At 58.3% G+C, this 102,283-nt stretch carries 113 protein-coding genes and 1 pseudogene; 65 read left to right on the top strand and 49 right to left on the bottom strand.

What is annotated here, in order from left to right; translation table 11 throughout:
* The first annotated feature begins 56 nt into the window (after positions 1 to 56).
* Complete coding sequence (locus B2589_RS03790; protein WP_286815655.1) at positions 57 to 434, top strand: thiol-disulfide oxidoreductase DCC family protein; 378 nt, start codon at positions 57 to 59, stop codon at positions 432 to 434.
* 11 nt (positions 435 to 445) lie between these two features.
* On the opposite strand, the gene B2589_RS03785 is transcribed toward B2589_RS03790, so the two are convergent.
* A complete protein-coding gene (locus B2589_RS03785; RefSeq protein ID WP_286815654.1) occupies positions 446 to 1,354 on the bottom strand; it encodes a bestrophin family protein in 909 nt (302 codons plus the stop codon).
* Positions 1,355 to 1,909: 555 nt separating this feature from the next.
* On the opposite strand from B2589_RS03785, the gene trxC reads away from it, so the two are divergent.
* Together trxC and B2589_RS03775 are read left to right on the top strand one after the other, a co-directional pair.
* Positions 1,910 to 2,350 (top strand): thioredoxin TrxC, encoded by a 441-nt coding sequence (gene trxC, locus B2589_RS03780; RefSeq protein WP_286815653.1) that lies wholly within the window; start codon positions 1,910 to 1,912, stop codon positions 2,348 to 2,350.
* A gap of 27 nt (positions 2,351 to 2,377) precedes the next feature.
* Positions 2,378 to 2,680 carry a hypothetical protein gene (locus B2589_RS03775; protein ID WP_023011220.1) on the top strand — a complete coding sequence of 101 codons (303 nt, stop codon included), beginning with the start codon at positions 2,378 to 2,380 and terminating at the stop codon, positions 2,678 to 2,680.
* Positions 2,681 to 2,914: 234 nt separating this feature from the next.
* Here the strand turns inward: B2589_RS03775 and B2589_RS03770 are convergent, their stop codons facing one another.
* The gene (locus B2589_RS03770) at positions 2,915 to 3,475 is read right to left on the bottom strand and encodes a TIGR00730 family Rossman fold protein (protein ID WP_199456702.1); all 561 of its coding nucleotides are present in this window, start codon (positions 3,473 to 3,475) and stop codon (positions 2,915 to 2,917) included.
* Between the two features lie 336 nt (positions 3,476 to 3,811).
* Here B2589_RS03770 and B2589_RS03765 point away from each other — a divergent pair, with 336 nt between their 5' ends.
* Positions 3,812 to 4,141, top strand: coding sequence for a hypothetical protein (locus tag B2589_RS03765; RefSeq protein ID WP_199456703.1), 330 nt, complete (start codon positions 3,812 to 3,814; stop codon positions 4,139 to 4,141).
* 110 nt (positions 4,142 to 4,251) lie between these two features.
* Here the strand turns inward: B2589_RS03765 and B2589_RS03760 are convergent.
* A pseudogene (locus tag B2589_RS03760) lies at positions 4,252 to 5,058 on the bottom strand (AAA family ATPase); the annotation flags it as partial.
* A 61-nt stretch (positions 5,059 to 5,119) separates the two neighbouring features.
* On the opposite strand from B2589_RS03760, the gene B2589_RS03755 reads away from it, so the two are divergent.
* Together B2589_RS03755 and B2589_RS03750 are read left to right on the top strand one after the other, a co-directional pair.
* A complete protein-coding gene (locus B2589_RS03755; RefSeq protein ID WP_286815652.1) occupies positions 5,120 to 5,596 on the top strand; it encodes a hypothetical protein in 477 nt (158 codons plus the stop codon).
* An 818-nt stretch (positions 5,597 to 6,414) separates the two neighbouring features.
* Positions 6,415 to 7,677 (top strand): dicarboxylate/amino acid:cation symporter, encoded by a 1,263-nt coding sequence (locus B2589_RS03750; RefSeq protein WP_286815651.1) that lies wholly within the window; start codon positions 6,415 to 6,417, stop codon positions 7,675 to 7,677.
* Positions 7,678 to 7,726: 49 nt separating this feature from the next.
* Here B2589_RS03750 and B2589_RS03745 read toward each other — a convergent pair whose 3' ends face one another.
* The gene (locus B2589_RS03745) at positions 7,727 to 8,065 is read right to left on the bottom strand and encodes a hypothetical protein (RefSeq protein WP_199456706.1); all 339 of its coding nucleotides are present in this window, start codon (positions 8,063 to 8,065) and stop codon (positions 7,727 to 7,729) included.
* Positions 8,066 to 8,238: 173 nt separating this feature from the next.
* Between B2589_RS03745 and B2589_RS03740 the strand changes: the two genes are divergently transcribed.
* Both B2589_RS03740 and B2589_RS03735 read left to right on the top strand, forming a co-directional pair.
* Positions 8,239 to 8,646 carry a glutaredoxin family protein gene (locus tag B2589_RS03740; protein WP_286815650.1) on the top strand — a complete coding sequence of 136 codons (408 nt, stop codon included), beginning with the start codon at positions 8,239 to 8,241 and terminating at the stop codon, positions 8,644 to 8,646.
* 46 nt (positions 8,647 to 8,692) lie between these two features.
* A complete protein-coding gene (locus B2589_RS03735) occupies positions 8,693 to 9,175 on the top strand; it encodes an FKBP-type peptidyl-prolyl cis-trans isomerase (protein WP_286815649.1) in 483 nt (160 codons plus the stop codon).
* A gap of 36 nt (positions 9,176 to 9,211) precedes the next feature.
* Here the strand turns inward: B2589_RS03735 and B2589_RS03730 are convergent, their stop codons facing one another.
* Complete coding sequence (locus B2589_RS03730) at positions 9,212 to 9,490, bottom strand: YebG family protein (RefSeq protein WP_094623790.1); 279 nt, start codon at positions 9,488 to 9,490, stop codon at positions 9,212 to 9,214.
* 179 nt (positions 9,491 to 9,669) lie between these two features.
* Here B2589_RS03730 and B2589_RS03725 point away from each other — a divergent pair, with 179 nt between their 5' ends.
* Positions 9,670 to 11,433, top strand: a complete 1,764-nt coding sequence (locus B2589_RS03725) for a DEAD/DEAH box helicase (RefSeq protein WP_286815648.1) — start codon at positions 9,670 to 9,672, stop codon at positions 11,431 to 11,433.
* Positions 11,434 to 11,498: 65 nt separating this feature from the next.
* Positions 11,499 to 11,891 carry a hypothetical protein gene (locus B2589_RS03720; RefSeq protein WP_286815647.1) on the top strand — a complete coding sequence of 131 codons (393 nt, stop codon included), beginning with the start codon at positions 11,499 to 11,501 and terminating at the stop codon, positions 11,889 to 11,891.
* A gap of 3 nt (positions 11,892 to 11,894) precedes the next feature.
* Here the strand turns inward: B2589_RS03720 and B2589_RS03715 are convergent, their stop codons facing one another.
* Positions 11,895 to 12,497, bottom strand: a complete 603-nt coding sequence (locus B2589_RS03715; protein WP_286815646.1) for a DUF938 domain-containing protein — start codon at positions 12,495 to 12,497, stop codon at positions 11,895 to 11,897.
* 111 nt (positions 12,498 to 12,608) lie between these two features.
* On the opposite strand from B2589_RS03715, the gene B2589_RS03710 reads away from it, so the two are divergent.
* Together B2589_RS03710 and B2589_RS03705 are read left to right on the top strand one after the other, a co-directional pair.
* The gene (locus B2589_RS03710; RefSeq protein WP_286815645.1) at positions 12,609 to 12,998 is read left to right on the top strand and encodes a ribonuclease domain-containing protein; all 390 of its coding nucleotides are present in this window, start codon (positions 12,609 to 12,611) and stop codon (positions 12,996 to 12,998) included.
* Positions 12,991 to 13,359, top strand: coding sequence for a barstar family protein (locus B2589_RS03705; protein WP_286815644.1), 369 nt, complete (start codon positions 12,991 to 12,993; stop codon positions 13,357 to 13,359). The genes B2589_RS03710 and B2589_RS03705 overlap by 8 nt, the downstream gene beginning before the upstream one ends.
* Positions 13,360 to 13,511: 152 nt before the next feature.
* Here the strand turns inward: B2589_RS03705 and B2589_RS03700 are convergent, their stop codons facing one another.
* Both B2589_RS03700 and B2589_RS03695 read right to left on the bottom strand, forming a co-directional pair.
* On the bottom strand, positions 13,512 to 14,126 hold the full coding sequence (locus B2589_RS03700; protein WP_286815643.1) for a PEGA domain-containing protein: 615 nt from the start codon (positions 14,124 to 14,126) through the stop codon (positions 13,512 to 13,514).
* Between the two features lie 36 nt (positions 14,127 to 14,162).
* Positions 14,163 to 14,714 (bottom strand): hypothetical protein, encoded by a 552-nt coding sequence (locus tag B2589_RS03695; RefSeq protein ID WP_286815642.1) that lies wholly within the window; start codon positions 14,712 to 14,714, stop codon positions 14,163 to 14,165.
* Positions 14,715 to 14,921: 207 nt separating this feature from the next.
* Here B2589_RS03695 and B2589_RS03690 point away from each other — a divergent pair, with 207 nt between their 5' ends.
* Both B2589_RS03690 and B2589_RS03685 read left to right on the top strand, forming a co-directional pair.
* Complete coding sequence (locus B2589_RS03690) at positions 14,922 to 15,275, top strand: thioredoxin family protein (RefSeq protein WP_286815641.1); 354 nt, start codon at positions 14,922 to 14,924, stop codon at positions 15,273 to 15,275.
* A 189-nt stretch (positions 15,276 to 15,464) separates the two neighbouring features.
* On the top strand, positions 15,465 to 15,626 hold the full coding sequence (locus tag B2589_RS03685; RefSeq protein WP_022987912.1) for a hypothetical protein: 162 nt from the start codon (positions 15,465 to 15,467) through the stop codon (positions 15,624 to 15,626).
* Positions 15,627 to 15,733: 107 nt separating this feature from the next.
* Here the strand turns inward: B2589_RS03685 and B2589_RS03680 are convergent, their stop codons facing one another.
* Together B2589_RS03680 and B2589_RS03675 are read right to left on the bottom strand one after the other, a co-directional pair.
* Positions 15,734 to 15,907, bottom strand: coding sequence for a cold shock domain-containing protein (locus tag B2589_RS03680; protein ID WP_422655512.1), 174 nt, complete (start codon positions 15,905 to 15,907; stop codon positions 15,734 to 15,736).
* A 173-nt stretch (positions 15,908 to 16,080) separates the two neighbouring features.
* Positions 16,081 to 16,578, bottom strand: coding sequence for a DUF2780 domain-containing protein (locus B2589_RS03675; protein ID WP_022987914.1), 498 nt, complete (start codon positions 16,576 to 16,578; stop codon positions 16,081 to 16,083).
* Between the two features lie 337 nt (positions 16,579 to 16,915).
* Here B2589_RS03675 and B2589_RS03670 point away from each other — a divergent pair, with 337 nt between their 5' ends.
* The 9 genes from B2589_RS03670 (at position 16,916) to mtgA (ending at position 23,531) form a co-directional block, all read left to right on the top strand.
* The gene (locus B2589_RS03670) at positions 16,916 to 17,371 is read left to right on the top strand and encodes a GatB/YqeY domain-containing protein (RefSeq protein ID WP_286815640.1); all 456 of its coding nucleotides are present in this window, start codon (positions 16,916 to 16,918) and stop codon (positions 17,369 to 17,371) included.
* 115 nt (positions 17,372 to 17,486) lie between these two features.
* Positions 17,487 to 17,777, top strand: coding sequence for a type VI secretion system PAAR protein (locus B2589_RS03665; protein ID WP_022987917.1), 291 nt, complete (start codon positions 17,487 to 17,489; stop codon positions 17,775 to 17,777).
* Between the two features lie 95 nt (positions 17,778 to 17,872).
* Positions 17,873 to 18,253: a DUF2750 domain-containing protein gene (locus B2589_RS03660; RefSeq protein WP_232901669.1), complete on the top strand. Its 381-nt coding sequence runs from the start codon at positions 17,873 to 17,875 to the stop codon at positions 18,251 to 18,253.
* Between the two features lie 28 nt (positions 18,254 to 18,281).
* Positions 18,282 to 19,232 (top strand): adenosine deaminase, encoded by a 951-nt coding sequence (locus B2589_RS03655; protein WP_286815639.1) that lies wholly within the window; start codon positions 18,282 to 18,284, stop codon positions 19,230 to 19,232.
* A gap of 24 nt (positions 19,233 to 19,256) precedes the next feature.
* Positions 19,257 to 19,688 (top strand): DUF3010 family protein, encoded by a 432-nt coding sequence (locus B2589_RS03650; protein ID WP_094623799.1) that lies wholly within the window; start codon positions 19,257 to 19,259, stop codon positions 19,686 to 19,688.
* Between the two features lie 236 nt (positions 19,689 to 19,924).
* Positions 19,925 to 21,595, top strand: coding sequence for a sensor domain-containing diguanylate cyclase (locus B2589_RS03645; RefSeq protein WP_286815638.1), 1,671 nt, complete (start codon positions 19,925 to 19,927; stop codon positions 21,593 to 21,595).
* A gap of 17 nt (positions 21,596 to 21,612) precedes the next feature.
* On the top strand, positions 21,613 to 22,311 hold the full coding sequence (locus B2589_RS14350) for an amidohydrolase family protein (RefSeq protein WP_228285711.1): 699 nt from the start codon (positions 21,613 to 21,615) through the stop codon (positions 22,309 to 22,311).
* Positions 22,292 to 22,741, top strand: coding sequence for an amidohydrolase family protein (locus B2589_RS14345; protein WP_414673923.1), 450 nt, complete (start codon positions 22,292 to 22,294; stop codon positions 22,739 to 22,741). The genes B2589_RS14350 and B2589_RS14345 overlap by 20 nt, the downstream gene beginning before the upstream one ends.
* A 94-nt stretch (positions 22,742 to 22,835) precedes the next feature.
* Positions 22,836 to 23,531 carry a monofunctional biosynthetic peptidoglycan transglycosylase gene (gene mtgA, locus B2589_RS03635; protein WP_094623801.1) on the top strand — a complete coding sequence of 232 codons (696 nt, stop codon included), beginning with the start codon at positions 22,836 to 22,838 and terminating at the stop codon, positions 23,529 to 23,531.
* A gap of 4 nt (positions 23,532 to 23,535) precedes the next feature.
* Here the strand turns inward: mtgA and thpR are convergent, their stop codons facing one another.
* The 6 genes from thpR to B2589_RS03605 form a co-directional block, all read right to left on the bottom strand.
* A complete protein-coding gene (thpR, locus tag B2589_RS03630; RefSeq protein ID WP_094623802.1) occupies positions 23,536 to 24,081 on the bottom strand; it encodes an RNA 2',3'-cyclic phosphodiesterase in 546 nt (181 codons plus the stop codon).
* Positions 24,082 to 24,096: 15 nt separating this feature from the next.
* The gene (codA, locus tag B2589_RS03625) at positions 24,097 to 25,353 is read right to left on the bottom strand and encodes a cytosine deaminase (protein ID WP_022987925.1); all 1,257 of its coding nucleotides are present in this window, start codon (positions 25,351 to 25,353) and stop codon (positions 24,097 to 24,099) included.
* A gap of 161 nt (positions 25,354 to 25,514) precedes the next feature.
* Positions 25,515 to 26,798 carry a cytosine permease gene (gene codB / locus B2589_RS03620; RefSeq protein ID WP_094623803.1) on the bottom strand — a complete coding sequence of 428 codons (1,284 nt, stop codon included), beginning with the start codon at positions 26,796 to 26,798 and terminating at the stop codon, positions 25,515 to 25,517.
* A gap of 209 nt (positions 26,799 to 27,007) precedes the next feature.
* On the bottom strand, positions 27,008 to 27,853 hold the full coding sequence (locus tag B2589_RS03615; protein WP_286815668.1) for a DUF72 domain-containing protein: 846 nt from the start codon (positions 27,851 to 27,853) through the stop codon (positions 27,008 to 27,010).
* A gap of 52 nt (positions 27,854 to 27,905) precedes the next feature.
* Positions 27,906 to 28,319 carry an alternative ribosome rescue aminoacyl-tRNA hydrolase ArfB gene (gene arfB / locus B2589_RS03610; RefSeq protein WP_286815637.1) on the bottom strand — a complete coding sequence of 138 codons (414 nt, stop codon included), beginning with the start codon at positions 28,317 to 28,319 and terminating at the stop codon, positions 27,906 to 27,908.
* 8 nt (positions 28,320 to 28,327) lie between these two features.
* On the bottom strand, positions 28,328 to 28,987 hold the full coding sequence (locus B2589_RS03605; protein WP_286815636.1) for a hypothetical protein: 660 nt from the start codon (positions 28,985 to 28,987) through the stop codon (positions 28,328 to 28,330).
* A 132-nt stretch (positions 28,988 to 29,119) separates the two neighbouring features.
* On the opposite strand from B2589_RS03605, the gene B2589_RS03600 reads away from it, so the two are divergent.
* The 6 genes from B2589_RS03600 to B2589_RS03575 all read left to right on the top strand — a co-directional run bounded on the left by B2589_RS03600 (position 29,120) and on the right by B2589_RS03575 (position 34,228).
* Positions 29,120 to 29,977: a hypothetical protein gene (locus B2589_RS03600; protein ID WP_286815635.1), complete on the top strand. Its 858-nt coding sequence runs from the start codon at positions 29,120 to 29,122 to the stop codon at positions 29,975 to 29,977.
* Positions 29,978 to 30,042: 65 nt separating this feature from the next.
* Complete coding sequence (locus B2589_RS03595) at positions 30,043 to 30,351, top strand: hypothetical protein (RefSeq protein WP_232901656.1); 309 nt, start codon at positions 30,043 to 30,045, stop codon at positions 30,349 to 30,351.
* 31 nt (positions 30,352 to 30,382) lie between these two features.
* On the top strand, positions 30,383 to 30,526 hold the full coding sequence (locus B2589_RS03590) for a hypothetical protein (protein WP_022987932.1): 144 nt from the start codon (positions 30,383 to 30,385) through the stop codon (positions 30,524 to 30,526).
* Positions 30,523 to 30,894, top strand: a complete 372-nt coding sequence (locus tag B2589_RS03585) for a hypothetical protein (protein WP_232901655.1) — start codon at positions 30,523 to 30,525, stop codon at positions 30,892 to 30,894. The genes B2589_RS03590 and B2589_RS03585 overlap by 4 nt, the downstream gene beginning before the upstream one ends.
* A gap of 27 nt (positions 30,895 to 30,921) precedes the next feature.
* Positions 30,922 to 33,480 carry a DUF2339 domain-containing protein gene (locus B2589_RS03580; RefSeq protein WP_232901654.1) on the top strand — a complete coding sequence of 853 codons (2,559 nt, stop codon included), beginning with the start codon at positions 30,922 to 30,924 and terminating at the stop codon, positions 33,478 to 33,480.
* Positions 33,481 to 33,529: 49 nt separating this feature from the next.
* Entirely contained in the window at positions 33,530 to 34,228 is a 699-nt protein-coding gene (locus B2589_RS03575) for a crotonase/enoyl-CoA hydratase family protein (protein ID WP_286815634.1), read from the top strand.
* 3 nt (positions 34,229 to 34,231) lie between these two features.
* Here B2589_RS03575 and B2589_RS03570 read toward each other — a convergent pair whose 3' ends face one another.
* Together B2589_RS03570 and B2589_RS03565 are read right to left on the bottom strand one after the other, a co-directional pair.
* Positions 34,232 to 34,939, bottom strand: coding sequence for a LemA family protein (locus tag B2589_RS03570; protein WP_286815633.1), 708 nt, complete (start codon positions 34,937 to 34,939; stop codon positions 34,232 to 34,234).
* Positions 34,908 to 35,129, bottom strand: coding sequence for a hypothetical protein (locus tag B2589_RS03565; protein ID WP_286815632.1), 222 nt, complete (start codon positions 35,127 to 35,129; stop codon positions 34,908 to 34,910). The genes B2589_RS03570 and B2589_RS03565 overlap by 32 nt, the downstream gene beginning before the upstream one ends.
* A gap of 169 nt (positions 35,130 to 35,298) precedes the next feature.
* On the opposite strand from B2589_RS03565, the gene B2589_RS03560 reads away from it, so the two are divergent.
* Both B2589_RS03560 and yeiP read left to right on the top strand, forming a co-directional pair.
* The gene (locus B2589_RS03560; RefSeq protein ID WP_199457969.1) at positions 35,299 to 35,796 is read left to right on the top strand and encodes an acyl-CoA thioesterase; all 498 of its coding nucleotides are present in this window, start codon (positions 35,299 to 35,301) and stop codon (positions 35,794 to 35,796) included.
* An 87-nt stretch (positions 35,797 to 35,883) separates the two neighbouring features.
* On the top strand, positions 35,884 to 36,450 hold the full coding sequence (gene yeiP, locus B2589_RS03555) for an elongation factor P-like protein YeiP (protein ID WP_058341429.1): 567 nt from the start codon (positions 35,884 to 35,886) through the stop codon (positions 36,448 to 36,450).
* An 18-nt stretch (positions 36,451 to 36,468) separates the two neighbouring features.
* On the opposite strand, the gene B2589_RS03550 is transcribed toward yeiP, so the two are convergent.
* The 3 genes from B2589_RS03550 to B2589_RS03540 are packed head-to-tail and all read right to left on the bottom strand — an operon-like array spanning position 36,469 to position 38,650.
* A complete protein-coding gene (locus tag B2589_RS03550) occupies positions 36,469 to 37,164 on the bottom strand; it encodes a pseudouridine synthase (RefSeq protein ID WP_286815631.1) in 696 nt (231 codons plus the stop codon).
* Positions 37,161 to 37,937 carry a spermidine synthase gene (locus B2589_RS03545; protein ID WP_286815630.1) on the bottom strand — a complete coding sequence of 259 codons (777 nt, stop codon included), beginning with the start codon at positions 37,935 to 37,937 and terminating at the stop codon, positions 37,161 to 37,163. Before B2589_RS03545 ends, B2589_RS03550 begins: the two co-directional genes overlap by 4 nt.
* On the bottom strand, positions 37,937 to 38,650 hold the full coding sequence (locus B2589_RS03540; RefSeq protein WP_414673922.1) for a lytic transglycosylase domain-containing protein: 714 nt from the start codon (positions 38,648 to 38,650) through the stop codon (positions 37,937 to 37,939). The genes B2589_RS03545 and B2589_RS03540 overlap by 1 nt, the downstream gene beginning before the upstream one ends.
* Before the next feature lie 196 nt (positions 38,651 to 38,846).
* Here B2589_RS03540 and B2589_RS03535 point away from each other — a divergent pair, with 196 nt between their 5' ends.
* Together B2589_RS03535 and B2589_RS03530 are read left to right on the top strand one after the other, a co-directional pair.
* The gene (locus B2589_RS03535; RefSeq protein ID WP_022987942.1) at positions 38,847 to 39,086 is read left to right on the top strand and encodes a TIGR02647 family protein; all 240 of its coding nucleotides are present in this window, start codon (positions 38,847 to 38,849) and stop codon (positions 39,084 to 39,086) included.
* A gap of 88 nt (positions 39,087 to 39,174) precedes the next feature.
* Positions 39,175 to 40,071 (top strand): DMT family transporter, encoded by an 897-nt coding sequence (locus B2589_RS03530; protein WP_022987943.1) that lies wholly within the window; start codon positions 39,175 to 39,177, stop codon positions 40,069 to 40,071.
* 128 nt (positions 40,072 to 40,199) lie between these two features.
* Here the strand turns inward: B2589_RS03530 and B2589_RS03525 are convergent, their stop codons facing one another.
* Genes B2589_RS03525 through B2589_RS03515 form a run of 3 tightly spaced genes read right to left on the bottom strand, consistent with a single transcriptional unit; the run spans position 40,200 to position 42,968 of the window.
* The gene (locus B2589_RS03525) at positions 40,200 to 40,820 is read right to left on the bottom strand and encodes a LysE family translocator (protein ID WP_286815629.1); all 621 of its coding nucleotides are present in this window, start codon (positions 40,818 to 40,820) and stop codon (positions 40,200 to 40,202) included.
* A gap of 13 nt (positions 40,821 to 40,833) precedes the next feature.
* Positions 40,834 to 41,286 carry a hypothetical protein gene (locus tag B2589_RS03520; protein WP_022987946.1) on the bottom strand — a complete coding sequence of 151 codons (453 nt, stop codon included), beginning with the start codon at positions 41,284 to 41,286 and terminating at the stop codon, positions 40,834 to 40,836.
* Complete coding sequence (locus tag B2589_RS03515) at positions 41,286 to 42,968, bottom strand: L,D-transpeptidase family protein (RefSeq protein WP_286815628.1); 1,683 nt, start codon at positions 42,966 to 42,968, stop codon at positions 41,286 to 41,288. The genes B2589_RS03520 and B2589_RS03515 overlap by 1 nt, the downstream gene beginning before the upstream one ends.
* Before the next feature lie 74 nt (positions 42,969 to 43,042).
* Here B2589_RS03515 and B2589_RS03510 point away from each other — a divergent pair, with 74 nt between their 5' ends.
* Positions 43,043 to 43,819, top strand: a complete 777-nt coding sequence (locus B2589_RS03510; RefSeq protein ID WP_286815627.1) for a TSUP family transporter — start codon at positions 43,043 to 43,045, stop codon at positions 43,817 to 43,819.
* A gap of 417 nt (positions 43,820 to 44,236) precedes the next feature.
* Positions 44,237 to 45,919 carry an AMP-binding protein gene (locus B2589_RS03505; protein ID WP_286815626.1) on the top strand — a complete coding sequence of 561 codons (1,683 nt, stop codon included), beginning with the start codon at positions 44,237 to 44,239 and terminating at the stop codon, positions 45,917 to 45,919.
* A 71-nt stretch (positions 45,920 to 45,990) separates the two neighbouring features.
* Here B2589_RS03505 and B2589_RS03500 read toward each other — a convergent pair whose 3' ends face one another.
* A complete protein-coding gene (locus tag B2589_RS03500; RefSeq protein ID WP_022987951.1) occupies positions 45,991 to 46,185 on the bottom strand; it encodes a hypothetical protein in 195 nt (64 codons plus the stop codon).
* A 118-nt stretch (positions 46,186 to 46,303) separates the two neighbouring features.
* On the opposite strand from B2589_RS03500, the gene B2589_RS03495 reads away from it, so the two are divergent.
* Entirely contained in the window at positions 46,304 to 47,203 is a 900-nt protein-coding gene (locus B2589_RS03495) for a LysR family transcriptional regulator (RefSeq protein WP_286815625.1), read from the top strand.
* A gap of 2 nt (positions 47,204 to 47,205) precedes the next feature.
* Here the strand turns inward: B2589_RS03495 and B2589_RS03490 are convergent, their stop codons facing one another.
* Entirely contained in the window at positions 47,206 to 47,925 is a 720-nt protein-coding gene (locus B2589_RS03490; protein WP_286815624.1) for a lysozyme-like domain containing protein, read from the bottom strand.
* A 99-nt stretch (positions 47,926 to 48,024) separates the two neighbouring features.
* On the opposite strand from B2589_RS03490, the gene B2589_RS03485 reads away from it, so the two are divergent.
* Positions 48,025 to 48,846 carry a DUF2059 domain-containing protein gene (locus tag B2589_RS03485; protein WP_094623820.1) on the top strand — a complete coding sequence of 274 codons (822 nt, stop codon included), beginning with the start codon at positions 48,025 to 48,027 and terminating at the stop codon, positions 48,844 to 48,846.
* 60 nt (positions 48,847 to 48,906) lie between these two features.
* Here the strand turns inward: B2589_RS03485 and B2589_RS03480 are convergent, their stop codons facing one another.
* Positions 48,907 to 49,185, bottom strand: a complete 279-nt coding sequence (locus B2589_RS03480) for a peptidylprolyl isomerase (protein WP_022987955.1) — start codon at positions 49,183 to 49,185, stop codon at positions 48,907 to 48,909.
* Between the two features lie 194 nt (positions 49,186 to 49,379).
* Here B2589_RS03480 and B2589_RS03475 point away from each other — a divergent pair, with 194 nt between their 5' ends.
* The 4 genes from B2589_RS03475 to B2589_RS03460 all read left to right on the top strand — a co-directional run bounded on the left by B2589_RS03475 (position 49,380) and on the right by B2589_RS03460 (position 52,744).
* Positions 49,380 to 50,966: an ABC-F family ATPase gene (locus B2589_RS03475; protein ID WP_286815623.1), complete on the top strand. Its 1,587-nt coding sequence runs from the start codon at positions 49,380 to 49,382 to the stop codon at positions 50,964 to 50,966.
* Between the two features lie 176 nt (positions 50,967 to 51,142).
* Positions 51,143 to 51,706 (top strand): DUF1415 domain-containing protein, encoded by a 564-nt coding sequence (locus tag B2589_RS03470; protein WP_286815622.1) that lies wholly within the window; start codon positions 51,143 to 51,145, stop codon positions 51,704 to 51,706.
* A complete protein-coding gene (locus B2589_RS03465) occupies positions 51,706 to 52,443 on the top strand; it encodes an AzlC family ABC transporter permease (RefSeq protein ID WP_286815621.1) in 738 nt (245 codons plus the stop codon). The genes B2589_RS03470 and B2589_RS03465 overlap by 1 nt, the downstream gene beginning before the upstream one ends.
* The gene (locus B2589_RS03460) at positions 52,433 to 52,744 is read left to right on the top strand and encodes an AzlD family protein (RefSeq protein WP_094623824.1); all 312 of its coding nucleotides are present in this window, start codon (positions 52,433 to 52,435) and stop codon (positions 52,742 to 52,744) included. Before B2589_RS03465 ends, B2589_RS03460 begins: the two co-directional genes overlap by 11 nt.
* A gap of 33 nt (positions 52,745 to 52,777) precedes the next feature.
* Here the strand turns inward: B2589_RS03460 and B2589_RS03455 are convergent, their stop codons facing one another.
* A complete protein-coding gene (locus B2589_RS03455; RefSeq protein WP_286815665.1) occupies positions 52,778 to 53,941 on the bottom strand; it encodes a GNAT family N-acetyltransferase in 1,164 nt (387 codons plus the stop codon).
* 58 nt (positions 53,942 to 53,999) lie between these two features.
* The gene (locus tag B2589_RS03450) at positions 54,000 to 54,356 is read right to left on the bottom strand and encodes a hypothetical protein (protein ID WP_058341413.1); all 357 of its coding nucleotides are present in this window, start codon (positions 54,354 to 54,356) and stop codon (positions 54,000 to 54,002) included.
* Positions 54,357 to 54,521: 165 nt separating this feature from the next.
* Between B2589_RS03450 and B2589_RS03445 the strand changes: the two genes are divergently transcribed.
* From B2589_RS03445 to B2589_RS03420, 6 genes are all read left to right on the top strand, one after another.
* Positions 54,522 to 55,211, top strand: a complete 690-nt coding sequence (locus B2589_RS03445) for a response regulator transcription factor (RefSeq protein WP_022987962.1) — start codon at positions 54,522 to 54,524, stop codon at positions 55,209 to 55,211.
* Positions 55,208 to 56,524: a sensor histidine kinase gene (locus B2589_RS03440; protein ID WP_286815620.1), complete on the top strand. Its 1,317-nt coding sequence runs from the start codon at positions 55,208 to 55,210 to the stop codon at positions 56,522 to 56,524. Before B2589_RS03445 ends, B2589_RS03440 begins: the two co-directional genes overlap by 4 nt.
* The gene (locus B2589_RS03435) at positions 56,521 to 57,126 is read left to right on the top strand and encodes a YigZ family protein (protein WP_094623827.1); all 606 of its coding nucleotides are present in this window, start codon (positions 56,521 to 56,523) and stop codon (positions 57,124 to 57,126) included. Before B2589_RS03440 ends, B2589_RS03435 begins: the two co-directional genes overlap by 4 nt.
* Positions 57,127 to 57,201: 75 nt before the next feature.
* A complete protein-coding gene (locus tag B2589_RS03430; RefSeq protein ID WP_286815619.1) occupies positions 57,202 to 57,729 on the top strand; it encodes a DUF4136 domain-containing protein in 528 nt (175 codons plus the stop codon).
* A gap of 19 nt (positions 57,730 to 57,748) precedes the next feature.
* Positions 57,749 to 58,108, top strand: coding sequence for a translation initiation factor Sui1 (locus B2589_RS03425; protein ID WP_232901638.1), 360 nt, complete (start codon positions 57,749 to 57,751; stop codon positions 58,106 to 58,108).
* 36 nt (positions 58,109 to 58,144) lie between these two features.
* The gene (locus tag B2589_RS03420) at positions 58,145 to 59,398 is read left to right on the top strand and encodes a D-amino acid dehydrogenase (RefSeq protein WP_199457985.1); all 1,254 of its coding nucleotides are present in this window, start codon (positions 58,145 to 58,147) and stop codon (positions 59,396 to 59,398) included.
* A 62-nt stretch (positions 59,399 to 59,460) separates the two neighbouring features.
* On the opposite strand, the gene B2589_RS03415 is transcribed toward B2589_RS03420, so the two are convergent.
* From B2589_RS03415 to B2589_RS03380, 8 genes are all read right to left on the bottom strand, one after another.
* Positions 59,461 to 61,107, bottom strand: coding sequence for a fatty acid--CoA ligase (locus B2589_RS03415; protein ID WP_232901636.1), 1,647 nt, complete (start codon positions 61,105 to 61,107; stop codon positions 59,461 to 59,463).
* A 48-nt stretch (positions 61,108 to 61,155) separates the two neighbouring features.
* Positions 61,156 to 61,488, bottom strand: a complete 333-nt coding sequence (locus tag B2589_RS03410; RefSeq protein WP_022987969.1) for a Na+/H+ antiporter subunit G — start codon at positions 61,486 to 61,488, stop codon at positions 61,156 to 61,158.
* 14 nt (positions 61,489 to 61,502) lie between these two features.
* Positions 61,503 to 61,772: a K+/H+ antiporter subunit F gene (locus B2589_RS03405; protein WP_022987970.1), complete on the bottom strand. Its 270-nt coding sequence runs from the start codon at positions 61,770 to 61,772 to the stop codon at positions 61,503 to 61,505.
* Positions 61,769 to 62,257: a Na+/H+ antiporter subunit E gene (locus tag B2589_RS03400; protein WP_094623830.1), complete on the bottom strand. Its 489-nt coding sequence runs from the start codon at positions 62,255 to 62,257 to the stop codon at positions 61,769 to 61,771. Before B2589_RS03400 ends, B2589_RS03405 begins: the two co-directional genes overlap by 4 nt.
* On the bottom strand, positions 62,257 to 63,774 hold the full coding sequence (locus tag B2589_RS03395; RefSeq protein WP_022987972.1) for a monovalent cation/H+ antiporter subunit D: 1,518 nt from the start codon (positions 63,772 to 63,774) through the stop codon (positions 62,257 to 62,259). The genes B2589_RS03400 and B2589_RS03395 overlap by 1 nt, the downstream gene beginning before the upstream one ends.
* Entirely contained in the window at positions 63,771 to 64,124 is a 354-nt protein-coding gene (locus tag B2589_RS03390) for a Na+/H+ antiporter subunit C (RefSeq protein ID WP_022987973.1), read from the bottom strand. The genes B2589_RS03395 and B2589_RS03390 overlap by 4 nt, the downstream gene beginning before the upstream one ends.
* Positions 64,124 to 66,925: a monovalent cation/H+ antiporter subunit A gene (locus B2589_RS03385; RefSeq protein WP_286815618.1), complete on the bottom strand. Its 2,802-nt coding sequence runs from the start codon at positions 66,923 to 66,925 to the stop codon at positions 64,124 to 64,126. Before B2589_RS03385 ends, B2589_RS03390 begins: the two co-directional genes overlap by 1 nt.
* Positions 66,926 to 67,228: 303 nt before the next feature.
* Entirely contained in the window at positions 67,229 to 68,221 is a 993-nt protein-coding gene (locus tag B2589_RS03380; protein WP_286815617.1) for a GlxA family transcriptional regulator, read from the bottom strand.
* A 286-nt stretch (positions 68,222 to 68,507) separates the two neighbouring features.
* Here B2589_RS03380 and B2589_RS03375 point away from each other — a divergent pair, with 286 nt between their 5' ends.
* A complete protein-coding gene (locus B2589_RS03375; protein WP_286815616.1) occupies positions 68,508 to 70,310 on the top strand; it encodes an acyl-CoA dehydrogenase in 1,803 nt (600 codons plus the stop codon).
* 432 nt (positions 70,311 to 70,742) lie between these two features.
* Positions 70,743 to 71,522, top strand: a complete 780-nt coding sequence (locus tag B2589_RS03370; protein WP_278350302.1) for a crotonase/enoyl-CoA hydratase family protein — start codon at positions 70,743 to 70,745, stop codon at positions 71,520 to 71,522.
* A 226-nt stretch (positions 71,523 to 71,748) separates the two neighbouring features.
* Here the strand turns inward: B2589_RS03370 and B2589_RS03365 are convergent, their stop codons facing one another.
* A complete protein-coding gene (locus B2589_RS03365; protein WP_286815615.1) occupies positions 71,749 to 73,020 on the bottom strand; it encodes an alkane 1-monooxygenase in 1,272 nt (423 codons plus the stop codon).
* A 179-nt stretch (positions 73,021 to 73,199) separates the two neighbouring features.
* Between B2589_RS03365 and B2589_RS03360 the strand changes: the two genes are divergently transcribed.
* From B2589_RS03360 to B2589_RS03345, 4 genes are all read left to right on the top strand, one after another.
* Complete coding sequence (locus B2589_RS03360) at positions 73,200 to 73,451, top strand: hypothetical protein (RefSeq protein WP_286815614.1); 252 nt, start codon at positions 73,200 to 73,202, stop codon at positions 73,449 to 73,451.
* A gap of 78 nt (positions 73,452 to 73,529) precedes the next feature.
* Complete coding sequence (locus B2589_RS03355) at positions 73,530 to 73,856, top strand: hypothetical protein (protein ID WP_058341392.1); 327 nt, start codon at positions 73,530 to 73,532, stop codon at positions 73,854 to 73,856.
* Between the two features lie 205 nt (positions 73,857 to 74,061).
* On the top strand, positions 74,062 to 76,089 hold the full coding sequence (locus B2589_RS03350) for a PhoX family protein (protein ID WP_286815613.1): 2,028 nt from the start codon (positions 74,062 to 74,064) through the stop codon (positions 76,087 to 76,089).
* Positions 76,090 to 76,257: 168 nt separating this feature from the next.
* Positions 76,258 to 76,620 carry a DUF4870 family protein gene (locus tag B2589_RS03345; protein WP_286815612.1) on the top strand — a complete coding sequence of 121 codons (363 nt, stop codon included), beginning with the start codon at positions 76,258 to 76,260 and terminating at the stop codon, positions 76,618 to 76,620.
* 38 nt (positions 76,621 to 76,658) lie between these two features.
* On the opposite strand, the gene B2589_RS03340 is transcribed toward B2589_RS03345, so the two are convergent.
* Positions 76,659 to 77,972: an MFS transporter gene (locus B2589_RS03340; RefSeq protein WP_286815611.1), complete on the bottom strand. Its 1,314-nt coding sequence runs from the start codon at positions 77,970 to 77,972 to the stop codon at positions 76,659 to 76,661.
* A 124-nt stretch (positions 77,973 to 78,096) separates the two neighbouring features.
* Here B2589_RS03340 and B2589_RS03335 point away from each other — a divergent pair, with 124 nt between their 5' ends.
* From B2589_RS03335 to B2589_RS03325, 3 genes are read left to right on the top strand one after another with little or no spacing between them, the layout of a single operon-like run.
* The gene (locus tag B2589_RS03335; protein ID WP_199457996.1) at positions 78,097 to 78,936 is read left to right on the top strand and encodes a 23S rRNA (adenine(2030)-N(6))-methyltransferase RlmJ; all 840 of its coding nucleotides are present in this window, start codon (positions 78,097 to 78,099) and stop codon (positions 78,934 to 78,936) included.
* A gap of 19 nt (positions 78,937 to 78,955) precedes the next feature.
* The gene (locus tag B2589_RS03330) at positions 78,956 to 80,176 is read left to right on the top strand and encodes a hypothetical protein (RefSeq protein ID WP_286815610.1); all 1,221 of its coding nucleotides are present in this window, start codon (positions 78,956 to 78,958) and stop codon (positions 80,174 to 80,176) included.
* A 9-nt stretch (positions 80,177 to 80,185) separates the two neighbouring features.
* On the top strand, positions 80,186 to 80,986 hold the full coding sequence (locus B2589_RS03325) for a mechanosensitive ion channel family protein (RefSeq protein ID WP_286815609.1): 801 nt from the start codon (positions 80,186 to 80,188) through the stop codon (positions 80,984 to 80,986).
* 53 nt (positions 80,987 to 81,039) lie between these two features.
* Here the strand turns inward: B2589_RS03325 and B2589_RS03320 are convergent, their stop codons facing one another.
* Positions 81,040 to 81,441: a DUF4168 domain-containing protein gene (locus B2589_RS03320; protein WP_286815608.1), complete on the bottom strand. Its 402-nt coding sequence runs from the start codon at positions 81,439 to 81,441 to the stop codon at positions 81,040 to 81,042.
* Between the two features lie 231 nt (positions 81,442 to 81,672).
* Here B2589_RS03320 and B2589_RS03315 point away from each other — a divergent pair, with 231 nt between their 5' ends.
* The 4 genes from B2589_RS03315 to B2589_RS03300 are packed head-to-tail and all read left to right on the top strand — an operon-like array spanning position 81,673 to position 85,697.
* On the top strand, positions 81,673 to 83,142 hold the full coding sequence (locus B2589_RS03315; protein ID WP_286815607.1) for an ATP-binding protein: 1,470 nt from the start codon (positions 81,673 to 81,675) through the stop codon (positions 83,140 to 83,142).
* The gene (locus B2589_RS03310; RefSeq protein WP_414673921.1) at positions 83,139 to 84,524 is read left to right on the top strand and encodes a sigma-54-dependent transcriptional regulator; all 1,386 of its coding nucleotides are present in this window, start codon (positions 83,139 to 83,141) and stop codon (positions 84,522 to 84,524) included. The genes B2589_RS03315 and B2589_RS03310 overlap by 4 nt, the downstream gene beginning before the upstream one ends.
* Complete coding sequence (locus B2589_RS03305; RefSeq protein WP_058341382.1) at positions 84,521 to 85,426, top strand: DMT family transporter; 906 nt, start codon at positions 84,521 to 84,523, stop codon at positions 85,424 to 85,426. The genes B2589_RS03310 and B2589_RS03305 overlap by 4 nt, the downstream gene beginning before the upstream one ends.
* On the top strand, positions 85,419 to 85,697 hold the full coding sequence (locus tag B2589_RS03300; RefSeq protein WP_232901626.1) for a GIY-YIG nuclease family protein: 279 nt from the start codon (positions 85,419 to 85,421) through the stop codon (positions 85,695 to 85,697). Before B2589_RS03305 ends, B2589_RS03300 begins: the two co-directional genes overlap by 8 nt.
* Here B2589_RS03300 and B2589_RS03295 read toward each other — a convergent pair.
* Complete coding sequence (locus tag B2589_RS03295) at positions 85,675 to 86,568, bottom strand: alpha/beta hydrolase (RefSeq protein WP_286815606.1); 894 nt, start codon at positions 86,566 to 86,568, stop codon at positions 85,675 to 85,677. The genes B2589_RS03300 and B2589_RS03295 overlap by 23 nt on opposite strands.
* Positions 86,569 to 86,638: 70 nt before the next feature.
* Between B2589_RS03295 and B2589_RS03290 the strand changes: the two genes are divergently transcribed.
* Positions 86,639 to 87,628, top strand: a complete 990-nt coding sequence (locus B2589_RS03290; RefSeq protein WP_199458003.1) for an alpha/beta hydrolase — start codon at positions 86,639 to 86,641, stop codon at positions 87,626 to 87,628.
* 56 nt (positions 87,629 to 87,684) lie between these two features.
* Positions 87,685 to 88,344 carry an OmpA family protein gene (locus tag B2589_RS03285; RefSeq protein WP_286815605.1) on the top strand — a complete coding sequence of 220 codons (660 nt, stop codon included), beginning with the start codon at positions 87,685 to 87,687 and terminating at the stop codon, positions 88,342 to 88,344.
* 77 nt (positions 88,345 to 88,421) lie between these two features.
* On the opposite strand, the gene serA is transcribed toward B2589_RS03285, so the two are convergent.
* A complete protein-coding gene (serA, locus tag B2589_RS03280) occupies positions 88,422 to 89,651 on the bottom strand; it encodes a phosphoglycerate dehydrogenase (RefSeq protein WP_286815604.1) in 1,230 nt (409 codons plus the stop codon).
* A 185-nt stretch (positions 89,652 to 89,836) separates the two neighbouring features.
* Here serA and B2589_RS03275 point away from each other — a divergent pair, with 185 nt between their 5' ends.
* Together B2589_RS03275 and B2589_RS03270 are read left to right on the top strand one after the other, a co-directional pair.
* The gene (locus tag B2589_RS03275; RefSeq protein ID WP_286815603.1) at positions 89,837 to 91,240 is read left to right on the top strand and encodes an FAD-binding oxidoreductase; all 1,404 of its coding nucleotides are present in this window, start codon (positions 89,837 to 89,839) and stop codon (positions 91,238 to 91,240) included.
* Positions 91,240 to 91,917, top strand: coding sequence for an SIR2 family NAD-dependent protein deacylase (locus tag B2589_RS03270; RefSeq protein WP_286815602.1), 678 nt, complete (start codon positions 91,240 to 91,242; stop codon positions 91,915 to 91,917). Before B2589_RS03275 ends, B2589_RS03270 begins: the two co-directional genes overlap by 1 nt.
* Before the next feature lie 132 nt (positions 91,918 to 92,049).
* Here B2589_RS03270 and B2589_RS03265 read toward each other — a convergent pair whose 3' ends face one another.
* The 5 genes from B2589_RS03265 to B2589_RS03245 form a co-directional block, all read right to left on the bottom strand.
* The gene (locus tag B2589_RS03265) at positions 92,050 to 93,354 is read right to left on the bottom strand and encodes an ABC1 kinase family protein (protein WP_286815601.1); all 1,305 of its coding nucleotides are present in this window, start codon (positions 93,352 to 93,354) and stop codon (positions 92,050 to 92,052) included.
* Between the two features lie 58 nt (positions 93,355 to 93,412).
* The gene (locus B2589_RS03260; RefSeq protein ID WP_199458008.1) at positions 93,413 to 94,075 is read right to left on the bottom strand and encodes a fumarylacetoacetate hydrolase family protein; all 663 of its coding nucleotides are present in this window, start codon (positions 94,073 to 94,075) and stop codon (positions 93,413 to 93,415) included.
* 21 nt (positions 94,076 to 94,096) lie between these two features.
* Positions 94,097 to 94,639 carry an adenine phosphoribosyltransferase gene (locus B2589_RS03255; protein ID WP_286815600.1) on the bottom strand — a complete coding sequence of 181 codons (543 nt, stop codon included), beginning with the start codon at positions 94,637 to 94,639 and terminating at the stop codon, positions 94,097 to 94,099.
* Positions 94,640 to 94,661: 22 nt separating this feature from the next.
* The gene (locus B2589_RS03250; protein WP_199458009.1) at positions 94,662 to 95,960 is read right to left on the bottom strand and encodes an NCS2 family permease; all 1,299 of its coding nucleotides are present in this window, start codon (positions 95,958 to 95,960) and stop codon (positions 94,662 to 94,664) included.
* Positions 95,961 to 96,090: 130 nt separating this feature from the next.
* Positions 96,091 to 96,708: a trimeric intracellular cation channel family protein gene (locus B2589_RS03245; RefSeq protein WP_094623856.1), complete on the bottom strand. Its 618-nt coding sequence runs from the start codon at positions 96,706 to 96,708 to the stop codon at positions 96,091 to 96,093.
* A gap of 267 nt (positions 96,709 to 96,975) precedes the next feature.
* On the opposite strand from B2589_RS03245, the gene B2589_RS03240 reads away from it, so the two are divergent.
* The gene (locus tag B2589_RS03240) at positions 96,976 to 97,956 is read left to right on the top strand and encodes an NADPH:quinone oxidoreductase family protein (RefSeq protein WP_094623857.1); all 981 of its coding nucleotides are present in this window, start codon (positions 96,976 to 96,978) and stop codon (positions 97,954 to 97,956) included.
* Positions 97,957 to 98,365: 409 nt separating this feature from the next.
* Here the strand turns inward: B2589_RS03240 and B2589_RS03235 are convergent, their stop codons facing one another.
* Positions 98,366 to 100,195 (bottom strand): long-chain-acyl-CoA synthetase, encoded by a 1,830-nt coding sequence (locus B2589_RS03235; RefSeq protein WP_286815599.1) that lies wholly within the window; start codon positions 100,193 to 100,195, stop codon positions 98,366 to 98,368.
* A 49-nt stretch (positions 100,196 to 100,244) separates the two neighbouring features.
* Positions 100,245 to 102,209: an acetyl/propionyl/methylcrotonyl-CoA carboxylase subunit alpha gene (locus B2589_RS03230; RefSeq protein ID WP_286815598.1), complete on the bottom strand. Its 1,965-nt coding sequence runs from the start codon at positions 102,207 to 102,209 to the stop codon at positions 100,245 to 100,247.
* Positions 102,210 to 102,283: the final 74 nt, after the last annotated feature.

Genomic DNA, 102,283 nt, shown 5'->3' with positions numbered 1-102,283 from the left:
ACCTTGGTCTGGAATACGCAGTCAGATGAATGCGATGCAAACAGGAGGGGATAGCGATGACGGCACCAAGCGATCAGCTTCGTGTGTTCTACGATGGCGCCTGCCCAAGCTGTGTCAAGGATCGCAGGCTTTATGAACGACTCGCGGGCAGGACCGGCGAATCGGTGGAGTGGGTGGATATCACAGGCCGTGATGAGGAGTTGGAGGAACGTGGTATAGACCCGAAAGCCGCGCTTCAGGAGCTCCATGTGGAAGATGGCCAGGGCAACATCCACCGGGAACTGGATGCCTATATTCTGTTGATGTCGCGGGTCTGGCTGCTGAAACCGCTTGCCTGGCTGATTGGCTTGCCGGTAATTCGGCCAGCGCTGGCAAAGCTGTATCACAAATGGGTGAGCGAACGGCTGGAGAGAACCGGGCGCATGCCGTTGTAACCGCCGGGCCCTTACTGCAACTGGTATTTGACCGGCTGCAGCGGTTCGGGTGCCGGGTCGCCCAGGACTTCGGCAACACTGATTTCATGAATGCGGCAGATGGCATCCAGCGGCAGGTCGTTGGTGTGTCGGCCAAAGGGAAACTCAAGCTGTTCAGACAGGCGATCCAGCCCGAAAAACGTGTAGGCCACGATGGCGGTGAACACCGGCGTAAACCAGCCTGCGACGCCTACCAGCCCGAACGGGAGCAGGTAGCAGAACACATACGCGGTGCGGTGAGCCAGCAGGGTGTAGGCAAAGGGCAACGGGGTGAGGGCAATGCGTTCCGAGGCCGCCTGAATGCCCGCGAGGCCATGAAGGTGCTGGTCTACGGCTGCGGTTGCTACAGAATCCAGATCGCCCGCCTTGTGGGCTTCGGCGAGTACGTCTCCGGCCCGGTGCAGCATAAAGGCGGCGGGGTTGCGGGTGCTCAGGGCCTGGTCAATGAGTTCGGGTGCCAGTGACCCGGGCAGATCAGACCGTACATCTTCTCCACGCAACTGGCCGCGCAGCAGGTGAGCGTGAGCGAGGCATCGGGTCAGAAGCTCCCGGCGTCGCTCCGGGCTCAGGTAAATGGTGCCAGTCCGCGCCAGGCTGCGAAATTCGTACACCATATGCCCCCAGTGTTTTCTGGATTCCCACCAGCGGTCGTAGGTGGCGGTGTTGCGCACGCTTAAAAAGATGGACAGGGCGATGCCCATGATCGTGAACGGCAGAAGTGTGTAGTCGACCATGCCGTCGAGGTAGTGGTGGCGCGAAACCCAGGTAACGGCGGCTGCAAACATTCCCGTAAGCAGAATGTGCGGCAGAATGTGGGGGACAACAGACCCTTTCCAGGCCAGTAACAGCCGGAGTGGGCCGGGGCGCTCGCGAACAATCACGGTTAACACTCCTGGGATGGATGATGGCCTTGCTTGAGGATTGGCCGCTGTGATTCCTATGCCTTTTTACGGAGAACCCACTCGTTACACAAGGGGGTAAGCTTTTTTAAGCGAGGGGGGCAGCACTCTGGCCGTTGCCTGGCATTACCCTGTGGTTTCAGGGGCAACCAGATCAGGCAGCGGATTTGTGGCAGCAGTCACTGTCGCAGGGTGATAGCAGATAAGTGCTCGAAACTTCGAGAAACTGTTCGATAATCTGTGTCATCAAGATTCCCTCTGATGGTTTATTTGAGTTGCAACCTAATAGGTTGGGGCGCATTCCCATAAAAAAACTTCGGAAAACCGAAACACATTGAGACCGCCTGGCGCCGGGGCTGTAAATTCCGACTGTTTTATCGACAGTCCCATGGCGCTTGAGCCTCTGACACCGACTTACTTTGATAGTAGCGGAAAGCGGTTAATGCGTGTTCGTGAGATGCGATTTTTCGTGCCGCTTGATTTCTCTTCTCCTGCCCTGATTATTTCTACCATCAGCCAATCAGAGGCCTGTTCATCATGACTGACGTTAGACACCTGGTATGTCCCCATTGCCACAAAGTGAATCGCGCACCGGCCGACAAGTTGTCCTCCGGCGGCAATTGTGGCGCCTGCAAACAACCGCTTTGGCCGGATCAGGTTCTGGAGCTAACGGAGCAGAACTTTGCTACCCATACCGGGCGCAGCGATCTGCCCGTGCTGGTGGACTTCTGGGCCAGCTGGTGTGGCCCGTGCAAAATGATGGCGCCCCAGTTCGAGCAGGCCGCGAAGGCCTGGCGCGGGAAAGTGCGCTTTGCGAAGCTGAATACGGAACAAGCCCCCGGGCCGGCCGGTCAGTTTGCGATTCGCAGCATACCGACCCTGATTCTGTTCCAGAACGGCCGGGAGATGGCGCGCCAGAGTGGCGCCATGAATCAGGCCCAGATCAGTCAGTGGCTGCAATCGCAGGGTATTCGCTAGGAAAAACCGGGACAAAGGTGTCGTAGTATGAAGTTTCTGATCATCGGTGTTTTCGCTGCCATCGTGGCTGTCCTGATCTGGCGTAGTAAACAGAACACCGCCCCTGAAGAGCAGGCCTGTGCCATCGACATTGGCAAGTTGCTAAAAACCAATCCGGATGCCCAACCGCAGGCCATTGCCGATGTGTTCCAAAAGTACGGCATTGATCAATCTCGGTGTAAGGCTGTGGGCGCGATGGTGATGCCGCAGTTGCGAAAGCAGGGTTTGAAACCGGAAGATGCCAGGATTGCGATGGGGCAGGTGAGGGCGGCTTACCCTCTTGTGTCCTAGGCTGAATCAATTGAATTGATGATCGGAGAACGCTATGGCAGGTGGATGGTAACGAGATTGCCCGTTTTAGCATCAATTTTCCCGAGCCCTTTTGCTGCGGGGCTTCCGGGCGCTTAATCCGAGGTTTCCAACACAGTTATCCACAGGTTTTGTGAGTAAAGTTCGTGATAAAGCGGGTCAGGAATCAGGCCGACGGTCGTACCGGTCTTCCGGGGTTTGGTTCGGCCCGCCGGTTCAGCTCCACTTCAGTTTGGGCGCTTGGTAGGACTGGATGGCCGAGAGCAGTTGCGCTTCGTTATCCGTGTGGATAATCATCTCGGCATGGTGCGGTTTCAGGAAGCCGGAATCGGTCATGTTCGAGATCATCTCGAACAATTTATCGTAGAAACCATTGACGTTGTAAAAGGCGCAGGGTTTTGCGTGATAGCCGAGTTGAGCCCAGGTCCAGGCTTCGAAGATTTCTTCCAGGGTGCCGACGCCGCCGGGCAGGGCCACAAAGGCATCGGTCATTCGGGCCATGGCGGCTTTTCGTTCGTGCATATCAGCAACAATTTTCAGCTCGGTGAGGCCCTGATGGGCCAGCTCCCGATCTTTCAGGTACTCGGGAATCACGCCGTACACTTGAGCGCCCTTTTCCAGAAAGGCGTCTGCGACCACGCCCATCAGGCCGACGTTGCCACCGCCGTACACCAGATCCACTCCGTTCGTTGCCAGGTAGTGCCCCAGAGCACGGGTTGCCTGGGCGAATTCCGGGTTTTCACCGATGCTTGAACCACAAAATACGGCAATTTTCATGGGTCTTACGAGGCTCCATTGATTCGGTTCAGAGGGTTGAGTGAGTTCTTCACTCTGTTGTGGTTGGTCCGGGCGTCTTTGGGTGCCGGAGCACAATAGAATGCCGCCTCCGGTCTGCCCAGTCTAGCGGTTGACCCTACATCCGAACCCGGAAGCCAGTTGTTAAGGCTTCGTAACCTGTTGAAGTATAAATAAAATGTAAGAGGTGGTGTCTCGTGTGATTCTGTTATTCTCGAATGGTTCAAAACTGACAGGTGCCTGGTGGGGCGCTGAGAACAGGCTCTCCCACCGGCGATACAGGACAAGTCAGACCACCTGAACCATGGGATTTACATCATGAATATGAAGTCACTGCTCGTTTTTCTGTCTCTGAGTGCCACCTCGTTGGGTGCCGTTGCGGGTGATACCGCCGACGCCGCGCTGGGTGGAGGTATTGGCGGCGCACTGGGGGCCGCCATCGGCAACGAGGTGGGTGGCAGAGACGGAGCGATTCTTGGCGGGGCTGTCGGTGCGGCAGCGGGAACGGCCGTGACCACCCGGGACCAACGGGACCACGATCGCGATTATGATTATGATCGCCGCCGGTATGACGATGATCGCGGGTATTACCGGAAGTCTCGCGGCCATTTCTGCCCACCAGGCCAGGCGAAAAAGGGTAACTGCTGAGACGCTTGTGTGTTTCCGGGCGTAGAGGGCGCGTTGTGGATATCACCGCTGGAGGAATTGATGTGTAACCTGCAGGACGTGATGTCCGGAGCCTGGTGACTGCTGAATAGTCAATCCATCCAGTTCCAGGGGGGCGCGTCCAGAAGCCCCTGGCCAAGAATGCGGGTTTCACCCAGCTCTTTGTTCAGTGCGATGGAATGGCAATCGTCGTCTGCTTCCAGAGCGGCTACCAGTCGAGGGGCATGGGAAACAACCCACACCTGGGTTTCCCGCGAGGCGCGAATGATCAGTCGGCCGAGGGCCGGAAGCAAGTCGGGATGCAGGCTTGTTTCGGGTTCGTTCAGCACCAGTAGTGATGGTGGGCGGGGTGTGAGCAGCGCGGCAACCAACAGCAGGTAGCGAAGGGTGCCATCAGAAAGCTCGGCCTGATTCAGGGGGCGGAGCAGGCCGGCCTGCTCAAATTCCAGGACGAAACGGTTGCCTGCGTCTGTGCTGAACCCGAGCCTCGCTCCGGGAAAGGCATCTTCAATAGCACTGTGCAGGCCCTCCCGGTCGCCGATTTCGTGAATGGTACGCAGGGCTGCAACCAGGTTATGGCCATTGTGGTCCAGCACCGGGGTACGGGTCCCGATTTGCGGGGTCCGGATGCTGGAGTGTTGATCGGTGCGGAACTGATCGTAAAAGCGCCACTGCCTGATGGCCTGCCGGACGGCATGGACTTCAGGCACAGCCACAGGATCACTGATCTCGCTCAGAATGCTCTCATAGGTGTTTAGCCGGGTGTCGTAGACCTCCCATTTCCGCCCTGAACGTACTTTGACAACCGGCCCGATGCGATCAATCAGACAACTGCTTGGGCGGCAGACATCACCCACCCAGATACATTCGCGTTTTATTTCAGGGTCGAGCTGGATCGAGAAACGGCGGGCGCTTTTAAAGGAACTGGATTTTGCGTTGGGAAGCATAGCCCGCCGGGGAATGTCGCTGGACGACGATGCCAAGCTGAAACGAGCGCTGGGGTTGTCGTCGAAAAGTATTGTTAACCACTGGAATAAGGCTGGGGTGGGTGACATACCCGGGTACGCCACCAATTTTGAGCGGGTTGCGGCGGGCGCCAAGTATGCAAAGGGTGTTGGCTATCTCTCGATTGGGCTCGATGTTGCTGCTTCGGGAATGAAAATTCATGCGGCGTGCACAGCAGGGCAAGCGTCTGAATGCAGGCGCGTTAAGTACGTCGAAGGTGGTCGACTATCTGGTTCTGCCATTGGTGGCAGCGCGGGTGCATTTGCTGGACCATTAGTTTGTGGGGCCATAGGGCTTGCGACAGCAGGCCCAGGTGGTATCGCATGCGGAATCATAATGGCGGGTGTTGGTGGTTTCGCCGGCGGGGCAGTAGTTGGAGGCATCGGTGAAGATGTTGGTGAAGTAATTTACGAGGTAACGATAGATGAATGACACCCTCCAGATAACAGCTGCATTCATCGGGGTTGGAGCGCTCGGTTTGGGATTGGTTTCACTATGCATCATGCTCACCTTGGCCTTCTCTCGAGTGTCGAAAATCGAAGAAAGAATTTCGCGCCCCGGAACGTCTGCACTGGAACACCGGAAAATCTGGGGTAATGACCCTCTAGGCCGATTAATGAGAAGCGGCTATGTATTTACGTTTCTTGTTCTTCGATCAGTACCCTCGAGCCGGCTTAATCGGTCAGCGGCGAAAATTGGTGATGTATCCACACAATTACCTTTGCGAATGACCTTGTGGGCGGTAGTGCCTCCATTACTTTTGTATGGTTGCTTTGCAGTGTTGTTAATTGTCGGTTTGCTCTTGTGAGGAGCATCTGTCGGCATTGTTGACTTCCTCAACGATGAGTGGTGTCCGGTTTAGCGGGGGCAACTACACGTGCGTAGCGTTCGGAGTTACGACCGCTGGAGTAGGTGGCGTGGCATGTGCGGTTATCGCGGGTGCGGTGTTTTTCAAGACAGTTGGCACTGATTTCTCCGTTTAAGTTTGTGAGCAAGTCGCTGCTGAGACAAATCCTTCATATCCATATAGCATCCCCGCATAGCCCATTTTTGAACCAATTTCCGCGAACGCCTGCTGCATAAGGCTTAGGGGTGGTTAACCCTAGGTTTCCAACAAAGTTATCCACAGCTTTTGTGTGTAAAGTAAGTGGCAATGCCGGTTTACGCATAAGCCGGTACTGACCAGAATCCCGGTCCTTAACGTGATAGATTGCCTGCCCACGATCCGGCAAGGTTGTAAGGAAGCCGCTATGAAAGCTGTACTTAATGCTTATCTGAATACTTCGCTGGTGCTGCGCATTGGTGTTGCGCTTGTTCTGGGCCTGGTTGTCGGGCTGGTGGGCGGTCCCGGGGTGGCTGAATGGTTGAATCCGTTGGGGGATCTTCTTCTGCGGTTGCTGAAGTTCCTGATTGTGCCGATTGTTTTATTCACGCTCATGGTGGGGATCAATCAGGCCAACCTTGGCAGTATGGGGCGTGTGGGTCGAAAGCTGCTTGGCTTCTATGTGCTGACGTCGGCGCTGGCCATTACCGTGGGGTTGGTGGTGGCTTCGGTCTTTGCTCCGGGTAGCGGGCTGGAGCTCTCATCCTCGGCCAGTGTCGATGTGCCGGAGAACCCGGGGTTTGTTCAGGTATTGCTGAATATTGTTCCCACCAACATTGTGGGGGCCTTTGCCGAGCCGAATCTGCTGGGGATTATTTTCACTGCGGTGGTGTTTGGTGTTGCCCTGCTGAAGCTGCGGGAATCAGAGGCCCATAGTGAAGTGGCAGAGCGCGTTTACGGTGTGGTGTCCGGCCTGAATGAAGTCACTATGAAGGTAATGGCCGGGGTGCTCCAGTATGTGCCGATTGGTGTGTTTGCGATTGTTGCCAGTACCGCCGGTGCCCAGGGCATGGCCACCATTTTGGCGCTTGGGGACATGGTGATGGTGCTGTACATCGCCCTGGCGGTGATGCTGGTGGTGTATGCATTGCTTATGCGCCTGAATGGGGTGAATCTGAGGGACTTTGTTCGGGAGGCCCGGGCGGCGGTTGCAACGGCCTTTGCCACTCAGAGCAGCGCCGGCACACTGCCTCTGACCCTTAACGCAGCGCGGCGTTTGGGTGTGCCCCAGAGTATCTACGGGGTCAGCTTGCCGCTGGGCGCCACCATCAACATGGATGGCGCCGGTATTCGGATTGCGATTTCGGCGGCGTTCGCCGCCAATGTCATCGGGGTGCCCCTGGATGTCATCACTATGCTGGAGATTGTTCTGATCGGCACCTTGGCGTCCATCGGCACAGCAGGCGTGCCGGGTGCGGGGATTGTGATGATTGCCACGGTGTTTGCCCAGGTGGGGCTGCCCATTGAAACCGTGGCGCTGCTGGTGTCCATCGATGCTCTGGTGGGGATGGGCGCAACTGCCATGAATGTTACCGGGGATCTGGTCTGCACCTCTGTAATCTCCCGTTCCGAGGAAAAATACGAGTTGGCGCCACAAGCCCCGACAGCGCCAGAGCGACAGTCGTCCTAGGAAACTTTCGTTCTGCTCAAATGGGCTTTTGTGATGTGCGGGCCAGTGATCATGGATGATCTTTTGACATCAAAGTCATGGCAGAGTTATCCAGGTAACTCACGCCAGGCTCCCCCGTGACTTCGCGCAAAAGCGCGGCAGCGATGGTGTCGGCTCTGACCGGGCGATAGCGCTTCGGGATAACGGGTGCCAGCAGGCGGCTGGCCATCAACCCCAGTTTTTCGGCGGGCCGGCTTTCTTCTCGTTCAGCGTCGATCAGCGACGGCCTTGCCAGTACCACGCGCTCAAAGCCCATCCGGGCCACGGCTGATTCCACCTCGCCCTTGGTTTGTAGATAAAAACTCCGGCTTTTCTCGTTTGCTCCGAGCGACGAATTCAGAACAAACATGCTGGCTGCCGACGGCGCCAAGGATCATTAGCTTCATTGGGAACTCCTTTCAGTGGGCATTACCGGGTCAACCGGGGAAATGGTATCCTCTCCCCCGAATTTATAGTTCGCAAATCAAGCCAAAGTGCCGGCACCCGGTAGGTTACCTTTAATCCGGAATTTGAGTGTTACCCATGAGAATCATTATTCGTTATTTTTTCCGCGCCCTGCGTCTTGTCCTGACGCCGTTCATGCTGCTCAGCGAAAAGCTCAGCACACCCAAGGGTGTAACTCGCAGTGCTGAACAGCAAGCCAGCGTTGACGAGGCCAGCAAAAGCCTTGCCCTTTACCAGTTCAAAGCTTGCCCATTCTGCATCAAGGTGCGTAAAGAAATCGCCCGGCTGGGGCTGAACATTGAAACCCGCGATGCCCAGCACGACCCGCAGCATCGTGCCGCGCTGGAGGCTGGCGGTGGTCAGGTCAAAGTGCCTTGCCTGAAGATTCGTCAGGAGGATGGCAGTGAGCAGTGGCTTTACGAATCTGATGACATCAAGGCCTGGCTGCAGGAGCGATTCGAGCCGGGTGTTGAAAGCCGGGCCTGAGTTCAGGTCATTTTAATGAGTGCCTTTAATCATTACAGAGAACGCTATGCCAATCGAAAAGAATCAAGTGGTCCTGTTTCACTACATTGTGAGAGATGAACAGGGCAATGAAGTTGAAAATTCCCGTGGCGGAGAGCCGAACGCCTACCTGCATGGCCACGGCGGTATTATCCGGGGGCTGGAAGAGGCCCTGGAAGGCCGCGAGGCAGGCGATACCTTCAGTGTAACGGTGTCACCGGACAAGGCCTATGGCGCTCGCAGGCCAGACGCCATTCAGCGCGTACCGGTCAAGCATCTGATTGGTGCCAAGCGCTGGAAACCGGGCATGGTCGCCCAGGTGCAAACAGAGCATGGCCGTCGCCATGTGGTGGTTGCCAAGGTCGGGCTCAAGTTCGCGGATGTGGATACCAACCACCCGATGGCCGGCAAAACCCTCACCTTTGATATCGAGATTATCGAGGTACGTGCAGCGGATGCTGACGAGATTGCCCATGGCCACGTTCATGGCCCGGGCGGGCATCATCATTAACTAAGGCTGATGGTCACGGAAACGCCGGGTCGGGTTTTACTCGGCTGCGGCGGCTTCGTTCAATAGTTCCGGCTTTTTCAGTGCCCGGCTGAACAGTTCTTTTTCTTCCGCAATGGCCAGTGCGCATTGTTCGGCCAGTTCCTCTGACAACCCGCTGACCTTGCGTTGCAGGAAGGCGGCGACCTCTTCGGAAAGTTCGAGGATTTTGTCCCGGGCATCGGCTTCAGCTTTGGACGAAAACAGCATTTTGTCCGGGTTTTTCAGTGCCATGTCCAGTCCGTCCCTCTCGGAATAATAAAGTGCTTTTACGCCCATGGTATGCCACCGCCTCCGGGGTAATGATGGTTGGTAAGACCGTTGATAAGTGGGCAGCTTAACATAAATTCTGTATATTTATACAGTATTCTGGGCGGCGATGCCCGTGCGCGGGTGACGGCCATCGTTTTTGTTACTATGTTCGCCTTGCCCATCTCCAACCGATCTGATGCTCGACCATGACGTTGCCTTTCAAACTCCGCCCCTACCAACAGGAAGCCGTCGACGCCACGCTTGACCACTTCCGCAAATCGGATGAGTCTGCGGTCATCGTGCTGCCCACCGGTGCCGGTAAAAGCCTGGTTATCGCCGAACTGGCGCGCCTTGCCCGACGCAAGATTCTGGTTCTGACCCACGTAAAGGAGCTGGTGGAGCAGAACCATGCCAAGTATGAGAGTTATGGCTTAACGGGCGGCATTTTCTCGGCCGGGCTGAAGCGCAAGGAAAACCGGCATCAGGTGACCTTCGCCAGTGTGCAGTCGGTCGCGGCGAACCTGGAGCAGTTCCGGGATGAATATTCGCTGGTCATTATCGATGAGTGCCATCGGGTCAGCGGTGAGGAAACCAGCCAGTATCAACGCATCATCGAGCTGCTGCGGCAGCAGAACGACTCCCTGAAAGTGCTGGGGCTTACCGCCACGCCCTATCGCCTGGCCATGGGCTGGATTTATCGTTATCACTACCGGGGCTTTGTTCGTGGCTCTGGTGAAGATCAGGCCAAGCCCTTCCAGCATTGCATTTACGAGCTGCCGTTAAGCTACATGATTAATAGGGGCTATCTGACAAAGCCCGAGCTGGTGAACGCGGCGGTGGCGCAATACGATTTCTCCGCGCTCACGCAGGACCGTTTTGGTGAGTACGCCGAGAAGGACGTCAACCAGCTGCTGAGCAAGCACAAGCGGGTGACCCGCGCCATCATTGAGCAGGTGGTGGAAATGGCCGCTGAGCGCAAGGGCGTGATGATCTTTGCGGCGACGGTGGAGCATGCGAGGGAGATTACCGGCTATCTGCCGGAGCATGAAACCGCCCTGGTGACCGGTGGCACCGATCTGAATGATCGTGATTTGCTGATACAGCACTTCAAACAGCGGCAGTTGAAGTACCTCGTGAATGTGTCTGTGCTCACCACCGGCTTTGATGCACCCCATGTGGATTTGATCGCCATTCTTCGGCCAACCCAGTCGGTCAGCCTGTACCAGCAGATGGTGGGTCGCGGTCTTCGCCTGGACGAAGGCAAGCAGGATTGCCTGGTAATTGATTACGCCGGTAATCATGTAAACCTGCATCATCCGGAAGTGGGGGAGCCAAAACCCAATCCCGACAGTGAGCCAGTGCAGGTGTTCTGCCCCGGCTGTGGCTTTGCCAATATCTTCTGGGGCAAAACCGGCAGTGATGGCCGGGTGATCGAGCATTACGGCCGCCGTTGTCAGGGGTTGCTGGAGCCTGCGGACGGGGATGGAGCGCGCGCCCAGCAGTGCGATTACCGTTTCCGCTTCAAGGAGTGCCCCCATTGCGGCGGTGAGAATGATATTGCCGCCCGTAACTGTGGGCACTGCCAGCAGGCCATTATCGACCCGGATGATCAGCTACGGGATGCCCTGAGACTCAAGGATGCCATGGTGATTCGTTGCGCCGGGATTTCATTAAGTGCTGAAGGTTCCAGGCTGCGGCTGACTTACCATGGCGAAGATGGGGAAGAGTTGAAGGAGTCGTTCGACTTCACAAAGCCGGCCCAGCTTACCGTGTTCAACAAACTTTTTGGCAGAAGGGTTGCCAATGGCCAGGCTCCGAAAACGTTCGGCAGTATGGATGAAGTGTTTGAGAGTCAGGTCTTGTTACCATCGCCTGATTTCGTGATTGCCCGCAAGCACAAGCACTACTGGCAGGTACAGGAGCGGGTGTTTGATTATCAGGGGCAGTATCGGAAAGCGAATGAGGCGTGAGACGGTTATACTGGCCTGCGTTTAAATCTCTCAGAGATCCAAGTCGACCTTTTCAGGCTGTGTCCATGATGAAATCAATCGCCCTGTCGGTGCTGTTAGTTGTCCTTCTGGGGTTTGTCGGTGTTCAGTATTACATCACTTCCGTACCTGGCCTTGAGGCTCCGGTCACCGTTGGTGAAGTTCGGCAAGTGGAGTCCGAAAAGTCGCTGGTCGTTATTCTTGTGGACAGCGAGGGGCAGCGGTTTACCGTAGGCCTTCGGGGCGATACCGCCAAGCCGGAAGAAGCCGCACTTTTCTATATCCGGAATCCGGATGTTGTTCCCTATGTGTTCTGGCCGAGTTTCCGAAGTAATGATGAAAAGCGGGTTCTGGAACTTCTGGAAGATGTAATTGAATCTGGCGCGCCAGAGGATCCCGCTGTTCGCAGCATTTACGGGGCCTTGAAGGAACGTAACTGACACTCAAGATAGTCGCCTGAACACCAGCAATTGGTTGTTTGCCGGCATGGCATGGTTCTCCGCCAGAGTGAGACCCACCGATTCCGCAAGGGCCCTCAGATCTTCCAGGTCCCGGATGCCCATGTGGGGCGCGCGGGCTTTCAGGTATTGATCAAACTGTCGGTTGCTTTCACTGGTATACCGGCCCTGATTGTTAAAAGGCCCATACAGGCAAAAGGCGCCGCCCTCGGGCAGGCGCTCGCCAATACCGCGAAACATCTGTCCGACTTCAGTCCACGCCATGATGTGGGCGGTGTTTGCGGAAAACGCCCAGGTGAAGGTTGCGACGGGCCAGGGAGCCGCACCTACGTCCAGTTCAATCACCGGCAGGATGTTGGGCAACCCTGCTTGCTCAAGGCGGGCGCGACAACTGTCCACAGCGTCCGGATGATCGGTCGGTTGCCACTGCAGGTGAGGCATCGCCGTCGCGAAATGCACCGCGTGCTGTCCGGTGCCTGTGCCCACCTCCAGTACTTTCCCCGGCGCATTAAAGGTCTCGCTGAGTTTCTCGAGGATGGGGGCTTTGTTGTTCTCACAAGCCTGGGAGTAGGGCAGGTTAGTGGCCATCGAGTTATGCCTCCTTTCCGGGTGCCGATCTGCTATTTTTCATTGGTACTATCTACATTGTTATAAATCGCGGCATGTAAGCCCGAATCCGTTTTCAAAAAGAGCAAGTCCATGAAAAAGATTCTGATTGCCCTGGCGTTTGTAGTCTTCGGCCTGTTCCAGCTGCAGGGCGGCAACTTTGATTTCTTTCCGGGAGCCCCGGAGCAATCCAGCGAATCCGGTCTTTCCGCGCAGGAGCAGGAGCTTTATAACACGCTTGAGCGGATTCGGCAGAATGGGCCTTATCCTTACACGCGTGATGGCATCACCTTTGAAAACCGTGAACGACTCTTGCCGTCCAAGCCTAAAGGGTACTACCGGGAATACACGGTGGATACGCCGGGGCTATCGCATCGGGGGCCGCGCCGAGTGGTAACGGGTGGGAATCCACCGGAAGTGTTCTACTACACGGAAGACCACTACAGTACGTTCACCCGTATCCAGGGGCATAGAGATGAGTAAGCAGGATGATAAGTCCTCTGTCATCACCTGGCAGCACAGTGATCAACTGGATCCACGGGCTATTCCGCTGGATAAGGACGGCAAGCTGAATAAGAAGACAGTGCTGAGCAGGCTCAGAGAGTTCTTTAATTTTCCGGACTATTTCGGCAATAACTGGGATGCGGCCTATGACCTGCTGCTTGATCAGGTCGATCAACTGGAAGGCCCTGTGCTTTGGCTATTTTCGATTGATGACAAATCCGAAGTGGATGAGACTGACCTGGAAGTTTGGGGTCAGCTGATGAAAGATCTCTGCGCTTACGCCGAGCCTTTGGGGGTGCAGCTGAGGGTTATAGTACAGGTGGGCTCGAAGCCTGTTTGATGCGTGGGTCAAGCGCCATACGAGAAAATGAAACAGATCTATTTTTTGTATCGTTGGAGAAATCGGCCATGGTGGTGGCTCATCACCTATGATCGCCTTCAGTTCTTCCTCACTTAGCCCGGAAGAACTGAAGTTGATGATTTCATCGACTCTTATTGAACGTCGTAGATCTCGATGATGGTGTTGGCCAACTCGAGGTCATTCTCGTTTGCCAGCGCAAGCTGATTCAGGGCTCGGATAGTTGTGTCTTTGTTCGAGGTTTCAGTACCCAGCAACTTCAGAACAGTGTCGACTTTTTCTCCACCGCCAATTGCAAGCTCATGGCGAAGCTCACCGCTGAACGCGATAAAGATTTCCTTTATCCGTCGCGGCTTGGAGGTCGAAATTCCCGTTAGGGTGTCAGGATTCAGTGTGACGAAGTACTGGTCCGGGGAATACTCGTGAATGGCTCCGGAAACGCCATCGGTGGTGGAGCCTACCAGCCCCCCAAGCACGATGTTGCCAAAGAACCACGGGTTAGTTGTGGTAGATAGCTGAGCGATGTGGGTCTTGTAGCCTTCCTTCTCAAAGCTAATGGATTGGTTGGAGGCTCGGTCAACAGGAACGGTAAGAGGCGTTTTACCGAGTACGCGGCCAGAAACCGTCACGGTGGCTTCTTCAGGCTCGCTGTTGAACGTGAGTTTCTGATCGGTTCCGGAGACCACTGAGGCGCAACCGGTAGACAGGATCGTGATAGCGGCCAGTAGGATTAACTGACGATAATTCATAATGCTTCCTTGTATTTGGGCAGTCGCCGCAAAAGACTATTGTCTGAGCGAGATATCACCGGGCTTAATCCGGAGTTCGGAGAGTTTCTCAAGCAGGCCGTTGATGTTGGCTTTTCCGGAGCCCTCGTTAGCCAGTCTCAGGCGCTTTATGGCGGCAAAGGCATCGCCAACAGTGGCTGTAAAAGGCGCAACGATTGTTTCGTTCATGATGACCGAGCCATTGCTCTCCCGGTCCGTGAGGATGTATTTCACGTGGGTGGTTACTTCAAAGTTCAGCCCAAACACGGGTTGATCCACCTCTAGCAGGAGAGCTTCGAGTTGATAGCGGCCGTCACCCGCCAGCAGCCCCTGGTTTCTCAGACTTTGCTGGAGTGCGCCAGCAAAGGCATCGTTATCGATCTCTGAGGTCCAGGCAGGATTTGTTTTTTGACCGCCAGAGACGTTGGTTACATGAACATTGCTTTCGAGGACTGTATCGTAGGCTTTGTTTGGTCCGTCATAGACCATGTTGCCCATTTTTGCGCCGGAAGCGCAGCCGGAAAGGTAGAACAGCGCGGCCAGTACCGCCCAAATCCTTGCGTGTAGCACAGCAGGTTCCTTCTTATTTATTTGATTTTTATTTCGTATTTACTACCAATGAACGGACGTTCAGGCAGGTGGGAGATAGTAACCGAGCATTGGTGAGCTTGCTATGAATGGGGTGGCAAACAAAGTAAAACTTCGTTAAATCATGGGTGTTAGGAGGGGCCGGCGGGCTCTTGGACTTACACCGCTAACGGATATCCGGGGGTAGCTATGAGAGATATTGAGACCGAAGAGGCGCTATCCGATCTGCTGGAGTCTAACCCTGCCGTATTGCTCTTGTTTGGCGGTGCTCATTGTGGTGTGTGCCAGGCCATCAAGCCGCAACTGGAGGCACTTGCCTCTCGGGAATTTCCGAAATTGGTAACGGCCTACATCGATTGTCAGGAAACCGCCGGCGCACTTTGTGCAGCACGAGGTATCTTCTCCTTGCCAGTGGTTCAGCTGTGGTTTGAAGGCCAGCGGTTTGCGGAGTTTATTCGGGTGTTTTCCATTGGTGAGATCCGTGCTGCATTGGAGCGGCCATATCGGTTAGTGGTTCACGGCGGTACGTATCGCCACGATTAGACGATCACCACCCATGTATACTTGGTTATCAAATAATTAAACGAGAACCGGCAACTGTGCCCGGATTTTTGGTTGAATTCCAGATAGTAGGAATTCCAGTTGTTCACTTTCCCAACAATTATTTCCTGTTTCGGTTATACTGCGCTAGCGAACCCGGCGAATATGCCAAGACTTAACGTGGATAATATAATGAGCAAGAAAGCCGTAAAATCGACTTTGACTTCCGCCGAGATTGAGGCGCAGACAGCGGCCTTTTTGAAGTCTGGTGGGCGTGTTGAACATGTTGGAAAAGGTAAGAGTGGGCAGCTGACCACTGCTGGCCCGAAGCAGATTAACCTGAAGAGCAATTGATGATCCGGCAATAACCCGAGCAAGCCGTAATGTTACTGTTTTCCGGGCAGGATCAATAAAAAAGGCAGCCGAGGCTGCCTTTTTTCATTACGTACATTATCTGTTAATTACAGACCAATAACGTTTTCTGCCTGCGGGCCTTTCTGGCCGTCGGTCACTGTGAATTCAACTTCCTGGCCTTCGGCCAGAGTCTTGAATCCGCCACCCTGAATAGAGCTGTAGTGAACGAATACGTCTGCACCGCCTTCACGAGTAATAAAGCCAAAACCTTTTAGGATCAAAAACAGGACAAGAGGTTTTGCAACACAAAAGGTCTGATTCGTGAAATGCTTTGCTAAATCTTTCCAACAAGGGAGACAGTACGCTAATTAATGGGCATTAGATAGGAAAGTTTTCGAAAACGGGAAAATACTTATATCCGGGGGTGTTCAGAGCACCCCCGGCAGAACTCAGCTTACGGCGCTGGTGCCCATAAGCTTTGCAGCTGTCCCAGCAACGACGAGCCCACCCCCTGGTTACCCAGGAATCCCATCACAATCGGCACAAACTGCTGGATCATGCCTGCGTCCATGCCAAGGGCCGAGAATGCGGTCTGAACACCGTCCATAGAAGTCACGTTGGACAGTAGGCTTTCACCCAGCCCGCCACCGCCGCCCAGCAGGCTGGACAGGCCGGAAGCTTCGCTGGTCAGACTGCTCATGGCGTCTGTACCCAGCTGATTCTGTGCAAGCTGCAACAGGGCTCCGGTGCCGCCAACGGCCTGGGTCTTGGTAACACCAAGGTCATTCTGGAGCTGGCCCACCAACTGCTGGGCTTCGCCAGTGACTTCCGTTGTGGACGAAAGTGCTTGTGTGCCGGTGGCGAGAGCATCGTTCAGGCTGAAGGCGCTAGCGGCTGGGGCCAGCAGGTAGATGCTTGAAACAAGAAGAAACTGTTTGAGAATTGCGCTCATTAGGGTGTCCTGATGGTGGGTGGGAAATAGCATGATCCTAACGAATATGGGGGCGACTACAACTTAATAAAAGTTCGGGAAACCGAGACAGCCCCGTTTTTGTCCGCATCCTGATTTCTGCTTCTGCCTATATCACGAATGCAGCAAGCATGCTAAAACGTCGTCGGCCAGCCGTCGCCAGCACTTCTGGGGGCACCGGGCACTCTTCCATTTCTCAGGATGAAGGTTGAAACCAATACCACCAATCAAAACAGCCGGGAAGTGTTCGATACGCGGTATGTCGCCGGTTCTTTGATATTATGTGCGCCTTCCACAACTGACAGAACAGGAGCTCACCATGGCGGAATCATCTCTAAAAGAACAGCTTGGCAACGCTGTAAAAGATGCCATGCGCAACAAGGAGAAGGACCGGCTTGTTACACTGCGCATGGCCCAGGCGGCGGTGAAGCAGATCGAGATTGATGAGCGCCGTGAGCTTGGCGACGACGACGTTCTGAAAGTGCTGGATAAAATGCTCAAGCAGCGCCGTGATGCGGCCAGCCAGTATGAGGAAGCGGGTCGTGGTGAACTGGCGGACAAAGAACGGGCAGAAATGGCCATTATTGAAGAGTTCATGCCCGCTGCTCTCAGCGAAGAAGAGCTTGAAGGTTTGATTCGTGCGGCCATCAGCACCACTGGTGCCAAGGGTATGCAGGATATGGGCAATGTAATGAACGAGTTGCGCCCCCAGGTAACCGGCCGGGTGGATATGGGACAGTTAAGCAAGATGGTGCGGGCTGCGCTGGCCGGTTAAGGCTTGGTTATTGCCGCATTTGTGTTTAGCATTGCTGCTTCATGGGTACTGCAACGGTACCCGTGAGGTCAGAAAATTATGGGCACTCTCCGTCACGGATTGAAGGAGCAAAGGAATGAGTAAGAATGTGGTTTTGTTGGGCGATCTGGGCACAGACCATGAAGGGTTTCCGCCCACCCCGGTGATTGCCGGTTCCCCCGATGTTCTGGTTGATGGTAAGCCTGTCGCCCGTGTGGGCGATCCCCTGGCACCGCACTCCAAGCCCAAGCATCCGCCTCATCCCCGCGCCGTAGCGGCGGGTTCTGCTACTGTGCTGATTAATGGCATCCCTGCAGCCGTTACCGGCAGCGCCGTGTCTTGCGGTGGTGTAACCATCGGCAGCGGTAGTGTGGTGATCGGGAGTTAACTCCCGGGTAAGCAGAGCTGCCTCGGCAGAATTCATGATAGGCTTCGGTTTTAGCACCGCCGTTTCAGGCGGTGGCGTTATTTTATGGAGCCTTCATGAGCGATAACCCCTTGGCGCAGATTCTCGAGATGGACGGCGAGGAGCGATACGATTACTTCCTGGATGCCGTTGTTGAAGAGCGGGAAATCTGGATTCTGGTCAATGCTGATAACCAGTTTCTGAAAATTGTTTCCGACGAAGATGGCGTTGCTTACCTGCCGGTCTGGCCCGGTTCAGAATTTGCTGCTGACTACGCCAAAGACTCCGGCGATCTCTCTCCCAAAGCGGTTTCCTTGCCGGATTTCTTCCGGAAGTGGGTAACCGGCCTGAGTCGCGATGGCCTGGACGTGGGCGTTTTCCCCGGTGGGCAGGGCGAGCTGTGGATTACCTCCCCGGATGAGCTCAAGCGGGACCTGCAAGAACTCATGGCGTTCTGATCACCTCCCTGAATCTCCGGAGATCACTATGGATGATGCCTGGCTCACAGCCTTGCCGAAAGCAGAGCTGCACCTGCACCTTGAGGGTGCCCTTGAACCGGAACTGATGTTTGCACTTGCCCGGCGCAACAATATTGAACTGCCGTGGGCCGATGTAGAGGCACTGCGGCAGGCTTATTCTTTCAACAACCTTCAGGAATTCCTGGACCTGTATTATCAGGGTGCGAACGTTCTGCGCACGGAGCAGGATTTCTATGACCTTACCTGGGCCTATCTGCAGAAATGCCATGCCCAGGGCGTGGTGCACGTTGAGCCTTTCTTTGATCCCCAAACCCATACCGAACGTGGTATTCCGTTCGAAGCCGCCATCACAGGCATCGGCACCGCACTGCGTGACGGCCGTGCACAGCTGGGAATAACCGGCGGGCTGATTCTGAGCTTTCTTCGCCATCTGTCGGAAGAGGAAGCCTTTCAGACCTTGCAGCAGGCCATGCCTTTTCGGGATCAGTTCTTTGCCGTAGGGCTGGACAGCTCCGAGAAGGGGCATCCGCCCAGCAAGTTCGAGCGGGTGTTTGCCAAGGCCCGGGCCGAGGGCTTTCTGGCGGTTGCCCATGCCGGCGAGGAAGGGCCGCCGGAGTATATCTGGCAGGCTCTGGACCTGCTCAAGGTCAACCGGATTGACCACGGCGTTCGTGCGGCCGAAGATCCCGCCTTGCTCGACAGGCTGGCGGACGAGCAGGTTCCGTTAACGGTTTGCCCGCTGTCTAATATCAAGTTGTGCGTGTTTCCGGATATGGCGCAGCACAACATTCTTGAACTGCTGGAACGCGGTTTGAATGTGACCGTGAACTCGGATGACCCGGCGTATTTCGGTGGCTATGTGCTGGAGAACTTCACCGCGCTGCGGGACGGCCTGGGCATGACGGAAGACCAGGCCCGGCGGCTCGCCCTCAACAGCATGAATGCCCGGCTGGTTTAACAGCGACAGGTTAAGGAAACTAAAATGATTGTATGTGGCGTTGAACTGACCGGCAGCGATGCGGTGGTGTGTTTGCTGAATCTCGACCGCGGGCAATTCAGCCTGCCGGAGTGCAAGGTTCGTAAGCTGTCACTGCGCAAGAACCATACCCGGGAAGACCTGAAACAGTTTCAGGCTGACTTCGCAGCCCTGATGGCTGAACACGAGGTTGGGTGTGTGGCGATCAAGGAGCGGATGCCCAAGGGCAAGTTCGCCGGCGGGGCCATCAGCTTCAAGCTGGAGGCGACGATTCAACTGATGGCCGGAAACGAGCCGGAAGTCCGGTTGCTGCCGTCTTCCCTGATTAAATCCACACTGGCATCGACCCCGTTACCCGTTCCGTTTGCTGAAACCGGCTTGAAGGCCTTTCAGGAAACCGCCTTTGTCGCCGCCTATGTCGGGCATATGACCAAGTAGCCGGCAATCATTCGGAAAGTAGTCTCTGGAGGTGGCGTGGCAAAACTACCCACCCAAGCCCGGCAAAGGGCAACGCTAAAGCGGCTCGAGACATTCAGCCGCTTTATGGATAGCAGCATTATGGGTAGCGACTTTCCATTTTGTGAGTATGGCGGCTACACTTCCGGCTTTCCGTGGGCATAAGGACTCCACCGATGGTATCGTTCCGTGCTGCTTTGTATTTCCTGGTTCTATGGATGGTGAGCATTGTCGTGCATGCAATGCCAACGTTGGACATTGCCCAGGCCGAGGTACGTTTGACGGATTTCACCGTAGAGTACTTTACGGATGACTCCCGGTCGCTGGACTTTTCGTCGGTGCGCCAACAACCCTTCCAGCCAACAACCAGTACAACCACATTAGGAACAAAGGCGACGGTAACCTGGTACCGGGTTGCGGTATTCAACGCCGCAGAGCAGGAGCGTGAGCTCTTCCTGCACCTCCCCAAGGCGTATCATGTGCGTGCTATTGATATCTATGAAGAGCGCTCGCATACACTGATTGACCGCGCCTCGATAGACCTCAACAATGCCTCCGATGCTCCCCTGATGTATCAGGGTACCGTTGTTTACCCTTTTCGAGTGCCGTCAGGAGAAACCACGGTGCTCTATGTTCGTAGTCATGTCTATTCACACCAGTGGTTTTCTCTGGAGATATTCGATGACGAGCATTCCCGTCGGGCTCTGGTAGGCGGTCATCTGGATATTGCCCTGTTGGTCGGAATGATGATTGCTCTGGTGTTTTATAACGGCCTTTTGTACTTCGCTACCAGCAAGAAAGAGAACATTCTCTATTCGCTGTACCTTATCTCGGGGTTGGTGTGGATCGCCTTATCGTACGGCTTGATTGCCAAATCCTTCTCCGCATACGGCGATTCAGTCTTCATATTGAATCTGTCGCTGATCACCATGCCGGTTTTTCTGCTGCTATTTATGATGGCCATATTCGAGACCCGGCAGCACTACCCTACGGAGCACCGTTTCCTGCAGGTTATGTTGGCGTTGCTGGCTGTTACCTTTGCCTATGGGATTTTTGATATTTCGGCAGCGTTGAAGCCCGCCAGCAGTCTGGCAGCATTGATGATGGTGGTAACTTTCTCGGTCAGTATTTCACTGTTTCGCAAAGGCCATCCGTTGGTGAAATTCTTTCTCGTTGGCCACACGTTCTTCGTGGTTTTCAACGGCTTTGCGGTGCTTTACTACAAGGGGTTGATTGAACCGGGTTATATCAGCAGTCATGGCGTTGGTATAGGCATTGTGCTGGAGGCGCTCACGCTGGCGTTTATTATTTCGTACCGGATAAAGATTTTGGAGGATGTTCGATCCAGGCAAGATGAACTGAAGAAGCAGGCAGCTACTGACCCGTTGACGCGACTCTATAATCGCCGCTACTTCATGGCCGAAGCGGGGTATCTGCTAGAGAAAGCAAAGTCGACTGGGGAGCCGTTGTCGGTGATTGCTGTCGATGTCGACTTCTTCAAAGCCGTTAACGATACTCATGGTCACAGTATAGGGGATCAGGTGCTGACGAAGATTTCGGCTATTTTTAAGAAGCACAGTCGGTCCCGTGATCTGGTGGCGCGTTTTGGTGGTGAGGAATTTGTGCTTCTTCTACCTGATGCCGACCTCGCGGAAGCTCGACGTTGCGCTGAGAGGATACGTGAAGCAGTTGCGGGCGAGACCGTCGTCGTTGAAGGTGGTGAGGTGATTCAGGTCACCGTAAGTTTGGGAATTGCAGAAGTGAATGCGCTGGTGGAATCGGTCGAATGCGCCGTAGATCGAGCAGATAAAGCACTTTACAAGGCTAAGGAGCAAGGTAGAAATCGGGTCTGTTGCTATCAGTCCGATGCCCTGACAATAACAACATAAAAAATAGGAAAGTGACTATGGACCGGTACGATTTCATTATTGAAGGCGGCCGCTATTTCGACGGCACTGGAGCGCCTTCTGCCATTCGTAACCTGGCAATCAAAGGGGGCCATATCGCCAAGGTTACTGCTGCCCCTATTCCTCATGCCGAAGCCGAGCGCGTAATTGATGCCACCGGCAAGTGGGTAACCCCCGGTTTTCTGGACACCCATACCCATTACGATGCCGAATTGCTGGTCAGCCCGAGCCTGTCGGAATCTGTTCGCCATGGCGTGACCACCGTGCTGGTGGGCAGCTGCTCATTGAGCATGATCTGCAGTGATTACGAGGACGCATCGGACATCTTCACCCGCGTAGAAACCGTTCCCCGGGAGCGGGTACTACCCATTCTGAAGGCCCATAAAACCTGGTCTACCCCTAAACAATGGGTGGAGCACATCAAGCAGGTGCCTCTGGGCACGAATGTGGTCAGCTTTCTGGGCCATAGTGATTTGCGGGTGGGGGTGATGGGGCTGAGCCGGGCGACGGACTTGGCGGTTCAGCCCAGCGAGGAAGAAATGCAAACCATGGAGCGGTTGCTGAAAGAAGCGCTGGATGAAGGCTTTCTCGGGCTTTCGACCATGTGCCTGAAATGGGACAAGGTGGACGGCGACCGGGAATGGTCGAAAAGCCTGCCCAGTACCTACGCCATTCACTGTGTATGCAGACGGTATTGATGTGGTGTTCTTTGAAGAGTTCAGCGACGCCGGTGCGCACATCCGCAATATGGCGTTCTACAACCTGCCTCTGCGCATGCTGAAGCTGGTGCAGGAATCCATCGAGGAAGGTTCCCCGATCATGACCATGGAGCAGGCGGTACATCGCCTGACCGGCGACCAGGCCGACTGGTTTGGTATCGACGCAGGCAAAATCCGGGAAGGGGACAGGGCCGATGTGGTGGTGTTCGACCCGTCAGGGTTTGACCAGAACCTGGAACAGGTGCACTGGGGCGAGATGGAGAACTTTGGCTTGCAGCGGCTGGTTAACCGTAACCCGGGCATTGTGAAAACTGTGCTGATCAACGGCAAACTGGCGGTGGACGACGAGCAACTGGTGCCGGAGTTCGGCCGGGAAATGGGCTACGGCCGGTTTATTCCTGCGCGTTAAGGCTTTCCATATCGTAACCGCCAAGGCCTGTCGTGTCGGCTAACATGTAATGTCTGTTTGAAACATGTTCAACCGAGTACGACAGGTTCCGGCTATGGCCAAAAGGTCTTTCATTCGTAAATCCCTGCGCCTTCTAGCCATGGCATTCGGGGCTGTTGTGGCCATGGTTTTTCTGACCATCCTTTTGTTCCGGTTTGTGAACCCGCCTACCTCCGCCTTTATGCTGGCTTATCAACTTGGCACTGCGCCAGAGCCGCTTCGGCAGGAATGGGTGCTCATGGCGGAGATTTCACCCTGGATGCCGCTGGCCGTGGTAGCCAGTGAAGACCAGCGCTTCCCCTATCATGCGGGGGTGGATTTCGAGGCCATCCGCAAGGCAGTATCCGAGTACAAGGCCGGAGAGGGCTTGCGGGGCGCCAGCACCATTACCCAGCAAACCGCCAAGAACCTGTTTCTCTGGAATGGTCGCAGCTTTGTTCGCAAGGCGCTTGAAGCCGTGCTGGCACTGGGGATTGATGGCCTGTGGCCAAAGGAGCGGGTGCTGGAGGTTTACCTGAATATTGCGGAATTCGGGCCCGGAATCTACGGAGTAGAGGCCGCCAGCCAGATCTACTTCGGCAAACCTGCCCGCCAATTATCCCAGACCCAGGCTGCTCGTTTGGCCGCCGTGCTACCCAATCCAAAGGTGTTGAGCGTAACGGCACCCACAGCCTATGTGCAGGAACGGGTGGCCTGGATTCAGCAGCAGATGAACCAGCTCTCCGGGCTCAAATATCTTGAACAGCTGTAATGCGTCAATCGGTATGGGTCGGCAATACAAACCGCTCAAGTACCGTATACACCGAGCCACCTGCACCGGGTGTGCTTTCGAACAGAACGAAGTCCTTAACCGGCATGGTGCCGAATGAGGTGTTCCTGTGGCTCTCAAGCAGTGACGCCACCGAACCGGTCGGTGGGCGGAATCGACTGATTGTTATGTGAGGTTTGAAGCTTGGGTTTTTTAGCGTAAACCCGTTGTTGGTGAGTCGGTTTGCGAGGTTTTGTTGGAACTCCCGAAGTTGGTCTTCCGGCGATACTCCAGCCCAGAGAATTTTCGGGCTCTCCGGGGAACCGAAGCAACCCAGTCCCTGCACATTGAGTTCAAAGGGGGCACGGGTAACGCCTCTTGCCAGGTCGCAGGCCAGAGCCACCTGCGGCTCTTCGACCTGGCCGAGGAATGCCAGGGTCAGGTGCAGTTGTCCACGGCTTTGCCAGCGAGCCCCGGCTACCTGTGTTTTCATCTGCAGGAGGCTCGCCTTGACGGCCTCGGGTATCTCCAGTCCGAAAAACAGCCTTGGCATAACGCGTTTCCGCCTTCAAAGGCTCAAGTCAGTTTCATATTTCATCATATCCCTCTTGATCAGCAATTTCCCGTCCCGGACAGACGCCAGCACGGGTTGCTGTCCCATCAAAACTTCATAGGGGGTTTGTCCCTGCTGCACGATACACCGGGCCGGTAGTCCTTCTTCAATGCCGTAGTCCTGAAGGTCCAGCGCGGCGGCGCCGTTATCGGTGATGAGCTCCAGCGATTTTTCGATCTGGCTCATGCCCAACATATGGCAGGCGTGCAGGCCGACGTCCAGGGTGCGCAGCATGTTGCCATTGCCGATGGGATACCAGGGGTCGCGAATGGAGTCCTGGCCGAAGGCGACTTTCAGGCCGGCGTCCAGTAGTTCCGGTACGCGGGTCAGGCCGCGGCGCTTAGGGTAGCCATCGAAACGGCCTTGCAGGTGCAGGCTTTCGGTGGGCATGGATAGGAACCGAAGGCCGGATTTTTTCAGCAAGCGGAACAGCCGGCTGCAGTAGGCATCGTTGTAAGAGCCCATGGCACAGGTGTGGCTGGCGGTTACCCGGGATCCATAATCCAGGCGTAGGGCTTCAGCGGCAAGCACTTCCAGGAACCGGGATTCCGGGTCGTCAATTTCATCGCAATGGACATCCACCAGCCGGTCGTTCTTGTGGGCCAGCTCCATCAGCCAGCGCACAGACTCGGCGCCGTAATCCCGGGTGAACTCGAAGTGGGGGATGCCGCCTACCACATCGGCACCCAGGCGCACCGCCTCTTCCATCAGCTCTCGGCCATTCTTGAAGGACAGGATGCCTTCCTGTGGAAAAGCCACGATCTGTAGGTCGACCAATCCGGCGGTCTGTTCTCGCACTTCCAGCATGGCCTTGAGGGCCGTCAGGCTTGGGTCGGTTACATCCACATGGGTGCGCACGTACTGGATACCGTGGGTGGCAAACAGCTTAAGGGTTTCGGTGGCCCGTTTGATCACATCTTCATGGGACAGCATGGCTTTGCGCTCGGCCCAGCACTCAATGCCTTCAAACAGAGTGCCGCTCTGGTTCCAGCGGGGTTCACCGGCGGTCATGGCAGCATCCAGGTGGATGTGGGGTTCGACAAAGGCCGGCGTAACCAGGTTGCCGGCGGCATCCAGTTCGTTGTCCCCAGCGGCGGCGGGCCCTGGCATCGGGAGAATGTTGGTGAAACGCCCGCCGGCAATGGTGAGTTTGTACAGTCCATCCTTGCGCGGCAGGCGGGCGTTTATGATTGCGTTCAGTTGTTCGGTCATTTTGTCTCCTGGTGTTGGCGCACCGGCGGTTCAGGGTTAAACAGCAGGTGGGCCATGAGCAGTGATTTGAAATTGTCTGAGCTGTCGGCGTCACTGGCCAGGCCATCGGTTTGTGTGCTCAGCCCCGGGAGTTTGGGTACATCGATGCACTGTTGGGCCATTTATGCGGTTCCCATCACCATGGCCCGGCGTTCCAGCACCGCCTGGGAAACCACTAGCACCACGCTGTAGCTGAATGCGGCCACCAACACACCGACAATCGGCGCAATCCAGGGCGAGGTGTAGGCTGCTGCGGAGCCAATCGCGTAAGCGGCAAGGCCGGGTGTGTTGAACGCGGGCAGTGTTGTTGTGGCCAGGTTCGGGTACTGGCGTTTATAGCCGACAAAGTAGCTGGCCATGATCACGCCGCCGATGGGCGGGATAAAGGTGCCCAGCAGGACAAGAAATGGAATCAGCCACTGGTACATGCCCATGACCGCCAGGACGGTGCCGATGCCGGCCCCGACAATGGTGACCAGTTTGCGGCGGCGGGTACGGACCAGGTTGCAGCCTGCGACAGCAAAGTTATAGACGGTGTTGTCCTGGGTGGTCCAGAGGTTCAGGAACAGCATCAGAATGCCCAGTGTTGCCAGCCCCTGCGCGACCATGATATCGACAATGTCGGCCTGTTGATAAACCAGGGCACCGAAGGCGCCGATCAGGGTCATCAGGCCGTTGCCCAGGAAAAACGCCAGTAGCGTGGCGATGACGGCAGTCTTTCCGGATTTGGCGAAGCGGGTCCAGTTGGTGGCCTGTGTACCGCCACTGACAAAGGTGCCGAACACCAGGGTAATAGCCGCCGCAACCGTCATCTCACTGGATGGAGTGATCGCCAGTAAACCGGCCAGCCCGCCGGCATCCGAGGTGGCCATGGTCATGCTGACGGCTACCAGAATAATCATGGCGGGCACGGCCACCCGGGACAGCCACTCAAGGCCGCGATAGCCGATAAAGGCCGTGACGCAGAAACCGAACCCGAACAGGACCATCAGCGGGGTGGTCAGGCTCTCCGGCATGCCGGTCAGTTTCACTAACAGTATGGCCATGGTGGCGGTGCCCCAGGCGTACCAGCCAATCTGGGTGAAGCCAAGGATGATATCCGACAGCTTGCTGCCCATTTCTCCAAAGGTGAAGCGGCTCATAAGGGCGGTGTTGAGACCACTCCTGGCTGCAATGTAGCCCAGTACAGCGGCATAGATTCCCAGTAGCAGGTTACCTGCTGCGAGTACCATCAGCATGGTGGAAAAATCAAAGGCCACACCAACGGTGCCGCCGGCCCACATGGTAGCGGTGAAAAAGGTGAAGCCCAGCAGTACCAGCCCCATGGACCAGACGCTTTTGCGTTGATCCATGGGCACCGGGCTTAGGGGGTAGTCCTGCTCTTGCGGGGTCGCCTGAGTAGTCATGGTGATTTCTCCGTATCGTTAGTCATCACGACAAGCGTTCGCAACCTTCATGCCATTTCTGGATTCGGGCAGGTAAAAGCCTGCAGGCTCCGGGTACTCATTGTGCATATTGCACAATTTCTTGGGTTGCGGAGCCCCGGGACTGCGGTTTATGCATGGAATTGGTGCGGGATCACCGAGCCCTATCCAAATTGGTGCAGGGTTGAATTCTAGAACAACCCGATCTGCGGCGTAGTCAGCTCTACCGGCAGTGCTTCCAGTTCTGGAATCTTCTCCCGCAGCAATTCGGTCCACAACGCAGCCAGCTCCACCGCATGGCCGTTGTCGGGCATGTGCATGAATACATAGGGCTGAATGCCAGCCTCAATCCAGGCAGCCACGCGATCTACCCAGGGCGCAAGAAAGGTTCGGTTGGTTTCCAGGTCGGGGTGGCCAATGTAGCGAATCACCGGCGCCGCGTCGCTGGGCAGGATGTGCACCGGAACGCGGGGCTTCTTGCGCTGGGCATCGATGGTTGATTCACAGTCGGGCGTTGCCGAGAACAACGCCCGGCTATCAAGAACCACCCTTGCCAGCTTTCGGGCCCGCAAACCCTGGTTCAATGTCCGTTCCTCTTCACCCTTGGCGAAAAATGCCGGGTGGCGGACTTCTACAGTCCAGTGAAGAAACTCGGGTGCGGTATCCAGGAAATGCCAGAGCTGGTCTAGCCGCTGAGGGCCAAAGCCGGCGGGTAGCTGCAGCAACATGGGGCCCAGCACGTCGTTTAGCGGCTCAATCAGCGATAGAAAAGTATCCAGCTCATCGCCCACGCCGGTGAGAAAGCGTTCGTGGGTGATGGCTCGGGGCAGTTTGAACAGGAAGCGGAAGCTGTCCGGTACCTGCTGCCGCCACTGCAGGCACTGGTCCCGGCTGGGGCTGGCGTAGAAGGTGGTGTTGCCTTCAACCGTGTTGAAAACCTGCGCATAGCGCGCCAGGGGGGTGCCGCCGGGTGGTAGTTGGTTGTTCCAGTTCGGATCTTGCCACTGGGGACAACCGAGGTAGTAGGGCAGTGCCATCTTTTTTCGCTGCTCTGCTGTGGATAAATTGATCACTCAGGCGCCGGGGATATCAAAGCTGCACTTTTCCCCTGAGCGCCTTGGTTTTACCTTTTTTGGTTTTGTTGTCCACACGCCGACGTTGGGAGCCCTTGGTTGGCTTGGTGGGGCGGCGGGCTTTCTGTTGCTTTACCGCCTCCTGGATCAACTCTTTCAGGCGCTGAAGGGCATCGTCCTTGTTTAGCTCCAGGGTGCGGAAGGACTGCGCTTTGATCACGATGATGCCGTCTTTGCTGATCCGCTGGTCAGACAACGCCATCAACCGTTCCTTGTAGAACGGCGGCAGGCTGGAGTTCTGGATATCGAACCGGAGGTGAACGGCAGAGGCAACCTTGTTGACGTTCTGCCCGCCCGCGCCCTGGGCGCGTATCTGGGTGATCTCGATTTCCCAGTCTGCCAGTTCAACGGCGTTGGAGATTTTCAGCATGGGCTTCCTCAGCGTCGGAAAAAGCGGGGGTTACGTTCGATAAAGGCATCAATCCACCGCTCCAGGAACGAGGCCTCGTCCGGATTCTTCAGGTAACGCCAGCCCAGAATGGAAATGATCAGGGCACCAATGGCATCAACAATCAGGTCCCACATGGTATCGGTCAGCCCGGATGGATCCCCCAGCATGGGTTTTTGCATGTTCATTCCGAATAATGAATCCATGGTGAATTCGAAGACCTCCCACAGGGCCCCAATGCCCAGGGCAAACATGAAGGCAAAGAGGGCAACAAAGCCCGGCTTCAGGTGCATCTGGAGCTTCTCGGTTTCGTTCATGATATGCACCAGCAAAAAACCGAGGATGCCAAGCAGGAAGCCCGAAGTGGTGTGCAGGGCCATGTCCCACCACCAGAAGCGGGTGTAGTAGTCGCGAATTTCGCCCAGAAACAGGGACGCGAACACAAAGCCGATGGCCGCCAGCTGCAGTCCCGGTGGAATGTGAATGCGGAAACGCCGCTCAAACAAAACCGGGAAAAAGGTAATGGCAATGATCATGCTGGTCAGGAAGGCAGTGAACCAGCGCTGGCCGATTACAGCAAACACCGCCTCGGCCAGGAGTATCAGTTGCAGGGCAATGGTGATTCTCTGGTGGGTAATTCGAATGCGCATGCACAAGAGGTTCCTGATTTCGTTACGCTTACCCTATCACATCACGCCGGTTTCCAGGCTCCCCGTGACGGTTGCCACGGCTCCGATTGGTGTAGGATAACGGGCATAACCTGAAGCAAGAGACGTTTTACCATGTTGAAGACATTTCTGATGACATTGCTGGCGGCCAGTGTTGCCGTGTTGGCGGGCTGCTCCGGGCCGGAATCTCCGCAGGAAGTTTCTGAAGCCTTCTGGCAGGCGGTTGTTGAAGGCGATGCCGGTGACGCCAGCGACTACTCCACGCTGGTCGACGAGGCTGCGTTCGACAGTTTTGGCCAGAACTGGAAGAACGTGCAAGTGGCCTGGGGCCGCGTTGTTATTGATGAGCAGGTTGCCCGGGTAACCACCACCCTGAGCGGGCTGGAGGGGCGTGATGAAGCGGTTGAAACGGTCACCTACCTGGTGCGCCAGGGGGATGAATGGCTGGTGGACTACTACCGCACCGGCGACGCCCTGGAAGATGGCCCGGTGTGGGGCAGCCTGGTTGGCCAGCTGGAAAAGCTGGGCGAGGATCTTAAAGCCCGCTGGGCACAGCAATCCGATGAGCTGGCACAGGAACTTCAGCTGATGGGGCAGGAGCTTCAGCAGCAAGCCGCACAGATGAGTAGTGAATTCTCGGGCCTGGCAGAAGAGTATGGTGAGCAGCTGGGGCAACAAATGGAAGCCTGGTCCCAGTCATTGCGAGAGGCGCTGAAAGCCAATCCTTCGGCCTCTTCGAAAGACCGGCGCACGCTGAATGAGGCCGTTACCCAGCTTGAAGCGCAGCAGCAAAAACTGGAAGAGGCGGACCTTCAGGCATTGGCCGAAAGCACCGTTGTGGCCGCAAAGACCCAGTTGCAGCTGGGTGAATTAGGTGAGGAATTTGCCGCCTACAAAGCCGAGTGGCAGCAGCGCCTGGCCGAAATAGAATCGGAAATAGAACGGTTTATGCAACAGCTAAAGGAAGGTTAGGAACCTTTTGGGCTGGCATCCGTGATTATTCATTACACCACTCAGATATTCGGAGAGAATCAAGCGTGAAACCTGCATTTATGTTTGCGATTGCAGCCACAGCCCTGCTGGCTGGCTGCCAGACTTCCGGTTACATGACCTCGGCGGCCACCGATGGAGACGGCGTTACCTGCGCTGAGATCTATCAGGCCTTTGATGCCTATGAGCGCGATCGGCAGTCTGCCAGTGCCCTGGCTGACCTGGGGCGGGTGATCAGCCCCGCCGCCGGTAGTTATGCCGATATGGGCGTGAACCAGGCGTCCAAGTACTACGAAGAAATCAAAGCAAGCGCGAATATTGCATTGGCGATGCGCGGTTGCCAGCCCATCCAGTAACACCGGTCATTAGCTGACAAGAGGAATGCGTATGTCCGTCGAAACCAAACTTGTGGTGTGTCCCCACTGCCATAAGGCAAACCGGGTGCCTGTTGATAAACTTGCCGCCGGTGGCAACTGCGGTGCCATGAGTGAGGCCCAGATCAGCCAGTGGCTGCAAGGGCAGGCGGGATGAGGTTTCCTGCCGTAACGGTTGTACTGGTGGCTGGTGCGTTGCTGTATGTGCTGTGGGATCAGATGCAGGACGAGCCAGCCCCTGAGGACCCGGCCAGGTACACCAACCTGGCTGCCAGCCCGGCCAAGCGCAGTGACGTGGTGGACTGGGCTGTTACACAGATTCCGGAAGTCTGCGCCCAGGCAACCGGGGGTAGCGGAGACCGGTTTGATGACTGCGTGGAGCGGGCGGAGTCCCGTACCTCCACCTGTCGAAGGGCGATTTACGATAACTTTCCGGACAACGTGACATCAGAAGCAGTTTTCCGGGATGTTTCGATTACCATGATGAATTGCCTGGTGCCGGAGTCGGGCCGGGTTCAGCCCTGATTTTTTCAAGAGACAAGGAATCGTCGTTTGGAATTCATTTTCATTATCCTTGTGGCCGGCGCTGCCCTGCTGGTGCCGGTCGGTTCGCTGCTGGGCTTTCTGGCGTTTCGCCAGCGTGACCGGCACGCCTCCCGTGTTGAAGCGCTGAGCCGTGAAGTCGCAACTCTCCGGCAGGAGCTTGCCGCCCTCAAGAGCGGGAATGCTTTCGGAGAATTTGCGCAAGCAACGGCAGACCTGGCACCCGAGCAGGCGCCTGCGGCTGCGCCCGTTTATCCTGCACAAGCAGAATCTCAGGTTGTTCCGGAAGAAAATCCTCCCCAGGCTACTCCTACACCGCCGCCGCAACCCCGGCAACTTTCCCTTGAAACCCGGCTGATCAACGCCCTGAAAGCAAACTGGATGGTTTGGCTGGGTGGCCTGAGTGTAAGCCTGGCCGGAATTTTCATGGTCAGCCATTCCATCAGCGCAGGCCTGATTGGCCCGGTTCAGCAATTTGCGCTGGCTCTGTTGAGTGGCCTGGCACTGCATGCCGGTGCGGAATATCTGCGCCGGCGCCATACGGGCACCGACCAGGTGTTCGCAGCTCTGGCCGGTGGTGGCAGTATTACCCTTTATGCAGCCTTGCTGGCGGGTGTCCGCCATTATGAGCTTATCGGCCCCGTTACCGGGTTGATACTGCTGGCAGTCGTCTCTCTGGCGACCATGGCGCTGGCCTTGGTGCACGGCCCGTTACTGGCCGTGATGGGGCTGTTTGGCGCCTATGTGGTGCCTTTGCTGGTGGGTGGCGAAGGCGGCAGCGTCCTGTTCGTGCTGAGCTACAGCTTTCTGATTACCCTAAGCTCCATGTTGTTGATGCGGCGCGTTCACCGTGACTGGCTCTGGTATGGCACGCTGCTGGGCGCTCTGGGATGGTGGTTATTGGCGGGTATGGGCTCGGCCGCAATGCTGGCGACTGCGGGCTACCTTTCGGCGTTGTTTGTGCTGTTTTCCATGTGGCCCGGTGAAGTCAGTCTTTCCGGAGAGCGTCGTCGTGAAGCATTGATTGCCCTGCTGGCAGCCTGGGCTGTGTCCATTTACCAGCAACCGGCTACAGAGCCGCTGTTTCTGGCCTGGTTGTTTATATTGCCGGTGGCAATTCTCTCGCCTTCCGGGCGCGGGGCTTTCTGGTACTTGCCCTGGCTGGCGGTGCTGGCAACCGTTGTGGGTTGGCTCGGGTTTGCGGCTAAGGCTTCGGGAGAGTTTCTGCTGGTTACCCTGGCCGAAGAGCATCACGGAATGTTCCTTACTTACCTGATGCTGGCAGCTGTCGCTACCCTCATGTCCGGGCTCTGGCAGTGGCGCCAGCAGTTGCCGCTCAGGCGCTGGGCCTCATTGGTGATGATGGCTCCGGTTACCTGGTTGCTGCTGGGTTGGTTGTTATTGGTGCCGGCAGGCGAAGCGTCTGGCGCCTGGGCCCTGGTTTCCTTGTTCGCTGGTGGTGTTTATGGCGCTCTGGCCTGGCGGCTGGAGCAGCGCAGTGAGTGGCGTGCCGGGTTGGCCTGGGCCCTGCTGGCAGCACACGCCAGTTACTCTCTGGCGGTGGTCATGTGGCTGCAGGAAGCCTCGCTTACCTTGGCGCTGGCAGCGCAGTTTGTCAGCCTGGTGTGGCTGGCCCGCCGATATCAGGCATCGGAGCTGTACTGGCTGTTGAAACTGGTGCTGGCCGTTGTGGTGGCTCGGCTGACCTTTAATCCCTGGCTGGACAACTATCAGGCGGCCAGCCACTGGACGCTGCTGACCTACGTCGGTGCTGCCGGCTTTGCGGTAGCGGCAACCTGGCTGGCCGGGCGCAGCGGTGCTATTCGCCCGTGGCTGGAGGGTGCGTCGTTGCACCTGGTTGTTTTGTTTATGGGGGTGGCCCTGCGTTTTGCGCTGTACGACGGTGACATCTTTGTTCGGGATTACAGCCTGACCGAGGCAGCTATCAATACGCTGCTCTGGGGCTCTGTGAGTGTGGTCTATGTGATTCGCGCCCGGGCCAGCGAGACCCTGGTCTGGCTGTATCGGCTGTTTGCGTGGATTTTGCTGGCCATGGCCGGGTTAAGTTATCTGGTGGCGGTTGTGGTTCACAATCCGTGGTGGACCAGCGGGGTGATTGGTGCAACGCCCGTCTTCAACCTGCTGTTACTGGCCTATGGCGCACCGGTGCTGCTGGCATTGGTAATCAGCCGTTATAGGGAGCTGGTACCCCGGCACTGGGCGCTTGCGGTGGCCGGTGCGGCGTTCCTGTTATTTACAGCACTGGAAATCCGGCAGATTTGGCAGGGCAGTGCCATGCCCCTCCAGTTCGGTATGGGCGAGGGCGAGCTCTACACCTATTCGGTGGTGGGCATGTTGTATGCTGTAGCGGCCATTCTATGGTCTGCCCGAAACCATAGCCTGATGTTGCACAAGGTTGGCATGGCGCTGCTGGGCGTGGTAATTGCCAAGATTTTCCTGGTGGATATGTCTGGCTTGCAGGGGCTCTGGCGGGTTGCTGCCTTTATGGGGCTCGGATTGGCCTTGCTGGGCCTGGCGTGGGTTTACCGCAGAAGCCGTAAGCTATAAAGTTAACAAACACTCACTTAAATAAAACGCAGTACATGAGGATATCCAGGTGACAGAACTCGTAACTTACGAACTGAATGATGGCATTGCCACCATCACCCTGAACAACGGCAAGGCCAATGCCCTGAGCCACGAGGTTTTTGAGGGGCTGAATGCCGCCCTTGACCAGGCCGAGCAGGACAAGGCCATTGTGATCCTGACCGGCCAGCCCGGTATGTTCTCCGGCGGCTACGACCTGAAAGAAATGCAGAAAGGCCCGAAAGAGGCCATGGCCCTGGTGAAAGTGGGTTCAACCCTGACTCGCCGCTTGTCTGCCTTCCCGCGGCCGGTGATTGCGGCCTGCAGCGGCCATGCCATTGCCAAGGGTGCTTTTATCCTGCTGTCTGTGGATTACCGGGTTGGGGTGGAAGGCAGTTTCAAGCTGGGCCTGAATGAAGTGGCCATCGGCATGACCATGCACCACGCCGGCATCGAGATCGCCCGCCATCGCATGCCTGCGCCGTACTTCTACCGTTCTGTGGTGAATGCCGAGATCTTTAACCCGGAAGGCGCCATTGCGGCCGGCTTCCTGGACGAGGCGGTCGCCCCGGAACAGCTGATGGAGCGTGCGCTTGCCGTGGCTACCCAGATGAAACAGCTGAACATGACGGCCCACAAGCAGACCAAGCTGAAAGTGAAAGCCGATTACCTGGCGCTGCTGGATCGCTGCATTGAGCAGGACTTCGCTCACTTTGACCTGATGGGCTGATAGTTAGCTTCCATCCTTGCTGAACTGGCTGACCGGGCGGAACCGGAACAGCCAGGCCAGCAGCAGATCCGGCAGGGTCTGGATTCGGGTTTTGTAGATCATGGCGCTGTCGGTGTAGCTGTTGCGCAGCAGTGCCAGGTAGCTCTCGGTATCCGCCATGATCGCCATAAAGCGCCCAACCACTTCGTGATTTTTCATCTCCGGATAATCTTCAATCCTGGCTTTGAGCACCTGCGTTGCGGCCTGTTCACGGGCAAGCGTTCGCTCCACATTCGCGGTGGACTCCATGCTGGCGGGCGGCTCGGCCCGTAGTGAGGCAATGTGGGTCATCAGTTGTTTTTCATGGGCCATGGCGGCCTTTACCGTATTCTCCAGCATCGGCCACAGGTCATGGCGTTGCTGCAAAATGGTGTCGATGTTGGCCCTGGCCCGGTTTACCCGGTTCTTCAGGAATACCATGTCGTTGTAATGCAGCACGCCCAGGTAAAGACACAGCACCAGTGGCACCATCAGGGCGGACAGCAGCAGGTTGTCCGGGCTGAACCGGCCATCGGCGGCGAGCAATGAGGTGGCGGTGAACAGAAACAGGCCAAGGCTGGCTGCAATGCTGACAAAACTGCGGGCGCCGCGGTTAAGAACACGGTGCTCACGGTTGAAATGCCCAACCACATAGGCAGTATCACCGGGGCGCAGGGCGGGCGCCAAGGGCATCGGTTACCGTGGCTTCAATCAGGTAGGGCCCGTCTGACAGTGCAGCGAGCGGGGTGGCTGGCAGTCTCTGCATCTGGCGGGTTTCGGTCATTTGTTCTAGCCCCTGATTCATCAGGTGCCAGCTTCCGGCCAGGCAGGCAATGGCGATGAGTGTGGTGATAATGCGCCGGGGAGTACTCGCCAGTGCCATGTGGATAAACGTCCTTTTGTCGTCGGCCGGAAAAAAGTGCAGTATACCTGATCAAATTACCTGCATGGCCCGCAAACCCAGGCGCATAGTAGCCTGGCGCGAGGTGTCCTTACCTTGCTAACAAAGTTATCCACAGTTTTTGTGGGTAAACCAGAAGGAAATAAGCCAGATGACTGACAAACCGGCCAAGCCTGTTGCTGCTTCTGCCATCGAGAAGCATGTGTATAAAGTATTCCCCAACGATATGAATGCCTATAACACGGTATTCGGTGGCATGATCATGGCCAAGTGTGACCGCCTGGCCCTTGTAGTGGCGGAGCGGCATTCCGCCCATGTATGTGTAACCGCAGCGGTCGACTCCATCCACTTCCGGGCACCGGCGAAGGGCAACGACACCCTGTTGTTCAGCCTGTCGCTGAATCGCAGCTGGGGGTCTTCCATGGAAATCGGCGCCAAGGTGGAGGCGGAAAACAGTTATACCGGGGAAACACGCCATATCCTGTCGGCGTTTTTCACTTTTGTGGCGCTGGATGAGCAGGGGAAACCGGTGGATGTGCCGGCGGCGATGCCGGAAACCCCTGAGCAACAAAGGCGCTTTGATAACGCTGAAATCCGTCGGGCAGGGCGATTGAAAACCCGGGAGGAGTTATCCCGGGCAAACAGGTAAGATTACTGCGGTAGCAACTATCGCTTCCGGGCGCGAGTCGTGGTATATCAGCGCCCACCAAGATCAACTTTTTCGGAATCAGGTGTTATGCCAAAAGCGAGCGAGATTAAAAAGAACCAGGCCGTTGAATACGAAGGACGGGTGTATTTCGTTAAGGACATTGAACGCTCTGTACCCCAGGGCCGTGCCGGCGGCAGCCTGTACCGCATGCGGATGTACGATGTGGTTACCAACCAGAAGCTGGACGAGACCTTCAAGGACTCCGACATGCTGAACCTGGCAGACCTGGTGCGTCGTCCGGTCACGTTTTCCTACGCCGATGGCGACGAGTACGTGTTCATGGATAACGAAGACTTCACTCAGTACATGCTGAACAAGAGCGCCATCGAAGACGAGCTGCTGTTTATCACCGAAGATACTCAGGGTGTGATGGCGATTCTGGTCAGCGATACGCCGGTGGCCATTGACTTGCCGCCCACGGTGGAACTGACCATCGAAGAAACCGACCCGTCTGTGAAGGGTGGTTCTGCCACCGCGCGTACCAAGCCGGCACACCTGACCACAGGACTGGTTGTTCAGGTGCCGGAGCACATCTCCACCGGCGACCGCATCAAGGTGAACGTGGAAGAGCGCAAGTTCCTCAGCCGCGCCTGATGTGTCTGATCCGCTCCGTCAGCCGACGGAGCGGATCTCGCTGCCGCTCAGGTGGCGATACCCGCCAACAGGAAGCTCCGGGTCCAGTACCAGGCTTCCCATGCTTTCCCGGTGCAGTGACGTTACCCGATTGCCTACTGCGTGGAACATCCGCTTTACCTGGTGATATCGCCCTTCAAAAATGGTGACCCTCGCCTCGTGATCGTTCAGCGGTTCCAGCTGCGCGGGAGACGTTGTCAATTGCTCGTACTCGAACCAGATGCCTTCGGCAAAGCGTAAGGCTGTCTCCGGGCTGATGGCTTCAGCCGTTGTTACCCGGTAGACCTTTGGAATCTTGATGGCAGGTTCTGTCAGCCGGCGAGACCAGGTGCCGTCATTGCTCAGAATCAGCAGCCCGGTGCTAGCCCGGTCCAGGCGCCCACCAATGTGCAGGTGCGGGCGTAACTCCGGCTCAATCAACTCCATAACGGTAGGGTGCTGGTCGTCTCGGGTGGCGCTCAGATAGCCGGCGGGTTTGTGCAGCATCAGGTAATAGGCCGGTTCGGCCGGCTGGATAATATCCTTGTCGATCTTCACTTCCCGGAATCGGGAGATGTCTTCGTTGCCGTCCCAGCAGACCGCCCCATCCACCCATACCCTCCCGGCTGCCAGTAACTGACTGGCCATGCGGCGGCTGATACCGTTCTGGTTGCTGACGATGCGGGCAAGCTTCATTCGGCGGGCGGGGTGAGTTGGTTGAGTTTGTTGACCAGCTTACGCCAACCAATCGGCAGGCGCTCTTCCAGGGTATTCAGCCGGGCTTTGTCTGCCGGCAGCGGGTCAATGGCCTGCTTGTGGCCGTAAATCACCCAGTTGTTGGTTTTGCTTTTGAAGACCAGTAACAGGGGAAACTGGCGCCGGAGCTCCCGGAGCAGGTTGCCATCCGGTTCTGGCATACGGTGATAGTTCAGCACCAGCCAGCCCCGGGCCGAGAGCGCCCGACTGCAGGCCTTGATGAACTGGCGCTGGCTTTGGGCAGGGCTCATGCGGTCTGCGCTGTACAGGTCGGTCAGGATCATATCGGTACCGGCTTCCGGTAAGTTATCCACCGCCACGCGGGCATCGGCAATGTGGATATCAAGCCGGTCAGACTCGGGCAGGGAGAACCATTCCCTGGCAATGTCTGCCACCTTGCGGCGCAACTCGTAAACGTCGATGGACGCTTCCGGCAGCAGGGTGAACAGGCCATGTGCCAGCGCGCCACCACCCAGCCCCAGAACAGTCACTTTACCTGGCGTGGTGAAGGCGAGGGGCAAGAGCATGGCGCGGTTGTATTCGTGTACCGGAACCTGGGGCGCCGTGCGCAGAATCTTGCTTTGCTCGAACACCGAATCAAAGCTCAGGATTCGGTGTTTTCGGTCGTCAATCACCAGGATGTTGCCGTAGTTATCCCGAGCCACATGGACAATATCGCCCTTGATTTCCGGGCTTTTGAGAATGGTGCCCATCAGTTTTTGGCGTAGCGCTGGTGCAGTATGCCAACGCGCTCAACATAGGCCTTGGTTTCCGCATAGGGCGGAATGCCGTTGTACCGGCCCACAGCACCCGGGCCGGCATTGTAGGCGGCGGTCGCCAGGCGGATATCGCCACCGAAACGTTTGAGCATTTGGGCCAGGTAATCGACGCCGCCACGAATGTTGTCCTGGATGGCAAACGGGTCGTTCACACCCAGCTCATCGGCCGTGCCCGGCATCAACTGCATCAGCCCCTGTGCGCCCACGGGAGAAACCGCTTTGGGATTAAATGCCGACTCGGCATGGATGACCGCCCGAACCAGGGCCGGGTCTACATCGTATTCCCGGGCGGCGGTTAGGATTTCATCCCGGTAGGGTGTCAGGAACAGCGGGGTCTTGTGCCAGTCCACCTTGGAGCCGGGGTCGCAGGCATAGCAATGGAACCGGATAACTTCTACTTCGGCGTTACCCGGGCGCTGGCTGCTGTAGGCCACCACGCCGTGTTCATCGGTGTAGCGATAGACGGTTTCGCTTTTGGTAGAGGCCCGGGGCTGCGCTTTACTCTTCACGTTGGTGTATTCCACCCGGCCATCCGGATGGACAATGCGCTGAATGCTGTCGGCCTTGGCGTTGCTGACCAACGCCATCGCCAGGAACAGGCCAGTGATGAGGGCTCGTGCCGGTGTGTTCAGGAAATAGTTACGCATTGCTCGCCTGGGGATAAACAGCCTACCAACGAATTTACCGGGATTGGCTGTGGGAATGTACCGGTAATTGTAGGATTTTAGTGCCGTGATGATACGGAATGTTGATGGGTTCACAAGAGACTTTCGGTAACTCGGCGATGCTCTTGTGCAGACAGTAGGCTACACTGCTAGGAATATGACAACACGGGAGTATTCCATGCCGTTCTCGCCAAAGCACCTTGCTGAACTGAACCTTCTGCTGCAGTTCCCTTCAACCTCCACTCAGGAAGGTATCAAGGTTCATGCCCATTCCGCTGCGCCGGAGACCGTCAAGGCAGCTGAAACGCTGTTTGCCAAAGGTCTGATCAGCCAGATGGACGGAGGCTACCTTACCCCCATGGGGTGCGAGGCGGTTGAGCTTACCCAGAAGCTCCAGGCGATGATTGCCGAGCCCTGACACCAACCTGTTTGAAACAGTAGCGCTGCACCCGGCCAAAACGGTCGGGTGGGGTGCTTTGTTATTCGTGTAGCGGCAGCCGAAACCTATGCCACCGATCTACTACTCCCTGTTTGTGCCCGCGCTGTTCGTCTGGTTGTGGAGCACCGGTTTTATTGGCGCCAAGTACGGCTTGCCTTATGCAGAGCCATTTACCCTGCTGCTGATTCGTATGCTGTTGACGCTCATACCGTTAACCGTTCTGGCACTGGTGATGAAATCACGCTGGCCGGGTTGGCGTGGAGCGGGGCACCTGGCGGTGACCGGGTTGCTGGTGCAGGGAACCTATTTGGGCGGCGTGTTCTATGCCATTGACCAGGGCATGCCTTCTGGGCTGGTATCGTTGATCGTTGGCTTGCAGCCCCTGGTCACGGCCCTGGCGGCGGTCTTGTTGCTTCGGGAAACCGTTGCGGGCCGTCAGTGGTCAGGGTTGGTTATGGGATTGGTGGGGGTGGCCCTGGTGCTGGCTGAGAAGCTCGGGGATGGCTCGAACGGAGCGGGTTTCTCACCGGTTACCTTGCTTTGGGCGGGGCTGTCCCTGGTTGGTATTTCGCTGGGAACGGTTTATCAGAAGCGTTTCGGAACCGGGGTAGACCTGATCTCCGGCACCATGATCCAGTACACCGCCGCCGCTGCCTTGTTTGCCCTGGGTGCTTTTACTCTGGAAACCCGCGAAATCCAGTGGTCACTGCAGTTCAGCCTTGCCCTGGGCTGGCTGGTATTCGGGTTGTCGGTAAGTGCAATTCTGATTCTGATGTGGCTGATACGCAGAGGGGCTGCTTCCCAGGTGGCGAGTCTGTTCTACCTGGTGCCGCCGGTGACGGCGCTGGAAGCCTTCATTCTGTTTGATGAACGGCTGGGGCCAATGGCGATAGCTGGTGGCGTGGTCGCAGTAGCCGGGGTGGCCCTCGTTGTGACCGGAGGGCCACGACCGGTGAAAACCTAGACCTTGGGGCCTTGCCCAGCAGAGCATCTCCTATCCTCCGTTTCAGGGGTGCCCTTTAAAAGTGGCACAGCCCTTCAGGAAGCGCAATTGAGAAGCACTTACCGTTGAGTAATGGTTTGGCAGGAATTCTACTTGCCAGCTACGATACCGGCCACCAGTCGCCCCGCCAGCGCCACCAGAATGGCTCCGAACACCCGCTCGAACCAGACCGCCCGTTTCTTCAGCATATCCAGCCACTTCGGGTTGGAAAACAGCCAGGCCACGATCAGGTACCAGCCGGTATCAATCACCAGTGCGGTAGCGGCATAGCCAAACTTTGCCATCAGGGTGGTATCCACCCCGACCACCTGGCTGAACAGCGCCAGGAAAAATACCGCGATTTTGGGGTTGAAGAAGGCAATCAAGAAGCCGTCCCGGGCGGCGCTGCGGGTGCTGGGAGCTTCGGGCAGGGCCTGGTCGCTTTGAGCCTTGGCGGTGAGCCCTTTAAACCCGAGCCATGCCAGGTACAGCGCCCCGGCCCATTGCAGAATGGTGAACGCTGTTGGCGATGCGGTAATCACCGCCGCCAGGCCGAGAATGCTCAGAAACGCGTAGATGCCCACGCCAAGACCATGGGACAGCGCCGCGACAACGCCATTCCGGCGCCCGCCGGTCATGGTCTGTTTCAGCACCAGGGCCAGGGAGGGGCCGGGCGACATGGCGCCAAGCACGCAGATGGTTACAACAGCTAACCAGGTGGTCAGGGTCATGGGGTTTCTCTGTTCAGTCGGTTTTTCGGGTGGGGTAAACAGACCGTGACAGGGTGGGCTCGCAACCGATCACCTGCCGTGCCTGTTTGTGGGCGTGAAGGTACCAGCGCTGGCCGCCATTGGTAAAGGTATTGCTGGCAACCGGGAAATCCCGGGTTTGCACGGTGCTGGGTATCGGGGTGCCATCGGCATGGCGGTACACGCAGGAGGTTCCGATGGTCATGGCCTGCCGCACGGGCAGGGTAATAAAGCCGTCATCACTGACTTGCGGGGGCTCGTCGTTGATGCTGATAACCTTCAGGCAGGGGCCGAAGTGGATGCGGTTCTGGTCGCCCACTTTTTCTTCAAGGCAATGATGGGCCTTCAGCAATACCGCGTCATCGGCAATATCGCCTTTTGGCCCGGGAAGGCTCTGGCAAGCTGCCAGGGCCGCACTTAGCAGCAGTGTGACGGCTGCGCGTTTCATCAATGGCTCCTTGGTGTCAGTTGCAGGTTGCCTTGCCAGTCGGAACGAAGGGCCTGCAGCAACTGGCGGTCGCGCCCGTAGATATCCTCCCGGAACTGGTAGGTTCCGGCGCGATCAACCCAGACGGTCCAGTACTGCAGGTGAACCGGCACCGGGTTCCGGAGGATGGCGTTGATCGGCTCGCTCGATTGCAGGGCTTCCTGAATGGCCCGATGGTCCCAGTCGCTGTTGCCTTCGAGCAACTTATTGGCCAGTTCAAACGGCCGCTCCACCCGGATGCAGCCAGAACTGAGGGTACGATCCATGCGGCTGAACAGGTATTGGCCCGGGGTGTCGTGCAGGTACACATCATACTGGTTCGGGAACATGAATTTCACCTGGCCGACGGCGTTCTGCGGCCCGGGCTGCTGAACCAGTTGGTAGGGGAAGTTGTTTTTGGTCAGGCTATCCCAGTCGATGGTAGCTGGATCAATCTCCACCCGGTTGGCGCCCCAGCCCTGATATACCTTGAAGCCGAGCCGGTCCAGGTAGCCGGGATCTCGGCGGATCACTGGCAGCTGGTCTTCGATCATCAGCCGGCGCGGAACCGTCCAGGTGGGGTTGAAGACCAGGTAGCGGATACGGTCACTGAACACCGGTGTCTGCCGGTAGGGCTGGCCGACGATCACCCGCTGGCGCATGGTTTCCTGGCCGTTTTCCACCATGATCAGCTCATAACCGGCAATGTTTACCAAGATGTAGGTATCGCCCAGCGAATCCGGCATCCAGCGCCATCGCTCCAGGTTGGCGTCTATCTGTTGTAGCCGTTCCAGGGGCATCTGATTGATGGCCACGAGGGTTTTGCGGCCGATGATGCCGTCGGGATCCAGTCCGTGGCGGGCCTGGAAGGCTGGAATCACGGCGAGCAGGTCATCACTGTACAGCTGGTCGGCAAAGCCGGTATCGAATGCTTCTGAGCTGTCGTTGTCCGGGGCTGGCAGGTCGCCGAGCAGCCTCAGCCGCTCACGGACCTCAATCATTCTGGAGTCTGTATCCCCGGGCCGGATGGCCGGGCCGGAGTCGATCACCGGCCAGGGCTGACCCAGAAGGTCAGAGACTTCTTTGCGGAGCGCCACCAGTTTACGGTAGGCCGGCGCTTCCGGTTTCAGGCCTTGCAGGGTTTTGTCGATGCTGTGGTCCAGTATGGCGGCCGCCAGTACTTCATGCATTTTCCTTTGCTGTTCGGAAGGTTGCCAGCGGGCGGAGCGGGTTTCCTGGTCAAGCTTGCCATCATGCAGGTGTGTGGCAAGCAGCAGGAAGGCGTCAGACAATACCAGGTCGAGATCAGCCTGCAGGTCCTCACCATTGTGGTCCAGCGGCTGCGACGCAAAGTCCGCCAGGCTGTCGTAATGGTAGTCGCCAGGGTTCAGGCCTTCATTGGAGACTTCGCGGATGGCTTGCAGCAGTTCCTCCCGTGCCGGGAAAGAGCGCCATGCCGGTTCGTAGTTTCGGGCTTCATAGAACTGCACGAGCGCGTCCCGGGAGTGCAGGTGAGCGCCAAGAACCACCACCGGCTCACCGGCCTGCAAGGCCTCGACCCGGTTGATAATACTATCGTCGCTGTGGGAATTTCCGGCCAGCGCCAGTAACATCAAACCCAACAGACAGCTCTGCCAGAATCTGCGACGGTTGGCATCCTGCATCTGTCTCCCCTCCGTGTCATCATTAGCTTTTAGCCCAGCCGTTCTAACCTGCATGCCGGAGCCCGCTTTTACCCATGTCTGACCTGACTGTAGTCCAGTATATCCTGATTGCATTGATCTTTGTCTGGAGCGGGTTTGTCCGGTCAGGGCTGGGTTTCGGTGGTGCCGTGTTGTCCCTGCCGTTCCTTTTACTGGTTCTTGATGAACCTTTGGTGTTTTTGCCGTTGATTTCGATACACCTGCTGGTGTTCTCCTCCCTCACCATCTGGCTCAACAACCGGAAAGGCGCGAAGGACCGGCAGGCCGGTGGCACGGGCACGGTAGACTGGCGTTATCTGGGGCGCCTGCTGGCGATCATGATTGTGCCCAAACTGATCGGGGTATTCGGGCTGATTACCCTGCCGGGCTATGTGATGAGCTCGATCATTTTCGTGATTATTGCGTTGTATTCACTGTCATACATTGCCAACCATCCGTTCCGCAGTGGCAGCAAGACGGTCGATACCATTTTCCTGATGCTGGGGGGCTACATCAGTGGCACTTCACTGATTGGTGCTCCGCTGATTATCGCGGTGGCGGCGCAACACCTGCCCAAGGAGAAGCTCAGGGATACCTTGTTTGCCCTGTGGTTTATCCTGGTACTGATCAAGCTGTCGGCATTTATCTGGGCGGGTGTCGACCTGCAACTCATTCATCATTTGTGGCTGCTGCCGGCGGCGGCCGTGGGACATGTGATCGGGCTCTATGTGCACGGCCGCATGCTCCAGGCCGAAGGTTCGTTGTTTTTCCGGGTGCTGGGTGTAGTGCTGCTGGTGGTTAGCACCATCGGGATGGTTTCTGTCTGGCGTTAGGCGCAATATGTCAGGAAGGCATCTAATTCAGGGAGGATAACGCGATGAACGCGACCGATCCCGACTTTGCAGCCCTGCGTCGCGCCATGGTGAAGTTACAGGTTTCCGGGCGGGGCATTCATGATGGCCGGGTACTGGAAGCCATGGCCAGGGTACCGAAGGCTGGCCCTGAGGGCGCTTCAGGTACCCAGCATTCCCGCGTAGGCTGTGTAGAAAAAGGCGCAGGAACCCAGCAGGATCAGGCCCCAGGCTGGAGCGGTCATGGCAGAACGTGTCGGCTTGTTCATAGCTACCTCCCTTGGCAATGCTATTGATACGCTGACGTCTTCACTGTAGACCATGATTGATAAATGTCACAAACTAAATTGTTCAGATAACGACCAGACAACATGACTATAACAACAATAAGGAGCCGTTATGGCTATCGATCCGCAGAAACCCACCTCGCTTCACAGCCTGTTCTACTGGGCAGAGAAACATCCTGACAACGTTTACCTGACCCAGCCATACCCCGACGGCCGGGTAGAAGACCTCACCTGGGCGCAGGCGGCGGACCAGGTTCGGCGGATGGCCGGTTACCTGAACGGGCTGGACTTACCTCAGCCCAGCAATATCGCCATCCTCGGCAAAAACAGTGCCCACTGGATTCTGGCGGACCTGGCCATATGGGCGGCCGGCCATGTAAGCGTGCCCCTGTACCCGACGCTTAACGGTGAAACCGCGGCCTATGTGCTCGAACACAGCGAGGCGAAGTTGCTGTTCCTGGGCAAGCTGGACGGCACAGCGGATGGCTGGAATGACATCAAGGGTCACATTCCTCCGGATCTGCTGATTGTTTCGTTGCCCATGTCACCCAGGAACGACACGCCAACCTGGCAGGACATCGTTGCCAGTCAGTCGCCTGCCGAGCCCAGGCTGCCGAACCCGGATGACCTGGCTACCATTGTCTACACGTCCGGCAGTACTGGCCGGCCCAAGGGCGTGATGCACAGCTTCCGTACCATGATTTCGGTGGCAGACGGCCTGCAGCAGTTGTTCCCGGTGTCCTCTTCCGAGCGCATGTTGTCCTACCTGCCGCTGGCCCACGTGGCGGAGCGGGCAGCCGTAGAAACCCAGTCCCTGTATTACGGCTTCCATCTTTACTTTGCCAACTCGCTGGACACCTTCCAGGAAGACCTGCAGCGGGCGCGGCCTACGCTGTTTTTCTCGGTGCCTCGCCTGTGGATGAAGTTCTACCTGGGGGTGAATGCCAAGCTGCCGCCGAAGAAGCAGAAGCTGCTGTTCAGTATTCCGGTGGTCAGCTCCCTGGTAAAAAAGAAAGTATTGAAGCAACTGGGGCTGGACCATTGCCGGGCGGCCCTGACCGGCGCAGCACCACTCTCGGCCGAAATTATTGGCTGGTACCGGAACCTGGGGCTGGAGTTGCTGGAAGTTTATGGCATGTCTGAAAACTTCGGCTATTCCCACGCCAACCGGCCCGGACAGGCAAGGGTTGGCAGCGTGGGTATGGCCAACCCCGGCGTTGAGCATCGAATTGGCGATGGCGGCGAGGTTCAGGTGAAAAGTCCCGGGCAGATGGTGGGTTACTTCAAGAATGAGGAGAAAACCCGGGAAGATATTACCGAAGACGGTTTCCTGAAAACCGGTGATATGGGCGAAATCGACGAGCAGGGCTATCTGCGAATCACCGGCCGGGTGAAAGACCTGTTCAAAACCTCCAAGGGTAAGTACGTGGTGCCGGTGCCGATCGAAAACCGGTTTAACCACCCGAAAGCGGAGGTTGTATGCGTGGCCGGTGCCAACCAGCCGCAACCCTGCCTGATGGTTCTGCTGTCAGAAGAAGCGCGTGATGAGCTGGATCGGGGGGCGGATCGCAGCGAACTGGAGCAGGAGCTAGCCCGGGAGCTGGAAGCGGTGAACGCCGACTGCGAATCCCACGAGAAGGTTGCCTTTGTGGTGGTGGTCCGGGAGCCCTGGACTATGGAGAACGGGATGCTCACACCCACCATGAAGATCAAGCGCAACGTGATCGAAGATTTCTACAACCGCAAGATGGACGAGTGGTTTGCCCGGAATGCCAAGGTGATCTGGGAGTTCTGAACGTTCTTCGAGGCAAACAAAAACCCCGGCATGGAATCCATGCCGGGGTTTTTTGATTCAGGCTGCCGGGCTTATACGCCGCCCTGTACCTGGGGCATATCCTGGGCTGCGGCAACTGCTTTGCGGTTGGCAATGCGCAGTTTGCGGCCGATAAACTGCATCACCTGTTTTGTCGCGGCGCGGGTATACTGGCGGCGCATCTCCACTCCATTGTGGAGGATGCTTGATGGCTGCGGGCGAACGCTCGCGGTGTACTTCTGAATCATGGCGCCTTCCTCCTTCATCGGGTGGCTGGAATCGTTAACTTGCAAACAATTCTAGGGGTTCTTATTTGCAGTTTGAATACGGTAAACTCCGTACTCACGTTGCAAATATGCAGTAACTATGGACTGGGATTATCTTCGATATATAAGGGCTCTGGCAATAGCCGGAACCTTCGCAAAAGCCGGTGAATTGCTGGGTGTTCACCAAACCACTGTTTTACGGCGACTTGACCAGATGGAAGAGTCCCTGGGGGTTCAGTTTTTCGAGCGCAACCGGGACGGATTGCAGCTGACACCAGTCGGGGAAATGGCCTTTCGGGAAGCGGAAAGGCTGGCAACCGATATGGAAAACCTCGAACGCAAACTGGTGGGCCAGGACGGTGCGCCTGTGGGCAAGGTCCGGATTGCCGCTGAAGACGCCATGATGAACGAGCTGCTGAGCCCGATCCTGGCGGAACTGGTGCGGGAGTATCCGGACATCGAACTGGAAGTGCTCACCGACAACGATGTTGCCAACCTGAGCCACCGGGAAGCCGACCTGACGCTTCGCCCGGAAAATAAACCCCAGGCTACCCTCGAGGGCGAGCGCATTGCCGCGATTGATTCGGCGGTTTATGGCGCTGCGAAATACTGCCGGCGCAATCGAGATATGGACATCGAAAACCAGCCGGAAGCCTGCTCCTGGATTCTTCCGGATGAGTCTTTCAGCCACCTGGCAACGGGCCGGTGGTACCGCAAGCATCTCAAGAACGTAAACTCGGTCATTCGCTGCAACAGCCTGCAGGCAATGGCCGCCCTGGCCAGGGCCGGCGCCGGGCTGGCGGTTCTGCCTTGCTACCTTGGCGAGCCGGCAAAGGAATTGCGCCGGCTGTCAGACCCCCTGGACGGTGAAAGTGTCGACCTCTGGTTGCACGTCAACCAGGACACCCAGCAAATGGCCCGGGTGCGGATTGTGATGGAGTTTCTGGCCGAACGCCTGCAGGCACTGGAGTCTGCCGTCGAGTTCAGCGCAACTCTCTGAACTCAGTCTTCAGCGGAACAGAAGGGCCAGAACTGATACCACCGCCAGCACTGGAACTCGGCTTCGCAGGTTTGCAGCTGGTTGTGGTACCGAAAGGCCCGGTTCTGAACCCTCTGCGCGAGGGACTTGATGGCCGGTTTCTGGGCAAAGGATCGCCGGGCATAGCCGCCGCGGCCCTCGTGGTAGGCAAGATACAGCTGCGCGGGCGCGGTCAGGGCGATGCCCAGGTGCCGGTGGCTCAGCTGGTTGTACCAGCCCACGAAATCCAGCGCATATTCCATGTCTGTGCGAACGGTTCGCCAGCTGCCGTCTGTGGCAATCAGGTATTCACCCCAGGCCGGGTCCAGGGCCTGGGCATAGCCCAGCGCGGTGGTGGGTCGTTTCCACGGAATCAGCCCCCAGAGCCGGGTGCGGGGAGGGCGGGCGTGGCTGCGAAAGGATGATTCGTAATAGACAAACGCCAGCTGGGTAGCCACAGGCGTGCCCCATTTCTCCTGTGAGGCCCGGGCGTAGTCATACCAGACGGTATGTTCGCGGAAAATCTCGCAGATGTTGTCCGTGTTGGCCGGCGGGTCGGGCGCCAGCAGGCTGAAACGCAGCGTTGCCCAGATGCCGATGACCAGGCCGAGCAGGGGCAGGCCATACCAGCTCACCCGTGAGCGCCACACATTAAAACGCTTGTTGCGGTTTTTTCGGGGTTTTCTGGTCTTTTTCCGGCTCATCCCTACCAAACTGTCATCTCCGAAGCCCCACGGACACTTGCCCGGGCGCCTGTTGCCGTGTCATAAACAGGGCGATTCGATCATCAGGATAATAGAGAAATGCGACTGAACTCCCTAGTTAAACCTCTTTTAATCACCGGCTTTATGCTTGCGGGCACGGCCCAGGCTGCGCCTGATGCCAGGGAGGTTCTGGAAGCATCTCCGGTAGATGACATTGTGGCCCAGTACCCGGAGATGATGAGCCGGGGCATTCAGGACGGCCTGAAACAGAGTGGCCAGGTGCCGCCCATGGTGGCAGACAGCATCGGGTTTCTGGTCAGCAACAGTTTTCGTGCAGCCGATATAGAGCAAAGGGTTGTCGCCAACCTGGAAGCTGCCCTGACACCGGAGCAGCTGGAAGAGGTGCACGGCTGGTACCAGACACCGGTGGCAGGCAAGATCGCCGAGGCGGAAATCGCCGCGTCCGCACCGGCAGCCTGGCCGGAGATTCGCAGCCGGGCGGAAGAGCTGAACAAACGCTACCAGGGTACGGCCCGGGAAAAGCTGTTTGATCGCTTCGATGCGGCGTCACGGGCCACCGAGAGTGCAGTGGATACCACCATCGCCGTTCAGCTCGGGTTGGGTACCGCCATGGCGGCCCTGAGCCGGGATTCGGTGCACCACGAAAAAATGCGCGAACGGCTGGAAAGCCAGCGCCCGGCTTTGCGGGGCATGGTGGGCCAGCAAGTCTACGATGGCTATCTGTTCACCTATCGCGACATCAGTAACCAGGAAATGAACCTGTATCTGGATTTTCTTGAAAGCGAGGCGGGCAGGAGTTTCACCCGGGTGGTCACGAACAGTGTTCAGCAAGCCGTCATCGAACCGGTTGAAAGCATCGGAGCCCGGCTGGCGGCGTTTGGGAACTTCGGCGGGGAGTAGGGCGTTTACGTTTTAACCGGAACAGTGCCGCCTGCGCGATGCACAGGCGGCCGGCAAACCTTAGCTGCGGGAAGTCACTTCCAGCAGGTGGTAGCCAAACTGGGTCTTGATGGGGCCGATCACGGTGTTCAGGTCGCTGCTGAACACGGCCTTGTCAAACTCGGGAACCATCTGGCCCGGGCCGAAAGAGCCTAGGTCGCCGCCGTTACGGCCAGACGGGCAGGATGAGTGCTGCTTCGCCACTTCGGCGAAATCCTGGCCACCTTCAATAGCCTTCTTCAGTTCTTCACATTTTGCTTCGCTGTCTACCAGAATGTGGCGTGCAGTTGCTTGTGCCATGATCAATATCCTGTAGTTGGATGACGGGTGTATGGACGGAAACGTCTGACACGAATGCTGCCCGCACCGGCCGCCAGAGGCAAGCGCTTTTTGTCGGTGTTTCTGCGGTCTCACAGTCTGCCTTGCAAACCTGTACAATGCGCGGTTTCTCTTCGCCGGCGTTGTCCCGGCCCTTACGTTTGCAGGTTCTTTTCTTGATCTCCACCGCCAATCTCACCATGCAGTTCGGGGCCAAGCCCCTGTTTGAAAATGTTTCTGCCAAGTTCGGCAACGGCAACCGTTACGGTCTGATCGGTGCCAACGGCTGCGGCAAGTCCACCCTGATGAAGATTCTGGGTGGCGACCTGGAGCCCTCGGCCGGGCAGGTCATGCTGGAGCCGAATATCCGGCTCGGTAAGCTGCGCCAGGATCAGTTCGCCTACGAGGATTGCACGGTGATGGACACCGTGATCATGGGGCACGAAGAACTGTGGAATGTGAAGAAAGAAAGGGACCGCATCTATTCCCTGTCGGAAATGAGCGAAGAAGACGGCATGGCCGTGGCGGACCTGGAAGTGGAGTTCGCCGAAATGGACGGCTACACCGCCGAATCCCGCGCCGGCGAACTGCTGCTGGGCCTGGATATTCCTCTGGAGCAGCATGAAGGGCCCATGAGCGCCCTGGCTCCGGGCTGGAAACTTCGCGTGCTGCTGGCCCAGGCCCTGTTCTCTGACCCGGACGTACTGCTGCTGGACGAGCCCACCAACCACCTGGATATCAACACCATCCGCTGGCTGGAAAACATTCTGGTGGCCCGCAACAGCACCATGATCATCATCTCCCACGACCGCCACTTCCTGAACAGTGTGTGTACCCACATGGCGGACCTGGACTACGGTGAGCTGCGACTTTTCCCGGGCAACTACGACGAATACATGACCGCCGCCACCCAGGCCCGCGAGCGCATGCTGTCAGATAACGCCAAGAAGAAGGCCCAGATTGCCGAACTGCAGCAGTTTGTCAGCCGCTTCTCGGCCAACGCTTCCAAGGCCAAGCAGGCCACCTCCCGTGCCCGCCAGATCGACAAGATCCAGCTGGAAGAGGTGAAGCCGTCAAGCCGGGTGAGCCCGTTTATCCGCTTCGAGCAGGGCAAGAAACTGCACCGCCAGGCGGTCACCCTGGTAGGCCTGACCAAGGGCTTCGACGAAGGCCCGCTGTTCAAGAACCTGGATTTGCAGATCGAAGCCGGCGAGCGTGTGGCCATCATCGGCCCCAACGGTATCGGTAAAACCTCTTTGCTGCAGTGCCTGGCTGGCGCCTATGAGCCGGATGCCGGTGAGGTGAAGTGGACCGACAGCGCAGAGGTGGGCTACTTCGCCCAGGACCACACCGCCGATTTCGCCCGGGACGACACCCTGACCGACTGGATGGCTCAGTGGACCACCGGTGGCGAGCAACTGGTGCGCGGTACTCTGGGGCGGATGTTGTTTTCCGGGGATGATATCGGTAAGTCGGTGAAGGTGATTTCCGGTGGTGAGCAGGGGCGGATGCTGTTTGGTAAGCTGATTCTGCAGAAGCCGAATGTGATGCTGATGGATGAGCCCACCAACCACCTGGATATGGAGTCCATCGAGGCGCTGAACCTGGCGCTGGAAAATTATCCGGGGACGCTGATTTTTGTCAGCCACGACCGGGAGTTTGTTTCTTCGTTGGCTACGCGGATTATCGAGTTGAAGGCGGATGGCATTACCGACTTCAGTGGCAGTTATGATGATTATCTTCGGAGCCAGGGTTACGTCTGATTTCGGCTTCGGGTGTTTGCGGACGGTTGGGTAGGCCTGTCCAAAAACCGCTCCTTACGGCACATCCATGTGGCGCTTCTGCTCCGCCATCCATGGCTCCGCACATTTTTGGACAGGCCTACCCAACCGTCCGCTCCTACCTTGGAGTGGTTCGCTAAGAACAAATGGAATTTCCGATGAGTGAGAACAAAGTTATTAACGCCACTCGCAAGTGGGTCGAAGATGTAGTCGTTGGCTACAACCTGTGCCCCTTCGCCAAGCGGGAGCTGGTCAAGAACCGGGTTCGGTTTACGGTGACAAACGCTACAAACGAAGACGACCTTCTGCAGGCCCTGCATGCGGAATTGCAGCGCCTGGAAGACGAACCGGAGATTGAAACTACGTTGCTGATTCATCCGGACGTGTTGCAGGATTTCTACGCCTACAATGAGTTTCTGGATGCGGCTGATGCGTTGCTGGCCTATCTGGAGCTTGAGGGCGTTTACCAGATTGCCAGTTTCCACCCGGATTACCAGTTTGCCGATACCGAACCGGGGGCGGCGGAGAACTACACCAACCGGTCTCCGTACCCCATGTTGCACTTGCTGCGGGAAGCGAGTCTGGAGGCGGCGATTGATGGTTATCCGGATGTGGATGGGATTCCTGATCGCAATATTGCGCTGATGAATGAACTCGGTGCGGAGAAGATGCGGGCGGTTCTGGCGGGTTGTTTTGATAGCCGAGGAGGGAGTCAGGACTGATGTCTGGCGGGCACTATTCCTACCAGTTTCAGGCGAGCAGGGTGCGGGCGGAGTTTTTCCGGCTGCTGCCCATTTCGTTGTTTGTGGTGGCGTTTGGTGCAGCTTTCGGCCTGGCGTCTACCCAGGAGGGGTTGTCGCCGCTTGAATCGATTCTGATGAGCGCCACGGTGTTTGCCGGGGCTTCGCAGTTTGGTGCGCTGGATTTGTGGGGCGCAGAGGTGTCTGTGCTGCCGATGATGGTGGTGTTGTTTGCCATCAACTCCCGCCACCTGTTGATGGGCGCTTCGCTGTATCCGATGTTGAAGCAGGTGCCGCCCGGGCGACGGTACGGTCTGATGCTGCTGCTGACGGATGCCAACTGGGCGGCCTGCGCCCAGGACTACCAGAATGGTCGCCACAATCTGGAGGTGATTGTGGGCGGCGGTCTGGTGCTATGGCTGGCGTGGGTTTTGGGTACCGCGCTGGGGGTGTATTTCGGTGGCCTTATGCAGAACCCCGAGGCATTCGGGCTGGATATGGTGCTGGGATGTTTCTTGCTGACCATGGCATTGGGCGGCCGGAAATCACCCCGGGTTCTGGTGGCCTGGCTGGTGGCAGCGGCCAGTGCGCTGGCGGCCTGGAAATGGCTGCCGCCGAACATGCACGTGGTGGTCGGGGCGCTGGCTGGCGGCTTGATCGGGTTGTTCTGGCTGGAGCCCAAAGCAGGTTCAGGCAAGGAGGTGGCGAGTGACCATTGAAACCACCTCCGCCGGCGTACTGGCGCTGATTGCCATCATGACAGTGGTTACCTTAGTCACCCGCTTCGGCGGTGTGTTCCTGATGTCGTTCGTGCGCATCAATCCACGGGTCGAGAGTTTTATCAACACCATGGCCAGCTCGGTGTTGATCGCCATCATTGTGCCTATGGCGGTAGACGGTGATCTCGGGGCCCTGGCTGCGTTGGTGGCCACCGCGGTAACCATGTTGGCTACCCGAAAACCCTTGCCTTCGATTACCGTCGGTCTGCTGGCTGCGGCCCTGGTGCGTTATCTGGGTTAGAGCGCGCGAGCCCAGTTTCAGAGTCGTGGTACCTCAGGGTTGTTCGTTGCGGTAGGGCAGCAGTGTTTGTGATTCGGCGAAGTAAGCCTGTACGTGTTCGGACTCCTCGGTGCAGAAATCAGCGATAGCCTCCCGGAAACCCGGGTGCAGAATGCCATGCCAGGAGTGGGTGATCACCGGCTCGAAGCCCCGCACCAGTTTGTGCTCGCCCTGGGCGCCGGCGTCGAAGTGCTGGAGCCCAAGCTCCAGGGCTAGTTCTATGCCCTGGTAGTAGCAGGTTTCAAAGTGCAGGTGGTCATATTCTTCCAGGCAGCCCCAGTAGCGGCCGTAGAGGGTAGTTTCACCGGCCAGGAATAAGGCGCCGGCAATCATCTCGCCATGGCGCACGGCCATGATGATGTGCAGGTGCTCCGGCAGGTGTTCCCGCAGCAGTTCGAAAAAGGCCTGGTTCAGGTAGGGTGCCTGGCCTCTTTTCAGGTATGTGGCCTGGTAGAACACAAAGAACGCCGAAAGCACCTGGTCGGAGATATCCCGGCCGTGGAAGGTGTGAAAGGTAATCTCCTGATCCGCCACTTGCCGGCGTTCCTTGCGGATGGATTTACGCTTGCGGGAAGTCAGCGCCGCCAGAAAGCCCTCAAAGTTCTGGTAACCACGGTTGTGCCAGTGGAACTGGCAGCCGGTGCGGTGCAGTTCCCGGTCGTGGCCAAGCAGGGCCTGGTCCGGCGCATCCGGAAACAGCAGGTGCCAGGAATGGGCGCCCAGCTGCTGTGTCAGATTGCCCAGTAACTGATCGAGCAGGGCGGGCGTCAGTTGCGCCCGTAACGAAGCATCCAGCAATAACCTTGGCCCCTGTGACGGGGTAAACGGAATGGCGATCAGCAGCTTCGGGTAATAGGGCAGCTGGTAACGCTGGTAGGCTTCGGCCCAGCTCCAGTCGAACACGTATTCGCCCCTGGAGTGGTTTTTCAGGTAGGCCGGGGCCAGGCCGCAGATCTTGCCTTGTATGCGAAAAACCAGGTGGCAGGGTGTCCACCCGGTTTCGGTGCGGGTACAGCCGGAATCTTCCAGCGCCTGAAAGAATTCGTAGCGCAGGAAGGGATTGCTGCGCCCGGCCAGCCGTTGCCAGTCGTCACGGGGAATGTCCGTGATGCTGGCGCAGGTGGTCAGGGTGATGTCAGGTGAGGCGGGTTCTGCCATGGTTTCGGGCATGCTCTGTTAACTTTCCCTATACCATACGACAGAACCCGGCTTGTGATCACTTCTGGGCGTTACCGCAGCGCTTTTCCATCTTCTGCTGCCACTTGCCCATACGCTCCTGCTGCTTTTGCTGACGCTCCTGGTGGATCTCGTCCCAGATCTCGCGCTGCTCGTCAGTCAGCTTCAGGCGGTCGGCCATTTCAGCCCGGTATTTCTGCATTTCGGCCTGGCGCTCTTCACGGTACTCGGCGCTGAACTTGCCTTTGCCTTCGCGGAAGTTCTCGCACATTTCTTTCTGGTCCCATTTGCCACCCTGCTTCTTCATGCCCTGATCCTGGGCCATAGCTGCGGGGCTGGCGGCGAACATGGCGGCCATCAGTACGCCGGCGGTCAGTAAGGATGTTTTTGCTTTCATGGTTGTTGCCTCATCGGTTGGTGTTCCTGTGGTGATCATAGTACGCCGGTGCAACGTCAGTTGGTGTCAGGCTGGTGTAAAGGTTCGGTAAAGGCAAATGCTTGGCCGTCAGCCGTGCCCGGGCGCCGTGTTAGACTGTTGCCGGGCAACAGGAGAGAAACGGATATGCAGAACCGGGTACTGCTGGTTGAAGACGATGACGAACTCAGGGAACTGCTGTCGCAGTATCTGACCACCCAGGGTTTCAGCGTGCGTGAGGCCGCCAATGGCCGTGACGGACTGGCACTGGCGTTGGCCCACGATTGCGATATCGTGGTACTGGACATCATGCTGCCGGATATCAACGGCCTGGATGTGCTGCGTGAACTGAGAGCCGAGACCCATTTGCCGGTGATTCTGCTGACCGCCCGCGGCGACGAAACCGATCGCATCGTTGGCTTTGAAGTGGGTGCTGACGATTACATTCCCAAACCCTGTAACCCCCGTGAACTGGTCGCCCGCCTGCAGGCGTTGCTGCGCCGTATTGCCTGGGACCAGAAAACCGATGTGGATGCTACCCGAACCTATGGTGACTTGCGGGTAGAACCGGGGCAGCGGCGTATTTACCAGGATGACGCTCCGCTGGAGTTAACTGCCACCGAATACGAAGTGCTGCAGGTGTTGCTGGCCCATGCCGGCAGTGTGGTGCGCAAAACAGACCTGATGCAGTGGGCCCTGGGCCGCCGGCTGGAGGCTTACGACCGCACCCTGGATATGCACATCAGCAACCTGCGCAAGAAGCTGGGGAACGATGATCCGCCTCGCATTGAAACTGTGCGGGGGCTGGGTTACAGCTATCGGGTACCGGCACAATGAAGTCATTCATGTTCCCGCTGTTCTGGCGGATATTTATTTCGATCTGGCTGGCGATGGCCGTTACCGTTGTGGCCAGTAACCTCGCCACCCGTTACCTGCTGGATCGGGAGCGGCAGGCCATTGAACGGCAGGTTGGATTGCATGAGATCGCCCGGGAGGCCCTGAACCTTCGCAACCTGGAAAACCGCGGCGAAATGTGGCGGTTTCTGCGATCAGAGGGCGAGCGCCTTGACCTGCACCTGATGCTGATCGAGAAAGAAGAAGGGCATCGCGGGCTGCCGCGCAATATCCGCGAGCGGATTCAGTCGGGCTGGTACCCCAACAAGCCGGCACTGATTAACCTGGAGGAAGGCTACCAGCTGGTTGCCTGGCCCCGGATGGGGGGCGACGGCTGGCTGGACCCGAGGTTGTTCCGTTTCCTGGAATTTGCACTGGCGTTTGTCCTGATCTCCCTGGCCTGCTGGTGGATTGCCCGCCTGGTGTCCAAGCCCTTGAAACATATGGAGAGCACCGCCCAGGCCATTGCCGCCGGCGATACCCGGCTGCGGGTGCCTCAGCGTATTGCCCGGCGGCGTGACGAGGTGGGGCAACTGGCGACCGCCTTCAACGCCATGACCGACCGGCTGTGCCAGTTACTGGAACGCCAGAACCACCTTCTGCGTGATATCTCCCATGACCTGAGAACACCCCTGGCCCGGCAACGGGTGGCCATAGAGTTGGCCAGTGACACCGGGGCAGACCCCGCCATGATGGCCAGTATCCTGCGCCAGAATGAGCGGCTGGAAACCATGACCGGTCAGATTCTGACACTGTACCGGGTGTCGGAGAACGGTGACGCCATGGAGCGGGAACCGGTGCAGCCACTGGAGTTGATCAACCGGGTGCTGGAAGATGCCGCGGACTTTGCCGCACAACGAGGTGTGGACTGCCAGCTGGATGCTACTGACGCTTCCCAGGCGGTGTCGGTAAGGGGCGATGCCGGATTATTGCAGCGGGCGTTTGATAACGTGCTGCAGAATGCCCTTGACCACACGCCTTCAGGTAAATCCGTGCGGGTGTCAGTGTCGGCCACCGATGGCAGTCTTCAGGTAGATATTGCGGATGACGGCCCAGGTGCTCCGGAGGAGCTGTTGCAGCACCTGTTCGAGCCGTTCTTTCGCGCGGACAAGTCCCGGGGTGGTAAAGGCTGGGGGCTGGGGCTGGCGATTGCCCGGGACATCGTAGCGGCCCATGGCGGAACAATTACCGCCCGGAACCGCCCCGAGAGTGGGCTTGAGGTAAACATCCGGTTGCCGGTTGAGAGAGTATCATGAGTAAAGATTACCCGGTCCCGTCAGGATACCTTGAGCGGGAAACGGAAGTGAAAAAAAGCCGTTTCATTGCCCGCGTGTACCCGGTGAGCAGCCGGGACGAGGTGCGCGAGCACGTTGCCCGGGCCCATGCCGACTTTCCGGACGCCCGGCACGTTTGCTGGGGATACCAGATAGGCCGCCCCGGCTCGGCAGCGGAAGCCGCCATGAACGATGATGGTGAACCCTCCGGCACCGCCGGTAAGCCCATTCTGAACGTGATCCAGCACAAGGATATGGGCGATGTGCTGGTGATCGTGATCCGCTATTTTGGTGGTATCAAACTGGGCGCCGGCGGCCTGGTGCGCGCCTACGCAGGCGCTGCCGAGAGTGTGTTGTCGGAAGTTGGCCGTACCGTGCAGCAGGCACGGGTGCTGGCGGATGTGGAACTTGGCTTTGCCGATGAACAGCCGCTACGGCACTGGTGCGACGGCCACGAAGGCACCATTGAAGACATTACCTACAGTTCCCGTGTGAATGCCCGGGTGTCGGTGCCGGAAGTGCGGCAGGCGGAGTTTGCCGCCTTCTGCGATGCCCAGAAACTCGATTACCGTTTTGACACATAGAAGTTAGCAGCATCCGGCTGACCGTTTGCCGGCGTATACTGGATCAAGCGGCCAATTAAACAGGGGAGAAGAGCGATGCGTATTCTGTTTGTAGCAGCAATGGCGCTGGTTCTGGCCGGTTGTGCCAGCAATGTCGTGACGGACTACAACTCGGCAACCGTGTTCGGTAACTACGCCAGCTGGGCCTTTGCACCCAACCAGCAGGATTCCGGTTTTACCTCGCTGGATGACAGCCGGGTTCGTAATGCCATTGAGCGTGAATTTACCCGCAAGGCGATGAAAAAGCTGCCCAATACCGAGGCTGACCTGCTGGTGAGCTGGCAGATTGTGCCCGAAGAGCGCCTGGAGCAGGTAGGCGTCGGGCTGGGTTTCGGCTTTGGCCGGGGTAACTTTGGCTGGGCCCTGTCGGCACCGCCACCTGTGCGGGAAATCACCGAAGGCAAGCTGGTGGTTGAGCTGGCCGACCGGCGCAACGAAGAGGTGGTCTGGCGCGCAGCCAGTCGTCGCTACCTGAATGAAAACCAGTCTCCGGAAACCCGGCGCAAGCTGATTGACGAGGTTGTCTCCGAGATGTTTTCCAAATACCCTCCGGGCCTGAACTGATCAGTACACGGGATCAACCATGGGTATGAAGAACAGAAACGGCGGCCTGGTATTTTCCACTGAAACGGGCCGCATGTGCCCGGAGTGCCGGCAGCCAGTGGCCGAGTGCACCTGTGGTCAGCCGGAACGACCGGCCGGTGACGGCGTGGTGCGGGTAAGCCGAGAAACCAAGGGTCGCAAGGGCAAGGGTGTAACGCTGATTACCGGTATTCCCCTGAACGACAAAGAACTCAAGGCCTACGCCAAAGTGCTAAAAGCCAAATGCGGCACAGGTGGTACAGTAAAAGACGGCGTGGTGGAGATTCAGGGCGACCAGCGGGACCTTCTGGTTCCCTTGCTTGAACAAAAGGGGTGGACGGTTAAAAGGGCCGGCGGCTGACGCTTCACTACATTCAGACGTTGAGGGGAGGCAGGTATGCACATAGTGGTCATGGGCGCGGGCGTTGTGGGTATCACAACGGCCTGGTTTCTGCAGCAGCAGGGGCACCAGGTAACGGTTGTGGATCGCCAGGCGCAGGCCGGCCTTGAAACCAGCTATGCCAATGGCGGCCAGATTTCCGTATGCCATGCCGAGCCCTGGGCTAACCCCTCCGCGCCCCTGAAAATTCTGAAATGGCTGTTCCAGCCCGAAGCCCCGCTGCTTTACCGGCCCCGCCTGGACCCCTACCAGTGGCGTTGGGGGCTTTCCTTTCTGACTCAATGTACGTCTGCCCGGGCGGCCCATAATATCCGCCAGATGGTGAATCTGGGCATCTACAGCCGGAGCCAGTTGCAGGCTCTGCGTAAAGAGCTGGATCTTGACTATGACCATCTCGAGAAAGGCATTCTGCATTTTTACACCAGCCAGCAGGAATTTGATGCCGCCATGGAGCCGGCGCGGATTATGCGGGAGCTGGGCTGTGACCGGCAGGTAATCGATGCCGACCGCGCGGTGGAACTGGAGCCGGCATTAAAAGATGTGCGCCAGCGGATTGCCGGGGCGACCTACACCGCCGATGACGAAAGTGGCGATGCCCGGAAATTTACCCAGGCCCTGGCCCGCCGTTGCGCCGAAGCCGGCGTGGAGTTTCGCTACGGCACCGAGGTGCTGGGGTTCGACAAGGCGGGGGATCGGATACTCGGTGTTCAGACGTTAACCGAAGGCCGGCACCAGGTTCTGCGGGCCGACAGTTACGTACTCTGTCTGGGTAGTTTCAGTGCAGTGCTGGCCCGGCGGCTGGGTTTGTTCCTGAATATCTATCCGGCCAAGGGCTATTCGATCACCGTGCCGGTAAAAAATCCGGACGCGGCATTCCAGGTGAGCCTGACGGATGACGAGTACAAACTGGTGTATTCCCGGCTGGGTGACCGTATTCGGGTGGCTGGTACGGCTGAGCTGAACGGCTACACCCGGAACCTGGACTTCATCCGCTGCCGGGCGATCGTGCGCAGGGCGGCCGAGATCTTGCCGGGGGCGGGACACTGGGACCAGGCCGAGTACTGGACAGGCTTGCGGCCAACGACGCCCTCCAACGTGCCCTATATCGGCAAAAGCCATTTCCACAACCTTTACCTGAACACCGGCCACGGAACCCTGGGCTGGACCCATTCCTGCGGCTCGGCCGCGGCCCTGGCCGATATCGTGGCTGGCCGCACTCCGGAGGTGGACTTCACCTTCACCGGCCTCTGATTTTTACCCACAAAAAAGCCGGTGCCTGAAAAACAGACACCGGCTTTTTGGGGGTGGGTGGATCAGTCCGTCAGCTGGTCCCGGATCAGCTTCTTGTTGATTTTGCCAACGCTGGTTTTCGGAATGTCTTCCACGAAGTCGATCTGCCCGGGAATGGCCCACTTGTTGATGTCGCCACTGTCCACAAACTGCTGCAGGTGCTTCTGGATGTCTTCCAGCCCGATGTTCTCGCCGGGTTTCAGGGTGACCAGGGCATAGGGCCGTTCGCCCCATTTCTCATCCGGCACACCCACCACGGCGGCACCGGCAACGGCCGGATGCTGGCTGATCAGGTTTTCCAGGTCCAGGGAGGACAGCCACTCGCCACCCGTCTTGATCACATCCTTGATGCGGTCTTTGATGGTCAGGGTGTTATCCGGCTCCATGGACGCCACGTCGCCAGTGTGCAGCCAGCCACCTTGCCACAGCTCTTCACCCTTCTCAGGTTCCTTGAAGTAGCTCTGGGTGAGCCAGGGCGCACGGGTAACCACCTCGCCCTTGGCTTCGCCGTCGTGGGGTACCGGGTTGCCATCCGGATCAACAATTTCCAGTTCGACCATGGGCACGGCGATACCGGTTTTCACCCGGATGGCGGTTTGCTGTTCCAGCGGCAGGTCCAGGTCTTCCGGCTTCAGGTGCGTGGTGCTCAGCAGCGGGCAGGTTTCCGACATGCCGTAACCGGTGTACATGTGAATGCCGAGCCTCGCCGCCGCGTCGCACAGGCCTTTGGTCAGTGCGCTGCCACCAATGAGGACGTGCCAGTTGCTGAGGTCGGCAGTTTTGATGGACTCGGTGGCCATCATCATCTGCATGACGGTTGGCACGCAGTGCGACATGCTTACCCGGTGAGTCTTGATCAGGTCGACCAGCAGCTCCGGCTCGTAGCGGCCCGGATAAACCTGTTTGACCCCCAGCATGGTGGCAGCATAGGGCACACCCCAGGCGTGAACGTGGAACATGGGGGTAACCGGCATATACACGGAAGACGAGCGCAGCAGGGGCATTTCATCATAGGCGGAAATGCTGCCGGTCATGGCCAGGGTGTGGAGCACCAGCTGGCGGTGGCTGAAGTAAACGCCTTTGGGGTTACCGGTGGTGCCGGTGGTGTAGAACGTAGTGGCTACGCTGTTTTCGTCAAAGTCAGGGAAGTCGAACTGGTTGTCGGCCTTTGCCAGCAGCTCTTCATATTCGCCCAGCGTGTCGATAGAGGTGGCCTTGGCGCTGGCTTCGTCGGTGACCTGAATCCAGGTTTTGACGGTTTTGATTTCATCTTTCACGCTTTCGATGATCGGCATGAAGTCATCATGCACCAGCACCACATCGTCTTCTGCGTGGTTCATGGTATACACGATCTGCTCCGGCGACAGCCGCACGTTTACCGTGTGCAGGATGGCACCGATCATCGGGATGGCAAAGAAGCATTCCAGGTAGCGCGGGGTATCCCAGTCCATGACCGCCACGGTGTCGCCCGGCTTCACGCCGGCATCGGTCAGGGCGTTGGCCAGCCGGTGAATGCGGTCAACCAAATCCTTGTAGGTGTACTTGCTGCGGTTGGCATAGACGATTTCCTGGTCCGGGTTGTAACGCGGGCCGGACATCAGCAACCGTTTGATCAGCAGCGGATACTGGTAGGCATTGTCGGCAGGTTTAAGAATCCGTGTCTGTGCCATCTATGAATACCTCTTGTCGTTGTAATGGGTGTTCGGGGTATTACGTTGTTATTGATCCCAGGGTTTACCCCGGGTGTTATCCATGGTTTTCACACCAATGTGCATGGCCGCCTTGGCCAGCATGTTGGCGCTGACCGGGGCGGTCAGGAACAGGAATACGGTGATCAGTATTTCAGAGATGCCGATGCCCTGGCCAGTACTCGAAAAGTAAACCACGGAACTGAGCATCACGGCGCCCACGCCCAGTGTGGTGGCCTTGGTAGGGCCGTGCAACCGGGTAAAGAAATCCGGTAACCGGGCCAGGCCGATGGCGCCGATCAGGGTGAAGGCCCCCCCGATGATCAGCAGCGCCGAGATGGTGTATTCAGCTAACGGGCTCATGGTTGTCCTCCGGGTTATTCAATCACGCTGCCGCGCTTGAGGTACTTGGCGGTGGCCACTGTGCTGACGAAGCCCATTACGGCGATCAGCAGGGCAGATTCCAGGTACATGCGGGTGCCGAGTGTAATGCCCAGCAGAATGATCAGGGCAATGGCGTTGATATACAGGGTATCCAGTGCCAGTACACGGTCCGGTGCATCCGGGCCCTGTATCAGGCGGTAGACGTTCAGCAGGGCAGCCAGGGTAACCATGGCAATGCTGGCGTACAGCGCGATGGTGATCATTTGAACATCTCCATCAGGGGTTTCTCGTAACGCGTGTGGATGGCATCGATCACTTCGTCGTCGCTTCGGGCGTCCAGCGCGTGGATCAGCAACATCTTTTCATCATCGCTGATATCGGCACTGACGGTGCCCGGGGTCAGTGAAATGGTGCTGGCCAGAATGGAAATAGCCAGCGGATGCTCCAGTTGCAGCGGGTAGCAAACGAACACCGGTTCTGGTTTGCGTGGGCTCAGGATCAGCTTGGCGACCGAGAAGCTGGCAATCACGATGTCCCAGAGCACGACCAGCAGGTAAGCCGGCATGCGCCAGGATTTCATGAAGGCAGGCCGCTCTGGCCAGAAGCCCTGGGTCAGCTGGGGGATACCCCAGGCCAGTACCAGGCCCAGCACCAGGCTGCCGCCGGAAATGCCATCACTCAGGAATTGCCAGGTCAGAAACAGAATCAGGCTGAGCCACGGCTGCGGAAAGCTAAGTCTGTCCAGCATCAGTCATCCTCCCCGACCATGGGGGTCTGCAGTATGTCGATATAGGCCGATGTATCCAGGATCTGGGCGGCAGTGTCTTCGGTGTACCGGTTGATCGGGCCTGCCATGGCCACAATCACCACCGTGAGCGCAATCATGGCGCCCGCCGCTACGGCGGTGGTGCCTTTGAGCGGGCGGGCGGTTTCAACGTGGCCGTCAACTGTACGCCAGAACACGATACTGCCGGCACGGCTGTAGGCCACCAGCGTCAGGAACCCGCCTACCAGGATGGTGCCCCAGAGCCACGCCATCTGGGGGCCGGGCTCAACCGACATCAGGATCAGCAACTTGCCGAAGAAGCCGCTGAATGGCGGAAGGCCAGCCGCGGCAACGGCGCCGATCATGAACAGAACACTCAGGAAGGTGCGATGACGCATCATCGGCGCGGTAATAATCCGGTCTCCGGCGCTGCCGCGCTGGGAGGCCACCAGGTCTGCCACCAGGAACAGGCCGGCAACAATCCAGGTGGTGCTGAGCATATAGAACAAGGCGGCAGACAGGCTTTCCGCTGAGCCCAGGGCAATCGGTGCCAGCAAGGTGCCCACCGAAATAATAACCTGCCAGGCGGTCAGGGATTTCAGGTTGTCAGCACCCAGTGCACCCATCACACCCATGGCGAGGGTAATCAGCGCCAGCGGGAACAGCCAGTCCATGCCGAGGTTGGCCAGTTCGCCGGCATCGTCGCCGAAAACGAGGAAATACACCCGGATAATCGCGTAAATGCCAACCTTGGTCATGATCGCGAACAGCGCGGCGACCGGAGCCGTAGCGCTGGCGTAGGCTTTCGGCAGCCAGAAGCACAGGGGCAACACCGCCGCTTTCAGGGCAAACACCACCAGCAGCATCATGCCACCGGCTTTTACCAGCAGGGCATTTTCACCGGTCACCTGCGGCACTTTCACGGCCAGGTCGGCCATGTTCAGTGTGCCGGTTACGCTGTAGATCATGCCTACGCTGATCAGGAACAGCGATGAGCCCACCAGGTTGAGCACCACGTAATGCAGGCCCGGAACCGTGCGAACCGTGCCGCCACCGTGCATCAGCAGTCCGTAGGAGGCAATCAGCAGCACCTCGAAGGCCACGAACAGGTTGAACAGGTCGCCGGTCAGGAAGGCAATGTTCAGCCCCATCAACTGGAACAGGAACAGGGTGTGGAACTGCCGGTTGCCTTCGTCAGCACCACCCAGCGAGAAAATATGGGCCAGAAGGGCGAGCACTGAAGTCATCACCAGCATGAAAGCTGCCAGTCGGTCCAGCACCAGCACAATGCCGAAGGGTGGCTGCCAGTTGCCGAACGCGTAGGCCCGGTAGCTGCCATCGTCGGCCATGGTCAGGAGCACCAGGCTGGTGGCCACCAGCAGAACGGTGGTGGCCAGTGCCAGGGTGCGGCGCAGCGCAATCGGGGCGTAGCCCATAAACGTCTGCAGTATGCCGCCCAGCAGCGGAATCAGGACGGGTGCGGTCAGCCAATGGTTCATTGCTTGGCCTCCTCGCTGTCTTCATCCTGCTTGCGGTTGCCATCCACGTGGTCGTCCTGGTTGTCGGCCAGGTTTCTCAGTGACAACACCACCACAAAGGCGGTCATGGCAAAGCCGATAACAATGGCCGTCAGCACCAGGGCCTGGGGCAGGGGGTCGGCATAACTGGCCGAACTGCCCAGAATCGGCTGCTGGCCCGTGGCCAGCCGGCCGGAGGCGAACAGGAACAGGTTAACCCCGTAAGACAGGAGCGTAAGCCCCACAACCACCGGGAAAGTTCGTGCCCGAAGCAAAAGGTAAACGCCAGACGCCGTCAGGGCGCCTATAACCAGTGCAAAAACAAGCTCCATTACACATTCTCCCGGGGGCTTCTGATCGCAGAGTGGGGGGACAACCGGCCGATGCTGACCAGGGCCAGCAGGGTCGCGCCAATCACGGCCAGATACACGCCGAGGTCAAACACCAGGGCAGAGGCTACCTCGAACTTGCCCACCACCGGCCAGGTGATGTAGTCAAAGGTTGTAGTGAGGAACGGATGGCCATAAACAAAGCTGCCGGCGCCGGCGATGGTGGCAAACATCAGGCCGAGGCCTATCACGTTGTGATACTTGATGCCGATGCGATCCTGGGTCCAGACCATGCCGCTGGCAATGTACTGGAGGATCAGGGCAACCGAGGTGATCAGGCCGGCAATAAAGCCACCGCCCGGCAGGTTATGCCCGCGCAGGAAGATGTAGGCCGAAATCATCAGCGCCAGCGGCAGCATGGGCCGGGCAATTTGCTTGAGCATCAGCGGGTAGGCGTCACGGGTCCAGGTATGGCCTTCACCATCACCCGGTGGCGGTGTGAGGGCCGTGTCCTTGAGCATGGCATAAATGCCAAGGGCGGCAATGGCCAATACCGTGATTTCACCCAGGGTATCGAAGCCCCGGAAGTCCACCAGGATTACGTTCACCACGTTGGTGCCGCCACCACCGGTCTTGCTGTTTTCCAGGAAGAACTCGCTGATGGAGGTGAACGGCTGGGTCAACATGGCCAGTGTCACCAGTGTCATGCCGCCACCGGCCAGCAGGGCCAGCACAATGTCCCGTGCACGGTGAGTGCCGGAGGTTTCCAGCGGCGTCCACGAAGGCATGTAGAACAGGGCCAGCATCAGAAGCACCATGGTCACTACTTCGACCGACAGCTGGGTCATGGCCAGGTCCGGTGCCGAGAAGCGGGCAAAGGCCAGGGCCACCAACAGCCCCACCACACTCAGGAACATCAGGGAGGTAAACCGTCCCCGGTGAAAGAATGCCGAGGCCAGGGCGCAGAGGATCAGAACCGCAGCGGCAATGGCAGTGGGCCAGTCCACCGGCGACAGCCCGTTCTCGCCCACGAAGATGCCCATAGTGGCGAGCGGGACCATCGCCACCACAATCGCACTGGCAACCAGCAGCATGGCATAGCGCTGCAAGGAGCCGTTTTCGATGCGTGCAGTGAAGCGGTTCGCCAGTTCCACAAAGCGGGAGACCACGGCTTCAAAGACCGCTTTCTCATCCACTTCCTTGAACCGGGCGTGGAAATCGAAAAACTTCTGGCGCTGTGAGTACATGATCAGGCCACCGATAAAGGCAGCAAAGCTCATCATCAGGGGCAGGTTGAAGCCGTGCATGACAGCCAGGCGGTAGTCCGGAACCTCGCCACCCAGTGTGGCGGCCGAGGCGGAGTAAAGCAGCGGACCTACCGAGTAGGCCGGGAATACGCCCACCATCACACAGGCAAACACCAGGATCTCCACCGGAATCTTCATGTACCGGGGTGGTTCGTGGGGTGGGTAGATCGGCAGGTTGACCGGTTTGCCGTTAAAGAACACGTCGTGCACGAAACGGGCGGAATAGGCCACTGCAAAAATACCGGCCAGCGTGGCCACAATCGGCGGAATCCAGGCCCAGATACCAGGCAGGTTCAGCTGCAGGGACTCCGCAAAGAACATTTCCTTACTCAGGAAGCCATTCAGCAGTGGCACCCCGGCCATGGACGACGCCGCCACCATCGCCAGGGTTGCGGTATGGGGCATGTAGCGCCAGAGACCGTTGATTCGTCGCATGTCGCGGGTGCCGGTTTCGTGGTCAATAATGCCGGCCGCCATAAACAGGGAGGCTTTGAAGGTGGCGTGGTTGATCACGTGGAACACCGCAGCAACTGCTGCGAGCTCGGTACCCATGCCGAACAGCAGCGTGATCAGGCCCAGTTGACTGACCGTGGAGTGGGCCAACAGGCCTTTCAGGTCGTGCTTGAACATGGCCACATAGGCGCCCACCAACAGCGTAGCCATGCCGGTTAAACTCACCATGTAGAACCATTGCTCGGTGCCGGCCAGGGCCGGGTACAGGCGCGCCATCAGGAACACCCCGGCCTTCACCATGGTGGCCGAGTGCAGGTACGCAGAAACCGGCGTGGGTGCCTGCATCGCGTGGGGTAGCCAGAAGTGGAACGGGAACTGGGCAGACTTGGTGAACGCGCCCAGCAGAATCAGGGTGAGTGCCACCGGGTACATGGCGTGGTTCTTGATGAGGTCGCCAGCGGCCAGCACGGCATCCAGCTCGAAACTTCCCACGATGTTACCGATGATCAGAATGCCGGCCAGCAGCGCCAGGCCACCACCGCCGGTAACCGCCAGTGCCATCCGGGCACCCCGGCGTGCGTCCTGTTTATGGGTCCAGAAACTGATCAGCAGGAACGAGGTCAGGCTGGTCAGCTCCCAGAAAATCATCATCAGCAACAGGTTGCCGGACAGCACAATGCCCAGCATGGAGCCCTTGAAACACAGAAGCAGGGCGTAGAACTTTCCGATGTTCTCGCCTTTTTTCAGGTAATAGCGGGCATACAGGATGATCAGGAGGCCGATGATCAGGATCAGCAACGCAAACAGCAACGCCAGCCCGTCGAGCCGGAAACTGAAGGAAATGCCCAGCGCCGGGAGCCATTCCCAGGAGTTATGGACTACACCGCCGCCAGCCAGCGTTTCCCAGTGGGGGAACAGGGCAGCCAGGCCAATAATAGCCGGTATGGAAGAGACTATGGCAATCGCCGTTCGCCCGCCCTGGGCAAACAGTGGCGCAGCAATAGCCACCAGAAAGGGCAGAAATACAACCAGGGGTAGCGACATCGCAACCTCGTTATCGGTTTTCTTTTTACATGGGAAAGAAGTACGAAGCAGTCTGAGTGTAGCGTTCAGAAAGCCTGCGTGCACACGAAAGCGGCCCGTTTAAGGCTCACTTGCTGATCAGGCAGAAAAGGGGGGATCCGGAAAATAGGGAAGGCGGCCCCGCTGCAGAACGATATCAGCGGTCAGGGGCAATCCTGGAATGTTTGTGCAGCCTCTGGACCTTACGGTCATGGTTGCTCCGTCTGTGAAACTTGACGGTTGATAATACGTGCCGGGGCGGTCAGGTCAAGTCAACCAAAGGATTTAACGGCCAAATTTCGAACGATAGGCCCCCGGAGAAAGCCCGGTTTGCTTACGGAATAACCGGCTGAAAGAGCTCACATCCTCATAACCCACGGCCCGGGTAATCGCGTCCAGGCCATCCTGCGAACTCTCCAGCAACCGCCGGGCTTCCTCGATTCTCAGCAGTTGAAGATAGCTAGTTGGTGTGTCTCCGGTCGCTTGCCGGAACCGCCTCAGCAACGACCGCTCCGACAACCTGGCCCTCGTGGCAAGATCCGCCACAGACACCGCCTCCCGGAAATGCCCCTCCACCCAATCCTGAAGCCCCAGCACCACCGAATCCGAATGATACCGCCTGGCCTGCAAAGCACTGTAGGGCGCCTGGCTGGTCCGCCCCGCATCAATTACAAACGCCTTCGCCAACTCCCGTGCCACCTGCGCCCCCGCCAGCCGCTCTACCAGATACACCCCCAAATCCCACCAGGCCATGCCTCCCCCGGCACAAGCCACCGGCCCGCCCACCGTCACCAGCTTCTCCGGCCGCAAATCCACCGCTGGAAACCGCTCCCGGAACTGATTGCTGAAGCCCCAGTGCGTCGTCGCCTCCCGCCCGTCCAGCAACCCGGCGGCGGCCAGTAAAAACGCCCCGGTGCAGTTACTTGCTACGCGGACATCGCCGGGAGTTGCGTCCTGAAACTGTGACAGCCACTGAATCAAAGGGTTGTTTGTCTTCAGAATTTCATCAATGGGCGCGCCAATGGTCGGAATAATCAGCACGTCATCTGCACCCAGATCATCAACACCCTGCCAGGAACCATCGGCCAGAATTGTCACACCATTGATGCACTGGCAGGGCTCACCGTTCTCGGTCAGCAGCCGGGTTTTGAACTGTGCAGAAGGCTGCTCCCCGTGAATACGTGCCCAGGTCACCCCGGCGAGGCGAAACAGGTCGATCATCCCTGTGATAGCGCTGGCTAACGCACCGTTGAAGCCAATGATAGTGACGGTTTTCAAAAGCTGGCTCCTGTTCGGCTTGTTGTAGTGCCCGAAATGGCGCGACGGCCATCGCCCAATCAGGCTGCTGGCGTGGGTATTGCCTTCCGGGAGTGTGCGCAGCAGGGAAGCTGCGCTCAAGCCCCCACGGACGGGTTCACGGCGTCTCCCGGAAGGCAATACCCACGACAGTGGCCGTCTTGTCAGAACAAAGGTTGACGGATTCAACCAAGAATAAGTCAAAAATGACAATTCCAACCAGTGTAGTGGTTGTGAGAGGCTAACGGCAATCAACAGGAGACCAAGAATGACCGACACCCTGATCGACCGCCGCGACCTTGCCTTTCAGCTTTACGAAGTCATGGACACCGAAGCCCTCACCCAGCGCGAGCGCTTCAGCGAACACAGCAAAGACACCTTCGACGCCGTCATCGAAACCGCTGACAAGATGGCGAAAGAAAAATTCGCCAACCACAACAGCGCGGCAGACAAAGACGAACCCAAATTCGTCAACGGCCAGGTAGAAATGCTCCCTGAGGTCAAACAGGCCTTCGACGCCTACGCCGGGGCCGGCTTCCTCGCCGGCCGCTACGATTACGACCTCGGCGGCATGCAACTCCCGGAATCTGTCATGGCCGCCTGCAACGGCTTTTTCACCGCCGCCAACCCCGGCACCGCAGGCTACCCGTTCCTGACCACCGCCGCCGCTAACCTCATCCGCGTGTTCGGCAACGACGAACAGAAAGCCAAATTCCTGCCCAACATGCTCAGTGGCCGCTACAGCGGCACCATGGCCCTCACCGAGCCCCACGCTGGCTCCAGCCTGGCGGACATCCGCACCTCCGCCACGCCCACCGACGACGGCCACTACCTGATCAAAGGTGCCAAAATCTACATCTCCGGTGGCGAGCAGAGCATCACCGAAAACATCGTTCACATGGTGTTGGCCAAGATCAAAGGCGCCCCGGCCGGTGTGAAAGGCATTTCCCTGTTCATCGTCCCGAAATTCCATGTGGACGAAAACGGCAACCCGGGCGAGCGCAACGGCGTCAGCCTGGCAGGCCTGATTCACAAGCTCGGTTATCGGGGAACAACCAGCACCGCCCTCAGCTTCGGCGACGACGCACCCTGCCACGGCTACCTGGTGGGCGAGCCTCATCAGGGCCTGAAATACATGTTCCAGATGATGAACGAAGCCCGCATAGGCGTTGGCTTCGGCGCGGCGGTCATCGGTTATCGGGGTTACATGCACAGCCTGGAATACGCCAAAGACCGCCTGCAGGGCCGCAAAGCCAGCGAAAAGAACCCGGAAAGCCCGCAGGTGCCGATCATCGAACACGCCGACGTGCGTCGCATGCTGCTGGCCCAGAAAGCCTACAGCGAAGGCGGCCTGGCCCTGTGCCTGTATGGCGCCCGCCTGATGGACGACCAGCACACCCACCCGGATGAACAAAAGCGGATGGAAGCCAGCAAACTGCTGGACCTGCTGACCCCGGTGATCAAAGCCTGGCCCTCGGAATACGGCCCGAAAGCCAACGACCTGGCGATCCAGGTCTACGGCGGCGCCGGCTATACCCGGGAATATCCGGTGGAACAATGTTGGCGCGACAACCGCCTGAACCCCATCCACGAAGGCACCAACGGCATCCAGGCCCTGGACCTGCTGGGTCGCAAAATCTGGCAGGATCAGAGCCACGGCCTGCAACTGCTGATGCAGGAAATGCAGGTAGACCTGCAAGCGGCCACGACTGACTGTTGTCAGCAATGGGCATTGTCTCTCAGTGAGACGTTGCAGCAGGCGGTGAAAGTCACCCAGAGCCTGGGCAAATCCCTGATGGGTGGCGAGGTAGACAAAACCCTGGCCAACGCCAGCTGCTACCTGCACCTGTTCGGTCACATCATCGTTGCCTGGATGTGGCTGCGCCAGGCTAATGCGGCTGCCAATGCATTGGCGTCTGCCAATAGCGACAGTGAACGCAACTTCTGTCAGGGCAAACTCCAGGCCGCCCAGTACTTCTTCCACTGGGAGCTGCCAACGGTGGCCCAGGACCTGGTGTTACTGCGGAATCAGGATGATACGTGCCTGAACATGAAGGCCGACTGGTTCTAGTTCTAGCTCTGGAGTCTTGGTCCTGTTCGTAGCCTGCCTGTTCTGGTGGTAAGCACGTTTGGCCGGTGGGCCTTTCCGGGACACGCCCACGAGTACGTCCCTGTAGGCTCGTTTCGGGCCGTCCATGGCCCTCAACGGTCCCGGAAAGGCCCACCGGCCAAACGCGCCCGAGCAGAAGTGCATTTCGCGGACCAGACAGGAGTGGAGAGGGGTTTCCCCAGATACCGATTAAAGGCAGTTCTGAACATCTCAGCATGACTGCCAAGTTTGAGGCACGAGCGACGGGTAGAGCTTTCCGGGACTGTCTGCAGCAGGGATGCTGCAGTCAAGCGTACAGGGACGTATTCACAGCGTGTCCCGGAAAGCTCTACCCGTTGATCGTGCAAGCACCCAAACAAACAGGCTAGGTTCCCAAATTAGAGGACACGAAAAATGCCACTGGTAAACGTAGAAAAACAGGGGCACATCCTGAAGATCGGACTGAATCGCCCGGAAAAAATGAACGCGATGAACCGCGCCATGTACCACGAAATCGCTGCCGCCTATTACCAGCTCCAGAACGACCCCGAACTGCGCGTCGCCGTCATGTATGCCGAAGGTGACCACTTCACCAGCGGCCTGCAACTGGACGACTGGGCCGGCGTGTTCGCTAACGGCAAAGGCATCGAGCCGGGCGAAGGCGAACTCGATCCGTTCCATATTACTGGAGAAGGGCTCACCAAGCCGGTGGTCTTTGCCGCCCAGGGCATCTGCTTCACCTGTGGCGTTGAAATGATGCTCAACACCGACATCCGCGTAGCCGCCAAAGGCACCCGCTTCGCTCAGCTGGAAGTCAAACGCGGTATCTTCGCCTGCGGCGGCGCCACCATCCGCCTGCAAAGGGAAATCGGCTGGGGCAATGCCCAGCGCTACCTGCTCACCGGCGACGAATGGACGGCCGAACAGGCTTACCAGTGGGGCCTGATCCAGGAGCTGGTGGAGCCCGGGGAGCAGTTCAATAAAGCCATGGAAATCGCTGAAAAGATCGCCAAAGCGGCTCCGTTAGGTGTTCAGGGCAGCCTGAAGTCGTCCAAGATTGCCGTGTCCGAAGGCCAGGAAGTGGCCAAGGAACGCCTGTTCCCGGAGCTGCGTCCGGTCATGGCCAGTGAGGATGTAAAAGAAGGTATCCAGTCGTTCCTGGAAAGGCGGGAAGCAGTGTTCAAAGGCAAGTAGCGGGATTGTCCGCTCCTCAAAACCTCTTCCGTAGCAAATCGTCAAATCAACGACTATCCCACGGAAGCGTAAGCGGCGGGTTGGGGCCACCCTTCCGGGAGTGTGCGCAGCAGGGATGCTGCGCTCAAGCCCCCATGGATGGGTTCACGGCGTCTCCCGGAAGGGTGGCCCCAACCCGACGCCGGCTCCCAACCAACAGGCTAGGGCCGGCAATCAAACCACGAACTCAGGCAGCCTCAGACTCAGAAGAAGCGCCAGCCCGCCGAGCCGCAGCCTCAGCCGCCACCTTCGCAGCGTAGTCAGCATACCGGGCCATCAACTCCTCCTTACGATCCGGATCCCAGTTGATCTTCGACAGATCGCCCTCGTAGTGATCAATCACCCGCTTATCCATCGTCTCGTACCACCACTGTGGCAGATAAGCCGGCAACAACATTGATGCATAACCACCCGGCAACTGCGGCGCCTTCTCGAAATGCCTCAGGGCCTGATAACTCCGGGTCGGATGGGCGTGATGGTCAGAATGCCGCTGCAACTGATACAGGAACAGATTGGTCACCACATGGTTGCTGTTCCAGCTGTGCTCCGGCTGGGTGCGTTCATACTTGCCGCTCTTGTCCTTCTGGCGCAGCAGGCCATAGTGCTCAATGTAATTCACACTCTCCAGCAGGCTGGCGCCATACACTGCCTGCGCCGCCAGGAACGGCACCGCCCTGGGGCCGCAGACCAGCGTAGTCGCACCAAAGAGCCCGGCACTCATGGCCCAGCCCTGCAGCAACTCATTGTCCAGACTCCAGAAACCCTTGCCCTTGCGCTCAAGCCGCGCCTTCTCGATTTTCACTGCGGACTTCATGCCACCAAACACCGTGCGCGGCAGGAACTTCCAGAAACTCTCGCCCATCCGGCTGCTGGCCGGGTCTTCCGGCGTGGCAACCCGCTTGTGATGACCAAAATTGTGCTCAACCACGAAGTGGGTGTAGCCGGTCGGCGCCAGTGCCGCCATGGCCATCAACTTGTTCAGTTTGTTGGATTTGTGGCCCAGCTCGTGGGCGGTGTTGATGCCCACACCGTTGATTGCGCCCACCGTCAGGGTCAGGCCGATCTTGTCTTCGATCGGGGTTTTCTTGCGACTGGCCAGCCAGGCTCCCATAACCGTCATGGCGTACTGGGTAGGAATAAAGGCTTTTACAATCCGGTCGTAGTATTTGTCCTGCTCAAGGGACCGCACGGCGGATTCCGGCGGGTTGCTCTTGTCTTCCCCGATTGCCCGGTCCAGCGCCGGGATAATGCCGTGCACCAGTGCCGGCCCGGTCCACGCCAGTGCCTTCAGCTTCTTGGGCGCCAGCGCATAACCGGTTAATGCGGCCAGGCCGATTCCAGGCAGGGCAGGGCCCAGCAGCCAGAGGTAGCGCTTGGGATCTTTCCAGTCTTTTTCACTGGAGGCGGGAGTGGAATTTGCCGGTTGTTGCCCGACTGCTTGATTGGCCTTGGCGTTCATATCAGGGATCTCCGTTTTGTTCTTGGTTGCCCTCAATTTATGTCGGACAATCGGGCAATACAACAATTTTGACGAATGTCATCGGAAGGTGGCCTGACATGACAATTCGGCCCCGGTTGGCGGATTCGGGATTTGTGGTCCAGACTTCTGCAAAACAAAAACAACAGGGACGATGGAACATGAGTGCTGCAACCCCCTCACCAGAGACTGTGTCTTTGCCGGTTCGGGAAATGCTTGTGGAGTATGTCCAGGGGCGACGGCTGGCCGAGATTATCTACCAGGATACCAACGGGCAGGTTTGCCTGGTGCATGAGCACATTCGGGACGTTCTGAGCCGGGCCGGCCATGATTTTCTGGTACTGGGCTCCGGCAAGGTGCTTGGTGTTGAGCATGTGATCATGATCGACGGCCAGCGGCTAACGAAAGGGTAATCGCCCGGTAATTGCCTGTGCAGGTGAACCGCTCTAGGCTGTTTGCGTTGTAAATACTTACCAACAGAGGGATATGGTATGAACAAGCTCACGTTGAGCGCACTGGCTCTACTGATGACACTTGGCCTGGCTGCCTGCAGTTCGGAAAGCGATGAAGGTGCCGATTTCGAGCAGGCCGGGGAGAACGCCGGTGAAATGATGGATGACGCCGCCGACTCCGTCGAGGAATCCTATGAAGAAGCCACAGGGCAGGACGAAGGTGCCTGGGGCGAAATCAAGGAAGGCGCACAGAACGCGGCGGATGAAGTCAGCGATGGTGCACAGAGCGCTGCGGACAGTGTCGGTGAAGCCGCTGATGAAGCGGGTGATGCCATGGAAGAAGGTTATGATGAGATGACTCAGTGATCACTGGCTGAGAGTTGTTTTTTCCGGAAAAGGGGCGCAGGTTGGCGCCCCTTTTTTGGTTTTTACGACAAAGTTTGGCTGGTGTGGTTAGCTGTAAAATAACTTTAACCAGAATCACGCGGAACGTTTGTTGTTCTGTCATCTTTCAGGTTGAAACTTGCCTCTCGTTAAAGCCCTTTCCTTCCGATTTCGAGAGAGACAGAACATGGCCAAGCACGACATTGATCCGAATTATCTGGACCCTAACTACGAGCCGGTGGTTAACCATTCCGAGAACCTGCCTTTTCACCAGGTGCTGTCTGCGCGCATGCAGCGCCGGGCGGTGATGAAAGGGACCGTCGGAGCAGCTTTGGCGAGTGTTATGGGCCTCGGACTCGTAGCCTGCGGGAGTGACAGCGACAGTGACGACGAGACAGCGTCAGGAAACACTCAAACGCCAGGTACAACCGAAAGAGCGCTGGGTTTCCAGGCCGTTCCGGTGTCAATGGATAACCAGGTAGTTGTTCCGGAAGGCTATTCATCAAAGACATTCTTGCCCTGGGGCACACCGATTACCGGGTCGTACCCGGATTATCGCGCTGATGGCACCAATTCCGGCGCAGACCAGGAAGAGCAAGTGGGTATGCACCATGACGGCATGCACTTCTTCCCGATTGACCAGAAGAGTGGCGGCAACAGCTCCACTGAAGGTCTCCTGGTTATGAACCATGAGTACATCAATCAGGAGGCCATCCATGCGGAGGGCGCAACCTATAATGCTGATGGCTCCCGCCCGGCAGATGAAGTTCGTAAAGAAATCGCAGCCCACGGCGTTTCCGTGGTTCATATTAAGCAGGATGCTAACGGTGAGTGGGATGTGGTGTTTGGCAGCCCACTCAACCGCCGGGTAACCGGTGGTACTGAAATGGAAATCCGCGGCCCGGTTCGTGGCTATGACAAACTCTTCACTAAATTCAGTCCCAATGGTACCCGCACCCGCGGAACCCTCAATAACTGCTCCATGGGGCCGACGCCCTGGGGAACCTACCTGACAGCGGAAGAAAACTGGCACGGTTACTTTGCCAACAGTGATGCTACCCAGCCTCGCGAGCAAACCCGCCACGGCGTGGGTAGTGAAAGCCGCTACGATTGGGAACTGGCAGATAACAAGGCCGATCAATACGTGCGTTTTAACGTCAGCGCGCTCGGCGGTTCTGCCTCAGAGGATTACCGCAACGAAGCCAACACCTTCGGCTTTATGGTGGAAATCGACCCATTCAACCCGGAGAGCATGCCCCAGAAGCGCACAGCCCTCGGTCGTTTCGGCCATGAAGGTGTAATTTTCGCACCGGCCAAAGAAGGTGAGCCGGTTGTCTGTTACTCCGGTGACGACTCCCGCTTCGAGTACATCTACAAGTTCGTGTCTTCCAAACCGTACTATGCAGCCACCGCTGGTGGTTACCTGCTGGATGAAGGCACGCTGTATGTAGCGCGATTCAACGAAGACGGCAGTGGTGAATGGCTGGCCCTGGATCTCGACAACCCGGCTTTTGCCTCCAAGGTTAATGCTGCCAAGGGTACGACCGTTGGTGATGTGGCATTTGATGGCTTCGAGAACCAGGCCGACGTGCTGTTGAACACCCGTCTGGCCGCTGACATTGCCGGTGCCACACCAATGGACCGTCCGGAGTGGGGTGCGGTTGATCCGAATACCGGCGAGGTTTACTTCACTCTCACCAATAATACCAAGCGCACAGAAGACCAGGTGAATGCAGCCAACCCGGTAGCCCAGAACAAGAACGGCCACATCATTCGCTGGCAGGAAGCCGGTAACGATTACACTGCCGATTCCTTCGAATGGGATATCTTTGTCTTCGCCGGTGAGCAGGGCACAGAGACCGTGGTTGATGGCGACGCCGTGGTTACGCTGAATGACGACAACATCTTCAACAGCCCGGATGGCCTGTGGTTCGATTACAACGGCCGTCTGTGGATCCAGACTGACGGATACAGCGACGAAACCTTCGGTAACCAGATGATGCTGGCTGCGAATCCGGAAACCCGTGAAATCAAGCGTTTCTTCGTGGGCCCCCAGGGCTGTGAGGTCACCGGCGTGGTCACCACTCCGGACAGCAAAACCATGTTCGTCAATATTCAGCACCCACGTGGCAACTGGCCGAATGCTGCAGAGGATCGCCCCCGCGATGCCTGTGTCATCGTAACCCGCAACGACGGCGGCGTAATCGGCGCCTGATCTTAGCGGTTAGCCACAAGGCATCACAAAAGCCGGCCCAGGTTTTACCTGGGCCGGCTTTTGTTTTTGCAGAGGGCTTATATTGTGGAAAGGTCCGCAAAAACCCCGAGGCCGGCTGCGAAAGCGCTGTGGTAGACTGCGGAAAAGTCCTGATCCGGAGTTATCACCTTGGCTGAACCCGAATTTATTCCCGCAAACCCCAATGGCAATGAACGCCAGCCGGAGCCTGGCCGCAACCTGGCGGTCGTGGTTTACATCCTTCAGGCCCTGTCCTTTTTTCTGGGCGGTATCACCGGCCTGGTTGGCGTCATCGTCAATTACGTGAAGCTGGATGATGTACGTGGCAGCTGGATCGAAAGCCATTTCCGCTGGCAAATCCGCACCTTCTGGATCGGGCTGTTGTGGACGGTGATTGGCATTGTTACCACCCCATTGATCATCGGCTGGTTTATTCTGCTCGGTATCTCGATCTGGGTGATCTATCGCATCGTAAAGGGTGCCCTGGCCCTGAACGACGGCAAGGTTATCTGAAACAGGCCGCCGGCGGGCTCTCGGAGCCCGCTCTGGCTTTACTCCTCCGTTACTTCTTCCAGCCGCAAGGCACTGAACATCCCCGCCAGCCCCATCAGCCCAAGCACAATAATCACCGCCACATCGGAAATCATCGAGATGGCTGCGGTGAAGGCACCCGTAACCAGTAACAGCAGCCCGATTACGGTATTGCTTACCGAGGTATAGTCGGTCCGCTTGTTGCCGCCGGCCATGTCCACCAGATAGGTTTTCCGGCCAAGGCGTACGCCGGCGTGGGCAATGCTCAACACGAAGAAGGCAATCGGGTAGAACCAGGCGCCGCCGAAGCCGGGGCCGAAGATCAGGGCGAGCACACCCACCACCAGGCAAATACCGCTGGCCATGGCCGCGCCGCGGATCATCACCCGCCGGCTGGATACATCGGCCGCCCAGCCCCAGAAGCTGGCACTGAGTGAGCTGGCCAGGCTGCTGGCCAGCAGGAAGACGCCCAGCATCCAGCCGATGTCGGATTCTTTCTGGGCCAGCACCACGAAGTAGGGAGAGGCCAGGGCGGAGCACAGCAGCAGGGCCCGGGTAATGACAAAGTTACGGAAGGGAGCGTCGTCCCGCAGCAGGGACAAGCTGCGGAAAGCTTCCGGCAGGGCATTGGCGCCACCGGAAGTTTCGCCCGGATACTCTTCAACCCCGGCAAACAGAAAGCCGGCGATAATCCACAGGCTGGCGGCCAGCATCAGCAACAGGGCGTAGAAGCCAATGGTGGGATCGCCCCGGTCCCAGAACAGCAGCCCGGTCAGGATAACGGTGGCGGTACCGCCAATGGTGCTGGCCAGGCCGGACAGCCGGCCCCGGCGGGTTTTCGGAATGCATTTGCCCTGAACATCTTTCATCGAAACCGAGCAGAAGCCCCGGGCCAGGGAGAACACAACCAGCGCCGCAACAATGCCACCGCCGGCCGCGTAGCCTTCCAGAAACCACACACTGGCCGCCATGGCCATTACGCTGACCGCCTGGCCAAAGCTGCCCAGGGTCCAGAACCACTTGCGCACGGCTTTGCGGCGAACCCAGGCGCCAATCACCATCTGGGGCACCATAGAGCCGGACTCCCGGATGGGTACCAGCCAGGCCACCAGGGCCGGCGCGCCAACGGCGCTCATCAGCCAGGCCAGCACGGTTTTCGGGCTGATCAGCAAGTCGCCGAGCTTGGTCAGTACGTTACTGAAAAGAATCAGAAAGAAGTTATGGGGCACTTCCCGGCAGGCATCCTCCGGAATGTCTTTGCAGACCCGTGCGTCTTCTTCGTTGGCGATCAGGCTGTAAAGCTGGTCAACCGTTGCTTTGTTCTGGCTGGACAATGTTTTTCCTCCCGTGGTCAGGCCCGCAAGCATAGCAGGACATTCGGCGTGGCTTAACCGTCTGCCGGAGTTGCCTGTGGCTTGCCGCTGGTGCTTAATGGGCACCTGAAAGCAGGAGCCCGATATGCTGAGTTACCTTCACGCCTTCCACGCCGGCAACTTTGCGGATGTACAGAAACATGCCGCATTAACCCTGGCGCTGGCCATGATGCAGGCCAAGAAAACACCCATTGCCTGTTTTGATACCCATGCCGGCAGTGCGGTTTACGACCTGACCGGTGAGCGCGCCCGAAAAACCGCCGAGGCGGACACCGGTGTACAGCGCCTGTGGCGGTTACGGAACAGCCTGTCATCGCCGGACTGGCAGCCCATGCTGGAGGTTCTGGCCAGCGAAAATCCTGGCAACAGTGAGCTGGAAACGTATCCCGGCTCGCCGGCCTGGCTGGCGGGCTTTGCCCGTGATGCCGATACGGTCACCGCCTTTGAACTGCACCCTACCGAGGGCCAACAACTGGCTGGCTGGGCCCGGGATGCGGGAGTTCGTGTGGTGCAGCAGGACGGCCTGAAAGGTTTGCTGCAGAAGCTGCCGCCGCCCCAGCCTCGGCTGCTGACGCTGATTGATCCCTCCTACGAAATCAAAAGTGATTACACCTCAGTGGCCGAAACCCTCACCAAGGCATGGAAAAAGTGCCGCCATGGGGTCTATCTTGTCTGGTATCCGATACTGACCAGTGGCTTGCAGGAGCAGCTGGTTTCTGCCCTGAAAGGCGGTGAAGTGCGTAAGGTTCTGCGCAGCGAAGTGATGCTGGATACGCCGCCGGAGCGGGGCATGGTTGGCTCAGGTATGCTGGTGGTGAATCCGCCCTGGGGCTTTGAGCAACGCTTTGCGGCCATGATGGACGAACTGCAGGGCGAAAACGGGTTGGGGTGGTCGTCTTCGATCACCTGGCTGGTTCCCGAATAATCTGGCTGGAGTAGCATCTTTGACGTCCGAGACCGCTCAGGAAAACCCCTGCCTGCCCGGCGGGTTGATTGCGCTGGACCAATGGAAAACCCCGGAAACCTCTGTGCAAAAGACCTTACGCAGTGGCTTGCGGGATATCCTTCAGCAATTGCGCGCCGAGATGACGCCGGAGGACCAGGCCTTCGAGAGCCTGGACGACCTGCCGGCACTGTCCCATGCAAAGCTTGGCCGGTACGCACCGCAGCCGGAGGCCGGAGAGCTGGCCGGGGCGATCAATGAATGCCTGGCATCACTGCGGCAAGGGGGCACCCACAACCGGCAGGTGAGTTTTCTGGTTGCGCCGCCGTTTTCCGGTATTCAGGGGGCTTTGCGCGCCAGCGGACTGCGGGTGATCTCGCCCCCGGATAACCTGCTGATGGCGGAGAAAGACATCTCCGGCTGGTGGGATGAGCAGCTGGCGGGCGATGACTGGGTGGTACCGGAGCTTGCGGATTTCTGGCTCAGGCATCGGTCTGGCATGGGCTTGCTGAAAGAGTTCTTTGCCCGGGTGGCAATGGAGGGTGCCGGCAAGGGCATGGTGGGATGTTCCAGCTGGTGCTGGCAGTTCTGGGTGCAGTACCTGCCAGAATTGCATGTGGCGCCGCTGACGGTCGCGCCCCTGACGGATGACCGGCTTACCCGGTGGCTGGCTTTCCTGGCGTCGGGTAAGGCGGGTGGGCCACTCACCGCTCGCATGACCAACGATGGCCTGTATGTGTTGCCGGCTCCGGAGGAGGGTTGCGAACGCAAGTACAGCGACTTCGCCCGGGACCTGGCTACCATGGCCCGGGGCAACCGCGGAGTTGCCCATGCTATCTGGCAAAGAACCCTCAGGGCCAGGGCCGAGGAAGACACCGAGAACGGCGATAAAGAAGAGAAGAAAGATATTCCTGCCAACGGCCCGAGCTGCTGGGTAGCGCCGCTGGAGCAGTTGAGCCTGCCGGCGGTGCCCCAGAGCAACGGCCGGCAACCGGGGCATATTCTGCATGCCTTGTTGCTGCACAACGGGCTGACCTCCGAGCAGTTACAACTGGTGACCGGCTTGCCGGGGCAGGAGATCAGCTTGTCGCTGGCGCGGTTCCAGCGTGCCGACCTGGTCACGCAGGGCGACACCGCAGGCGCGTTCAGGGTTACTCCGCTGGGCTATCCCGCCGTGCGTAAATATCTGCAGTCCCGGGGTTACCCGGTCGACGGTTTCTAGGAGGCTATGATGGGCGATCTTGATATCAAGGGTGCATTGTCATCCATAACCTCTGAAGCCTTGCTGGAAGCCGCTATCCTGGTGGTGATAGCGTCGCTGCTGATTCTCGTGGTGCAGAAGCTGGTGCCGGCAGTGGCCGGCAAACTGTCCGGCAAGCCCCGGCTGTATCTGCTGGCGTCTGTGCCGCTGCTGCGGCTGCTGATTATCATCCTCACCATCACCATGGTGGTGCCGGTTCTGGTTGAGCCTTCATTTGAAAACATGGTGGCCATCTTCGGTGCCCTGGGTCTGGCCCTGGGCTTTGCCTTCAAGGACTACGCCAACAGCCTGATTGCCGGCATCGTCACCCTGTACGAAATGCCTTACCGGCCCGGCGACTGGATTGAAGTGAACGGCCAGTATGGCGAGGTGCGCTCCATCGGCACCCGGGCAGCAGAGATTGTCACCCTGGATGACACGGTCATCGTGATTCCTCATGGCCTGTTGTGGAACACCCTCTTGGCCAATAGCAATGACGGAACCGATAACCTGATGTGTGTGGCTGAGGTTTATCTGGACCCGAACCACGATGTGGCGTGCATGCAATTGCTTTTTCGCGACACCATCTATGCCTGTCCGCTGACCAAGACCCATCAGCCGGTGATAGTGGCTGTGTCCGCCGGAGACACCGGTATGAAGTACCGCCTGAAGGCTTATCCGCTGGAGCCGCGGGACCAGACCCGGTTTATTTCTGACCTGACGGCCCGTGCCGCGGAGATCTGTGCGGCTGAGGGGGTCAGAATGATCTCCCGGCCTTTGATGCTGCACTGAAACGAAAAAGCCCCGCAAAGGCGGGGCAACTGACGAACCGGATGCGGGTTTGCTTACATCAGGGCGTCAACACGGTTGCGAACTTTCGGCTCGCTGCTGTAGGCGGTTGCGATGGAGTTGTAGGTGGGGATGTCGATACCTACGTCTTCAATCACGGAAACCATTTTGTCGTTGGCTTCCATCTGCAGTTCCTGGGCTTTCTGCTGGGAATCCGCCGCTTCGATCTTCTGGATGTACTCTTCGCGCACTTCCATGACACCTTCCTGGGCTTCGATGAAGTCTTTCAGTTGGGCATCGCTGAAGTTGGTGTCCTGGGTGCCCGCTGCGGCCGGGTCAGAATAGCCGGAACCCTGGGTCTGCTGGGCTGCCGGCTCTTGCTGGTTCTGCTGTGCCATCGCGGGTGCCGCGGCCAGAAGTGCCAGGGATGCGGTTACAGAGACGAGTAGCTTGTTCATAGGTCAGGCTCCTTTCGCTTCAACGGGTCGGGGGAAGAATTTGGTGTTCCCCGATTTCAGTGAATGACGGTCAGCGTATTGCAGTCGCCGTGCCAACTTTCCCAAATCTAATAATGTTTTTTAAATCAGTTGCTTATTGTTGTGTTTGCCATTACAGGTGAGTAACTTGGGTTGTGGCAAAATGCCACATGTGTCAAAAATGGTGTGACACTTCTTGCGAAGGACAGGTTTATGGTTTCCCTTGGCCGGCGCTTCCGGGATTTATTCCGCTCCCTGCAGCTGACTCTGGTACTGAGTATCGTTGTGCCCCTGCTGTTATTCAGTGGCATCGCCATCTACATCGGATTGGGGGCGGTGGAGCGGGCCCTGAATGACCGGCTCAGGGAAGACCTCGAACTGGTTGCTCGCGCCGTCACCGGGCCGGTTGCCAATGCCCTGTCCCAGGGTGATGAGCTGGTCTTGGGGGAGTCCCTGAAATCCATTTTCCAGATCGGCCGCATTTCCGGGGCCTCGGTGTTTGATGATGCCGGTAACCGGGTGGCCAGCCTGGGGGTAGCGGATTCAGATGTCACCAACAGCGCCAGTGCGGAGAAGGTGATCACCAGCGGTGAGCTGGGGGGAGCCTTCCGCCGGGTCGACGGCGAATCGGTGTTTTCCCAATTCACCCCGCTGGTGGGCGAGGACGGCCGTATACAGGGGCTGCTCCAGGTTACCCGCCAGCGCAGCGATTTCCATGACCTGGTCGCCTCATCCCGATGGTGGGCAGTGAGTATCTGGTCGGCCTTGTCGGCCATCATCATCCTTGTGGTTGTACTCGGCCATTACCGGACCGTTGGCCGGCATGTGAACCGTTTACTGGAAAACATGGGAGGCCTTGCGCCCGGCCAATGGGTATTGGCGGTGCCACCGTCCGGCCCCCGGGAAATCCGGCAGATACACAAAGGCATTCTCGAGCTGGGCCGCCGGATGGCGGGCGCCGAATCGGAAATCGAGGGTCGTATTGCCCGGGAGCGGGCGCTGGCCGAGCAGCTGGAGTATCAGGAAAAAGTTGCCATGATCGGCCGGGTTGCCGGCGGGGTGGCCCACGAACTGGGGGCACCGCTGAATGTGATTCAGGGCCGGGCCCGAATCCTTGCCCGCTCGGGCTTGCCGGAGGACCAGCAACGCCACCTGACCGATATTGAGCACCAGGTCAGCCGTATGACCGCCATTATCCAGCAATTGCTGGATTGTTTCCGGCATGTACCCGATTCCCGCAGGCCACTGGATTTGTCTTCGGTGCTGGCGGATGTGATGCAGCGGGTGGCGGACGATAACCGCTGCGCAGCCAGAACCCTGGAAACCGAAGGCCTTGATGCGGCTATGCCGGTACGGGCGGAGCCTTTGCGGGTGGGGCTGGCTTGTCTGAATGTGATTCGCAACGCCTGCCAGTCTGCACAGTCACGGTTACGGGTGTCTGCCCACGATGCCGGCGACTGCTGGGAAGTGCGGGTGGAAGACGATGGCCCCGGCATTCCGGCGCCGCAACGGGCTCAGATTTTTGAGCCCTTCTACAGTACCCGGGCCGCCGGTGAAGGCACGGGGCTCGGGCTGGCAGTAGTCAGCAGTGTGCTGAAAGAACACGGAGGCCGGGTGGATGTGGGCAGCTGTGAGCTGGGTGGCTGCCGCATGAGCCTGTATTTCCCCAAGGAGTCCGAATGATGTCTGCAACAGCTGCCACCCTTATGCTGGTGGAAGATGATCCCAGCCTGGGCCAGCTCCTGGCCGAGGAGCTGGAAATGGATGGCTATGCCGTCGACCGTGCCGCCACTGTGCAAGAGGCCCGGGGGCTGTTGCAGCAACAGCGGCCGGCCCTGATCGTGTCGGATCTGCGGCTCCCCGACGGCGACGGTATGCAGGTGCTGGCCTTTCAGCAGGCCGAGCACCCCGGAATCCCTTTTATTGTGATCACCGCCTTTGGCACCGTAGACCAGGCGGTTGAGGCCTTGAAGGCGGGAGCGGATGACTTTCTCACCAAGCCGTTGTCGACCGACCATTTGCGGCTGAAAATCAAACGATTGCTGGCACAGGCCGATGTGAACCGGCAACTGGCTGAAATCCAGTCCCGCCAGCAGGGTGAACAGAATATGGGGCTGGTGGGTGACAGCCCGGCCATGGAGCGCCTTCGGGGTGAAATTCGCCAGGTGGCCCGCAGCCAGGCGGCGGTGCTTATTAACGGTGAGAGCGGCACCGGTAAAGAACTGGTAGCCCGTGCCATTCACAATCAGAGTGACCGGGCGGACAGGGCGTTCCTGGCGGTGAACTGCGCCGGCATTCCGCCAGACCTGATGGAAAGCGAGTTTTTCGGCCACGAAGCCGGCGCCTTTACCGGCGCCCGCCAGGCCCGCAAAGGCCTGTTTGCCGAAGCCAGTGGTGGTACCTTGCTGCTGGACGAGATCGGTGAAATGCCGCTGTCACTGCAAGCCAAGCTGCTGCGGGTGCTGCAGGAAGGCGCCATCAAGCCGGTCGGGGCGGATCACGAAGAAACCGTGGATGTACGCATTCTGGCGGCTACCCATGTAAACCTGATGAAGGCCGTTGAAGGCGGGCTGTTCCGGGAAGATTTGTACTACCGCCTGGAAACCCTCGCGCTGCAGGTGCCGCCACTGCGGGACCGGGGTGAAGACGTGGAAATGCTGGCCATGCACTTCCTGAAAGAAGCATGCAGGCGACACAACCGGGGGTTCATCAAGTTCAGTGATGTCACCCTCCGGGTGCTCCGGGACTATCTATTCCCGGGAAATGTCCGGGAGTTGTCCAGTGCCATTGAACGGGCGGTGACCTTCTGTGATGGCGACACCATCCAACCGGAGCATCTGCCAGAGCGGATTCGCAAGCGGCAAAGTTCGCTTCAGGCGCCCCCGGCTGACCCTGTGGCCGATAGCATCCCGGAATGGCCTACACTGGAAGCCCTGCAGCAGGACTATGTGCGCAAGGTGATGGCGGCGGTTGATGGCAACAAGCGTCGTGCTGCACAGATCCTCGGTATTAACCGGCGGACACTCTATCGCTGGCTCGAAACCAATCCGGAGCAGAATTCATGAAAAACCAGAAGCAGGCCATGTTGTTTGGTCTGGGTACTGTATTGCTTTGGTCTACCGTGGCTACGGCGTTCAAGCTGGCCCTGGCGGACCTGGCGCCGGTGCAGATGCTGCTGGTGGCCTGTGCCGCCTCCATTGTGGTTATGGGCGGAGCGTTGGTGATCATGGGACGCTGGCAGGAGGTGTTCCAGCTTTCCCGCCGCCAGTACCTTCAGTCTATCGGCATGGGGCTGATCAATCCCTGCTTGTATTATTTCCTGTTGTTCGGCGCCTTTGACCGGTTGCCGGCCCAGGAGGCCCAGCCCCTGAACTACACTTGGGCGCTGGTGCTGGCGTATCTGTCTGTGCCGTTTCTGGGCCAGAAGCTGCGCCGTATCGATATCCTGGCCGGGCTGGTGTGCTATGCCGGGGTAGTGGTGATTGCCACTCGCGGGGCGGTTACCTCTCTGAGTTTTTCAGACCCGCTGGGGGTCTCCCTGGCACTGGGCAGTACAGTGGTCTGGGCGTCTTACTGGATTATTGCCACCCGGGACACCCGTGATCCTGTAGTTGGCCTGTTCCTGAATTTCCTGTTTGGCCTGCCGGTGATCGCCTTGGTGTGCTGGTATACCGTCGGGCTGGAATTTCCTTTGGGTGGCTCGCTGGCAGCGGCCCTGTACGTGGGGGTGTTCGAGATGGGAATTGCCTTTGTGCTCTGGTCCCAAGCCATGAAAAAGGCGGAAAATACCTCGAAAGTGAGCAATCTGATCTTCATCTCCCCGTTTTTGTCACTGGTATTTATCTACTTCATTCTGGGCGAGGTGATTCTGCCATCCACCTACGTGGGGCTGGTGCTGATTATTGCCGGGCTCTGGCTGCAGCAGAAAAAAGTGAAACAACGGGAGCAGGCGCTGGAACATGGCTGAGGGCTGGTTTCTGTACCTGGTGCGTACCGCCTCCGGTGCGCTGTACACCGGAATTACCACCGACGTTGAGCGGCGCTTCGCAGAGCACCAGGCCGGTGCGCCCAAGGGGGCCCGCAGCCTGCGTGGTAAAGGCCCGTTGACCCTGGAGTTCCAGGCCCCGGCCGGAGATCGCAGCCGGGCCTCGAAACTGGAATGGCAGGTAAAACGCTGGCCCCGGGTTCGAAAAGAAGCGCTCCTGAAGGGGGAAATCAGCCTGCCAGATGACGCCTGATATGGTCGGCGGCAACGGCCACGGCTTCGGTGGCCCGGTTCAGCTGGCCGCTGTGTACCTGGAACACATGCCACAGGCTGTTGTAGATCTCCAGCGTAGTGTCCACGCCGTCGCGCTTGGCAACTGCCGCCAGCCGGGTGGCATCATTCAGCAGTATTTCCTGGCTGCCTGCCTGAATGAGCAGCGGTGACAGGCCGCTCAGGTCACCGAACACCGGTGAAATCATCGGATTGGTCAGGGGTGTCTGGCCGCCATACAGGCGGGCCGCATTTTTGGTCCAGCTGGCGTGCAAGACCGGTTCGCATTCCGGTTGGTAGAGCTGTTGCTGGGTCAGGTCGGTCCACGGGGAAAAACAGGTGATGGAAGACGGCAACGGCTTGTTCTGGTCCCGCAGGCGCATGGCGAGGACTAACGACAGCCCGCCTCCGGCCGAATCGCCCGCCAGCGCCACCGAGCTTGCCGGAATGCCCTGGCTCAGCAGTGCCCGGTAAACCGATTCTGCGTCATCCGGTGCGGCCGGGTAGGGGTGTTCCGGTGCCAGCCGGTAATCCGGAACGATCACTTCACAACCGCTCAGCTTCGCCAGGTGCCCAGCAATGCCTTTGTGGGTGGCGGCCGAGCCGATGATATAGCCACCTCCGTGCAGGTACAGGATGGTGCCTATTGCCAGTTGCGCCGGCGTAGCCCTCAGTACCGGCACATTACCAAGGTCGTCTTTGCGGAAGCGGACATCACGGGGAGGGACCGAGCTGCGATAGGCCTGGCGAACCAGCCGGCGTTGCAGTGACAGCGGTACAGCATTCGAGAGCATGGGGCGCACCAGGCGGTGCATGGTCTGGCGTAACCCTGCCTCAAGAAGCGGCTGGAACATCTGTGTTCTCCCTCGTGAATGGGTTAGGATGACGGTCAATTATTGATTCATGACAGGCGTTTAACTCTACGTGTACTGGAAAACAGATACCATAGAAATACCGAATTGGGACAGACATTCCCTGCTGGAGCGTCTGGAGCCTTTCGACCCGGCCGAGCGCCGGGACCTCAGTGTTGAGATGGAAGCCTATTGCCGTTTTTACGGCCTGGATCTCTGGGTGGAGCACCCGGAGGTGGCTTACCATCAGGGCTACGTAAAGGCAGACCGGCACGAAGTCATGGTGCATTACTTCCGGCTGCCGGAGGCGGCAGGGAGCAAGGGCACGGTGTTCATCCTGCATGGTTACTTTGACCACGTGGGGCTGTATACCCAGCTGATTGACCGTTGCCTGGGCGCCGGTTTTGACGTGCTGACCTACGACCAGCCCGGGCACGGGCTGTCCAGCGGTACACCGGCAGCCATTGGCAGTTTCCTGGAATACCAGGCGGTGTTGTCTGAGGTCATGGCCGAGGTGAAAGACATGGTGCGCGGGCCCTGGTTTGCTGTGGGCCAGAGTACTGGTGGGGCGATCCTGATTGACTACCTGCTGTCCAACCACCACGATCAGGACACCTCCGCATTCCGGAGAGTGGTCCTGCTGGCGCCCCTCGTTCGGCCCATGGGCTGGTTAGGTGCCAGAGTGCTGCACAGTGTGGTCAAACCGTTTCTGACCCGATGGAAGCGAGCCTTTAACGAAAACAGCGGGAATACGCGGTTTCTGCAGTTTTTGCGGGAGCATGATCCGCTCCAGGCTCGCGCGGTGCACGTTGATTGGGTAACGGCCCTGAAAAAATGGGTGCCGCACATCGAGTCGGCCAGGCCGGTGGATTTTCCGGTTACCGTGGTGCAGGGCGAGAAAGACACCACCGTAGACTGGCAGCACAATCTGCGCATTATCCGCAATAAATTTTCCTCTGTGAGGGAACGAAGAATCCCGGATGGTCGTCATCATCTGGTAAACGAAGCCCAGGATTTGCAGGCTACGGTGTTTAACACCATTATTGAAACATTCTCGGAATGAAATGGCCGGCGCCGGATCTGGCAGGGCCGCAAGAAAAACCGACGCAGGAGAAAACCATGAAGAAGACAATCCTTGCTTTCGCAGTTGCCACCGTTGGTATGAGTGGCTGCATGACGTACGACCCGTACACCGGCGAAGAGAAAACCTCTAACGCCACCAAGGGCAGCATTATCGGTGCCCTGGGCGGTGCTGTCGTGGGTGCGGCTACATCCAGCAACAGTGATCGCGGCAAGGGTGCCCTGATCGGCGCTGCCAGTGGTGCGGCTGTCGGTGGTGGTATCGGTTACTACATGGACCGCCAGGAAGCGCAGCTGCGTCAGAAGCTGGAAGGCACCGGTGTTCGCGTCGTCCGTAATGGCGACCAGATCGAGCTGGTTATGCCTGGCAACATCACCTTTGACACAGACCAGTCCAGCATCCGTTCCGGCTTTACCGGCACCCTGGAGTCTGTAGCCCTGGTACTGAAAGAGTTCGACAAGACCATCATCCAGATTGAAGGCCACACAGACAGCACCGGTTCCGACAGCTACAACCAGCTGCTGAGTGAGCGCCGTGCTTCTTCAGTGCGGGACTTCCTGCTGAACCAGGGCATCGAGCCGCGCCGTACCCGTGCGACCGGTTATGGCGAGCGCTACCCGGTTGCTTCTAACGATACCTCAGCGGGCCGTGAGCAAAACCGTCGCGTTGAGCTGACGCTGGTGCCGATGGAGCAGTAATTCTCCGCTCCCAGCGCAAAAGAAAAACCCCGGAGGCGAAAGCCTGCGGGGTTTTTTTACGGCTGGTGAAAACCGGTTCAGAACAGAACGCGGCAGCGAATCGTGCCTTTCACCTGACGCAGTTTTTCCAGGGCCAGTTCGCCGTAGGCCTTGTCGACATCGATAACCACATAGCCGATGTCTTCCTTGGTCTGCAGGTACTGGCCGCACACGTTGATGCTGTTCTCGGAGAACACCTGGTTGATCTCGGACATCACGCCCGGCACGTTCTCGTGAATGTGCAGCAGACGGTGCTGGTTCGGGTGCGACGGCAGTGCCACTTCCGGGAAGTTCACGGAAGACACAGAGGTGCCGTTGTCGCTGTACATGGCCAGCTTCTCGGCCACTTCACGGCCGATGTTTTCCTGGGCTTCGATGGTGGAGCCACCCACGTGCGGGGTCAGGATGCAGTTGTCGAATTCGCGCAGCGGAGATACAAACTCTTCATCGTTGGACTTCGGCTCAACCGGGAATACGTCTACCGCAGCACCCAGCAGCTTGCCGGAGCGCAGGGCGTCGGCCAGCGCGTCGATGTCGACCACGGTGCCGCGGGACGCGTTCATCAGGATGGAACCAGGCTTCATCTGGGCGAACTGCTCGGCCTTGAACATGTACTTGGTGGCCGGGGTTTCCGGTACGTGCAGGGAAACCACGTCTGCGATGTTCAGCAGTTCCTGCAGGGTGCCCACCTGGGTGGCGTTACCGATCGACAGCTTGGAAACCACGTCGTAGAAATACACGTCCATGCCCAGGCTCTCGGCCAGGACACTGAACTGGGTACCGATGTTGCCGTAGCCGATGATGCCCAGCTTCTTGCCACGGATTTCGTAGCTGTTCTTGGCGGACTTGGTCCACTCACCCCGATGCGCCTTGGCGCTCTTCTCGGGCACGCCACGCAGCAGCAGGATGGCCTGGGCCAGAACCAGCTCGGCTACGGAACGGGTGTTGGAGAAAGGTGCGTTGAAAACGGCAACACCACGGCGGGTTGCTGCCTGCAGGTCCACCTGGTTGGTGCCGATGCAGAAACAGCCCACAGCCACCAGCTTCTTGGCAGCTTCAAATACTTTCTCGGTCAGCTGGGTGCGAGACCGGATACCGACGAAGTGCGCATCGGCAATCTTCTCGATCAGGTCTTCCTCGCCCAGTGAATGGGTCAGGTACTCGATGTTGGTGTAACCCGCAGCGTTCAGGGTATCAATGGCAGATTGATGCACGCCTTCCAGCAGCAGGATCCGGATTTTGCTCTTTTCGAGAGACGTATTTGACATGGGCTAGCTTCCGAACCTTTCGTCACGTGAAATGACCGCGGCCGGGGATCGTCAACCCGGCTCACAGAACAGGGGCGGTATGATACCATAAACGGAGATTTTCACAGCGCGCCGGTTTGCCTGAATCAATTCTTTGTGAACGCCTTCTGACCACGCGCGGCCCAACCTGAGAGACAGACACACCCATGAATTCCGAACAGATCATTGCTTCCCTTAAAGAGCTGGTGGCTACCGGCGACGCTCCGGGCAAGGTTCTGACCGATCCGGCCGACCTGGACACCTATGGCAAGGACTGGACCAAAATCCATCCGCCCAAGCCCCTGGCGATCGTACTGCCGAAGACCACCGAGCAGGTGCAGGCCGTGGTGAAGTTTGCCAACGAGCACAAGGTGGCCCTGGTACCGTCCGGCGGGCGTACCGGCCTGAGCGCCGGCGCCGTTGCCGCCAACGGCGAGGTGGTGGTGGCGTTCGATAACATGAACCAGATCCTGGAATTCAATGCCAGCGACCGCACGGTACGTTGCCAGTCGGGCGTGGTCACCGAACAGCTGCAGAACTTCGCCGAGGAAAACGGCCTGTACTACCCGGTGGACTTCGCCTCTGCCGGTTCCAGCCAGCTGGGTGGAAACCTGTCTACCAACGCCGGCGGCATCAAGGTGATCCGCTATGGCATGAGCCGCGACTGGGTAGCCGGCCTGAAAGTGGTCACCGGCAAGGGCGATATCCTGGACCTGAACAAGGACCTGGAAAAGAACAATACCGGCTACGACCTGCGCCACCTGTTTATCGGCGCCGAGGGCACCCTGGGCTTCATTACCGAAGCCACCATGAAGCTTACCCGCCAGCCGGATAACCTCACGGTACTGGTTCTGGGCCTGGGCGACCTGACCAACACCATGGATGTGCTGCAGAAGTTCCAGAGCAAGCTGGACCTGACCGCCTACGAATTTTTCTCCCACCAGGCCATGAACCACGTACTGGCCCACGGCCAGGTGCAGGCCCCGTTCGAGACCGAAGCGCCTTACTACGCGCTGCTGGAATTCGAGGCGGTATCCGATCAGGTGATGGACGATGCCATGTCCCTGTTCGAACACTGCGTAGAGGAAGGCTGGGTGCTGGACGGAGTGATCAGCCAGAGCGAAACCCAGGCCCAGAACCTGTGGCAGCTGCGGGAGCGGATCTCCGAATCTATCGCCCCGCGCATTCCCTATAAAAACGACATCTCTGTGGTGGTCTCGAAGGTGCCGGGCTTCCTGCAGGAAATCGACGACGTCGTCACCGAGCATTACCCGGACTTCGAAATCATCTGGTTCGGCCACATCGGCGACGGCAACCTGCACCTGAACATCCTGAAGCCGGAAGACATGGCCAAGGAAGACTTCTTCGAGAAGTGCCAGCAGGTGAACAAGTGGGTGTTCGAGATTGTCGAGCGTTACCAGGGCAGTGTGTCTGCCGAGCACGGCGTGGGCATGACCAAGAAGCCCTACCTGCATTACACCCGCAGCGAGGCGGAAATCGCCTATCTTAAAGGTATCAAGCAGGTGTTCGACCCCAACGGTATCATCAACCCGGGCAAGATCTTCGACTGATGCAAGAGCACATCGTAGTGCTCACCGGCGCTGGCATCAGCGCCGAAAGCGGCCTCTCCACCTTCCGTGACAACGGCGGGTTGTGGGAGCAGCACAGTGTGTACGACGTAGCCACGCCGGAGGCGTTCGAACGCAACCGTGACCTGGTGTTACGGTTCTACAACGAACGCCGCCGGCAGTTGCTGTCGGCTCAGCCGAACCCGGCCCACCGCCTGCTAGCCGAACTGGAAAACCGCTACCGGGTTACCGTAGTCACCCAGAACGTGGATGACCTGCACGAGCGGGGCGGCTCCTCCAACGTGATCCACCTTCACGGTGAACTCACCAAGGCCCGCAGCTCGGTGAATCCCGAGCTGATCTACGATATCGGCTACAACGACATCAAGCCCGGTGACACCTGTGACCTCGGTGCCCAGCTCCGGCCGCACATCGTCTGGTTTGGTGAGGAAGTGCCGATGCTGGATGCCGCTGCAGAAGTGGTGCGCACGGCAGACCAGTTACTGATTGTGGGAACGTCACTACAGGTATACCCGGCCGCTGGGCTGGTCTACGAAGTGGACATCGATGTGCCCATCACCGTGATTGATCCGGGAGAACCAGCCTCGGTTTCACGTGCCAGAGTGATCCGGAAAGGTGCCAGCGATGGCCTGAGGGAGTGGGTTTCGAGCTTTCTCTGATTTTGGAGAATGGAGTCCTGTCGGGGAGGGCCTTCCAAAACACGCTCCTTCGGCACATCCCTGTGGCGCTTGGGCTCCGCCATCCATGGCTCCGCACAGTTTTGGAAGGCCCTCCCCGACAGGACTCTTGCCTCAACTTCGCAGGTATTTCTCTAATTCACTTCTGAATGCGGCCTGTACGCCGAGTCTTTTTAACATCCAGTAATGCCCGGCAATCATTCGGTCAATAAAGATACTTTCCACTGGCGGCTTGAAGTAATCCAGATACTTGAACACCGTACTGGTTTTCGCCGCGACGTGCTTGTGGATGTCTGCCTCGGCAAAGTCGTAAGGTTCATCGTTCAGGAACGGAATAATCAGTATGTCGCGCCACATGGCGTAGTAGGCTTCGTCTACCGCCGGCTGGTTATCCACGCGGGCGCCCAGATCAATCAGATATTCGTCCAGCGCCTGGTAGTCTTCATCCAGCGCGGCAATCAGTGCCTTGCGGTAGGCTTCTACAATCTCCGGCTTCAGTTTCTTCACGCAGCCAAAGTCATACATGATGATGGTGCCATCCGGCCGGTAGGCGAAGTTGCCAGCGTGGGGGTCGCCGTGGATGCACTGGAAGCGGAACAGCTGGTCGGCCATGATGGTGAAGATGCGGTGGCCGATTTCGTTGAGGGTTTCCTGGCTGTAGCGTTCGGGTGTGACCTTGCTGACGTGGTCGCCCTCCACCAGCTCCAGGGTCAGAACCCGACGGGTGGAGTGGCTGTCGATCACTTCCGGAATCAGTACCCACGGCTGGTCTTTGTGGAAGTCGTGGAAGAGTTTCAGGTTGCGGGCTTCGTTTTCGTAATCCAGTTCTTCTTTCAGGCGCAGGCGGATTTCGCCGAACAGCTGGTCTACCGTTTCCTTCGGCATTCTCAAAAGGCCGCCCAGTTTCAGGGCCAGGCGCAGCTGTTTCAGGTCTGAATCGCAGGATTCGTCCACGCCAGGGTACTGGACCTTTACGATCACGTCAGTGCCGTCGTGCAGGCGGGCGCGGTGTACCTGGCCGATGGAGGCGGAGGCGTAGGGTGTTTCCTGAAGGTATTCGAACAACTCGCCCACCGGTTTGCCCAGTTCGCTTTCCACCTGTTCCAGAATGACCTCGAAGGGCATGGGTGGGGCTTCTTTCTGGAGTTTTTCCAGCGCCTGGGAGAACTCCTTGGGCAGGAAGTCCTGGGTCTGGGAGGCAATCTGGCCCACTTTCATAACGGCGCCCTTGAGCTCGCCCAGGGTATCGGCAATCTCGTCGGCCATGCGGGTGTAGCTTTCGCTGCGGGCGCTTTCGTCATCCACGGTGCGGAACATACGCCGTGCCCTTTGGCCAGCGTACTGGCCGGCCACCGAGGCGGTCATGCCGGCCAGTTTGAAGAATCGACCTGTGCGTGAGGTTACCGGTTTCTTCGCCATGGTGCTGGGTGTTCCCTGAAACTGATGATGTGCCTGAATATGCGTTCAGGCAGGCATTTCAGACCACTGTGGTTTCCACAAACAGCAGATCTTCCAGTTCCAGCGACAGGGTCTGGCCGGATTCCAGCGGGCCAACGCCTTTCGGGGTTCCGGTCAGCACCACGTCCCCCGGTCGCAGGGTGAACTGGCTGCTCATGTGGGCAATCAGCGGTACGATGGGGTTCAGCATATCACGGGTGTCGCCGGTCTGTTGGCGCTGGCCGTTAATGTCCAGGGTGAAGTGAATGTTGTCCTTCGGAAGTTTGTCGGCGGGCACGAAAGGCGAGAGCGGGCAGGCGCCGTCAAAGGCCTTGGCCCGTTCCCAGGGCTGGCCCTTTTCCTTGAGCTTGCTTTGGATATCCCGAAGGGTCAGGTCCAGCGCCAGGCCGTAACCCAGAATGGCAGCTTCAGCTTCGCTCTCGGAAGCATGGGTGAGTGGGCGGCCGATGAGTACCGCCAGTTCGGTTTCAAAGTGCACCGCGCCCTGATTGCGGGGGAAATCCAGCGGGCGGGTGATGTGCACCGCTGCTGTAGAGGGTTTGATAAACAGCAGCGGCTCGTCCGGCACTGGGTTATTCAGTTCCCGGGCGTGTTCGGCGTAGTTGCGACCAATGCACACGATCTTGCCAAGGGGCAGGTGAACGGGGGTACCGTCTTTCCAGTGGTGCTGATAATCGGGCATGGTCGCCTCCTGTAACTGTGGTTATTCTCCGTCGAATGAACACACAGTATAAACCTGCAGGCCTTCTTCCTGCAGCTTGCGGGAGCCGCCCAGATCCGGCAAATCGATCATCGCGGCCACTTCCACAATTTCCGCGCCAATGCGGCGGATCAGCCGGGTTGCGGCCAGCATGGTGCCACCTGTAGCGATCAGGTCGTCCACCAGCACCACCTTGTCGCCGGGCTTGAAGGCATCTTTGTGCAATTCAACAGACGCGGTGCCGTATTCCAGCTCGTAGTCTTCCACCATGGTGTCGAACGGCAGCTTGCCTTTCTTGCGCACCAGCACCAGCGAGGCGTTCAGCTCATAGGCCAGGGCCGAGCCGATGATGAAGCCGCGGGCATCAACCGCGGCCACGGCATCGATATGCTGGCCGTGGTAGCGGTGCACGAAGGCGTCGATCAGCTTTCGAAAAGCTGTTTTGTCCTGCAGCACCGTGGTGATGTCGAGGAACGACACCCCCGGTTTGGGCCAGTCCGGTACCGTGCGGATGGCCTTTTTAATACTTTCGGAAAAATAATCCATAACTCACCTGTATGGACCCGGCTTATGCCAGGTCCAGGAACATGAATTTCAGAACGAAGACGACGGCAATCACGGTGACGCTCCAGTTCAGGTCAGACCAGCGGCCAGCCAGGGCTTTCACCGCCACATAGGTGATGAAGCCAAGGGCAATGCCGTGGGCGATGGAGAACGTCAGCGGCATCATCAGGGCGGTCACGATAGCCGGTGCGGTGTCGGTGATGTCGTCCCAGTCGATCAGTTTCAGCCCGCTGGCCATCAGGCAGGCCACGTACAGCAGGGCCGGGGCTGTGGCATAGGGCGGGATCACACTGGCAATGGGTGAGAACAGCAGGCAAGCCAGGAACAGCAGGGCGACCACAACTGCGGTCAGGCCGGTGCGGCCGCCGGCCGCGATACCGGCAGTGGATTCCACGTAACTGGTGGTGGTGGATGTACCCAGTGCGGCGCCAGACATGGTGGCAACAGAGTCAGACATCAGGGCCCGGCCCAGGCGCGGCAGTTTGCCGTCCTTGTCCAGCAAACCGCCTTTCTGGGCCGCGCCCACCAGGGTGCCGGAGGTGTCGAACAGGTCTACAAACAGGAAGGCAAAGACCACGCTGATCATGCCAACGTTCAGGGCGCCGGCCAGGTCAAGTTGCATAAAGGTGGGGGCGATGCTCGGCGGTGCAGACACAATACCCTGATACTCCACCATGCCCAGCATCATGGCGGCGGCGGTTATAGCAATAATGCCGATCATCACAGAACCGGTAACCTGGCGGAAGGAGAGCGCACAGATCAGCACAAAGCCGGCAAAGAACAGCAGGGCCTCGGGTACCTTCACATCACCCAGGCTGACCAGGGTAGCGGGATGATCTACCACAATGCCGGCATTCTTCAGGGCAATCAGGGCCAGGAAGAAACCGATACCTGCGGAAATGCCGAATCGCAGTGAAAGGGGGATGGAATTGATGATCCATTCCCGCACCTTGAAAATGCTCAGCAGGAAGAACAGCAAGCCGGACAGGAACACTGCCCCCAGCGCCACCTGCCAGCTGTAGCCCATGCTGCCAACCACCGTGAACGAGAAGAACGCGTTCAGGCCCATGCCCGGGGCAAGCGCGATGGGGTAGTTGGCCCACAGGCCCATGATCAGGGTGCCGATGACCGCCGCCAGGCAGGTCGCCACGAACACGGCGCCGAAATCCATGCCGGTGGAAGAAAGTAGGCTGGGGTTGACCACGATAATGTAAGCCATGGTCAGGAAGGTGGTAATGCCCGCTACCACTTCTTTACGAACAGTAGTGCCGTGGGCCTGGAGTTGGAACAGTCGTTCAAGCATGACGGGGGTCTGCCTCTCAGGATGCCTGGGTTGGAGTTTAAAATCTTTTGACGTGCGGAAATCGTGAACTGGATGAAAAAACGGCAATGTTACCGGCTCACGGGCCTCAGGCCAAGGGATGATTGACAGTTCAGTGAGCCGCGTTATCTCTCTGTAGACGGATATCAAAACGCACGGCGGCCATTCGCACAATGACAATAAATGACAGACCGATGGTCAGGGCGAGCGACTCGCTTTCCAGGAACCACTGGCAGACGAAATAGAGCCAGCAGCCGGCAAACGCGATGGAGGCGTAGATCTGGTCTTTGCGGAAGATAAACGGCACTTCGTTGCACAGGGTGTCGCGAAGCGCGCCGCCAAAGCACCCGGTCATCACCCCCAACATGGACGCAATAAACCACGAATGCCCAAGGTCCAGCGCCAGCTGGGCGCCGAGGATGGAGAAAATACCCAGCCCGATGGCATCCGGAAACACAATGCGGGACTCTTTCAGGCTGTGGGCCCGGCTCCAGTAGCTGAACACAATAGCCATGGCCAGGATCAGGATCGGCTGCTCTTCGTGCTTGATCCAGTAAAGCGGATGGTTGTCCATGATCAGATCCCGCAGGGTTCCGCCGCCCAGTGCGGTAATGAAGCCGATGGCAAAGACCCCCACCGGATCCATGTTTTTCGAGCGCGCGACAATCATGCCGGAAATGGCAAACGCCACAATGCCGATCATTTCAAGGGTGTAGATGATGTCGAACATGGCCGGCTCTGGGGCTGAAAGTGGACGAAAAACGCATTCAGAACGGGAGCGCGAAGCATAGCTGAAAATGGCCTGCGATTCATCCAGTTGATAACGCAAGGTGCTTGAAGTGGGAGGGTTTACGCGATGTTATTAGCTTGGCTAATAAAGTCCGATAAGCTAACTTTATTTGCTTCATACCGGAACTCTGTTTAGCTTGATCTCCCTCAATAAAATACCGAACAACAACGGTGCCCCCTGTGTGCGGCGGCGCCATCAGGAGAGATCATGAAAGCTATTCTGTGCAAAGAGTACGGCCCCGCCGAAACACTGGTCATCGAAGACGTACCCAGCCCGAAAATGGGCGACCGGGGCGTAAAAATCCGCGTAAAAGCCGCCGGCCTGAACTTTCCCGATACCCTGATCATTGAAGGCAAGTACCAGCTGCAGCCCCCCATGCCATTTTCCCCGGGCGGCGAACTGGCGGGTGAAGTCATTGAAGTGGGCGACAAGGTTACCCGCTTCAAACCTGGCGACCGGGTAGCCGCCCTGACCGGTTTCGGCGCCTTTGCCGAAGAAGTCGTCGCCCCGGAATCCAACCTGCTACCGGTACCGGACAACATGCCGGATGAAAAAGCCGCCGGCTTTATGATGGTGTACGGTACCTCCTACTATGCACTGAAACAGCGCGCAAACCTACAGCCCGGCGAAACCCTTCTGGTGCTCGGCGCCAGCGGTGGCGTTGGCCTGGCAGCGGTGGAACTGGGCAAGGCCATGGGTGCGAAAGTGATTGCGGCGGCCAGCAGCTCCGAGAAGCTTCGCATCGCCAAGGATGCCGGTGCCGACGAGCTGATCAACTACACCGACGAGCCCCTGAAAGACGCGGTGAAGAAACTCACCAAGGGCAAAGGTGTGGACGTGATCTACGACCCGGTCGGCGGCGACTTCACCGAACAGGCCTTGCGCACTATGGCCTGGAACGGCCGCCACCTGATCATCGGCTTCGCCGCCGGCGATATCCCGAAAGTGCCGGCCAACCTGACGTTGTTGAAGGGCTGCTCGGTGGTTGGTGTGTTCTGGGGTGCCTTTACCCGCAACGAGCCGGAGGTGAGTGCACAGAACATGATGGAGCTGCTGCAGATGTACTCTGAGGGCAAAATCGACCCGAAGGTCAGCGAGGTGTTCGATTTCGAGCAATACGCGGAAGCTCTGGGCGCCCTGACGGGTCGTCGGGCTACCGGCAAGGTCGTCCTTCGTGTCGGGGCTTGATTTGGTTTGTCAGCTTGGGCCCCTAGCCTGAGGCTTTGGGCGTATACGGGAGCGGGGTGTGGCCTCCCAAAAACCGCTCCTTGCGGCACATCCCTGTGGCGCTTCTGCTCCGCCATCCATGGCTCCGCACATTTTTGGGAGGCCACACCCCGCTCCCGCTGTTCGTGCCTCGGAGTAATAGTCAGTGGAGATTAAGTCCTGGTGGGACCGAAATCGTCTGACTATTACTGGGGCTATGATTGGTCGGGTTGGGGCGCGCTTCCAAAAAATTTCGGAGGCCATGGATGGCCGGAGAGAAGCGCACAGGGATGTGCTTGTAGCGGTTTTTTGGAAGCGCGCCCCAACCCGGCCGCACCCCCCAAAACCAACAAGCTAGGGCCGAAAACAGGCCCCAACTCAGGGCGAAAGGCTAAAACCGAACCCCACCAGAGTCGATGTCAGAAACCAGCTTGGGCGTCAGTCGGGTATAACCGGACGTACCGGGAAGCCAGGCATAGACTTCCTCGTGGGGCCGGTCCAGGGAATAGCCGAGCTTCTGGATATCCACCTTCCGGTACTTGAAGGTTCCCGTTTTCTCGATGGCGTGGGTTACCCGCACAAACACCGGAACGGCATAAGCTGGCAGGTTGTCGCTCAGGTAAGCGAACAGCCTGTCCACATCAAAATCTGCCTCCGGATTCTGGGGCACCAGGGTCACCATGCCGGCTTTGCCGTTGGTGTTCGGGATTTCCACGCCGTACACGATGGCTTCCTGCACCATGCCGGAGCCGTCGATGATGTTTTCCACCTCGGTGGTGGAGACGTTTTCGCCCTTCCAGCGGAAGGTGTCACCCATGCGATCGACGAACTGCAGGTGTCGGCAGCCGATTTCTTTCAGCACGTCGCCGGTATTGAACCAGGCGTCGCCATTTTTGAAGGCGTCTCGCAGGATAGATTTTTCGGTGGCTTCTTTCTGGGTGTAACCCTCAAATGCCCACTTCTTGGTGATTTCGCCAATCAGTAAGCCCGGTTCGCCTTTTTCCACTTCTTCCAGCCGGCCTTTCTCGGTGCGGATCGGGTCCCGGGTGCCTTCGTGGTATTTCACCAGTTTGTAGGGTGCGGTGGAGAAGCCGACGGTGTTGTCCATGTTGAAGAAGTTGCTGAAGCCGATGTTGCCCTCTGAGGAAGCGTACAGCTCTGCCACGGTTTCAATGCCGAAGCGTTCCTTGAATTCCTTCCAGATAGAGGGACGCAGGCCGTTGCCGATCATCTTGGTCAGGCTGTGGTTTCGGTCCTGGTCGCTGGTAGGCTGGTTGAGCAGATAGCGGCAGAGTTCTCCCACGTAGCCGAAGGTGGTGGCTTTGTAGCGGCGGACATCGTCCCAGAAGGCGCTGGCGGAGAATTTCCGGCGCAGGGCGATGGCCGAGCCGCCGGCCAGTACCGAGCCCCAGCAGACCAGCAGCGCAGTGCCGTGGTAAAGGGGCAGGGTGCAGTAGAGAACGTCTTCCGGTTCCATGGCCAGGGACAGCATGCCGAAGCCGCCGTAGGCGCGGATGAATTTGCGGTGTGAACCCGGGGCTGCCTTGGGCAGGCCGGTGGTGCCGGAGGTGTACAGGTACACCACGGTGTCGCCCATTACCACCGGGTTACTCAGGGTTGGCCGGGCCGAGGGGCAACGGCTGACTTCCTGTGCCAGGTTGACGTAGCCCTCCGGCGCGTCGCCGTAGATGTTCAGGGTGTTGGTGTCGGCCAGGTAAAGGAACGGGGTGCTGTGTTTAAGATCGATTTCTTTGCGAATGCCTTCGGCGTGCTCCAGCAGTTCTTCCCCGACCACCAGCATTTTCGGTTCAATCAGGGTGATGCTGTGGGTCAGCACCTTGCCTTTCTGGGAGGTGTTGAGCATGGCACAGGCCACGCCCACTTTGCCGGCGCCGGCCACCAGGGCCAGCAGCTCCGGGCGGTTATCGAGCAGTACGGCAATGGCATCGCCTTTTACCAGGCCCTGGTCTTTCAGATAGTGGGCGATCCGGTTGCTCCAGACATCGAATTCCTGCCAGGTGATGGTCTGGTCGTCGCACAGTATCGCGGGCCGGTTCGGGTATTTGCTGGCATTGCGCTCCACCAGCTTGCCCAGTGTCAGTTCCTTTTTGTCATCTTTAACGGCGTAGTAATAAAGCCCCCTGGCGATGAATGGGAACCGGCGCAATACGCCCGGCAGGCTGCGCATCAGGTCTCTGGCGGTTACGTTGTCTTGGCTCATGGCGCGTCCGTTCCGTTGCTGACAGGGCAGGGGTGCTGCCCTGCGCCTGTTATTGTGTTTGTTCTTCGGTTTCGCTGGCGGCCAGCTCTACCAGTAACTGGCTGCGCCGTACCTGGTCTCCGCTGCTGGTGTGCACCGTTGCCACGGTGCCATCCCTGTCGGCTTTCACCGGATGCTCCATTTTCATGGCTTCCAGGATCACCAGCGTCTGGCCTTGTTGTACGGTGTCGCCGGCGGCAACCAGCACATCGATAATCGCCCCGTCCATACTGGCCTGGATACGGCCACTGCCGGCGCCCTGGGCACCTGTGGCAGGCTGGTGGGTGATGTCGGTTACCGACCACGACCGGCCGAGTGCCTGCAAATATAGGGAATCACCGGCCCGGGAGTATTGGCACCGCTGACGAATACCATTGTCGATAATGCACAGCTGGCCTTGTTCGTGGCTCTGGATCAGCAGTTCATAGTGGTCATCGCCATGGGAGACCAGCAGTTTGTGGCCACTGTGACGCACCAGCAATTCCACGGTGTCTTCCTGTATTTCCAGCTTCATGGGAATTACTGTGGCCGGTGCGTTGCTCCAGCCTTCCTGCCCGGCGCTGTTGAGGCTCAGGGCGCAGGCGCTGAGGGCCAGTTCGCGGATGCTCAGTGCTTGCGGTGCCAGCGATGGGTGATCTTTGAACGCCTGCTGCAGGAACGCCGTAGTGGCTTCACCGGCACCGAAGGTGTCATCCGCGATGATGCGGCTGAGGAAGTGGCGGTTGGTGGTTACGCCGAACACCGTGGTGTCTTCAAGCGCCCGGATCAGGCGGCGGCGGGCTTCGTCCCGGTTCTGGCCCCAGGCGATGACTTTCGCCAGCATGGGGTCGTAGTGAGGACTGACCACGTCACCGGAGCGCACGCCGGTGTCGAACCGTAAGCCTTCGCCCTCGGCCGGAGTGAACTCGTGCAGGGTGCCGGTTTGCGGGGTAAAGCCGTTGGCCGGGTCTTCGGCGTACAGGCGCACTTCGATGGCGTGGCCATTGAGTTCGATCTCATCCTGGGCCAGCGGCAGTGGCCGGCCTTCGGCCACCATCAGCTGCCAGGCCACCAGATCCTGCCCGGTAATCAGTTCGGTGACCGGGTGCTCTACCTGCAGGCGGGTGTTCATTTCCAGGAAGTAGAAGTTACGGTCTTTGTCGACCAAAAATTCCACGGTACCGGCGCCTTCGTAACCGCAGGCCAGGGCCGCTTTGACGGCTGCTTCGCCCATGGCTTTGCGCAGTTCCGGAGTAACGAAGGGCGAGGGCGCTTCTTCCACGACTTTCTGGTGCCGGCGCTGCACGGAGCAGTCCCGTTCGCCCAGGTACACGGCATTGCCGTGGCGGTCAGTAAAGACCTGGATTTCTACGTGGCGGGGTTCGATGACGGCTTTTTCGATGATCAGCTCGTCGTCGCCGAAGGCCTGTTTGGCTTCGGATCTGGCCCGTTTGATGTTGTCGGCCAGCTCGCTTTCGCTCTCGACCAGGCGCATGCCCCGGCCACCGCCACCGGCGGAGGCTTTGAGCATGAGGGGGTAGCCGATGTCCTTGGCGGCGGCGATGAGTTCGTCGTCGGTTGCGTTGTTGCCTTCGTAACCGGGGACGACCGGTACGCCGGCTTCCTGCATGGCGATTTTGGATCGGCGTTTGCTGCCCATGAGTTCGATGGCGTTTTCGGGCGGGCCTACGAAGGTGAGGCCGGCTTGTTTGATGGCTTTGGCGAAGCCTGCATTTTCGGAGAGGAATCCGTAGCCGGGGTGGATGCAGTCGGCGCCGGTTTTGGCGGCGGCATCGAGGATGGCTTCGGCGTTCAGGTAGGAGGCGGCCACTTGTGCCGGGCCGATGCAGACGGCTTCGTCGGCTTGTTCAACGTGCAGGGCGTTGGCGTCGGCTTCGGAGTAGACGGCAACGGTTCGATAGCCCAGCGCCTTGGCTGTGCGGATGACCCGGACGGCGATTTCGCCTCGGTTAGCGATGAGTAGTTTTTTTAGCATACGCGTTATCTACCTTGTTACTGGACCGCCCCAGGTTGGTGTTCGTCCGCACCACTGGCGGGATCAGCCTCCGG

This window comes from Marinobacter sp. UBA3607, assembly GCF_002375525.1.
Taxonomy (GTDB): domain Bacteria; phylum Pseudomonadota; class Gammaproteobacteria; order Pseudomonadales; family Oleiphilaceae; genus Marinobacter; species Marinobacter vinifirmus.
Note: the sequence above shows the minus strand (reverse complement) of the source record. Positions and strands in the feature narration are given on the sequence as shown.

Bases quoted from the DNA above. Each gene is read 5' to 3' on its own strand.
- B2589_RS03375 (WP_286815616.1), top strand. From the start codon at position 68,508: ATGACCGACACCCTGATCGACCGCCGCGACCTTGCCTTTCAGCTTTAC.
- B2589_RS03295 (WP_286815606.1), bottom strand. From the start codon at position 86,568: ATGTTCCAGCCGCTTCTTGAGGCAGGGTTACGCCAGACCATGCACCGC.
- B2589_RS03430 (WP_286815619.1), top strand. From the start codon at position 57,202: ATGCGTATTCTGTTTGTAGCAGCAATGGCGCTGGTTCTGGCCGGTTGT.
- B2589_RS03385 (WP_286815618.1), bottom strand. From the start codon at position 66,925: ATGTCGCTACCCCTGGTTGTATTTCTGCCCTTTCTGGTGGCTATTGCT.
- B2589_RS03235 (WP_286815599.1), bottom strand. From the start codon at position 100,195: ATGAGCCAAGACAACGTAACCGCCAGAGACCTGATGCGCAGCCTGCCG.
- B2589_RS03735 (WP_286815649.1), top strand. From the start codon at position 8,693: ATGCCAATCGAAAAGAATCAAGTGGTCCTGTTTCACTACATTGTGAGA.
- B2589_RS03310 (WP_414673921.1), top strand. From the start codon at position 83,139: ATGATGTCTGCAACAGCTGCCACCCTTATGCTGGTGGAAGATGATCCC.
- B2589_RS03790 (WP_286815655.1), top strand. From the start codon at position 57: ATGACGGCACCAAGCGATCAGCTTCGTGTGTTCTACGATGGCGCCTGC.
- B2589_RS03700 (WP_286815643.1), bottom strand. From the start codon at position 14,126: ATGAATTATCGTCAGTTAATCCTACTGGCCGCTATCACGATCCTGTCT.
- B2589_RS03420 (WP_199457985.1), top strand. From the start codon at position 58,145: ATGCACATAGTGGTCATGGGCGCGGGCGTTGTGGGTATCACAACGGCC.
- B2589_RS03775 (WP_023011220.1), top strand. From the start codon at position 2,378: ATGAAGTTTCTGATCATCGGTGTTTTCGCTGCCATCGTGGCTGTCCTG.
- B2589_RS03350 (WP_286815613.1), top strand. From the start codon at position 74,062: ATGGCCAAGCACGACATTGATCCGAATTATCTGGACCCTAACTACGAG.
- B2589_RS03540 (WP_414673922.1), bottom strand. From the start codon at position 38,650: ATGCGTAACTATTTCCTGAACACACCGGCACGAGCCCTCATCACTGGC.
- B2589_RS03455 (WP_286815665.1), bottom strand. From the start codon at position 53,941: ATGGCAGAACCCGCCTCACCTGACATCACCCTGACCACCTGCGCCAGC.
- B2589_RS14350 (WP_228285711.1), top strand. From the start codon at position 21,613: ATGGACCGGTACGATTTCATTATTGAAGGCGGCCGCTATTTCGACGGC.
- B2589_RS03405 (WP_022987970.1), bottom strand. From the start codon at position 61,772: ATGATCACCATCGCGCTGTACGCCAGCATTGCCATGGTTACCCTGGCT.
- B2589_RS03585 (WP_232901655.1), top strand. From the start codon at position 30,523: ATGAGGTTTCCTGCCGTAACGGTTGTACTGGTGGCTGGTGCGTTGCTG.
- B2589_RS03370 (WP_278350302.1), top strand. From the start codon at position 70,743: ATGCCACTGGTAAACGTAGAAAAACAGGGGCACATCCTGAAGATCGGA.
- B2589_RS03360 (WP_286815614.1), top strand. From the start codon at position 73,200: ATGAGTGCTGCAACCCCCTCACCAGAGACTGTGTCTTTGCCGGTTCGG.
- B2589_RS03450 (WP_058341413.1), bottom strand. From the start codon at position 54,356: ATGAAAGCAAAAACATCCTTACTGACCGCCGGCGTACTGATGGCCGCC.
- B2589_RS03365 (WP_286815615.1), bottom strand. From the start codon at position 73,020: ATGAACGCCAAGGCCAATCAAGCAGTCGGGCAACAACCGGCAAATTCC.
- B2589_RS03415 (WP_232901636.1), bottom strand. From the start codon at position 61,107: ATGGCACAGACACGGATTCTTAAACCTGCCGACAATGCCTACCAGTAT.
- B2589_RS03685 (WP_022987912.1), top strand. From the start codon at position 15,465: ATGAGCAAGAAAGCCGTAAAATCGACTTTGACTTCCGCCGAGATTGAG.
- B2589_RS03230 (WP_286815598.1), bottom strand. From the start codon at position 102,209: ATGCTAAAAAAACTACTCATCGCTAACCGAGGCGAAATCGCCGTCCGG.
- arfB (WP_286815637.1), bottom strand. From the start codon at position 28,319: ATGCTGAAAATCTCCAACGCCGTTGAACTGGCAGACTGGGAAATCGAG.
- B2589_RS03765 (WP_199456703.1), top strand. From the start codon at position 3,812: ATGAATATGAAGTCACTGCTCGTTTTTCTGTCTCTGAGTGCCACCTCG.
- B2589_RS03740 (WP_286815650.1), top strand. From the start codon at position 8,239: ATGAGAATCATTATTCGTTATTTTTTCCGCGCCCTGCGTCTTGTCCTG.
- codB (WP_094623803.1), bottom strand. From the start codon at position 26,798: ATGACTACTCAGGCGACCCCGCAAGAGCAGGACTACCCCCTAAGCCCG.
- B2589_RS03670 (WP_286815640.1), top strand. From the start codon at position 16,916: ATGGCGGAATCATCTCTAAAAGAACAGCTTGGCAACGCTGTAAAAGAT.
- B2589_RS03305 (WP_058341382.1), top strand. From the start codon at position 84,521: ATGAAAAACCAGAAGCAGGCCATGTTGTTTGGTCTGGGTACTGTATTG.
- B2589_RS03705 (WP_286815644.1), top strand. From the start codon at position 12,991: ATGAGTAAGCAGGATGATAAGTCCTCTGTCATCACCTGGCAGCACAGT.
- B2589_RS03565 (WP_286815632.1), bottom strand. From the start codon at position 35,129: ATGGCACTGGCGAGTACTCCCCGGCGCATTATCACCACACTCATCGCC.
- B2589_RS03545 (WP_286815630.1), bottom strand. From the start codon at position 37,937: ATGGGCACCATTCTCAAAAGCCCGGAAATCAAGGGCGATATTGTCCAT.
- B2589_RS03550 (WP_286815631.1), bottom strand. From the start codon at position 37,164: ATGAAGCTTGCCCGCATCGTCAGCAACCAGAACGGTATCAGCCGCCGC.
- B2589_RS03240 (WP_094623857.1), top strand. From the start codon at position 96,976: ATGAAAGCTATTCTGTGCAAAGAGTACGGCCCCGCCGAAACACTGGTC.
- B2589_RS03500 (WP_022987951.1), bottom strand. From the start codon at position 46,185: ATGATTCAGAAGTACACCGCGAGCGTTCGCCCGCAGCCATCAAGCATC.
- mtgA (WP_094623801.1), top strand. From the start codon at position 22,836: ATGGCCAAAAGGTCTTTCATTCGTAAATCCCTGCGCCTTCTAGCCATG.
- B2589_RS03570 (WP_286815633.1), bottom strand. From the start codon at position 34,939: ATGCCCTTGGCGCCCGCCCTGCGCCCCGGTGATACTGCCTATGTGGTT.
- B2589_RS03710 (WP_286815645.1), top strand. From the start codon at position 12,609: ATGAAAAAGATTCTGATTGCCCTGGCGTTTGTAGTCTTCGGCCTGTTC.
- B2589_RS03275 (WP_286815603.1), top strand. From the start codon at position 89,837: ATGAATTCCGAACAGATCATTGCTTCCCTTAAAGAGCTGGTGGCTACC.
- B2589_RS03440 (WP_286815620.1), top strand. From the start codon at position 55,208: ATGAAGTCATTCATGTTCCCGCTGTTCTGGCGGATATTTATTTCGATC.
- B2589_RS03515 (WP_286815628.1), bottom strand. From the start codon at position 42,968: ATGCAGGATGCCAACCGTCGCAGATTCTGGCAGAGCTGTCTGTTGGGT.
- trxC (WP_286815653.1), top strand. From the start codon at position 1,910: ATGACTGACGTTAGACACCTGGTATGTCCCCATTGCCACAAAGTGAAT.
- B2589_RS03390 (WP_022987973.1), bottom strand. From the start codon at position 64,124: ATGGAGCTTGTTTTTGCACTGGTTATAGGCGCCCTGACGGCGTCTGGC.
- B2589_RS03535 (WP_022987942.1), top strand. From the start codon at position 38,847: ATGCCGTTCTCGCCAAAGCACCTTGCTGAACTGAACCTTCTGCTGCAG.
- B2589_RS03245 (WP_094623856.1), bottom strand. From the start codon at position 96,708: ATGTTCGACATCATCTACACCCTTGAAATGATCGGCATTGTGGCGTTT.
- B2589_RS03355 (WP_058341392.1), top strand. From the start codon at position 73,530: ATGAACAAGCTCACGTTGAGCGCACTGGCTCTACTGATGACACTTGGC.
- B2589_RS03600 (WP_286815635.1), top strand. From the start codon at position 29,120: ATGTTGAAGACATTTCTGATGACATTGCTGGCGGCCAGTGTTGCCGTG.
- B2589_RS03720 (WP_286815647.1), top strand. From the start codon at position 11,499: ATGATGAAATCAATCGCCCTGTCGGTGCTGTTAGTTGTCCTTCTGGGG.
- B2589_RS03645 (WP_286815638.1), top strand. From the start codon at position 19,925: ATGGTGAGCATTGTCGTGCATGCAATGCCAACGTTGGACATTGCCCAG.
- B2589_RS03590 (WP_022987932.1), top strand. From the start codon at position 30,383: ATGTCCGTCGAAACCAAACTTGTGGTGTGTCCCCACTGCCATAAGGCA.
- B2589_RS03510 (WP_286815627.1), top strand. From the start codon at position 43,043: ATGTCTGACCTGACTGTAGTCCAGTATATCCTGATTGCATTGATCTTT.
- B2589_RS03315 (WP_286815607.1), top strand. From the start codon at position 81,673: ATGGTTTCCCTTGGCCGGCGCTTCCGGGATTTATTCCGCTCCCTGCAG.
- B2589_RS03525 (WP_286815629.1), bottom strand. From the start codon at position 40,820: ATGACCCTGACCACCTGGTTAGCTGTTGTAACCATCTGCGTGCTTGGC.
- B2589_RS03485 (WP_094623820.1), top strand. From the start codon at position 48,025: ATGCGACTGAACTCCCTAGTTAAACCTCTTTTAATCACCGGCTTTATG.
- B2589_RS03410 (WP_022987969.1), bottom strand. From the start codon at position 61,488: ATGAGCCCGTTAGCTGAATACACCATCTCGGCGCTGCTGATCATCGGG.
- B2589_RS03745 (WP_199456706.1), bottom strand. From the start codon at position 8,065: ATGTTTGTTCTGAATTCGTCGCTCGGAGCAAACGAGAAAAGCCGGAGT.
- B2589_RS03255 (WP_286815600.1), bottom strand. From the start codon at position 94,639: ATGGATTATTTTTCCGAAAGTATTAAAAAGGCCATCCGCACGGTACCG.
- serA (WP_286815604.1), bottom strand. From the start codon at position 89,651: ATGTCAAATACGTCTCTCGAAAAGAGCAAAATCCGGATCCTGCTGCTG.
- B2589_RS03395 (WP_022987972.1), bottom strand. From the start codon at position 63,774: ATGAACCATTGGCTGACCGCACCCGTCCTGATTCCGCTGCTGGGCGGC.
- B2589_RS03690 (WP_286815641.1), top strand. From the start codon at position 14,922: ATGAGAGATATTGAGACCGAAGAGGCGCTATCCGATCTGCTGGAGTCT.
- B2589_RS03615 (WP_286815668.1), bottom strand. From the start codon at position 27,853: ATGGCACTGCCCTACTACCTCGGTTGTCCCCAGTGGCAAGATCCGAAC.
- B2589_RS03480 (WP_022987955.1), bottom strand. From the start codon at position 49,185: ATGGCACAAGCAACTGCACGCCACATTCTGGTAGACAGCGAAGCAAAA.
- B2589_RS03465 (WP_286815621.1), top strand. From the start codon at position 51,706: ATGTCTGGCGGGCACTATTCCTACCAGTTTCAGGCGAGCAGGGTGCGG.
- B2589_RS03505 (WP_286815626.1), top strand. From the start codon at position 44,237: ATGGCTATCGATCCGCAGAAACCCACCTCGCTTCACAGCCTGTTCTAC.
- B2589_RS03285 (WP_286815605.1), top strand. From the start codon at position 87,685: ATGAAGAAGACAATCCTTGCTTTCGCAGTTGCCACCGTTGGTATGAGT.
- B2589_RS03520 (WP_022987946.1), bottom strand. From the start codon at position 41,286: ATGAAACGCGCAGCCGTCACACTGCTGCTAAGTGCGGCCCTGGCAGCT.
- B2589_RS03750 (WP_286815651.1), top strand. From the start codon at position 6,415: ATGAAAGCTGTACTTAATGCTTATCTGAATACTTCGCTGGTGCTGCGC.
- B2589_RS03425 (WP_232901638.1), top strand. From the start codon at position 57,749: ATGGGTATGAAGAACAGAAACGGCGGCCTGGTATTTTCCACTGAAACG.
- B2589_RS03490 (WP_286815624.1), bottom strand. From the start codon at position 47,925: ATGAGCCGGAAAAAGACCAGAAAACCCCGAAAAAACCGCAACAAGCGT.
- B2589_RS03325 (WP_286815609.1), top strand. From the start codon at position 80,186: ATGGGCGATCTTGATATCAAGGGTGCATTGTCATCCATAACCTCTGAA.
- B2589_RS03530 (WP_022987943.1), top strand. From the start codon at position 39,175: ATGCCACCGATCTACTACTCCCTGTTTGTGCCCGCGCTGTTCGTCTGG.
- B2589_RS03770 (WP_199456702.1), bottom strand. From the start codon at position 3,475: ATGAAAATTGCCGTATTTTGTGGTTCAAGCATCGGTGAAAACCCGGAA.
- B2589_RS03250 (WP_199458009.1), bottom strand. From the start codon at position 95,960: ATGCTTGAACGACTGTTCCAACTCCAGGCCCACGGCACTACTGTTCGT.
- B2589_RS03725 (WP_286815648.1), top strand. From the start codon at position 9,670: ATGACGTTGCCTTTCAAACTCCGCCCCTACCAACAGGAAGCCGTCGAC.
- codA (WP_022987925.1), bottom strand. From the start codon at position 25,353: ATGACCGAACAACTGAACGCAATCATAAACGCCCGCCTGCCGCGCAAG.
- B2589_RS03435 (WP_094623827.1), top strand. From the start codon at position 56,521: ATGAGTAAAGATTACCCGGTCCCGTCAGGATACCTTGAGCGGGAAACG.
- B2589_RS03260 (WP_199458008.1), bottom strand. From the start codon at position 94,075: ATGCCCGATTATCAGCACCACTGGAAAGACGGTACCCCCGTTCACCTG.
- B2589_RS03300 (WP_232901626.1), top strand. From the start codon at position 85,419: ATGGCTGAGGGCTGGTTTCTGTACCTGGTGCGTACCGCCTCCGGTGCG.
- B2589_RS03665 (WP_022987917.1), top strand. From the start codon at position 17,487: ATGAGTAAGAATGTGGTTTTGTTGGGCGATCTGGGCACAGACCATGAA.
- B2589_RS03335 (WP_199457996.1), top strand. From the start codon at position 78,097: ATGCTGAGTTACCTTCACGCCTTCCACGCCGGCAACTTTGCGGATGTA.
- B2589_RS03730 (WP_094623790.1), bottom strand. From the start codon at position 9,490: ATGGGCGTAAAAGCACTTTATTATTCCGAGAGGGACGGACTGGACATG.
- B2589_RS03755 (WP_286815652.1), top strand. From the start codon at position 5,120: ATGTCGCTGGACGACGATGCCAAGCTGAAACGAGCGCTGGGGTTGTCG.
- B2589_RS03470 (WP_286815622.1), top strand. From the start codon at position 51,143: ATGAGTGAGAACAAAGTTATTAACGCCACTCGCAAGTGGGTCGAAGAT.
- B2589_RS03320 (WP_286815608.1), bottom strand. From the start codon at position 81,441: ATGAACAAGCTACTCGTCTCTGTAACCGCATCCCTGGCACTTCTGGCC.
- B2589_RS03605 (WP_286815636.1), bottom strand. From the start codon at position 28,987: ATGCGCATTCGAATTACCCACCAGAGAATCACCATTGCCCTGCAACTG.
- thpR (WP_094623802.1), bottom strand. From the start codon at position 24,081: ATGCCAAGGCTGTTTTTCGGACTGGAGATACCCGAGGCCGTCAAGGCG.
- B2589_RS03560 (WP_199457969.1), top strand. From the start codon at position 35,299: ATGACTGACAAACCGGCCAAGCCTGTTGCTGCTTCTGCCATCGAGAAG.
- B2589_RS03445 (WP_022987962.1), top strand. From the start codon at position 54,522: ATGCAGAACCGGGTACTGCTGGTTGAAGACGATGACGAACTCAGGGAA.
- B2589_RS03495 (WP_286815625.1), top strand. From the start codon at position 46,304: ATGGACTGGGATTATCTTCGATATATAAGGGCTCTGGCAATAGCCGGA.
- B2589_RS03400 (WP_094623830.1), bottom strand. From the start codon at position 62,257: ATGCTGGACAGACTTAGCTTTCCGCAGCCGTGGCTCAGCCTGATTCTG.
- B2589_RS03660 (WP_232901669.1), top strand. From the start codon at position 17,873: ATGAGCGATAACCCCTTGGCGCAGATTCTCGAGATGGACGGCGAGGAG.
- B2589_RS03650 (WP_094623799.1), top strand. From the start codon at position 19,257: ATGATTGTATGTGGCGTTGAACTGACCGGCAGCGATGCGGTGGTGTGT.
- B2589_RS03270 (WP_286815602.1), top strand. From the start codon at position 91,240: ATGCAAGAGCACATCGTAGTGCTCACCGGCGCTGGCATCAGCGCCGAA.
- B2589_RS03675 (WP_022987914.1), bottom strand. From the start codon at position 16,578: ATGAGCGCAATTCTCAAACAGTTTCTTCTTGTTTCAAGCATCTACCTG.
- B2589_RS03715 (WP_286815646.1), bottom strand. From the start codon at position 12,497: ATGGCCACTAACCTGCCCTACTCCCAGGCTTGTGAGAACAACAAAGCC.
- yeiP (WP_058341429.1), top strand. From the start codon at position 35,884: ATGCCAAAAGCGAGCGAGATTAAAAAGAACCAGGCCGTTGAATACGAA.
- B2589_RS03265 (WP_286815601.1), bottom strand. From the start codon at position 93,354: ATGGCGAAGAAACCGGTAACCTCACGCACAGGTCGATTCTTCAAACTG.
- B2589_RS03655 (WP_286815639.1), top strand. From the start codon at position 18,282: ATGGATGATGCCTGGCTCACAGCCTTGCCGAAAGCAGAGCTGCACCTG.